We start from the raw sequence: 81,337 nt of genomic DNA, 5'->3' as shown, positions 1-81,337 counted from the left end.
CGCAGCTCGCGATGCGCCGCGCGGGCGGCGCTCGGTCTCATAGGCGCAGACCCTGTCGCGGCGAGCACCTGGCGGCCCTTATGCGATTTAAACCCGAGGTCAAGCCTTCCTCTGCGGTGGGGATGGAAGGTGTTCGCCGTAACGTTGTTTGCGCCTGTGAAATCGAGCGCCGCCTGCGCGGCGCATCGCGAGCTTTGCTCGCTCCTACGGTGTTTCGGGCCAGTCACGCCTTTTTCATACGGCGCGTTACCGCGTCATGCCCAAAGTGGTCGCGTCAATGGCCCGGGGATTTGCGCAGAAACAAACAAGCACCTCGCCCCCCATCCACCTCACGTACCACTACCCTCCAGATCCACCAGCACCGCCCCCTCACTCACCATCTCGCCTTCCTCACAGAACAATGCCTTCACCGTGCCGTCATGGGGCGCGCGAATGCTGTGTTCCATCTTCATGGCCTCCAGCACCACCAGTGCAGTCCCTGCCGTAACCTGCTGGCCGGGGGTGACCAGTACGCGCACGATGCTGCCGTTCATGGGCGCGCCCAGCCCGCCCTGGTGGCCGTGGCTGGCCTCGGCTTCGGCAATGGCGTCGACGGCCGACACGGTATGCACCTCGCCCGCCCAGCGCAGGTACAGCGTGTTGCCGCGGCGGATAGCCAGGTGCTGGCGACGCACCCCCGCCTGGTCATGCACCAATTGGTCCCCCTGCAATTGCCATGCAGAGGGCGCGCTGTGCTGCACCGTTACGGCCTGGCGCTGGCCGCCGCTGCACAAGTGCAGGGTGCTGCAAGGCGGCAGGCCCAGGCGCAGGCCGCTGCGTTCGGCCCAAGGGGAATGGCTGTCGTCCTCCCGAACGCGGGCGGCATCGCTCAGCAACCAGGCTTCAGCGGCCGCCTCCCACAGGGCCTCTGGCAACGCCGTGGCCTCAGGGAGCAGAACCTCCTGGTGCCGCCCAATGAAGCCAGTGTCCAGCTCCGCCGCCGCGAACGCAGGGTGGGCCAGGATGCGCTGCAGGAAGGCGATGTTGGTTTTGACCCCGCCAATGGCGAACTCGCCGAGCATGGCCAGCAGGCGCAAACGGGCCTGCTCGCGGTCTTCGCCCCAGGCGATCAGCTTGCCCAGCATCGGGTCGTAGAACGGCGACACTTCATCGCCCTCGCTCACGCCGCTGTCCACGCGCCGGCCCGGGCCCGGGCCGGGGGCGGACTCGCGGTAAAGCGCCAAGGTGCCGGTGGCAGGCAAAAAGTCGTTGGTCGGGTCTTCAGCGTACAGCCGCACCTCGATGGCATGGCCCATCAACGGCACCTGGTCTTGGGTGATGGGTAACGGTTCACCGCACGCTACTCGAATTTGCCAGGCCACCAGGTCCAGCCCGGTGATAGCCTCGGTGACCGGGTGCTCTACTTGCAGGCGGGTGTTCATCTCCATGAAGAAGAACTCGCCACGGGCATCGAGCAGAAACTCCACCGTGCCGGCACCCACATAGCCGATGGCCTGGGCCGCGCGCACGGCCGCTTCGCCCATGGCGCGGCGCAGCTCGGCGGGCAAGCCTGGGGCGGGAGCTTCTTCAACCACCTTCTGGTGGCGGCGCTGAATGGAGCAATCACGCTCGTTGAGGTACAGGCAGTTGCCGTGCTGGTCGGCGAACACCTGAATCTCGACGTGGCGGGGTTTGAGCACGTACTTTTCCACCAGCATGCGAGCATCGCCGAATGACGACTGGGCTTCACGCTGCGCCGATGCCAGGGCGTCTGCCAACTGGCTCTGGTCCTCTACAACCTTCATGCCTTTGCCTCCGCCCCCGGCACTGGCCTTGAGCAGCACCGGGTAGCCGATGCGTTCGGCCGCGGTGCGGAAGGTGTCCAGGTCCTGGGCTTCGCCGTGGTAACCCGGCACCAGGGGCACGCCTGCGGTTTCCATCAGCGCCTTGGCGGCAGACTTGCTGCCCATGGCATCGATGGCGCTGGCCGGTGGGCCCAGGAAGATCAGCCCCGCTTCTTCGATGGCCCGGGCAAAGCCTGCGTTTTCCGACAAGAAGCCGTAGCCCGGGTGGATGGCCTGGGCCCCGCTGGCGTTTGCCGCAGCCAGCAGCTTGTCGATTTGCAGGTAACTGTCAGCGGCCTTGCTGCCGCCCAGGTCAACGCTGATATCGGCCTCGCGGCTGTGGCGGGCATTGCGGTCGGTGGCGCTATGCACCGCGACCGTGGTCAGGCCCATGGCCTTGGCGGTGCGCATCACCCGGCAGGCGATTTCGCCACGGTTGGCGACCAGCAGGGTGGTCAAGGCTTGGCGGCTCATGGGCGCGGCTCCTTGGTGTCATGGGTGTGCCAGGCGGGGCGGCGTTTTTTCAGAAAGGCATGCAAGCCTTCCTGGCCTTCGGCGCTCACGCGAATGCGGGCGATGGTGTTTTCACAGTATTGGCGCAGGGCAGGGGTAAGCTGGCCGGCGTCCACTTCCTGCAGCAGGTCTTTGGTGGCGCGCAGGGCCTGGGGGCTGTTCAGCAGCAGGTTGCCGGCCCAGGCCTCAGCCTGTGCATCCAGTTCGTCGGCGGGGTACACCTCGGCCAACAGGCCCAGCTCCCGGGCCCTTGCGCCGCTGAAGCGCTCGGCGGTGAGCGCATAGCGGCGGGCGGCACGCTCGCCCATGGCCTTGACCACGAACGGGCTGATAACGGCCGGCGCCAGACCAATGCGCACCTCGGAAAGGCACAGCTGGGCGTCTTCGGCGCCGATTGCCATGTCGCAGCAACTGATCAGGCCCAGGGCACCGCCAAACGCAGCACCTTGTACCACCGCCAGGGTCGGCACCTTGAGGCGTTGCAAGGCATACATCAGTTCACCCAGCTGATGGGCGTCCTGCAGGTTGGTGTCGAAGTCCAGTTGCGCCGACTGCTGCATCCAGGCCAGGTCGGCACCGGCGCTGAAGTGCCGGCCACGGCCACGTACAAGCAAAAAACGCAGGCGGGCATCTTCGGCCAGCTGCCCAAGGGCCGCGATCAACTCCTGGATCATCAGGGCATTGAAGGCGTTGTTCTTGTCTTCGCGGCTGAGCCACAGGGTGGCGAAGCCGCGGGGGTCGTGGAGCACTTCCACGGTGCTGAATTCGCGCATGGGGTCACATCCGGAAAATGCCGAAACGGGTCGGTTCGATGGGGGCGTTCAAGGCCGCCGACAGCGCCAGGCCGAGTACCTCGCGGGTTTGCGCCGGGTCGATTACCCCGTCGTCCCACAGGCGGGCGCTGGAGTAGTAGGGGTGACCCTGGTGCTCGTACTGGTCGAGGATGGGCTGTTTGAGCCTGGCTTCGTCGTCCGTCGTAAAGGCCTGGCCGCTGCGCTCGCTCTGCTCGCGCTTCACCTGCGCCAGTACCCCAGCGGCCTGTTCGGCGCCCATCACGCCGATGCGTGCGTTAGGCCACATCCACAGAAAGCGTGGGTCGTAGGCGCGGCCACACATGCCATAGTTGCCCGCCCCAAAGCTGCCGCCGATGATTACCGTGAACTTGGGCACCTCGGCACAGGCCACGGCAGTTACCAGCTTGGCACCGTGCTTGGCGATGCCGCCTTCTTCGTACTTTTTGCCCACCATGAACCCGGTGATGTTCTGCAGGAACAGCAGCGGAATGCCGCGCTGGCAGGCCAGTTCGATGAAGTGCGCGCCTTTTTGCGCAGCTTCGGCGAACAGGATGCCGTTGTTGGCCAGTATCGCCACCGGGTAGCCGTGCAGGTGGGCGAAGCCGCAGACCAGGGTGGTACCGAACAAGGCCTTGAACTCGTCGAATACCGAGCCATCCACCAGCCGGGCGATCACTTCACGTACATCGAAGGGCTGCTTGGCATCGGCAGGTACCACCCCGTACAGCTCATCGGCAGCGTACAAGGGGGCCACGGGTGCCAGGCGCTGCAGCTTGCCCAGCTTGTGCCAGTTGAGGTTGGCCACGCTGCGGCGGGCCAGGGCCAGGGCGTGCTCGTCGTTGTCGGCGTAATGGTCGGCCACGCCGCTGGTGCGGCAATGCACGTCGGCCCCGCCCAGGTCTTCAGCACTCACCACCTCACCGGTGGCGGCCTTTACCAGCGGTGGGCCGGCGAGAAAGATGGTGGCCTGCTGGCGCACCATGATCGCTTCGTCGGCCATCGCCGGCACATAGGCGCCGCCTGCCGTGCAGCTGCCCATCACCACGGCGATCTGCGGGATACCCAGGGCGCTCATGTTGGCCTGGTTGAAGAAGATACGGCCAAAGTGCTCGCGGTCGGGGAACACCTCGTCCTGGCGGGGCAGGTTGGCGCCGCCCGAGTCCACCAGGTAGATGCACGGCAAGCGGTTTTGCAGGGCGATGGTTTGCGCGCGCAGGTGCTTTTTTACCGTCAGCGGGTAATACGAGCCGCCTTTCACCGTGGCGTCGTTGGCCACGATCATGCATTCAACGCCTTCGACGCGGCCGATGCCGGCGATCACGCCTGCTGCCGGCACGTCCTCGCCATACACCTCATGGGCCGCCAACTGGCCGATCTCGAGAAACGGTGAGCCTGGGTCCAGCAGGCGATCGATACGGTCACGCGGCAGCAACTTGCCCCGCGACGTGTGCCGCTCCTGGGCTTTCGGGCCGCCGCCTTGGGCAACCTGGGCCAGCAGGCTGCGCAGGGCTGTTACCTGCTCAAGCATGGCCGCGGTGTTACCGGCAAACTCCGCTGAACGCGGGTTGATCTGGGTGTTCAAGGTAGCCATGTACGCTCGTCCCTTATGCTCAGCGGGTTTCGTTGAACAGCTCGCGGCCAATCAGCATGCGGCGGATCTCGCTGGTGCCAGCGCCAATCTCGTACAGCTTGGCGTCACGCAGCAGGCGCCCGGCCGGGAACTCGTTGATGTAACCGTTGCCGCCCAGAATCTGGATAGCTTCCAGGGCCATTTGCGTGGCGCGCTCGGCGGTGTAAAGGATGACGCCGGCAGCGTCCTTGCGCGTGGTTTCGCCACGGTCGCAGGCCTGGGCCACGGCATACAGGTAAGCGCGGCTGGCGTTGAGCTGGGTGTACATGTCGGCAACCTTGCCCTGGATCAGCTGGAATTCACCGATGCTCTGGCCGAACTGCTTGCGGTCGTGAATGTAGGGCACAACCAGGTCCATGCAGCTTTGCATGATGCCGGTGGGCCCGCCCGACAGCACCACGCGCTCGTAGTCCAGGCCGCTCATCAGCACCCGCACACCACCGTTAAGCTGCCCCAGAATGTTTTCTTCAGGCACCTGCACATCATCGAAGAACAGCTCGCAGGTGTTGGAGCCGCGCATGCCCAGCTTGTCGAACTTGTTGCTGCGGCTAAAGCCTTTCCAGTCCCGCTCCACGATAAATGCGGTAATGCCGTGGGCGCCCTTGTCCAGGTCGGTCTTGGCGTAGATCACATAGGTGTTGGCGTCTGGGCCGTTGGTGATCCAGGTTTTGCTGCCGTTGAGCACGTAGTGGTCGCCGCGCTTGTCTGCGCGCAGTTTCATCGAGACCACGTCAGAGCCGGCGTTGGGCTCGCTCATTGCCAGGGCGCCGATGTGCTCACCGCTCACCAGCTTGGGCAGGTACTTGGCCTTCTGTTCGGGGTTGCCGTTGCGGTTGATCTGGTTCACGCAGAGGTTGGAGTGGGCGCCGTAAGACAGCGCCACCGACGCTGAGCCCCGGCTGATTTCTTCCATTGCAACCACGTGCGCCAGGTAACCCAGGCCGGATCCGCCGTATTCTTCGGGCACGGTGATGCCCAGCAGGCCCATGTCGCCGAACTTGCGCCACATGTCAGCCGGGAACAGGTTGTCGTGGTCGATCTGGGCGGCGCGCGGTGCCAGCTCTGCGGCGACGAAGGTGCTGACCTGGTCGCGGAGCATGTCGATGGTTTCGCCCAGGGCGAAGTTCAGGGTGGGGTAATGCATGCTGGGGCACCTTCTTGTTCTTGAATGAGGGTTTGACTGTTGCAGCCCAGGTGGCTGTTTCACCTTTACGTTAACGTAAACTTGGTGCTGTGGGCTGTCAATGTGTAAGTGACCTTTACGTTAACGTAAATCTGCGCCACAGTATCGGCGTCTTCATCCGCCGTGCCCAGAACAATCACAAGAAGGGACACCCATGAACCAACCCAGCTACACCCGTGGTCGCCAGGACCGCCCGCTGCTGACCCACACCATCGGCCAGGCCTTCGATGCCACGGTCGCCCGCTGCGCTGGCCGGGAGGCGCTGGTCTCGCGCCACCAGGGGCTGCGTTACACCTGGCAGCAGCTGGCCGAGCAAGTCGACACGCACGCACGGGCCTTGATGGCACTGGGCGTAGCCACCGGCGACCGCGTCGGCATCTGGTCACCCAACTGTGCGCAGTGGTGCATCCTGCAAATAGCCACCGCAAAGGTCGGGGCCATTCTGGTCAACGTCAACCCGGCTTACCGGGTGGCGGAACTCGAATACGTGCTGCGCCAAGCCGGCTGCTGCTGGTTGGTCTGTGCCGATGCGTTCAAAACCTCGGACTACCACGCCATGGTGCAGGCACTGGCGCCGGAGTTGGCCAACGCGCCTACGGGCAAGCTGGCGTGTGAGCGTTTGCCGGCGCTGCGTGGGGTGGTAAGCCTGGCCAGCAACCCGCCAGCGGGCTTCCTGCCTTGGCATGCCTTGGCTGATTGGGCGCAGCAGGTCACTGCCCAGGCGTACACGGCGCGCCAGCAAAGCCTGCAATTCGACCAGCCGGTGAACATCCAGTACACCTCTGGCACCACCGGGGCACCCAAGGGCGCCACGCTCAGCCATTACAACATCCTGAACAACGGTTTCATGGTCGGCGAGAGCTTGGGCCTGACCGAACAGGACCGCATGGTGATCCCGGTGCCGCTGTACCACTGTTTCGGCATGGTCATGGGTAACCTGGGCTGCATCACCCATGGCAGCACCATGGTCTACCCGGGCGATGCCTTCGATGCCGAGCTTACCCTGCGCGCCGTGGCCGAAGAGCAGGGCACCATCCTGTACGGCGTACCCACCATGTTCATCGCCATGCTCGACCACCCGGCCCGCCCAGGCATGGACCTGTCCAGCCTGCGCAGCGGCATCATGGCCGGCGCCACCTGCCCGATCGAGGTGATGCGCCGGGTGATCGACCAGATGCACATGGTGGAGGTGCAGATTGCCTACGGCATGACCGAAACCAGCCCGGTGTCCCTGCAGACCGGCCCGGACGATGAACTGGAACTGCGCGTGACAACCGTTGGCCGCACCCAGCCGCAGCTGGAAAACAAGCTGATAGACGCAGCAGGCTGCGTGGTGCCCCGTGGCGAGATCGGCGAACTGTGCACCCGTGGCTACAGCGTGATGCTGGGCTATTGGGAAAACCCCCAGGCCACGGCAGATGCCATCGATGCGGCCGGCTGGATGCATTCGGGCGACCTGGCGGTGATGGACGAGGCGGGGTATGTGCGCATCGTTGGGCGCAACAAGGACATGATCATTCGCGGGGGCGAGAACATCTACCCGCGTGAGCTGGAAGAGTTCTTCTACACACACCCGGCCGTGGCTGACGCGCAGGTCATCGGTATCCCCTGCAGCCGCTACGGTGAAGAGATTGTGGCGTGGATCAAGCTGCACCCGGGGCACAGCGCGACGGCGCAAGAACTGCAAAGCTGGTGCAAGGCGCGTATTGCGCACTACAAGGTGCCACGCCATATCCGCTTTGTGGAGGAGTACCCGATGACGGTGACGGGTAAGGTGCAGAAGTTCAAGATGCGTGAGATTAGCGTGGCCGAGATAGGGAGCGGCGCCAAAGACTAGGAGTGGCTGCTGGGCCCCGGCGCGGCAATCGCGCTGGTGGGGCCCGCAGCATGTAACAATTCTGGGCTAGCGTTAAACCTTCATTGGCGGTTCCTGGTCGGGCGGGTCGCCTACGGTTGGTGGCTCGGTCGGTTTGACCGGTAGGTCTTCAGGGTCTTTTTCAGGTACGGGCGGTGGAAGCGAAGGGTCGTCTATATTCGGATCCGGGGTTTCCGGTGGCGTTGGAATGCTCATGGCCTACCTCGCATGGGTGAACGGACACGTACTGACTATTACGACCACCGGCACCTGGCATCGGCTCACTTTTTTTGAACCCCGACGCCTGCCCCGGCTCTGAACCCTTACCGCCAACAGCCCAGGGGAGCAAGGCCTGATGTCTTTGAATGAGCCCTTCGAAAGCGTGTCCACGGCCGATCAACCACACGACCAGGGCATCAGCTTGTCCCAGGCGTTGATGGCCCCACGTATCGCCATCGAGGCGACCCAGCCGGTGCTTGATGGCGGCGCATTTGCAGCCAAGGCCATCAGCAACCAGCCTGTTGCGGTCAGCAGCAAGGTGTTCACCGACGGCCACGACCGCATGGCGGTGGTGCTGAACTGGCGCCAGGCAGGCAGCCGACGCATTCACAGCGTACCCATGACATCCCCTGGCAACGACCTGTGGCTGGCAGAGTTCACCCCCACTGAAATCGGCCCGCATGTGTTCACCATCGAGGCTTGGATAGACCCGTACGCCACCTTTTGCTACGACCTCGAGAAAAAATTCAATGCAGCTGTCGGCATCAAGCTGGAGCTTGAAGAGGGCAGGCTGCTGCTGGGCAAAGGCATCGAGCTGAGCACCGGTGCGCTGCGCGAGCAGTTGCAAGCGTTGCAGGGCCGGTTGCCAGGGTTGCCGGAGGACGAGCAGGTGGCACTGCTGCTGGGTGACGAGGCCACCCAGCTGATGGCCGCTGCCGAGCACCGCAGCTACCTCACCCGCAGCTGTGAATACCCGCTGGATGTGGACCGCCCGGCAGCGCAGTTCGCCAGCTGGTATGAGCTGTTCCCGCGGTCGATCACCGACGACCCAGAGCGCCACGGCACGTTCGACGATGTGCATCAACGGCTGCCGATGATCCGCGACATGGGCTTCGATGTGCTGTATTTCCCGCCCATTCACCCCATCGGCAAACAGCACCGCAAAGGCCGTAACAACTCGCTGCAAGCGCTGCCCGGCGACCCTGGCAGCCCGTATGCCATCGGCAGCCCCGACGGCGGCCACGAGGCTATCCATCCGCAACTGGGTACCCGTGAAGACTTCCGCAGGCTGGTTTCGGCGGCGGCCCAGCATGGCCTGGAAATCGCCTTGGACTTCGCCATCCAGTGCTCCCAAGACCACCCCTGGCTTACCCAACACCCCGGTTGGTTCAGCTGGCGCCCCGACGGCACTATCCGCTATGCAGAAAACCCGCCGAAGAAATACCAGGACATCGTCAATGTCGACTTCTACGCCCCCGACGCCGTGCCTGGCCTTTGGACGGCGTTGCGCGATGTGATCATCGGCTGGGTTGAAGAGGGCGTGAAAACCTTCCGCGTCGATAACCCGCACACCAAGCCACTGCCGTTCTGGCAATGGCTGATCGCCGATGTGCGGCGCGAGTACCCGGACGTGTTGTTCCTGGCCGAAGCGTTCACCAAGCCGGCCATGATGGCGCGGCTGGGCAAGGTGGGGTATGCCCAGAGCTACACCTACTTCACCTGGCGCAACACCAAGGAAGAACTGCGCGAATACTTCGAAGAGCTCAACCAGCCGCCGTGGAGCCAGTGCTACCGGCCCAACTTCTTCGTCAATACGCCGGACATCAACCCGTTCTTCCTGCAGCAGAACGGCAGGGCGGGCTTCCTCATCCGCGCAGCGTTGGCGACCATGGGCTCGGGGCTGTGGGGCATGTATTCGGGTTTTGAGCTGTGCGAAGCTGCCGGCTTGCCAGGCAAGGAGGAATACCTGGATTCCGAGAAGTACCAGATTCGCCCGCGGGACTTCAGCCAGCCTGGCAATATCATCCCGGAAATCGCCCGGCTGAACCGCATTCGCCGGCAGAACCCGGCGTTGCAAACCCACCTGGGTGTGGCGTTCTTCAATTGCTGGAACGACAACATCCTGTACTTCGCCAAGCGCACACCCCAGCGCGACAACTATATCCTGGTCGCCATCAGCCTGGACCCGCACAACGTCCAGGAGGCGCATTTCGAGCTGCCGCTGTGGGAGCTGGGCCTGGGCGACGATGCAGAGAGCCACGGCGAAGACCTGATGAATGGTCACCGCTGGTCGTGGTACGGCAAAACCCAGTGGATGCGCATCGACCCTTCGCATCAGCCTTTCGGTATCTGGCGCATCAGCAAAGCCTGAACAGGGACAGGAGCCGCACATGGCCAAGCGTGCACGCCCGCAAGCGTTCATCGATGATCCGCTGTGGTACAAGGACGCGGTCATCTACCAGTTGCACATCAAGTCGTTCTTCGACGCCAACAATGATGGCATCGGTGATTTCGCCGGCTTGATCGGCAAGCTCGACTACATTGCCGACCTAGGGGTCAACACCCTGTGGCTGCTGCCGTTCTACCCCTCGCCGCGGCGGGACGATGGCTACGACATCGCCGAGTACAAGGCGGTGCACCCGGACTACGGCACCTTGGCCGACGCCCGGCGGTTCATCGCCGAGGCCCACAAGCGCGGCTTGCGGGTGATCACCGAACTGGTGATCAACCACACCAGCGACCAGCACCCGTGGTTTCAGCGGGCCCGGCATGCCAAGCGCGGCAGCAAGGCGCGGGACTTCTACGTGTGGTCGGATGACGAGCACACGTACGACGGCACCCGCATCATCTTCCTCGATACCGAAAAATCCAACTGGACCTGGGACCCTGTGGCCGGCCAGTACTTCTGGCACCGCTTCTACTCGCACCAGCCCGACCTGAACTTCGACAACCCACAGGTGATGAAGGCGGTCATCGGGGTGATGCGCTTCTGGCTGGACATGGGCGTAGACGGCCTGCGCCTGGACGCCATCCCTTACCTGATTGAGCGCGACGGCACCAACAACGAAAACCTGCCGGAAACCCATGCTGTTCTGAAGGCGATCCGTGCCGAGATCGATGCCAATTACCCCGACCGCATGCTGCTGGCCGAAGCCAACCAATGGCCGGAGGATACGCGGCCTTACTTTGGCGAGGGTGAAGGCGACGAATGCCACATGGCGTTCCACTTTCCGCTGATGCCACGCATGTACATGGCGCTGGCCATGGAAGACCGTTTTCCGATCACCGATATTTTGCGCCAGACGCCGGAAATCCCCGCCAACTGCCAATGGGCAATCTTCCTGCGCAACCACGATGAGCTGACGCTGGAGATGGTCACCGACCGTGAGCGGGACTACCTGTGGAATTACTACGCCGAAGACCGGCGAGCGCGTATCAACCTGGGTATCCGGCGGCGCCTGGCGCCGTTGCTGCAGCGCGACCGCCGGCGTATCGAGCTGCTCACCAGCCTGCTGTTGTCGATGCCGGGTACACCCACGCTGTATTACGGCGACGAGCTGGGCATGGGCGACAACATCTACCTGGGTGACCGTGACGGCGTGCGTACGCCCATGCAGTGGTCGCCCGACCGCAACGGCGGCTTCTCCCGCGCCGACCCCCAGCGCCTGGTGCTGCCACCGATCATGGACCCTTTGTACGGTTACCAGACGGTGAACGTGGAAGCACAGGGCCACGACCCGCATTCGCTGTTGAACTGGACGCGCCGCATGCTGGCCGTGCGCAAGCAACAGAAGGCGTTTGGCCGTGGCAGCATCCGCACCCTCACGCCCAGCAACCGGCGCATTCTCGCGTACATCCGTGAATACACCGACGCCGATGGCACTGCCGAAGTGGTGCTGTGCGTGGCCAACGTATCCCGCGCCGCCCAGGCGGCCGAGCTTGAGCTGGCCCAGTACGCGGGCATGGTGCCGGTGGAGATGCTGGGCGGCAGCGCGTTCCCGCCCATCGGCCAGTTGCCGTTTCTGCTCACCCTGCCGCCTTATGGCTTTTACTGGTTCCTGCTGGCCTCCCACGACCGCATGCCCAGCTGGCACATACAGCCCACCGAGGGGTTACCCGAATTGACTACTTTAGTGCTGCGCAAACGCATGGAGGAGCTGCTCGAGGCCCCCTCCCGCGACACCCTGCAAACGTCGATTTTGCCCCAGTACCTGCCCAAGCGGCGTTGGTTCGCCGGCAAGGAAGGGCCTATCGATGCTATTCGCCTGAGCTACGGTATACGCCTGGCGAACGCCAGCGTGCCGGTGCTGCTGAGTGAAATCGAGGTAGAGAGCGATGGCGTCACCCACCGCTACCAGTTGCCGTTCGGCCTGCTGCCCGAAGACCAGATCAACAGCGCACTGCCCCAACAGCTGGCGCTGTCACGGGTACGCCGTGCTCATCAGGTAGGGCTGATTACCGACGCGTTCGTGTTGGAGCCGTTCATCCGCGCAGTGCTCAAAGCCTGCGCAGAAGGCGTGCGCCTACCCTGCGGCAGCGGCCAGGGGGAGCTGCGCTTCGAGCACACCCAGCAACTGGCTGGCCTTGGCCTGCACGATGAAAGCCCGGTGCGCTACCTCAGTGCCGAGCAGTCCAACAGCTCGGTGGTGGTGGGTGATGCGGTGGTGCTCAAACTGATCCGGCGGGTCAATGCCGGCATCCACCCCGAGCTGGAAATGAGTGCCTACCTGACTGCTGCAGGCTTCGCCAACATCTCCCCGTTGCTGGCATGGGTCAGCCGGGTGGACGAGCAGGGCGCGCCGCATTTGCTGATGATTGCCCAGGGCTATCTCAGCAACCAGGGCGATGCCTGGGCCTGGACCCAGAACACCCTGGAGCGCGCCATTCGCGACCAGATGCAGCCCACCAGTAACGAGGCCGATTCGCACACCGACGCCCTGACCGAGCTCAGTGGGTTCGCTGCGCTGCTTGGCCAACGCTTGGGCGAAATGCACCTGCTGCTAGCCGCCCCAACAGCGGATGAAGCCTTCACTCCACGCCCCAGCGACGGGCAGGACAGCGCGCGCTGGAGCACGCAGATAAGCGCCGAGCTGACCCACGCGCTGGACCTGCTGGCCCAGCACCGCGACAAGCTCGATAGCGACAGCCAAGCCTTGGTGGACGACCTGCAACAGCAGCGTGACGGGCTGGCCCAGCATATCCAGGCGCTCACGCAAAAGGCCCAGGGCGGCCTGTTGATGCGCGTGCACGGGGACCTGCACCTGGGCCAGGTACTGGTGGTGCAGGGTGACGCCTACCTGATCGACTTCGAGGGTGAACCGTCCCGTCCACTGGAAGAACGCCGTGCCAAGCACAGCCCGTACAAGGACGTGAGCGGCGTGTTGCGATCCTTCGACTATGCTGCTGCGATGATCTTGCGCAGCGCCTCTGGCGTGGACCTTTCCGACGCGGCGCGGCAGGCCCGGCAGCGCGTGGCACGGCACTATCTGCATCAGTCGCGGCATGCGTTCATCGAAGCCTACGGGCTGGCGACCGCAGCCATGCCCCACGCCTGGGAACAGGCTGACGGCGAGCGTGCCGCGCTGGAGCTGTTCTGCCTGGAAAAAGCTGCCTACGAAATAACTTATGAAGCCGAAAACCGTCCAAGCTGGCTGGCCGTGCCTTTGCATGGTCTGCATGGACTGATCAGTACCTGGGGAGAGTCAGAATGAACGTTTCAACGCGTGATAACGGCGGCCTTCGGCAACGGGACCTGGATGCCCTTGCTCGCGCCGAGCACGCCGATCCCTTTGCGGTACTTGGGCCTCACGGCGATGCAAAAGGCGGGCTGACCGTGCGGGCCTACCTGCCCGACGCGCTCAGCGCCCGTGTAGTGGCCCGCGAGGGCGGCCAAGTGCTGGCTGAAATGGTGCAAGGTTCGCTGCCTGGCCTGTTCACCACGCACCTCGAAAAGGCACAGCCCTACCAGCTGCAGATCGGCTGGGCCGGCGGCGAGCAGGTCACTGAAGACCCCTACAGCTTTGGCCCGCAACTGGGCGAGATGGATTTGCACCTGTTCGCCGAGGGCAACCACCGCGACCTCGCCGGGCGCTTCGGTGCCCAGCCCACCCAGGTGGATGGGGTAGACGGCGTCAACTTCTCGGTGTGGGCGCCCAATGCCCGTCGCGTGTCCGTGGTGGGCGACTTCAACAACTGGGACGGGCGCCGCCACCTGATGCGGCTGCGTCACGAGGCCGGCGTGTGGGAGTTGTTCATCCCGCGCCTGGGTGTGGGCGAAACGTACAAGTTTGAAGTGCTGGGCAAGGGCGGCATTCTGCCGCTCAAGGCCGACCCGCTGGCGCGCGCCACGCAGTTGCCACCGAGCACGGCGTCCAAGGTGGCAGGGCCGTTGGGCCATGCTTGGGGCGACCAGCAGTGGATGGGCGAGCGCGCCCAGCGCCATGCCTACGGCGCGCCGCTGTCGATCTATGAACTGCACCCCGGCTCATGGCGCTGCGAGATGAACGAGGCGGGTGAGGTAGGCCGCTACTACAATTGGCGCGAGCTGGCCGACCGCCTGGTGCCCTATGTGCAGCAGTTGGGCTTTACCCACATCGAGCTGCTGCCGATCATGGAACACCCGTTTGGCGGGTCCTGGGGCTACCAGCCGCTGTCCATGTTCGCACCCACCTCGCGGTATGGCACGGCTGAAGATTTTGCCGCGTTCATCGATGCCTGCCACCAGGCCAGCATCGGCGTGATTCTGGATTGGGTGCCTGCGCATTTCCCCACCGACGAACATGGCCTGGCCCGCTTCGATGGCACGGCGCTGTACGAGTACGACAACCCGCTGGAAGGTTACCACCAGGACTGGAACACCCTCATCTACAACCTGGGGCGCAACGAAGTGCGCGGCTTCATGATGGCGTCGGCCTTGCATTGGCTGAAGCACTTCCATATCGACGGCCTGCGGGTGGATGCCGTGGCGTCGATGCTGTACCGCGACTATTCGCGCAAGGCGGGGGAGTGGGTGCCCAACCGTCATGGCGGGCGTGAGAACCTGGAGGCCATCGACTTCATCCGCCACCTCAACGGTGTGGCGGCCCATGAAGCGCCCGGCGCGTTGATCATCGCCGAAGAATCCACCGCCTGGCCCGGGGTCAGCCAGCCGATTGAACAAGGCGGCCTTGGCTTCGGTTACAAGTGGAACATGGGCTGGATGCATGACACGTTGCATTACATCCAGAACGACCCGGTGCACCGCGCCCACCACCACAACGAAATGAGCTTCGGGTTGGTGTATGCCTATTCCGAGCATTTTGTGCTGCCGATCTCCCATGACGAAGTGGTGCACGGCAAGCGGTCGCTGATCGACAAGATGCCGGGTGACCGTTGGCAGAAGTTCGCCAACCTGCGCGCCTACCTGACCTACATGTGGGCACACCCGGGCAAGAAGCTGCTGTTCATGGGCTGTGAGTTTGGCCAGTGGCGGGAGTGGAACCACGATGCCGAGCTGGACTGGTACCTGCTGCAGTACCCGGAGCATCAGGGTGTGCAGCGCCTTGTCGGCGACCTTAACCGCCTGTACCGCGAGGTGCCGGCGCTGCACGAACAGGACTGCCAGCCGCAGGGCTTCCAGTGGTTGATCGGGGATGACGCGCAAAACAGCGTGTTTGCCTGGTTGCGCTGGAGCAGCGAAGGGGAGCCTGTGTTGGTGGTGGCCAACTTCACGCCGGTGCCACGTGAGGGTTACCGCGTTGGCGTGCCGTTCGGCGAGCGTTGGCAGGAGCTGTTGAACAGTGATGCCGAGACCTATGCGGGTTCGAACATAGGCAACATGGGGGCGGTGGAGAGTGTAAAAACGCCTAGCCACGGGCAACCCCTGTCGCTGGCGCTGAACTTGCCGCCATTGGGCGTGCTGATCATGAGGCCTGCTCGGTAGGTGCAGGTTATTCAAGTTTGGGCCGGGAGGTGATAGCCGTGGCGGATGCGGCGCTTGTGAGACCGAGCGCCGCCTGCGCGGCGCATCGCTAGCTGCGCTCGCTCCTACGGCAGTTCTAGGGCAGTTTAATTGGCCCAACAAAACGTAGGAGCGAGCATAGCTCGCGATGCGCCGCGCAGGCGGCGCTCGGTCTCTCAAGCACCGCATACGCCACGGCAAAACCCCCAGCCGCGACCTGGCCTTACTCCTCTTCGCGCTCCAACACCATCAACACCACCGAACGCCCGGTCACATCGAACGTACTGTCGAATTCCAGCTGCTGCGCTTTACGCAGCTCCGGCCGGTCAGTGTCGATCACGCAACCCCAGTGGTTGCCCTCAGGTACGGTCGGCAGCTTGAACTGCACCGTGTCATGGTGCGCGTTGACGATCAGCAGTACCGTCGCCTCGGCACCCGGCCGTGCAATGCCGCTGACCTGGGCACGGCCGTCGATCAGCATGCCCAGGCAACGGCCATTCGGGTCTTCCCACTGCTCCACGTTCATCTCGTTGCCGTCCGGCGCCAGCCAGGTGACATCCTTCACCCCGATGGCCTCGTTATAGTCACCCACCAGGAAGCTCGAGCGGCGCAGCACGGGGTATTTGAGGCGCAGGCGGGTCAGGCGGCGGACGAACGTCAGCAGGGCCTGGCCTTCGTCATCCAGGTCCCAGTTCACCCAGCCAATCTCGCTGTCCTGGCAATAGGCGTTGTTGTTGCCATGCTGGGTGCGGCTGAACTCGTCCCCCGCCACGATCATCGGCGTGCCTTGGGCAAACAGTAGGGTGGCGAAGAAGTTGCGCATCTGACGCATGCGCAGGGCGTTGATTTCCGGGTCCTCGGTGGGGCCCTCGGCGCCGCAGTTCCACGACACGTTGTTGCTGGTGCCGTCCTGGTTGTTCTCGTCGTTGTCTTCGTTGTGCTTCTCGTTGTACGACACCAGGTCGCGCAGGGTGAAACCGTCGTGGGCGGTGATGAAGTTCACCGACGAGTACGGCCTGCGCCCGCGGTTGTTGAACATGTCGCCAGAGCCCGTCATGCGCGCTGCAAAGTCTGCCAACTGGCCCTCGTCACCTTTCCAGAAGGCCCGCACCGTGTCACGGAACTTGTCGTTCCATTCTGCCCAGCCCGGCGCGAAGTTACCCACCTGGTAGCCCCCAGGGCCGCAGTCCCAGGGCTCGGCGATCAGCTTCACCTGGCGCAGCAGTGGGTCCTGGCGGCAAGCCACCAGGAAGCTGTGGCGTTCGCTGTAACCGTCGTGGTAGCGGCCAAGAATGGTCGCCAGGTCGAAGCGGAAGCCATCGACGTGCATCTCGCCTGCCCAGTAGCGCAGCGAATCGGTGACCAGCTGCAGCACGCAGGAGTGGCTCAGGTCCAGGGTGTTGCCAGTGCCGGAATCGTTGATGTAGTAACGCTTGTTGTCCGGCATCAGGCGGTAGTACGAGGCGTTGTCGATGCCGCGCATCGACAGCGTGGGGCCCATCTCGTTGCCTTCGGCGGTGTGGTTGTAGACCACATCCAGAATCAGCTCCAGGCCGGCATCATGCAGGTGCGCGACCATTTCCTTGAATTCGGCGATCTTGCCACTGGCCAGGTACGCCGGGTGCGGGGCGAAGAAGGCGATGCTGTTGTAGCCCCAGTAGTTGTTCAGGCCTTTCTGCAGCAGGTGCTGGTCGTTGACGAAGGCATGAATGGGCAGCAGTTCGATGCTGGAAACGCCCAGGTCCTTGATGTGCTTGAGCAGCTCGTCATTGGCAAGGCCGGCGAAGGTGCCGCGCAGCTTCTCGGGCACTGCCGGGTGGCGCATGCTGATGCCCTTGGCGTGGGCCTCGTAGACGATGGTGCGGTCCCATGGGGTTTGCACGCGCTGGTCACGGCCCCAGGTGAAGGCCGGGTCGATTACCTTGCACTTGGGCACGAAGGGGGCACTGTCACGCTCATCGAACGACAGGTCGCCATCGGGGTGGCCGATGGTGTAGCCGAACAGGGCTTCGGACCATTTCAGTTCGCCCACCAGCTGCTTGGCGTAGGGGTCGATCAGCAGCTTGTTGGGGTTGAAGCGGTGACCGTTTTCCGGCTCATAGGGGCCATGTACGCGGTAGCCGTAAACCAGCCCAGGGTGAGCGTCGGGCAGGTAGCCGTGGTAGATCTCGTCGGTGTATTCCGGCAACTCGATGCGCTCGAGTTCCTTCTCGCCAGAGGCGTCAAAAATACACAGTTCAACCTTGGTGGCATTGGCCGAGAAGATGGCGAAGTTGACGCCAAGGCCATCCCAGTTGGCGCCGAGGGGGAACGGTAAGCCTTCGCGAATGCGCGATGGTGCAACGGAGCGGGTTTTCTTTGGGGTGCGCGGGCTCATGGCAATCCTCGAATGGCCGTATAGGGCTGGATAGTGTGGGTATTGCTACGCCTCTGCCGCCGACAGGCCTGGTTCACGAATCGCTCGTGGTCAGTGGCTGCCTGCCAGCGGCAGAACCGTTGAAGGCTCAGCTCGCGGTGGGTTTTTTCACAGCGCGAGGTTTTTTGGCAGCGGCAGGCTTGTCGCCTGCAGGCAGCGCTGCAACCTTGGGGTCGGCCGGTGGTTTGGGCGCCGCAGCTGCCTTGGGCTTGGCAGCGGGTTTGTCCCCGGGTTTGGCCTTGGGTGCAGGCTTGGCCTTGCCCTTGGCTTTCGCATCGGGGGCCAGGGCCTCCGCTTCGGCCAGCTTGCGCGCCATTTCCCAATGGCGCTCTTCGTGGCCTTCCGGTTTCCCCTCCGACTCCCAGATCTGGTAGGCAAATTCGCGTATCCGCTTATCGTTGACACTCATCGTGACGCTCCTGAATGCTAGTTGTGTTCGATCAACACGTTGACCGGAAACTCGGAAAGTACGGCGCTTAACTTCAACTCTCTTACAGGGCTGACAACGCTTGCACCGAAAAGTCCAGTCGAGTTGGCAGGGGAAAAGGCAAACGGCAGAATTACCCGCGTATCGTCCCAATTCTGAGCTGGGATCAGGGGCGTCGCAGCCGTGCCTAGCAGCGAGCTGGCCAGGCGTGGGGCAATGATCACCGCCCGTTCGCTGTCCCCCAGGCGGGCGAATGCCACTACCTTGTCGGCGTGCTTGCCTTGCACGGCAAGCGGCAGGTAGGCCCCACGGCGGAACAGCTCAGGGTGAGCCATGCGGCAGTCGAGCACACGCGCAACCAATGCCTGTTTGACCCGTGCGTCCTGCCAGTTAGCCAGCAGCTCGGGCAGCGGCGCATTGTCGGTCAGCGAGGCGCGCCGCGCCGGGTAATCCACCGGCCTGCGGTTGTCTGGATCGACCAGGCTGAAATCCCAGTACTCGTTGCCCTGGTACAGGTCGGGCACACCAGGCACGGTCATGCGCATCAGGGTCTGCACCAGGCTGTTGAGCACGCCGGGGCAACTGATCAGCTGCGCGGCATCCGCCACAGACTTGCGCAGCTGCAGGTGGTCGTCGTTCAGCAGCAGGCCATCCAGGTAGCGTACACAGCTGGCTTCATAGGCTTCGTTGGGTGCGTTCCAGCTGCTGCGCAGCTTGGCCTCGCGCAGGGCCTTCTGCTGCCATTGACGAACCCGTTCGGCGTACTGCTCCAGGCCTTGGTGGTCATGCACATCCAGGCCCAGGGGCCAGGTGCCCAGCAGGGTTTGCAGCAGCATGTACTCGTCGCCGGGGCTGGGGGCCACGCCGTCGTCCAGCGGCTCACGCAGCGGCTCGGCCAGCTCGCGCCAGTGCTCCAGGCGGCTGGCAAGCCAGGGCGCCCGTTCGCTGAGCACCGCCAGGCGGGCACGGGTATCCTCGCCGCGTTTATGGTCGTGGGTGGCCGTGGCCAGCAGGTTATCGGGGAAGTCCCGCAAGCGCCGCTGCGCTTCGTTGTGGAAGTCGTCCAGCGGTGCGCTAAAGCGCTCGGCTTCAAAGCCCACATCGTTGCGCGACAGCAGGCGTGCGCTGCGGTAGAAGGCGGTGTCCTCCACGGCCTTGGCGGCGCTGGGGGCGGTCAGTTGCTGGAAGCGTACACAGGCATGGCGCAGTTGCTTGCGTGCCCGCCCTGGCGGCAGCTGGCGCCAGCCTTCGCCACCCAGCCACTTCTCCATTTGCTCCAGCAAGGGCCAGTCTGCCTCGCTGAGGTCTTGTCGGGCGCCTTCCAGGGCCTGCTGGAAAAAGCCCTCGTCCTCAGCCGGCCTGCCGCAGGCGTTGAAGTAGGTGCGGTACACTGGGTAGTGCGCCACCAGTGCTTGCAACGCTCGGCGGATAGCGCCCAGGGACAGGTCGCGGGTCATCAGGTCGTTGCGCGCCACCTGCAACAATGCCTGGGCCACCGACTCGCAGTCACCGGCCAGGCTGGCGTTGAGCACCAGGTGCCGCGCCAGGCGGATTTCTTCGGCGTAATCCGGGCGCTCGCTCACATTCGCCCACAGTTCCGTCAGCGGCGCTTCGCCGGCGGGGTCGTGCTGCAACAGCGACACCTGGTTCATGAACTCGTAGCCGGTGGTGCCGTCGGTGAGCCAGTCGCGGTGCAGGTGCTCATCCACGCCCAGGATCTTCTCCACGTAAATGGGGAAGTGCTCAAGCGACGCCTGCGGCGGGCGGCTGGCCATCAGGCTGGTGACCCGGCGGCGCAGCTTGCGGCAGTAGCCGCGTGGGTCGGCCAGGCCGTCGATGTGGTCGATGCGCAGGCCGTCCACCAAGCCGCGCTCGATCAGTTTGAACAGCTTGGCATGGGTGGCTTCGAACACCACGGAGCGCTCGACCCGCAGGCCGCCCAGTTCGTTGATGTCGAAGAAACGCCGCCAGTTGATGTCGTCCGCTGCTGTGCGCCAGCTGGCCAGGCGATAGGTCTGACGTTCCAGCAGCAGGTGCAGGCGCTTGAAGCCCGCTTCGCTGCGGCTGTCGAAGGCCACCAGTGCCGACTCCAGGTCGGCACCTTCGCGCACCAGGCGCGCCAGCTCGGCTTGCAGGGGGAGGGCCTCTTCAACAGGTGCAGCCGAGTCACCCAAAGCGGTGAAGTGCTCAGCCAGTGCTGCCAGCGCCGGGTCCGGGCTCAGCGCCAGGATCCAGCCATAGTCCACCGGGCAAATCGGGAAGCGGTGCTCGTAATGGGCAATCTGGAGTACGCCGTTAGCCTTGTCGAATTCAAGCGGGATCTCGCCCTCTTTCAGGGCCACGCCGTAGTCGCTGCCCAGGAACGGCAGCAGCAACTGGCCAGCCAGCAATGGGTCGGCCGAGTGCCACTGGATATCGAAGAATTCGGCATAGGGGCTGCGCCGGCCCCAGGCCAGCAGGCTCTGCCACCACGGGTTGTCGGCCCCGCCCACGGCCATGTGGTTGGATACCGTGTCTACGATCAGCCCCATGCCGTGCTGGCGCAAAGCGGCCACCAGGCGCTCCAGGGCAGCCTCACCGCCCAGTTCCGGGTTTACCTGTGTAGGGTCGACCACATCGTAGCCGTGCCGCGACCCGGCGCGGGCTTTCAGCAGGGGCGATGCGTACAGGTGGCTGATGCCCAGCTGGGCGAAGTAGGGCACCAGCGGCAGGGCGTGGTCGAGGGTGAAGTCGCTGTGAAACTGCAGGCGCAGCGTGGCGGTAAGCGGCTTCATCGGTCGCGCTCCCAGGCTTGCTCGCGGGCCTGAGCCAGCAGCTCCAGGCGCCGTGCGGCGTCTGCATCGTCCAGCATGCGGTCGGCGGGCAGGGCAAAGCGGCGGCGCCAGTTGGGGTGGCCATCGGTGGTGCCGGGCATATTGGGCTGTTCGTCCAGGCCGAGCAGGTCTTCGAGCGGGACCAGTACCAGGGGTGCGCGGGTATGGCCTACATAACGGATAGCGGCATCGATCACGGCAGAGGTGTCCTCAAGCGGGCCATAGTTGGTTTCCAGCGTACGGCGCAGGCCGTCGTGTTCCTTTTGGCGGTCGGCGCGCCAGTGTTGCTCGGTGGCGGCATCGACCAGCCCCAGGCGGTGGCTCCAGTCGATATCGCGGTTCTGCAGCCAACCGGCCACGGGGGCGAGGTCGTGGGTGCCGGTGGTGGCCAGGGCATCGTCGGGCCAGTCCATGATGGGTGTGAATTTGCCGGGCGAGGCTTGCTCGAACGGCAATACACGCATGCCCAACACATTCTTGGCCGCCAAGGCTTCGCGCAGCCCGTCCGGCACTGTGCCCAGGTCTTCGCCCAGGATGACCGCCTGGTTGCGCACCGACTCCAGCGCCAGCAGCCGCAGCAGGTCTTCCAGCGGGTAATTCAGGTAGGCACCTTCGCTGGGCTTGGCGCCACGGGGGATCAACCACAGCCGGCGCAGGCCCATGACGTGGTCGATGCGCAGGCCGCCGGCGTTGGCCATGTTGGCCCTGAGCATTTCGATGAAGGCGCGGTAGCCGTTGCGCTTCAGGCCCTCGGGTGAGAACCCGCAAATGCCCCAGTCCTGGCCGGCGCGGTTGAGGATGTCGGGCGGCGCGCCCACGGTGAGGTTGGCCAGCAATTCGTCCTGGCGGCTCCAGGCCTGGCTACCGGCGCCATCGGCCCCCACCGCCAGGTCGGCAATCAGCCCGATGACCATGCCGTTGCCTGTGGCGGCCTGTTGAGCACGGCGCACGCTGCGCTCGGTCAGCCATTGGCAGAACGCATGGAATTCCACGCTGGACGGGTAGCTTTCGGCTAGGCTCTGCACGCTCGGGTGATACGGGTCGCGCCACTCGGCTGGCCACTTGCGCCAGTCGGCGCCTAGGCCTTCGTCCACCGCCTTGGCTTGCAGTACCTCGAAGCGGCAGTGATGCTCCAGCGCTTCGCCGGCGTCGTCGCGGAAGCTTTCGAAATCGGCGCGCAGGGGGTGGTCGCCCTGGCAAAAATCCTTGTACAGCGCACGCAGCAGCTGGAAACGGAAGTCGGCTGCCCGTGGCCAGTCCACCAGCGGTTCCTGCTCCAGCGCTTCGAGTGCCTGCTCAAGCCCGCTGCTGACGATGGCCGTCCTTACAGCGCGCTCCCCCAGGATGGCGGCTGGGCTGGCGTACAGGGTGTTCAGCAGTAGGCGGCTGGAGGGTGAGTAGGGGCTGTAGTGCTCCTGCTCGAAGGCGGACAACGCGTGAATAGGGCTTATGGCCAGTGCATCTGCCCCGCGCTCGGCGGCGCTGCGGGCCAGCTGTTCCAGGGCCAGGCAGTCGCCATAGCCGCCGTCGCCGGGGCGGCGCAGGCTGTAGAGCTGCGCTGAAAGGCCCCAGCAGCGTGCAGGGGCTTCTTCGGCTACCTCGTGCAATGACAGGCACCCGGCCGGCGCCACGGCCAGCGTGAGCGCATGCCCTGACACCTCAAGCTGGTGGTAACCCACCGGTAGGGTGCCAGGCAGCCGGGCATCGGCGTCCAGCGCCAGTTCCGTCTGGTTGCCGTCCTCCAGTTCACAGCGCACTGCTGCGCCGCTGGCAAAATAGCGTGAGAGGTCGAGCGGCTCGCCCTGGTCTGCAGTCAACAACGGGGGCACATGGTCGGCATCGTCGCTTTGCTCGAGGTCTGCCAGGCTTTCGCGAACCTGCGCGTCATCAGCCGCGGCATGGCCGAGCGCTTCAAGCACCTGGCGCAACACGTCATCACTGACTTGCTGCGGCTTGTTGTTGGCATCGACCCAGTCGCGTGCCAACCCGGCTGCGCTGGCCAGTTTATGGAGCAAGGTTTCGCTCATGGCGCCTCCTGGCCAGCGGGCAGCAAGGTGACCACGCAGCTGTAAGGGGAAAGGGCAGAGCCCGGGTGAGCCGTGTCGCCGCTGTCGAACAGGCAGGCCCCGGCAGGCGGCGCTTGCAACGTCAGCGGCTGCTCGGAGAGGTTAAGGTCGATGCGTAGCGTGCTGCCATCACCCAGCTGCCAGCGGGCGCTGAGTGCCTTGTCTGCCAATACTTCCGCACCCAGAGCACGGGTGCCGGGCAGGCGCGGCATCAACTGTTGGCGACGTACCGCCAGCAACTGCTGGTACAGCCCGTGCCAGCCCGCCAGCACATCCTGTGCATCGGGCCGCGAGTCATCGAAGGTCTGCCGGGCATTGGGGTCGGGGATGCGCGCCCGTTGTTCCGGGTCGGCAAACGCGGCGAAGTGCTCGAACTCGCCCCGACGGCCTTCGCGCACGGCGTCAGCCAGCTCATCGTGGAAGTCGGTGAAGAACAGGAACGGTGCACGGCTGCCGTCATCATCGCCCATGAACAGCAGCGGAATCATCGGGCTCAGCAACAGCAACCCCGTGGCAGCCCGCAGCGCGGCAGGCGGTGCCAGGCGGGTGAGGCGCTCGCCCATCGCCCGGTTGCCGATCTGGTCGTGGTTCTGCAGGAACAGCACAAAGGCGCTGGGTTGCAGGTGCCCGCTCGGTTCGCCGCGGGGTTGGCCATGGCGGTTGGGTTCGCCCTGGAAGACAAAGCCCTCACTCAGGCACCGGGCCAGCTTGTTGATCGGCTGGTGCTTGTAGTCTTCGTAATAGCCTTCGGTCTCGCCCGTGAGCAATACATGCAGCGCGTTATGGCCGTCATCGTTCCACTGCGCATCAAAGCCTTGCTCCAGCAGAAACGCCTGGTTGTGCTCGTTCTCCAGCACCAGCCAAATCTGCCGGCCAGGCTCCACCGCCTCGCGTACGCGACGGGCCAGTTCAACCAGGAAGTCGGGCTGGTCGATGGCGTGCACGGCATCCAGGCGCAGCCCGTCGAAGCGGTAGTCGCACAGCCACATCAGGGCGTTCTGGATGAAGTACTCGCGCACTTCCGGGCGGCGGAAGTCGATGGCCGCGCCCCAGGGGGTCTGGCGGTCTTCACGGAAGAAGGGGCCAGCGTAGGCATGCAGGAAGTTGCCGTCCGGGCCGAAATGGTTGTACACCACGTCCAGCATCACCATCAGGCCATGGCCGTGGGCCTGGTCGATCAGGCTGCACAGCTGCTCGGGGGTGCCGTAGGTGTGCTGCGCCGCATAGGGCAGCACGCCATCGTAGCCCCAGTTGCGGGTGCCCGGGAATTCGCCCACGGGCATCAGCTCGATAGCGGTGATGCCGGTTGCGGCCATGCGTGGCAGCTGGCGTGCCACGCCGTCATAGCCACCCAACACGCCGACGTGCACTTCCTGAATGACTGCTTCATGCCAAGGCCGGCCCTGCCAGGTGTGTTGCCAGGCATAGCCAGCCAGATCCACCAGCTGGCTTGGGCCGTGAACGCCCTCGGGCTGAAAGCGCGATGCGGGGTCGGCCACTTGCAGCTTGCCGTCAATGCGATAGGTGTAGCGGTCCCCGGGTTTGGCAGATGCATCAACGGTAAACCAGCCGTCAGCCTCTGCCTTTAATTCAACCCCGGGTTGTTGCTGCAGTTCCAAGCTCACGCTGCGCGCGTCGGGTGCCCAGAGGGCGAAGCGCGCCGACGTGGCGTCCAGTGAGTGTGCGCCATGCCTGTGCATCTTCGACCCCTTTTTCAGTAATAAGCCAGGTGAGCCTGCTTGACCAGGTCCTCGTAAAGGCGCGCATAGGGTTCAACGGCTTGGCACCAGTTGAATGGCTGCGTCATCGACAGGCAGCGCATGGCGTTGAGCAGGTCCTTCTTCTGGTAGATGTAGAAGGCGCGGCTCAGCGCTTCGCGGTAGCTTTCGACGGTCGATTCATTGAACAGGAAGCCAGTAACACCGTTCTCGATGGTGTCGGCCAGGCCGCCGGTGTTGCGGGCTACTGGCAGCGAGCCAAAGCGCTGGGCATACATCTGGCTCAGGCCGCAGGGCTCGTAGCGCGACGGCATGAGCAAGAAGTCGCTGCCGGCGAACATGCGCCGAGCATCGGTTTCGTTGAAGCCGATGCGTACCCCGATACGGCCCGGGTGGCGCAGGGCCAGCTCGCGCATGGCCTGCTCTTCTTCGGGCTCGCCGCGGCCGATGATCGCGATCTGGCCGCCTTGCTCGACAATGTATTCGGCAACACCCAAGGTCAGGTCCAGGCCTTTCTGGTAGACCAGGCGCGACACCACGGCAAACAACGGCCCTTCGGAAGGTTCCAGTTCGAACAGTTCACGCACCGCCTCGGCGTTGCGCGCCTTGCCGTCCCAGTCGTTGAGGCTGAAGTTGTGCTGCAGGTAGGTGTCGGTGGCGGCATCCCAGCTGTCATCGATACCGTTGGGGATACCCCCCAGCAGCCCCTGCTGGGCCTTGCTGGCCAAGAAGCCATCCAGGCCGCAGCCAAACTCCGGCGTGGTGATCTCCTGGGCGTAGGTGGCGCTGACGGTGGTGATGTGGCTGGAGTAAGCCAGGCCTGCCTTCAGGAACGACAGCTTGCCGTAGAACTCCATGCCTTCCTGCTGCATGGCGTGGTCGGGGATCGCCAGTTCCGGGCTGCAGGCACGGCTGTACACGCCCTGGTAGGCCAGGTTGTGGATGGTGAACAGGGTAGGGGTGCTCAGGCCGCGCCAGTGCATGTAGGCAGGCGCCAAACCGGCAGGCCAGTCGTGGGCATGTACCAGCTCGGGCTTCCAGTGGATCATGCCTTCACCGGCGGCAATTTCGGCGGCGGCCAGGCCCAGGCGGGCGAAACGGATATGGTTGTCCGGCCAGTCGCGGCCGTTTTCGGCAGCGTACGGGGTACCGGGGCGCTGGTACAGCTCAGGGCAGATCAGCACATAGATCACCAGGCCGTCGGGCAGGTCCATGCGCCCGATCTTGCAGGGGGGCAGGGCCGCGTGGCCGCCCAGTTCACCCACGATATGAATGGGGTTGTCGCTGTCCATCACCTGGGGGTAGCCGGGGATCAGCACCCGTACATCATGCAGGTGCGCCAGGGCGCGGGGCAGGGCGGCGGAGACGTCACCCAGGCCGCCGGTCTTCACCAGGTCGGCGATTTCCGAAGTCACGAACAGCACCTTGCGCTTGTTCGGGTTGTTCTGGCGCTGGGCGCCGGGTGCCTTGCCTGCCGGGGGGAGCTCCGGGATGAGCGGTTCGCGATGGTCCGTGGTGAACAAGGTAGCTACATGAGGCTCGACAGCGGCACTGATCATTCTTTCTCTCCATCCCTAAGCTTGGCCGGGTGCTGATAACGCGGCCGTATTACGTATATGTGATTCTCTCTGTTTCCGAATTCTGCGTACTGCATTCCATGCCCCTGGGTCATGCGCACGAGCGCGGCTCAATCGGCATTCCGGCCGAAAGGCAAATGGACTGTCTGGGGTGGGTGGGCCGAATGGGGGGAGATACCCATCCCTCTGGCCTACTTATTTCCTGACCTGCCGGCTTTCGTGAAAGTTCGACTTATTTTCGTCACTTACACCTCCAGCAAAAGCTGGGCCGACAATCGAGTGTAGGGTAGAAAATGTGACAAATGTGACCCGCTGGTCACTATTCTCAGGCCCCGTGCCAGACGCAAACGTTGGCGCTTGCGCCGCTTGCGCAAGCGGGCCTGTGCGCGGCCCATCCGAGGGCAAGCTGCGGTGCACTGAACATCATGGCTGCACTGTGATGGTGCGTGATAATGCTGGGTGGTCCGTGAAGCGGCGCATAGCTGTGTGCCGTTCGTCGCTGAACCCTCGCGCAGCGCGCTGGACTAATCTGAAAGGCTGAACTGTCGTCATCCATTCCAGAATCCAGAAGGGGAGCATCGGCTCATGCAATTGGGAATCGTCGGGCTAGGCCGCATGGGCGGCAATATCGCAAGGCGGCTGACGCGCGCCGGCCACCACACCGTGGTGCACGACCGCAACCTGGATGCCGTTACCGCGCTGGAAGGTGAGGGCAGCCAGGCTGCCCACGACCTGGGCGCATTGGTGGCACAACTGCAGGCACCCCGTGCGGTGTGGGTGATGTTGCCGGCAGGCGAGCCTACCGAACAGACCATCGCCCAGCTTGCCGACCTGCTGGAACCGGGGGATGCGATCATCGACGGCGGCAACACCTTCTACAAGGACGACATGCGCCGCGCCGCCGAGCTGGCCACGCGCGGGCTGCATTACCTGGACGTGGGCACGTCCGGTGGCGTGTGGGGGCTGGAGCGTGGCTACTGCATGATGATTGGCGGCGAAAAGGACGTGTTCGAGCGGCTGGAACCGCTGTTTCTGGCGCTCGCCCCTGGCGTGGGTGAAATCCCGCGTACCCATGGCCTGAGCGGTGAACACCAGCGTGCCGAGCACGGTTACATCCACGCTGGCCCGCCTGGCGCCGGGCACTACGTGAAAATGGTGCATAACGGCATCGAGTACGGGCTGATGCAGGCCTATGCCGAAGGCTTCGACCTGCTGCGCAGCAAGGGCGGTACCGAATTGCCCGAGGACCAGCGCTTCGACCTGAACGTTGCGGAAATTGCCGAAGTGTGGCGACGCGGCAGCGTGGTGACGTCCTGGCTGCTGGACCTCACCGCCGATGCGCTGGCGGCCGACCCTCAGCTTGCCCAGTTCAGCGGCTCGGTGTCGGACAGCGGCGAAGGGCGCTGGACGGTCGATGCCGCAGTGGAGCAGGCGGTGCCGGTGCCGGTGCTGTCCAGCGCGCTGTTCGCACGGTTCCGCTCCCGGCAGCAACAGGGTACCTACGGTGACAAAGTGCTCTCGGCCATGCGCCTGGGGTTTGGTGGCCACGTCGAGAAAAAACCTGAATGAGCAAAAAACAGAAAACTCCCGCTGCCCCACCGTGCACCCTGTTTCTGTTTGGCGCCAATGGCGACCTGGTAAAGCGCCTGCTGATGCCGGCGCTGTACAACCTCAGCCGTGACGGCCTGTTGGACCGCAACCTGCGCATTGTGGGCGTGGACCACAACACTGCCACCGCCGAGGAATTTGCCGAACGCCTGCACACCTTCATCGCCGAGCGCGACAAGGGCGGTGAAGGTGCGCCTGCCAGCCTGGACGAAACCCTCTGGGCCGGCCTGGCCAAACGCCTGGACTACCAGACCGGCGATTTCATGGACCCGGCCACGTACCAGGCCATTGCCGAGCGGGTCAACAAGACCCGCCACGGCAACGCCATTTTCTACCTCGCCACCTCACCGCGCTTTTTCCCCGAAGTGGCCCAGCGGCTGGGTGAGGCGGGCCTGCTGGATGAATCGGGCGGTGGTTTTCGCCGCCTGGTGGTGGAAAAACCCTTCGGCACCGACCTGGCCAGCGCCCAGGCGCTCAATGCCTGCCTGTTGAAGGTAATGGACGAGCGGCAGATCTACCGCATCGACCACTTCCTGGGCAAGGAAACGGTGCAGAACATCATGGTCAGCCGGTTTTCCAACGGCCTGTTCGAATCGTTCTGGAACAACCACTACATCGATCACATCCAGATCACGGCGGCTGAAACCGTGGGTGTAGAAACCCGGGGGGCCTTCTACGACAGCACTGGCGCGTTGCGTGACATGGTACCCAACCACCTGTTCCAGCTGCTGGCAATGGTTGCCATGGAGCCGCCTGCCGCATTTGCCGCGGACGCCGTGCGCGGCGAAAAAGCCAAGGTCATCGGTGCCATCCGGCCCTGGTCCACCAAGATGGCATTGAAGAACTCCGTGCGTGGCCAGTACGTGGCTGGCAAGCAGGGGCGCAAGCAGATTGCCGGGTACCGCCAGGAGGAGAACGTTGCCGAGGATAGCCAGACCGAGACCTTCGTCGCGCTGAAGGTGATGATCGACAACTGGCGCTGGGCGGGTGTGCCGTTCTACCTGCGCACGGGCAAACGCATGAGCGTGCGTGACACCGAAATCGCCATCTGCTTCAAGCCTGCGCCTTATGCCCAGTTCCGAGAGTCGGAGCTGGAGCGGCCCAAGCCCAACTACCTGAAAATCCAGATCCAGCCCAACGAGGGCATGTGGTTCGACCTGCAGGCCAAACGCCCTGGCCCCGAGCTGGTGATGGAGAACGTGGAGCTGGGCTTTGCCTACAAGGACTACTTCAAGATGACCCCTGCCACCGGCTACGAAACGTTGATCTACGACTGCCTCACCGGCGACCAGACGTTGTTCCAGCGCGCCGACAACATCGAGAACGGCTGGCGGGCGGTGCAGCCGTTTCTGGATGCCTGGGCAGCGGGCGGCGAGGTGCACGATTACGCGGCAGGGGAAGATGGGCCCGAAGCGGGCAATGAGTTGCTCGTCCGCGACAAGCGCGAGTGGCACCGCTTGGGTTGAGCCCAACAGCAATCACACACAGGAGCCTCAATGCCCGCTCATATTGAAGACTACGCCCTGCTGGGCAACTGCCGCAGTGCTGCCCTGGTCAGCAAGGACGGCTCGATCGACTGGCTGTGCCTGCCGCGTTTCGATGCCCCTGCGGTGTTCGCGGCGCTGCTGGGCAACGAAGAAAACGGCCGGTGGCGCCTGGCGCCGTGCGACCCCGTGGAGCACTGCAGCCGGCGCTACCTGGACGACACGCTGGTGCTGGAAACCACCTGGGTAACGGCCACCGGGCGTGCCCGTGTGCTGGACTTCATGCCGCTGGGTGAGGTCAATTCGGTGGTGCGCATCGTCGAGGGCATCAGCGGCGAAATCAACTTCGAGATGGACCTGGTGATGCGCTTCGACTACGGGCGCACGGTGCCCTGGGTCGAGCGCCTGGCGCCCCTTACCCTCAGCGCCGTGGCCGGGCCGGACCGGTTGATCCTGGCGACCAGCGTGCCGCCACACGCCCGCGATCACCACACCGGTGCGCGGTTCCGGGTGGGCGCTGGCGAGCGGCAGGTCTTCAGCCTGCGCCACCAGCTGTCGCACCTGCCGGTGCAGCCCGACCATGATGTCGACGCCTCGCTCAAGGACACGGTGGACCAGTGGGAAACCTTTGCTTTCCGTTGCCCGGAGGTGGGGCCGTACACCGCGCTGGTGCGCCGCTCGTTGCTGGTGCTCAAGGCCATGACCTACGCACCTACCGGGGGCATCGTCGCCGCAGTGACCACCTCACTGCCCGAGCGCCTGGGCGGGGAGCGTAACTGGGACTACCGCTTCTGCTGGCTGCGCGATGCCACCATGACCTTGCTGGCGTTCATGAACCTGGGTTACTTCGAAGAGGCGCAGGCGTGGCGCGAATGGTTGCTGCGCTCGGTGGCCGGCAACCCCGAGCAGATGCAGATCATGTACGGCCTGGCCGGTGAACGGGACTTGCAGGAGTACACCCTGCCGTGGCTGGCCGGTTACGAGCACTCCCAGCCGGTGCGCGTAGGCAACGCGGCATCGGCGCAAACCCAGCTGGACATCTATGGCGAGCTGGCCGACGCCATGAGCCAGGCCATTCGCGGCGGGCTGCCTCGGCACCCACGCAGTGCCGCCATCGCCCGGCTGATCCTGCCGTACCTCGAAAGCATCTGGCGTGACCCGGATGAAGGCATCTGGGAAGTGCGCGGCGGTCGGCAGCACTTTGTGCACTCCAAGGTCATGGCCTGGGTGGCGTTCGACCGTGCCGCCGGGCTCGCCGAAACCACGGAAGAAGGCCGCGAACAGGCCCGCCATTACCGCCAGGTGGCCGACCAGATCCACCAGGAGGTGTGCGAGCAGGGCCTGGATGCCGGGGGCAGTCACTTCGTCCAGGCGTATGGTTCTGCCGAAATGGACGCCAGCCTGTTGCACATTGCCCTGACCGGCTTCCTGCCCGCAGAGGACCCACGTTTTCTGCGCACGCTGGAGCAGATCGAGCAGCGCCTGCTGAAAAACGGCCTGCTGCTGCGCTATGACACCGACAGCTGCGGTGACGGCCTGACTGCAGGCGAGGGCACGTTCCTGGTGTGTTCGTTCTGGCTGGCGGATGTGTATGTGCTGTTGGGGCGCCAGGCTGAAGCGCAGGCGCTGTATGAGCGGCTGACCGGCCTGTGCAATGACGTGGGGCTGCTGGCCGAGCAGTACGACCCGGCCGACCAGCGCATGCTGGGTAACTTCCCGCAGGCGTTCAGCCATATCGGCATTATCAATACGGCCATCAACTTGCACCGGGCACAGTGTCCGGCGCGGGACAGGGCGAGGTGTGGGTAGCAGACGTGGCCGCTTTGCGGCCTATCGCCCTACATGGGGTAACCTTGCGTATTACCTTCAGATGGCAGTGGGCTGATGGCCAACCACAAGATCGAGATACGCCGGCGTAACGTGCAAAAAATTCTGCAAGCGGCGGAAAAAGTGTTCGCCGAGCAGGGCTACGGCGGCACCTCCATGGGCGACATCGCCGAGCAGGCCGGGCTGCCGCGTTCCAACCTGCACTACTACTTCACCACCAAGGACGAGCTGTTCCGTGCCGTGCTGCAAGACTTGCTGGAGGAATGGAAGCAGGACGCCCAGTGCTTCGAGCATTTCGATGACCCGCGTGTGGTGCTGACCAGTTACATACGGGCGAAGATGGGCCATTCCCGGTCGCGGCCGCTGGGTTCGCGAATCTGGGCCGAGGAGATGCTGCACGGTGCCCCGGTGCTGGGCATCAACCTCAGCGAAAGCCTGGTGCCCTGGGCGCGGCTGAAGGAGGCCAAGATCCGCCGTTGGGTAGAAGAGGGGCGCATTCAGCCGGTGGAGCCGTCTGCGCTGCTGTACATGATCTGGGCTTCCACCCAGCACTATGCGGACTTCGGTTTCCAGGTAACCCTGCTCAACGGCGGCAAGCCGCTGTCTGACCGCGCCTTTGAAAGCGCGGTGCAGACAGTGACCTGCGTGATCCTGCGGGGCATCGGCCTGGAGCCCTGATGCGCAGGCTTGGCCTCAACTGGCCTCGCGGTAGGGGTTGCGTGGGTCCTGGGTCCAGTTCAGGTAGGGCTTGCCGGTGTCCTGGGCCACCATCTCGATGCAGTCCTGCACCGGGCAGGTGATCTGGCACAGGTTGCAGCCCACGCATTCTTCCTCGATCACCTGGTAAACATGGGTGCCATCCGCTGCAAGGGTGCTGGCGATCGCCTGGTGTGATGTGTCTTCGCAGGCGATGTGGCAGCGGCCACAGCCAATGCAGGTTTGCGGGTCGATGTGGGCAATGGACTTGTAGTTGATGTCCAGGTACTTCCAGTCAGTGGTGTGCCCCACCGCCTGGCCACGGAATGCGTCCAGGTCGCGATGCCCGTGCTGGTCCATCCAGCGCGCCAGCCCGTCCTTCATGTCTTCCACGATGCGAAAGCCATGCAGCATCGCCGCCGTGCACACTTGCACCGCGCCGCTGCCCAGGGCGATGAACTCGGCGGCATCCCGCCAACTGCCAATGCCCCCAATGCCGCAGATGGGCAGGCCGTGGGTCGCCGGGTCGCGGGCGATCTCTGCCACCATGTTCAGGGCAATCGGCTTTACCGCCGACCCGCAATAGCCGCCGTGGGTGCTCTGGTCGCCAACGATGGGGTGGGCCACCATGCGCTCCAGGTCGACGCTGGTGATGGAGTTGATGGTGTTGATCAACGACACCGCATCGGCCCCGCCCCGGTGCGCGGCGCGTGCCGACTGGCGGATGTCGGTGATGTTGGGCGTGAGCTTGACGATCACGGGTAGCGAGCAGTAGGCCTTGCACCAGCGCGTGACCATTTCCACGTACTCCGGCACCTGGCCCACCGCGGCGCCCATGCCGCGTTCGGGCATGCCGTGGGGGCAGCCGAAGTTCAGCTCGATCCCATCTGCACCGGTGGCTTCCACCAGGGGCAAAATGAATTTCCAGGCGTTTTCTTCGCACGGCACCATCAGCGACACGATCAGCGCCCGGTCAGGCCAGTCGCGCTTTACCTGGGTGATTTCACGCAGGTTGATTTCCAGCGAGCGGTCGGTGATCAGCTCGATATTGTTGATGCCTTGCACCACGCGGTTGGCGCCGTAGTGCGCCGAGTAGCGCGACGACACGTTCACCGCAGCAGGGTCTTCGCCCAGGGTCTTCCACACCACGCCGCCCCAGCCCGCCTCGAAGGCCCGTACCACGTTATAGGCTTTGTCGGTAGGCGGCGCTGACGCCAGCCAGAAGGGGTTGGGTGCCTTGATGCCGGCAAATTCGATCGACAGGTCAGCCATTACGCAGCCTCCACGTTGGTCATCAGTTGGGCATGGATGGCTTCAGCCGCCAGCTTGCCGTGTTGCACTGCCTGCACGGTGAGGTCCTGGCCCAGCGCGGTGCAGTCGCCGCCGGCATACACGCCCGGCAGGCTGGTGCGCATGTGCGCGTCTACCCGAATGCGCTCCCCCTCGCGTGCCAGCTGGGCGGCGGCCGGGTCGACCAGGCTGGCATTATCGAAGCCCTGGCCGATGGCCTTGAAAATGGCGTCGGCGGCCAGTTCGAAGGTTTCGCCCGTGTCGCTCAGGCGGCCCTCTGCCAGGGCGGTGCGGGCAAAGCGCATGCCGCGCACCTGCCCGGCTTCGTCCAGCAGCACGGTGTCGGGGCGTGCCCAGGTGTGCAGGCGCACCTGGTTGGCCTTGGCGATGGCCTGCTCGTGGTCCGTGGCGCCCATGTCGGCGTGGCCACGGCGGTACACCAGGTTGACGTCGCGTGCACCCAGGCGGCTCATTTGCACGGCCATGTCGATGGCGGTGTTGCCGGCGCCGATCACCAGGCAGCGGTCGGCCAGGGGCAACTGGCTCAGGTCATCGGCCTGGCGCAGTTCGCGGATGTAGTGGGTAGCTGGCAGCAGCCCTGGGGCATGTTCATCCGGCAGGCCCAAGTCGCGCACGGCATTCAGGCCCAGGCCCAGGAACACCGCGTCGTACTGCTTTCGCAGGCTGGCCAGGCTGAGGTTGCCGCCCAGGCGCTGGCCGTGGCGGATTTCGATACCGCCAATGCCCAGCAGAAATGCCACTTCACGCTGGGCATAGTCGTCCACCAGCTTGTAGCGGGCGATGCCGTATTCGTTCAGGCCGCCTGGCTTGTCACTGGCTTCAAACACCACCACCTCGTGCCCATGCAGAGCGAGGCGATGGGCGCACGACAGCCCAGCCGGGCCGGCACCGACCACGGCGATCCGTTTGCCGGTGGCCGGTGAGCGCCGAAACGGGTGTTCTGTGAAGTGCGCGTTATCCAGTGCATAGCGTTGCAACTGGCCGATCAATACGGGTGCGCATTCCTGGGCATTGTTCCGCACGCAGGCCTGCTGGCAGAGAATTTCGGTAGGGCATACGCGGGCGCAACTGCCGCCGAGGATGTTGGCCGAGAGAATGCGCTGGGCCGCCCCCTGGAGGTTCTCGTCGCTGATACGGTGGATGAACGACGGGATGTCGATTTCACTGGGGCAGGCATTGATGCACGGGGCGTCGTAGCAGTACAGGCAGCGCGCGCTTTCTACGGCGGCCTGGCGGGCGGTGAGGGGTGGGGCCAGGTCGCTGAAGCGCTCGGCCAGCTGGTCTGCACGGGCCTGGGGGCGCGGCAGATGGCTCAGGGGATCGATCACGGTGGTAGCCTCTTTTTTTTATGAGTGCAGACAACGCGAGGGTTGCGTGGCAGGTGCTCAGCGCTGCACGGGTGTTGGGCGCTGATGCTCGGCCCGACGTTCCAGTACCTCGTACACCGACGGGTACGCTGGGCGCTGCACGTAACGGCCCGCCCCGGCTTCGGCGCGCAGGTCACCATTGGCCCACACCACCTTGCCCTGGCTGATGGTGTGGCTGGGTATGCCACGTACCGTGCGCCCTTCGAAGATGTTGAAGTCCACGCGCTGGTGGTGGGTCTTGGCCGAGAGGGTGCGGGTGCCGTGCGGGTCCCATAGCACCAGGTCGGCGTCAGCCCCCACGCGCACGGCGCCCTTGCGGGGGAACAGGTTGAAGATTTTCGCCGTGTTGGTGGAGGTCAGCGCGACGAACTCGTGCATGGACAGGCGCCCGCTGTTCACCCCGGCATCCCACAACACGGCCATGCGGTCCTCGATGCCCGCAGTGCCATTGGGGATGCGGCTGAAGTCATCCCGCCCCATGGCTTTCTGCTCGGCGCAGAAGCAGCAATGGTCGGTGGCCGTGGTGTGCAGGTTGCCAGACTGCAGGCCGTGCCACAGGGCCTCCTGGTGTTCGCGTGGGCGGAACGGCGGGCTCATCACGTAGCCGGCGGCGGTCGCCCAGTCGGGGTCGCGGTACACACTGTCATCCAGCAGCAGATGGCCCGGCAGCACTTCACCGTAGACCGGTTGGCCCTTGCTGCGCGCATAGGTGATTTCGTCCAGGGCCTCGCGGCTGGAGATGTGCACGAGGTACAGCGGGGTGCCCAGGGTTTCGGCGATGCGGATGGCTCGGCTTGCCGCTTCTCCCTCAACCTGGGAGGGGCGCGACAGCGGGTGCGCTTCGGGCCCGGTCATGCCTTGGGCCAGCAGTTTTTTCTGCAGGTGGTACACCAGCTCGCCGTTTTCGGCATGCACGGTGGGCACCGCGCCCAGTTGCAGGCAGCGCTCGAAGCTGGCCACCAAGGTGTCGTCGGCGGCCATGATCGCGTTCTTGTACGCCATGAAGTGCTTGAAGCTGTTTACCCCATGCTGGCTCACCAGTTCGCCCATTTCTTCGGCCATCTGCTCGCTCCACCAGGTGATGGCGACGTGGAAGCCATAGTCGCTGGCGCTTTTCTGTGCCCAGCCGCGCCAGGTGTGGAAGGCCTCCAGCAGCGATTGCTGAGGGTTGGGGATGACGAAATCAATGATGGACGTGGTACCGCCCGCGAGCCCGGCAGCGGTGCCGCTGAAGAAGTCTTCGCTGGCCACCGTGCCCATGAACGGCAGTTGCATGTGGGTGTGCGGGTCGATGCCGCCGGGCATCAGGTACTGGCCGCTGCCATCGAGTACTTCGCAGTCGGTGGGCGCTTCAAGGTCTTGGCCGATGGCCTGGATCAGGCCCTCGGCACATAGCACATCGGCGGGGTAGCTTTCTTCGTGGGTAACCACGGTGGCGCCACGGATCAACAGGGGCATACCGTCTTCCTCGCAGGCTGACCGGTCTTGGCCGGTTCTTGGAATTGTCGGGGCAGGCCTGGCAGGGTTTGATCCTGTCAGGCCTGACAAGAATCGAGGCTAGATGCTGATTGCGCATTCAGCAAGAAATAATTCCCACGAATTTTGTGGTTTTTAAGTTGTTGAAAGTAAACAACAAATAATTATTTCGCGGTCTAGCATGCGGGTTTCAGAGGACATTGACTGACTTGACAAGATACAGATCTGGTCAAGATTTTAACCACATTCAGCGTGTGTACTCCGGCCATCGCATTAGCCCGATGAGCAAACAACTACAACAAATCTGGAGAATGCCCCATGCAACAGAGCAGATCGCAAGTGGTCGAGCAAAATGGCCTGTTCGAGCTGTGCGAGGGCAGCGATGTACTCGACAGCCCGCGCTACAACGCCGACATCGCACCTACCAAGGTGCACCAGCGCACCTGGAACAAATGGCACATCACTGCACTGTGGGTCGGCATGTCGGTGTGTGTGCCTACCTATACACTCGGGGGTGTGCTCACGGCCTATTTTGGCCTTAGCGTGGGCGAAGCGTTGATGGCCATCCTGTTGGCCAACCTGATCGTGCTGATTCCGCTGACGCTCAATGCGTTCCCCGGGACAAAGTACGGTATCCCGTTCCCGGTACTGCTGCGCTCGTCGTTTGGTGTGTTGGGTTCGAATGTACCGTGCCTGGTGCGGGCGGTGGTGGCCTGCGGCTGGTTCGGCATCCAGACCTTGTTCGGCGGGCTGGCCATCCACCTGTTCCTGGGCTCGGTGTTCGAGGGCTGGAAGGCCCTGGGCGGCACCGGCGAGGTGATCGGCTTCATGATTTTCTGGTGCCTGAACCTGTGGGTGGTGCTGCGCGGTGCCGAGTCGATCAAGTGGCTCGAAACCCTCTCGGCGCCGTTACTGGTGGCGGTGGGCCTGGGCCTGCTGGTATGGGCACTGCCGCACATGTCGATGACCGAACTGCTGGCCCAGCCGCCCAAGCGCCCTGAGGGGGCGAGCATGGTCGGGTACTTCTGCGCCGGGCTTACCGCCATGGTCGGTTTCTGGGCCACGCTGTCGCTGAACATACCGGATTTCAGCCGCTATGCACGCAGCCAGAAGGACCAGATTCTGGGGCAGATTTTCGGTTTGCCGCTGACCATGTTCCTGTTTGCGTCATTGGGCGTGGTACTCACGGCGGCTTCCGCGTCGCTGGTGGGCGAAACCGTGTCGGACCCGGTCAGCCTGATCGGCAAGATCCACAGCCCGTTCTGGGTGGCCCTGGCCATGGCGCTGATCGTGATAGCCACTCTGTCGACCAACACGGCGGCGAACATCGTCTCGCCCACCAACGACTTCCAGAACATTGCCCCGCGTTTGATTGGCCGCAGCCGGGCGGTATGGCTTACCGGCTTCATCGGCTTGGCCCTGATGGGCCACGAGTTGCTGAAGAAGCTGGGCTTGATTGTTTCCGACCTCAGCCTTGAAAGCGTGTATTCCAATTGGCTGCTGGGCTACTCCAGCCTGCTGGGGCCGATTGCCGGCATCATGGTGGTGGACTACTTCCTGGTGCGTCGCCAGCAGCTGGACCTGGCCGGGCTGTACCGTGACGACGTTTACCCGGCCTGGAACTGGGCCGGGTTTGCCGCCTTCGGCGTGCCGGTGGCATTGACCGTGATGGCCATCGGCAACAGCCGCTTCAGCTGGTTCTACGACTATGGCTGGTTCACCGGGTCGTTGCTCGGGGCCGCCTTGTATTACCTGTTCGCCGGGCTGGCCGCCCGCAGCCCTGCGCGGGTGGCCAAGCCGTTGCCTTGAAGCCGGCACACACACGCCGTGCGCCACGATCACAACAATGCCTGAGGATGAACCCGTGAACCCAGCCCAAGACATTCTGCAAAGCACTGACCAGCACGTCGACAGCGCACGCCTGTGGCAATCGCTGATGGACCTGGCCCGCCTGGGGGCCACTGCAAAAGGCGGTGTCTGCCGCCTGGCCCTGACCGACCTGGACCGCCAGGCCCGGGACCTGTTCGTGCAGTGGTGCGAAGAGGCCGGGTGCACGGTCAGCATCGATGGTGTAGGCAACCTGTTTGCCCGCCGCCCCGGGCGCAACCCGGCGCTGCCACCGGTGATGACGGGCAGCCACATCGATACGCAGCCCACTGGTGGCAAGTTCGATGGCTGCTTTGGGGTGATGGCTGGCCTGGAGGTGATCCGCACCCTCAACGACCTGGGCGTGGAAACCGAGGCGCCGCTGGAGGTGGTAGTGTGGACCAACGAAGAGGGCTCGCGTTTTGCGCCGTGCATGATGGGCTCAGGCGTGTTCGCCGGTAAATTCAGCCTGGCTGACACGTTGGCCAAGCGTGATGCCCAGGGCACAAGCGTCGGCGAGGCCCTGGGTGCCATAGGCTATGCCGGGCCCCGCAGCGTGACCGGCCACCCGGTGGGTGCGTACTTCGAGGCACATATCGAACAAGGCCCGATTCTGGAAGACCAGGCCAAAACCATCGGTGTGGTGCTGGGGGCGCTGGGCCAGAAGTGGTTCGACCTGACCTTGCGCGGGGTCGAAGCGCATGCCGGCCCCACCCCCATGCACCTGCGCAAGGACGCCCTGGTAGGTGCGGCGGCCGTGGTGCAGGCGGTGAACCGTACCGCGCTGGCTCACCAGCCCCACGCCTGCGGCACAGTGGGTTGTCTGCAGGCGTACCCGGGCTCGCGCAACGTGATACCTGGGGAGGTGCGCATGACCCTGGACTTCCGGCACCTTGAGGGTGAACGGCTGGATGCGATGATTGCTGAAGTGCGCGGGGTGATCGAGGCCACCTGTGCCACCCATGGCCTGGCCCATGAGCTGGTGCCTACGGCAGACTTCCCGGCCTTGTACTTCGACAAAGGTTGTGTCGACGCGGTGCGCCAGTCGGCCGAGGCGTTGGGTTTGCCGCACATGGACATCGTCAGCGGGGCGGGGCACGACGCGATCTTCCTGGCAGAGCTAGGCCCGGCAGGGATGATCTTCGTGCCCTGCGAGAATGGCATCAGCCACAACGAAATCGAGAACGCCACGGCGGAGGACTTGGCTGCGGGCTGTGCGGTGTTGCTGCGAGCGATGCTGGCGGCTTCCCAGGCGGTGGCCAAGGCGCAGCTGGCGGCCTAGTCAGGATGCTGGCACCAGCAAGCCATCGCGCCCCAAGTGATAGCGCTGCAGGTCGGCGGCCAAGGTCAGGTTGCCGCGATAATGCGCCTGGGCTTCGTGGCGTACGTCGTCGATGGAGGGGCTGCGTTGGGGGTCTGCCTGGTAGCGGGCGCTGAAGTGCGTCAGCACCAGGTTTCGGACGCCGGCGCTCTCGGCCATGTGCGCCACATCAGCGGCGGTGCTGTGGCCGTAGGTAACCCCTGTGCGCTCCACCGCCGGCTGGGTGAACGTGGCCTCGTGCACCAGTACGTCGGCATCGGCTGCCACCCCTGCCAGCAAGTCGGGGGTATCGTTATCCCCGCAGATGATGACCCGACGCGGTGCACGGCCCGGGCTGAGGTAATCGGCGGCATCCAGCGCACGTTCACCATGCTGCACAGGCAGGCCCTTTGCCAGATCCCCCCAGAGAGGGCCGCGCGGGATGCCTTCGGCGTCCAGGCGGTCGGTGTTCAGGCGCGGCTGCGGACACACTTCGTCGAATACATACCCCACACTGGGCACTCGATGGGAGAGCGCGACGGTGGTGACCTTGACCGTGCCGTTCTGCCAACCCTCGAAACCTTCCACCGCCAGTAGCCGCAGCTCGAAAGACAGGTGGCTGTCGGTGGCCGCAAGGCTCAGGCGCAGCCAAGGGTGCAGCGCCTCAGGCAACACCACGTCCAGGGGATCGCGCCGGCCATTCATGCTTGCACTGGACAACAGGCCGGGCAGGCCCAGGCAATGATCGCCATGCACATGGGTGATGAAAATGCCTGCCAGGTCCTGGGCGGACAACGGCGTGTGCAGCAGGCGGTGCTGGGTACCTTCACCACAGTCCACCAGGTACCAGCCTCTGCCCGTGGTTTCGAGCAGCGCTGTGGCGCTGACATTGCGGGCCTTGGTCGGCACTCCGGCCGAAGTGCCGAGAAACAGCAGGTCCATTCTTACTCCTGTGATGGCCGGCTTATGCCGGGGCGGTGTTCAGTTCATGGCCTTGGTATCAGCCTGGCGCCACACCAGCTTGCTGGTGTCGTAACCCTGTTCACGGGCGATGCCCAGCAACTGGTCGCGGGTCTGGTCGGGGATGGCGGGGGTGCGTGACAGCAGCCACAGGTATTCCCGGTTCGGGTGGCCTACCAGCGCCACGCGGTAGTCCTTGTCGTGGTACAGCACCCAGTACTCGCCCTTGGTCAGGTCCGGTGCCAGGCGGCTGAACCAGTTGTCGAAGCGTACCCACAGCTTGTCGGTACTGCCAGCCTGCTGGGCCTCGGCAATGCCCTTGGCCTCGTTCCACTCGCCGTCCTTCTCCTTGCAGCGGTTGGTGACGTCGATGCGGCCATCGGTGCGCAGGGCATAGTGGGCCTCGGACTGCACGCAGTTGCGCTGGAAGAACATTGGCAGGCGTGCCAGTTCGTACCAGGTGCCCTGGTAGCGTTGCAGGTCCACTTGCTGAGTGCGCGGCGGGGCGGGGTGATCGTTGCCGGCGCAGCCGTAAAGGGCCAGGGCCATGCAGGAAAGCATCAATGCCTTGCGTATCGCCATTGCGTTTCTCCCGGAAGTTGGGTGCCTGAATGTTTCGATGCCAGGCGCGAGCAAAAGTTGTGCGCAATCGCACGATGCACCAGTCCCGGTTTTGGCAGACGTGCAGCCACCTGCCTGGGTTACCATCGATGGCATCGCCTTATACCCACAGGAGTGTCGCCCATGGCCGAATACAGCGCGTTCAAGGTCGAACTGATCGACAACATCGCACACGTCCAGATCAACCGGCCTGAAAAGCTCAATGCCATGAATGCGGCATTCTGGGAGGAGATCATCGATATCTTCCAGTGGGTGGACGACACCGATGCCATACGGGTGGTGGTCATCAGTGGCGCCGGCAAGCACTTTTCTGCCGGCATCGACCTGGCGCTACTGGCGTCGGTGGCGGGCCAGCTGGGCAAGGATGTGGGGCGCAATGCGCGGCTGTTGCGCAAGACCATCCTGCGCATGCAGGCTTCGTTCAATGCGGTGGACCAATGCCGCAAGCCGGTACTGGCGGCGGTGCAGGGCTACTGCATCGGCGGGGCCATCGACCTGATATCAGCCTGCGACATGCGCTATTGCAGCGCTGACGCGCAGTTTTCCATCAAGGAAATCGACATGGGCATGGCGGCCGATGTCGGCACGCTGCAACGTTTGCCACGTATCATCAGCGACGGCATGATGCGAGAGCTGGCCTACACCGGGCGCAATGTGGAGGCTGACGAGGCGCTGCGCATTGGCCTGGTGAACCGCGTGTACGATGACGCTGCTACCCTGCTGGACGGGGTTTTTGCCATGGCCCGGGACATTGCCGCAAAATCGCCCATTGCCGTGGCCGGTACCAAGCACCTGCTCAGCTACATGCGTGACCACCGCGTTGACGACGGCCTCGACTACATCGCTACCTGGAACGCTGCGATGCTGCAGTCCGAAGACCTTCGGCTGGCGATGGCAGCGCACATGAGCAAACAGAAACCGACGTTCACCGACTGACAACCCGGGGGACGCGCCTTACAGGAACCCTGATATGTCAGCACGCTGGACCACTGCAGTACTCGACCCCCAGATCACCGGCGGCCTGGCAGTGGCCCGTAGCCCGGAAGGGTTTCTGGTGGCCGACGAGGGGGCAATGTTCCCCCGGGACTGGCTGAAACGCCAGGGCCTGGACGTGCTGTGTGAACACGGCATCGGCCATTTCGACGGCCAGCCAGTGTTCCTGCTGGAGCTGCACAGCGCAGCGGCCCTGCCAGGCTGCAGCTGGCGCAGCTTGCGTGCGTTCATGCTGGAGGGTGATTTCGACACCTACAAGGTGCTGGGCTATGCCGCACAGATTGGCACCTGGGCGCGGGAACACCGGTTCTGCGGCAGCTGCGGCCAGGCCATGACGCAAATCCGCTGGGAGCGGGCCATGCACTGTACGGCCTGCGACCTGCGCAGCTACCCGCGTATTTCACCGAGCATGATCGTGCTGGTGACCCGTGGCGATGAGATCCTGCTGGCACGCTCCCCGCGCTTTGTGGCCGGCGTATACAGCACCCTGGCAGGTTTCGCCGAGCCCGGCGAGTCGGCCGAGGATTGCCTGGTGCGCGAGGTACACGAAGAAGTGGCGGTGCAGGTGAAGAACATCCAGTACGTGGGCAGCCAGTGCTGGCCATTTCCCCACTCGATGATGCTGGGTTTTCACGCCGAGTACGCCGGTGGCGACATCGTGATGCAGCCTGATGAAATCGAGGATGCGCAGTGGTTCAGTGTGCACCACCTGCCACCGCTGCCGGCGGGCCGCTCCATCGCCCGCCACCTCATCGACCTGTACGTGGCGCGGCGGTTAGGCCTGCCCGAACCAGTGCTGCCACGCTAGGCGCACGGTCAGCGCCAGCACCACGGTGATGAACACGGGGCGGATGAACTTGCTGCCCCCGCTGATGGCGGTGCGCGCACCAAAGAACGCGCCGACCATCACCGACAGGCCCATGCACAGGCCCACGATGTAATCCACCTGCCCGGACAACACGAACACCGTCAGCGCTGCGATGTTGCTGACGAAGTTCATGCTGCGGGCCACGCCGCTGGCACGCACCAGGTCGATGGGGTACAGCAGCAGTGTACTCACCGTCCAGAATGCCCCGGTGCCGGGGCCGGCAACGCCGTCGTAGAAGCCCAGGGCCAGGCCCTGCGGCGCCTGCCACTTCTTGCTGATTGGCGCTTCGGCATCCAGCGGCGCCTTGGGCGTGCCGCCGAACAGCAGGTAGATGCCGCAGGCAAACACGATCACTGGCAGCATCTTGTTCAGCCATTCGGCCGGCATGTAGTGGGCCACCACTGCGCCCAGCAGCGCCCCGACCAAGGTGCCGAGCAATGCCCGCCGCCATTGCACCGGGTGGAACAGCTTGCGCCGGTAGTAGGTGAACCCCGCCGTGGCAGAGCCAAATGTGGAACTGAGCTTGTTGGTGCCCAGCACCAGGTGCGGCGGCATGCCAGCCGTGAGCAGGGCGGGGGTGGTCAGCAGGCCGCCACCGCCGGCGATGGCATCGATGAAACCGGCGACAAAGGCAACCAGGACCAGGATCAGTAGGGTGAGGGGTTCAACGGTGAGCTCGAAGGGCATGGCGTTCTGGCAGGCAGGGAGGCTGGGTGCGACAACAAGCCGCGTGCGAAGCAGCCCATGGTAATGCCGTGAAGGGGCCGGTGCCAGTGCCGAGTGCCTTGCAGAACACACACCATGCCGTTTGCTGGCCTCGTCACAGGAACCAGCGGTATTCCCGGGCGCTCACCTCTTGCATGAACGCCAGGTGATCCTGGCGCTTGTTTTCGCAGTACACCATCACGAACTCCTCCCCCAGGCCTTGTTTGGCCGCCGGGTGGTGCCGCATGGCGGCCACGGCGCTGAGCATGTCCGTGGGGAAATCGATGCCGCTGCTGCGGTCCTCATTCAGCGGGGCGATCGGTTCCTGCCTGGCATCCAGCCCTTGTTCCATGCCGCACAGGATGGCCGCCAGGACCAGGTAGGGGTTGGCATCGGCACCGGCAAGCCGGTGTTCGATGCGTAAATTGGCCGGGTCTGACTCCGGGATGCGGATGCATGCGTCGCGGTCTTCGAAGCCCCAACTGGCGCGGCTGGCCGCATTGACCATGGCGCCGTAGCGGCGGAAGGCGTTGTGGTTGGCAGCAAATATCGGCATGCAATGGGGCAGCAGTGCCAGGCAGCCGGCCACAGCGTGGCGAAGCGGGCGCTGGCCGCCCGCTGCCAGCAGGTTGCTGCCCGCTGCATCGTACAGGCTGACGTGCACATGCATGCCGCTGCCAGGTGCCTGCAGGTAGGGTTTACTCATGAACGAGGCGCGGTAGCCGTGTTTGAGCGCGACGCCACGGGTGCTGCGGCAGAACAGTGCGGCCCAGTCTGCCGCACGCAGGCCATCATCGCAGTGGCCAAAGTTGATCTCGAACTGGCCGGGGCCCAGTTCCGCGCTGATCACGTTGGCGTCCACGCCTTGCAGGTTGGCGGTGTCGACCATGTCGCGCAGCACGTCGCCAAAGCGCGACAGCCGCTCCATGTGCATGTTCGGCTGGTTATCCGCATCGCCTGTCAGGCTGTCGCGGGGGCACTGCGGCAAGCCGTCTTTCAGTGCGCGGTCGAACAGGTAGAACTCCAATTCGAATGCGACTACCGGGTGGATACCGCGCCGCGCCAGGCGTTGCAGCACCCTGGCCAGTACTTCGCGGGGTTCGAACTCGATGGGCGCGGGGGTGCCGTCGGTGGTGATCAGCATCTGCCCCAGCGCTTGCTGCTCCCAGGTCACCGGCTTGAGTGTGCCGGGTATCAGCCGGCGCACGGCATCCGGGTCGCCATCGCTGAAACAGTAGTCACCGATGGGGAACAAGCCGCCCTGTGCCCCTAGCAGCACGGCATTTTGTGGCAGCTTCAGGGGGCTGCCTGCAGCAACCTTTTCCAGCATGTCGATGGGGTAGCGCTTGCCGTAGAAGTGGCCAGGGATGTCGAGGCACAGCAGATCGACATAGCGTACCTCAGGGTAGTGCGCCCTGAACGCGCGCACTTCGCTGGGCAGGTCGGGGAAGTCGGTGGCGGTGTTGGCCGTGCTGTCCAAGCCTGAGCTCATGAAACGTATCCAAGATTGTTTCAATCCAATCTAGCAGAAGCCCTACCCGGTGCCAGGCCCGCGTGCTGCACCCTTGGCCTGGGTCAGGTGCTGGCCTTTCTGCGGGTTACCCTCGCTTTACCCCCTGCGGCCTTACCGGTTGCCGCTTTGCCTGCAGCAGCCTTGGTTTTGCCGCCGCTTCTGCGCTTCTTTTTCCACGGCGGGGCTGCGCCGGCTGCGGGCCCGCTGATGGTCATGCGCAAGCCGCTGCAGCGTTCTACCAGCTTGCCCATCCAGGCCGACTGGCGGGTGACGAATTCGTCCAGGCTCATTTCGCCGCTTTGCACCATGTCCAATGCCTGCTCCCAGATAGCGGTAGTGCCTGGGTCGGCGATGGCGCGGGGCACTGCATCGATCAGGCTGAACGCCGCAGGGGTGGCAGACAGCGCCTTGCCGTTCTTGACCAGGTAGCCGCGGTCGAGCAAGCCCTGGATGATACTGGCGCGGGTGGCCTCGGTGCCGATGCCGGTGGTTTCTTTCAGCTTCTGTTTCAGCCGCGGGTCGTCCACCAGTTTGGCCACGTTCTTCATGGCCTTGATCAGATCACCCTCGGTGAACGGCTTGGGTGGCTGGGTCCACAGGTCCTTCAATTGCACCGCCTGTACGGCGCAGCCCTGGCCCTGGCTCAGCGCCGGCAGTACCTGAGGCGGGGCGGCTTCACGGCCCTTGGCCGGTGTGAGGGCTTCGGGCAGGGCGCGTCGCCAGCCCGGCTCGACAATCTGTTTGCCGACAGCCCGCAGGGCGTGGCCGGCGCAATCGAAGTCGGCCTGGGTGCGGTCGTATTCGTGGTTTGGCAGAAACTGCGCCAGGTAGCGGGCGCGGATCAGGGTATACACAGCCTTGTGCTTGGCCGGTAGCCGCGCCGGGTCGCTGGCGGCAGCCGTGGGGATTATGCCGTGGTGCGCGCTGACCTTGGCGTCGTTCCAGGCCCGGGAGCGGCGCTGGGGCTCCAGGTGTGGCTGCAGCGGTGCCAGGCTGGCATCGGCCCGCTGCAGTGCAGCCAGAATGCCAGGCGCCTCACTGTGCTGGCTGAGCGGCAGGTAGCCGCAGTCGCTGCGTGGGTAGGTGATCAGTTTGTGTGTTTCGTACAGGGCCTGGGCGATGTCCAGGGTTTCCTGGGCACCCAGGCCGAATTTTTTCGAGCACAGCTCCTGCAACGTGCCGAGATCAAAGGGCAGGGGGGCGGCTTCGCGCACCCGCTCTGTGCTCACCCGGGTGGCGTGTGCGACCCCGGCATTGCCGATGTCTACTGCGGCCTGTTGCGCCAGTGCCTGGTTCAGGCAGCGGCCCTGCTCGTCGCAGGTGTCGTCCGGTGCCCGCCACTGGGCGTTGAAGGCCTGGCCGGCATGGGCCAGTTGCACATCGATAGCCCAGAAGGGGACAGGCACGAAATTGGCGATGTTGCGGTCGCGGTCGACCACCAGGCGCAGGGTAGGGGTTTGTACCCGGCCCACTGGCAGCACCCCCTGATAGCCCGATTGCCGGCCCAGCAGCGTGAACAGCCGGCTCATGTTCATGCCGATCAGCCAGTCGGCGCGGGAGCGGCCCAGGGCCGAATGGTACAGGTTGAAGGTTTCGTGGCCGGGGAGCAGGCGGGCCAGGGCCTTGCGAATGGACGCATCGTCCAGGGCCGACAGCCACAACCGCTGTACCGGGCCTCGGTAACGGCAATGCTCGACCAGCTCGCGGGCGATCATTTCGCCTTCGCGGTCCGCATCGGTGGCGATGACGAGCTCGCGGGCTTCGCCCAGCAGGCGCTTGACCGCCTTGAACTGGCTGGCCGTTTTGGGTTTGACCTGCATCTTCCACTGCGCGGGGATGATCGGCAGGTCGGCGAGGTTCCAGCGCTTGTAGCGCTCGTCGTAGCTGTCTGGCGGGGCGGTTTCCAGCAGGTGGCCGATGCACCAGGTTACACAGACGTCGGTACCCTGCCAGCAGCCGTCGGCCTTGCGATGGGCGCCGAGCACCTTGGCGATGTCTTTTGCCTGGGAGGGCTTTTCACAGAGGAACAGGCGCATGGCCGCAGACGCTTCATCAGGTAGATGGGCACTAGGATGCGCAAGCAGGCGCCGGGAGGCAAGTTTTATCTGGATGGATGTACAGGTTTTTGTGAAGGTTTGTGTGCGGTCAACGCGGTATGCGCTCGCTCGATACCCCTTGGTAGGCGCGAGCGCACCGCGTGACAGGGCCGCAGGGCGGCCCTGCGTGTCAGCCTTGGGCGTCGCGCAACATGTCCACGTGCGGAATACCCGCCTCCAGGAACTCCTCACTCACCACGCGAAAGCCCAGCCGTTCGTAAAACGGTGTGGCATGCACCTGGGCACTCAGGCGCTGCGTTTTCAGATCACGGTGCTGCGCTTCGGCGATTACCGCATTCATCAAGGCATCGCCCACCTTCAAGCCCCGCCAGTCCTTGAGCACCGACACACGGCCGATGGTGCCGTCAGACAGCAGCCTGGCCGTACCGATCGCATAGTCACCTTCAACGGCCAGGAAGTGCACCGCCGTCGGGTCATCGGAGTCCCATTCAAGTTCAGGCGGCACGTGTTGCTCGGCGATGAACACCGCTTCACGGATGCGGCGGATGTCGGCGTTGTCCTTGTGCCAATCGGCGAGGCGCACACGAATTTTATTCATTGGCGAATCCCAGGCTTCCTTGCTTAACCAGTTGCTGCACCAGCATCAGTGCGTCTTCATCCTGCAGCCATTGGCCGAGGTTGTCGATGTGCAGGGCATCGGCTGCGCACACCAGCTTCAGCAATTCGCGCAACTTGCCAGGCAGCGGGCAGCTGCGACCGCTGGCGAACAGCAACAGGTCTTGTTCGAACTCCGACCAGGCCATGCGCGCGCTCGGGTTACGGATCAGGATCGCACCCTGCTCAAGGGCATCGATCAGTTCTTCTTCCGACAGCTCTTCGCCGACGATTTGCTCGGGGTAGCGCGGCTCGGTCATGAACTGGCCGAACCAGGTCAGCAGCAGGTCCTTGTCACCCATATGCTTCTCGAGCAGCGCCTTGAGGCGGTCGAGGGCATCGTGCTGGATCTGGTGAGGGTCGCTGGCGGGCTGCGCGTCAGCGTCGCTGTAGCGCTCTTCGTCCGGCAGGAACTGGCCGAGGAAGTCGGTGAAGTGGGTCAGCACTTCGGCGGCGCTTGGGGCACGGAAGCCGACAGAGTAGGTTAGGCAGTCGTCCACCGCCACGCCATAGTGGGCCAGGCGCGGTGGCAGGTAGAGCATGTCACCGGGCTCAAGGGTCCACTCCCCGCTCTGCTCGAATTCGGCCAGGATGCGCAGGTCGCTGTGCTCCAGCAGCGCGCTGTCGCTGCTGCACATCTGGCCCACTTTCCAGTTGCGCTGGCCATGGCCTTGCAGCAGGAACACGTCATAGTTGTCGAAGTGCGGGCCAACGCTGCCGCCTGGGGCCGCGAAGCTGATCATCACGTCATCGATGCGCCAGCTGGGCAGAAAACGGAAGTTTTCCAGCAGCTCGGCCACTTCCGGCACAAACTGGTCCACCGCCTGAACCAGCAGGGTCCAGTCTTTTTCTGGCAGCTCGGCGAAGGTGTCTTCGTTGAACGGGCCGCGACGCAGTTCCCAGGGGTGGGCGCCGTGCTCCAGCACGATCCGCGACTCCACTTCTTCCTCCAGCGCCAGGCCCGCGAGTTCGTCGGGGTCGATCGGGCTGATGAAATCGGGGAACGCCTGGCGCACCAGCAGCGGCTTCTTCTGCCAGTAGTCGCGCATGAATTCACGGGCAGAAATGCCGCCCAGCAGCTGCAGTGGAGTATCAGGATTCATGTTCAACCTATTGAAAAATCGTAATTTTTTTACGGGAATAAAAACGCCCGGCCAGGCCGGGCGTTGGGCGCGACGGTTGCTTTAGACGCGCTTGGCCTGGGCTGCCGCGTTACCGATGTAGGTCGCGGGGGTCAGCTGCTTGAGCTCGGCCTTGGCGTCGGCTGGCATGTCCAGGCCGTCGATGAAGGTCAGCAGTGCATCAGGGGTGATGCCCTTGCCACGGGTCAGCTCCTTGAGCTTCTCGTAGGGGTTCTCGATGTTGAAGCGACGCATGACGGTCTGGATCGGCTCGGCGAGCACTTCCCAGCAGGCGTCGAGGTCGGCCGCGATGCGGGCTTCGTTCACTTCCAGCTTGCCGATGCCTTTCAGGCTGGCTTCGTAGGCGATGACGCTGTGGGCAAAACCCACGCCCAGGTTGCGCAGCACGGTGGAGTCGGTGAGGTCGCGCTGCCAGCGCGAGATCGGCAGCTTGCTGGCCAGGTGCTGGAACAGCGCGTTGGCGATGCCCAGGTTGCCTTCGGAGTTCTCGAAGTCGATCGGGTTGACCTTGTGCGGCATGGTCGATGAGCCGATTTCGCCAGCCACGGTCTTTTGCTTGAAGTAACCCAGCGAAATGTAGCCCCACACATCCCGGTCGAAGTCGATGAGGATGGTGTTGAAGCGGGCAATGGCATCGAACAGCTCGGCGATGTAGTCGTGCGGCTCGATTTGCGTGGTGTAGGGGTTGAACTGCAGGCCCAGCTCGTCTTCGATGAAGGCGCGGGCGTTCTGCTCCCAGTCGACCTGCGAGTAGGCCGACAGGTGGGCGTTGTAGTTGCCCACGGCACCGTTGATCTTGCCCAGCAGCGGCACGGCAGCCACTTGGGCGATCTGGCGCTCCAGGCGGTACACGACGTTGGCCAGTTCCTTGCCGAGGGTGGTTGGCGAGGCTGGCTGGCCGTGGGTGCGCGACAGCATCGGCACCTCGGCGTGGGCATGGGCCAGGGCACGGATGGCCTCGGCGATCTGGCGCATCAGCGGCAGCAGCACGTCATCACGGCCAGCGCGCAGCATCAGGGCGTGGGACAGGTTGTTGATGTCCTCGCTGGTGCAGGCGAAGTGGATGAACTCGCTGACTTTGGCCAGTTCTGGCAACTGGGCAGCCTGCTCCTTGAGCAGGTACTCGATGGCCTTGACGTCGTGGTTGGTGGTGCGCTCGATTTCCTTGACGCGCTCGGCGTGTTCAAGCTTGAAATCGGTGGCCAGGCTGTCGAGCACGGCGTTGGCCTCGGCCGAGAACGCCGGCACTTCGCCGATTTGAGGGTGGGCCGCCAGGCGCTGCAACCAGCGCACTTCGACCAGGGCGCGGAAACGGATCAGGCCGAATTCGCTGAAGATGGGGCGCAAGGCCTGGGTTTTGCCGGCGTAACGGCCGTCAACAGGGGAAACCGCAGTGAGCGAAGAAAGCTGCATGGGGTGTTCTCGGACAGTCAGGCTTTTGGAGGGCGCATATCATACATTAAAAGGCAGCCACAATCCACGAAGCTGCAAGCTGCAAGCTGCAAGCTGCAAGCTGCAAGCTGCAAGCTGCAAGCTAAAAGCCGCAAGCCGCAAGCCGCAAGCCGCAAGCGGTAAGCTACAAGCTACAAGCTACAAGCTACAAGCTACAAGCTAAAGGCGAACTGCTTCTACTTGCAGCTTGCAGCTTACCGCTTGAAGCTACCTGAGCATGTCGTAAAGTTCGTTGAGCAGTTTGCGGCGGCTGAAGACCAGTTGCCAGCGGTGGCCGCCCAGCTGGCGCCACAGGCGGGCGGCGCGGATGCCGGCCAGCAGCAGGGCGCGGATTTTCGAGGCGTTGCTGGCCTGCTGCAGGAAACGCATGTCGCCGTGCACCTGAATACGTTGGCGCAAGGTGCTGAGCGTGTCCTGGTACAAGGCTCCACTGGAAGCGATGACGTTTTCATGAGCCAGGCCGAAATGGTCGGCCTGGGACTGAATTTGCGGCAAGCGGTTGCCGATGGTGTCCAACAAGTCACCGCGCTTGTTCAGCTGGCGCTCCAGGCCCAGCATCGACAGGGCATAACGCAGGGGTTCGCGCTGCAGGCTGCTGGGATCGCGCTCCAGGGCGCCTACCAGTGCACGGTAGCCGTCGCGCAGGTTGAGGTCGTCGCCACCGAACACCTCCAGGGTGTCCTTGGGGTCACGCACCAGCAGGCTGCCCAGCATGCAGCCGATGTTGGCCTCGCTGGCCTGGCCGGTACGGGCAATGCGGTCGACCAGCACCGCAGCCTGGAACACCCCGCCCAGCGCTACCAGTTGCTCCTGCAGGTTGGTCATGAGCGCGGGCTCCAGGGCTCTGCGGTTTCGATGACGCCACCACCCAGGCACACCTCGCCGTCGTAGAACACCACCGACTGGCCAGGGGTAACGGCCCGTTGCGGCTCGTCGAACACAGCGCGGTAGCCACTGGCGGTGCGCTCCAACGTGCAGGGCTGGTCGCTCTGGCGGTAGCGCACCTTGGCGGTGAGGTTGCGTGGGCCGCTGAGGTCAACCGGGTTGACCCAGAAAATCTCCGAGGCGAGCAGGGCACGGGAGAACAGCCAGGGGTGTTCGTTGCCTTGGCCGACCACCAGCACGTTGCGCTCCAGGTCTTTGTGCAGCACGTACCACGGCTCGTCACCGGCGTCTTTCAGGCCGCCGATACCCAGGCCCTGGCGCTGGCCGATGGTGTGGTACATCAGGCCGTGGTGGCGGCCAATCACTTCACCGTCCGTGGTTTCGATGTCGCCCGGTTGCGCCGGCAGGTACTGCTTGAGGAAGTCGCTGAAGCGGCGCTCGCCAATGAAGCAGATGCCCGTGGAGTCTTTCTTCTTGGCGGTGGCCAGGCCATGTTTCTCGGCAATGGCACGCACCTCGGGCTTTTCCAGCTCACCCACCGGGAACAGGGTGCGGGCGATTTCCTTGCCGCCCACGGCATGCAGGAAGTAGCTCTGGTCCTTGTTCGGGTCCAGGCCCTTGAGCAGCTCGGTGACAGCGCCGGTGTCGCGGCGGCGTACGTAGTGGCCGGTGGCGATCAGGTCGGCACCCAGCGACAGGGCGTAATCGAGGAACGCCTTGAACTTGATTTCCCGGTTGCAGAGGATGTCGGGGTTGGGCGTGCGGCCAGCCTTGTACTCTTCCAGGAAGTGCTCGAACACATGGTCCCAGTACTCGGCGGCGAAGTTGGCCGTGTGCAGCTTTATGCCAATGCGGTCGCACACGGCCTGGGCGTCTGCCAGGTCTTCGCGGGCGGTGCAGTATTCGGTGCCATCGTCCTCTTCCCAGTTTTTCATGAACAGCCCTTCCACCTGGTAGCCCTGCTCGATGAGCAGAAGGGCGGAGACGGAAGAGTCCACGCCGCCGGACATGCCGACGATGACGCGGGTCTTGGCGGGGTCTTTAAGTACTGGGCTGGTCATGGTTACCGGTGTGTATCAAGGGGGAAAAACGCCGATTCTATCAAACCCGCAGCGGCGCGTCAGTCGCGCAGCAGGGCAAGGCTGTGCAAGGGGCCGGCCAGGTAGTCGTCCAGGCAGCGCGGTACCAGTTCGCTGCGCCAGCGCGCCGGGTCGGCCAGCAGCTCGGCGCGGGTCAGCCACAGCGCACGGGTAATGTCGCTGTCCAGGGCCAGATCGGCATGATGGCGCACGGGGCGTGCGGCAAAGCAGATGCGCTGGTAGGTCACGCCGTTGCTGGGTGCGGTGTACAGGTAGATACCCACAAGGCCGGTTAACTCGACCTCCCAGGCGGTTTCTTCCAGGGTTTCGCGCAAGGCGGCCTGGGCCAAGCTTTCATCAGGTTCCAGGTGGCCAGCAGGTTGGTTGAATACGGCTTTGCCGGCCTTGAACTCCTCGACAAAAAGAAATTTGCCGTCTTGCTCAATGACGGTGGCGACGGTGATATGGGGTTGCCAGGACACGATCAATACTCCTTAGGAGCTGCAAGCTGCAAGCTGCAAGCCAAGGCGTGCGCGGACTGCTTTTACTTGTAGCTTGCAGCTTCAAGCTTGCAGCTTAAAAAAAACCCGGTGCGTGGCCGGGGTTTTTGCTGTTACTTCAAGCCAAGCTTACAGGGCTGCAATAGCGCTGTTCAGGGTCTGGCTCGGGCGCATCACCTTGGCGGTCAGTTCGGCATCCGGGGCGTAGTAGCCACCGATGTCGACTGGCTTGCCTTGGACCGCATTCAGTTCGGCAACGATGGCCTCTTCGTTATCACCCAGGGCCTTGGCCAGTGGCGCGAAGCGAGCCTGCAAGGCGGCGTCGTCGTTCTGTGCGGCCAGTGCCTGGGCCCAGTACAGGGTCAGGTAGAAGTGGCTGCCACGGTTGTCGATACCGCCGACCTTGCGCGAAGGCGACTTGTTGGTGTCGAGGAACTTGCCAGTGGCCTGGTCCAGGGTGCTGGCCAGCACTTTTGCACGTGGGTTGTCGTAGGTGTTGCCCAGGTGCTCCAGCGATGCGGCCAGGGCCAGGAATTCACCCAGCGAGTCCCAGCGCAGGAAGTTCTCTTCCACCAGTTGCTGTACGTGCTTGGGTGCCGAGCCGCCAGCGCCGGTTTCGAACAGGCCACCGCCGCTCATCAGCGGGACAATGGACAGCATCTTGGCGCTGGTGCCCAGTTCCATGATCGGGAACAGGTCGGTGAGGTAGTCGCGCAGCACGTTGCCGGTCACCGAGATGGTGTCCTTGCCTTCGCGGATGCGGGCCAGGGAGAACTTGATGGCCTCTACCGGGGCCAGGATGCGGATGTCCAGGCCGGACGTGTCGTGGTCTTTCAGGTACTTCTGCACCTTCTCGATCATGACGCCGTCGTGGGCGCGGGCCGGGTCCAGCCAGAACACCGCAGGGGTGTTGCTGAGGCGGGCACGATTGACGGCCAGCTTGACCCAGTCCTGGATCGGCGCGTCTTTCACCTGGCACATACGGAAGATGTCACCGGCTTCGACGTTCTGCTCCAGCACCACGGTGCCCTTGCTGTCGACCACCCGTACCACGCCGTCGGCCTGGATCTGGAAGGTCTTGTCGTGGGAGCCGTACTCTTCGGCTTTCTGCGCCATCAGGCCAACGTTCGGTACGCTGCCCATGGTGGTCGGGTCGAAGGCGCCGTTGGCCTTGCAGTCTTCGATGGTGGCCTGGTAGATGCCGGCGTAGCAGCGGTCCGGGATGATGGCCTTGGCGTCCTGCAGCTCACCTGCGGTGTTCCACATCTTGCCCGAGTCACGGATCATGGCCGGCATCGAGGCGTCGACGATCACGTCGCTTGGCACGTGCAGGTTGGTGATGCCCTTGTCGGAGTTGACCATGGCCAGGGCCGGCCGCTGGGCATACAGGGCCTGGATGTCGGCTTCGATCTCGGCCTGCTTGTCGGCTGGCAGGTCCTTGATGCGGGCGTACAGGTCGCCGATGCCGTTGTTGGCGTTGAAGCCGACTTCGGCCAGCGCTGCGGCATGCTTGGCCAGCACATCGTTGTAGAACTCTTCGACGATCACGCCGAACATGATCGGGTCGGACACCTTCATCATGGTGGCTTTCAGGTGCACCGACAGCAGCACGCCAGACGCCTTGGCATCGGCGATCTGCTCGGCGATGAAGGCTTTCAGGGCCTTGCGGCTCATGGTGGCGCAGTCGATGACTTCAGCTGCCTTGACGGCGGTTTTTTCTTTCAGGACGGTGGTGGTGCCATCCTTGCCGACCAGCTCGATACGCAGGCTGTCGTCAGCTTCGATCAGGGCGGCCTTTTCGCTGCCGTAGAAGTCGCCTTGGGTCATGTGAGCCACGTGCGACTTGGAGTCGGCAGCCCAGGCGCCCATCTTGTGCGGGTGCTTGCGTGCGTAGTTCTTGACCGACAGCGGGGCGCGGCGGTCGGAGTTGCCTTCGCGCAGTACCGGGTTTACTGCCGAACCCTTGATGCGGTCGTAGCGGGCGCGGGACTCTTTCTCTTGCGCGGTGGCCGGCTCGTCAGCGTAGTCAGGGATGTTATAGCCCTTGGCTTGCAGTTCCTTGATCGCGGCCTTGAGCTGCGGTACCGAGGCGCTGATGTTCGGCAGCTTGATGATGTTGGCTTCAGGGGTGGTAGCCAGCTGGCCCAGTTCCGCCAGGTGATCGCCTACTTGCTTCTCTGCGCCCAGTTGCTCCGGGAAGGCGGCGAGGATGCGACCGGCCAGGGAGATATCGCGGGTTTCGACGGCGATGTCAGCGCAAGCGGTGAAGGCTTCGATGATCGGCAGCAGCGAGTAGGTGGCGAGGGCGGGGGCTTCGTCGGTGAAGGTATAGATGATCTTGGAACGGGTGGGCATGCGGGTTAACTCTCTGTGTGCTGAGCGTGCTCGAGTCTCGTGCTGCGCAGGGTAGGCGCATCGCCCTGGCAGCGCCATGAGCGGAAAGTCGAGAGGCTGCGAGCGGTGATGGTGGATGCATCAGTCGAGCGTCAAGTGCCGAGCTGCGGTAACAACCCGGGCTTCGTGGCCTTCGATGGCCAAGGGCGGTCCGCATTTTTCCAAGGGATCGCCCCGATGACCCTACGGTCGCGGGGCAGTATATCAAACCAATCGGACTAATCAGCAAGGCCAGGTGATATCAGCCCATTTATAAGACGAAAGACGTAGCGGCAATGTGGCCGGTTGTCGCAGCTGGCGGGGGGCGGCCGAGGCTCGGCATTTTGTAACTTGCTGCTTCTAACTTGCAGGGTGTGAAAGCTGGATTAGGCTGTGTGGATCGCATGATGTCCAACCCACACCCGACCGCGGAGTAGTGCAAGCATGGGATACCAGAAAATCAAGGTGCCAGCCGATGGCGCCAAGATCACCGTCAATGCCGACCATTCGCTCAATGTGCCTGACAACCCCATCATCCCCTACATCGAAGGGGACGGCATCGGCATCGATGTTTCGCCGGTCATGATCAAGGTGGTCGATGCCGCGGTGCACAAGGCCTACGGAGGCAAGCGCAAGATCGCCTGGATGGAGGTGTACGCCGGCGAGAAGGCCACGCAGGTCTATGACCAGGACACCTGGCTGCCCCAGGAAACCCTGGATGCTGTGCGCGACTACGTGGTGTCCATCAAGGGGCCGTTGACCACGCCGGTGGGGGGTGGCATCCGTTCGCTGAACGTGGCGCTGCGCCAGCAGCTTGACCTGTACGTCTGCCTGCGCCCGGTACTGTGGTTCCAGGGCGTGCCCAGCCCGGTCAAGAAGCCGGGTGACGTGGACATGGTGATCTTCCGCGAGAACTCCGAGGACATCTATGCCGGCATCGAATGGAAAGCGGGCTCCCCTGAAGCCGACAAGGTGATCAAGTTCCTGAAAGAAGAGATGGGGGTCACCAAGATCCGCTTCGACCAGGACTGCGGCATCGGCATCAAGCCGGTGTCGCGCGAGGGCACTAAGCGCCTGGTGCGCAAGGCCTTGCAATACGTGGTGGACAACGACCGCGAATCGCTGACGTTGGTGCACAAGGGTAACATCATGAAGTTCACCGAGGGCGCCTTCAAAGACTGGGGCTACGAGGTGGCGCGTGACGAGTTCGGCGCCGAACTGCTCGATGGCGGCCCGTGGATGCGCTTCAAGAACCCGAAGTCCGGCCGCGAGGTCATTGTCAAGGACGCCATCGCCGATGCCATGCTGCAGCAGATCCTGCTGCGCCCGGCCGAATACGATGTGATCGCCACCCTCAACCTCAACGGTGACTACCTGTCCGATGCGTTGGCCGCCGAGGTCGGGGGTATCGGCATCGCGCCAGGCGCCAACCTGTCCGATACGGTCGCCATGTTCGAGGCCACCCACGGCACGGCGCCCAAATATGCGGGGCAGGACAAGGTCAACCCGGGGTCGGTGATTCTGTCTGCAGAAATGATGCTCAGGCACATGGGCTGGACCGAAGCAGCCGACCTGATCATCAAGGGCACCAACGGGGCCATCGCCGCCAAGACGGTGACCTATGATTTCGAAAGGCTGATGGATGGCGCCACCCTGGTGGGCAGCTCAGGCTTTGGCGAGGCAATGATCAAGCACATGTAATGGCACGGCGAACCGGCCGCCGCCTTGCAGGCAAGCGGCCGGTTACTGGCAAGCAAAGGCGCCGAGCCCTGTCAGGCGTCGGCGGTGTTGCTGGCTGCAGCCGTGCTAGCCTGGGCCTGGGTGACAGCGCTCGTGATGTTCACCGCATGTAGCCCCTTGGGCCCCTGGATGATATCGAACGTCACGGCCTGCCCGGCCTTCAGGGTTTTGTATCCGTCCATCTGGATGGCTGAAAAGTGGGCGAAAAGGTCTTCATCCTTGCCATCTTCAAGGACGAACCCATAGCCCTTGGCATTGTTGAACCACTTGACTTTACCGCTTGCCATCCCTATGTCCCTCTGCAAAGGACTCCATCACTGGAGTATCATCCACGTCATCCGCATACGAACCTGCGAAAAAATCGGGTTGACTGCGCGGATCTTTATTGACCACGGTGGGTTCTTATTGGTTGTAACACCGTTTTGCCGATAGTCAAGGTCATGCGGCGGCTGCACCAACGGCCTGCTGCAGGGTCAACCCATAACCTTATCCTGTCGATGTGATGAAATTCTTTCCATGCATGCACACAGCCAGATTCGACTAACATTCAATCAGGATCGCCCTCAATCCAACGAGGACGATGGCGCTGGTCTGGCGGTTCAGGAAGCCAAGCCGATCCTGCAGGCCCCACCGATGTACAAGGTGGTTTTATTCAACGATGACTACACGCCGATGGATTTCGTCGTCGAAGTGCTCGAAACGTTCTTTAATCTGAACCGCGAGCTGGCGACCAAGATCATGCTGACCGTCCATACCGAGGGGCGGGCAGTGTGCGGATTGTTTACCCGCGACATCGCCGAAACAAAGGCCATGCAGGTCAACCAATACGCCAGGGAAAGCCAGCATCCGCTACTCTGTGAAATCGAGAAGGACGGTTAATCGCCGACCACTTGGGTATGAGGTGAAGCTATGTTAAACCGCGAGCTCGAAGTCACCCTCAATCTTGCCTTCAAGGAGGCCCGTTCGAAGCGTCATGAGTTCATGACCGTCGAACATCTGCTGCTGGCACTCCTTGACAATGAGGCTGCCGCGACCGTTCTGCGCGCCTGTGGCGCCAATCTCGACAAGCTCAAGCACGACCTGCAAGAGTTCATCGATTCAACCACGCCGCTGATCCCGGTCAGCGATGAAGACCGTGAAACCCAGCCCACCCTGGGCTTCCAGCGGGTGCTGCAGCGTGCCGTGTTCCACGTGCAAAGCTCCGGCAAGCGCGAAGTCACCGGTGCCAATGTGCTGGTGGCCATTTTCAGTGAACAGGAAAGCCAGGCGGTGTTTCTGCTCAAGCAGCAGAGCGTGGCCCGTATCGACGTGGTCAACTTTATCGCCCATGGCATCTCCAAGGTGCCTGGCCACGGCCCGCATTCCGAGAGCGACCAGGAAATGCAGGACGAGGACGGCGGCGAAACCACATCCTCCAGCAACCCGCTGGATGCCTACGCCAGCAACCTGAACGAGCTGGCCCGTGCCGGGCGCATCGACCCGCTGGTGGGCCGCGAACAGGAAGTGGAGCGCGTGGCGCAGATTCTGGCGCGTCGCCGCAAGAACAACCCGCTGCTGGTGGGTGAGGCGGGGGTGGGCAAAACCGCCATCGCCGAAGGCCTGGCCAAGCGCATCGTTGATGGCCAGGTGCCCGACCTGCTGGCCCAAAGCGTGGTCTACTCCCTGGACCTTGGCGCGTTGTTGGCCGGTACCAAGTACCGCGGCGATTTCGAGAAGCGCTTCAAGGCGCTGCTTGGCGAGCTGCGCAAACGCCCGCAGGCCATTCTGTTCATCGACGAGATTCACACCATCATCGGTGCCGGTGCGGCGTCGGGCGGGGTGATGGATGCCTCCAACCTGCTCAAGCCGCTGCTGTCGTCGGGTGAAATCCGTTGCATCGGCTCTACCACGTTCCAGGAATTCCGCGGCATCTTCGAGAAAGACCGGGCCCTGGCCCGCCGCTTCCAGAAGGTGGATGTGAGCGAGCCGTCGGTGGAAGACACCGTGGGCATCCTGCGTGGCCTGAAAGGCCGCTTCGAGAGCCACCACAACATCGAGTACAGCGATGAGGCGCTGCGCGCCGCTGCGGAACTCGCTTCGCGGTACATCAACGATCGCCACATGCCTGACAAGGCCATTGACGTGATCGACGAAGCGGGTGCTTACCAGCGCCTGCAGCCAGAAGCCAACCGTGTGAAGCGTATCGATGTGCCGCAGGTTGAAGACATCGTTGCCAAGATCGCGCGCATTCCGCCAAAGCATGTCACCAGCTCCGACAAGGAACTGCTGCGTAACCTGGAGCGTGACCTGAAGCTGACCGTGTTTGGCCAGGATGCTGCCATCGACTCGTTGGCTACCGCGATCAAGCTGTCTCGCGCCGGGCTCAAATCGCCCGACAAACCTGTCGGTTCGTTCCTGTTCGCCGGCCCTACCGGCGTGGGCAAGACCGAGGCGGCACGGCAGTTGGCCAAGGCCCTGGGTGTGGAGCTTGTACGCTTCGACATGTCGGAATACATGGAGCGCCACACCGTGTCCCGCCTGATCGGTGCGCCACCCGGGTATGTGGGCTTCGACCAGGGCGGTCTGCTGACCGAAGCCATCACCAAGCAACCTCACTGCGTGTTGCTGCTCGACGAAATCGAGAAGGCCCACCCGGAAGTCTTCAACCTGCTGTTGCAGGTGATGGACCACGGTACCCTCACCGACAACAACGGGCGCAAGGCGGACTTCCGTAACGTGATCCTGATCATGACCACCAACGCCGGGGCAGAAACGGCAGCGCGGGCCTCGATCGGCTTCACTCATCAGGACCATGCGTCCGATGCCATGGAGGTCATCCGCAAAAGCTTCACGCCGGAGTTCCGCAACCGCCTTGACACCATCATCCAGTTTGGCCGCCTGAGCACCGAAACCATCAAGAGCATCGTCGACAAGTTCCTTATCGAGCTGCAGGCGCAGCTGGAGGACAAGCGCGTGCTGTTGGAAGTCAGCGATGCCGCGCGCGGCTGGCTGGCGGTATCGGGCTACGACGTGCAGATGGGCGCACGGCCGATGGCGCGGTTGATCCAGGACAAGATCAAGCGGCCGCTGGCCGAGGAGATCCTGTTCGGGGAGCTGGCCGAGCATGGCGGTGTGGTGCATGTCGACTTGCGCGACGGCGAGCTGGTGTTCGACTTCGAGACTACCGCCGAGGTGGCGTGAGGGTGTGGGGGTCGCCTTGCGGCCCCTCTGTCGCCCAAAAAAAAGCCCGGCACATGGCCGGGCTTTTTCATGGCTGGAGCTTAGCGCGCACGGTAGGTGATGCGGCCCTTGCTCAGGTCGTATGGCGTCAGCTCGACGCGAACCTTGTCGCCAGTGAGAATACGGATGTAGTTTTTGCGCATCTTTCCGGAGATGTGCGCGGTTACGACGTGCCCGTTTTCCAACTCCACGCGGAACATGGTGTTGGGCAGGGTGTCGACGACAGTACCTTCCATTTCGAAGCTGTCTTCTTTCGACATGCAGTTGAGCCCTCGGATCCAGTGTTGGCCCGACGCATAACCGCACCGGGCAAAAAAGTGGCGTGGATTATGCCGGAAAACTGTGTTTCAAGCCAATGCTTTCAATTGAGGGTGACCCAGCGCTGGTTTATCAGCAATTCGATGGGCCGGTACTGCGTCTTGTAGTTCATCTTCTTGCAGTTCTTGATCCAGTAGCCCAGGTAAACCGCCTCCAGGCCCTGGCGCAACGCCTCGCCGATCTGCCACAAAATGGCGAAGCGGCCCAGGCTGCGTCGCTCTTCGTCGGGCTCGTAAAAGGTATAGACGGCAGACAGCCCGTTGGGCAGCAGGTCGCACACTGCTACCGCCAGCAGGCGCCCGCCGGCGCGGAACTCGTAAAACCAGCAAAACGGCAGGTCACGTACCAGAAAGGTGGAAAACTGGTCACGGCTGGGTGGGTACATGTCGCCGTCGGCATGCCGGGCCTCGATGTAGCGCCGGTACAGCTCGAAATATTCTTCTTTGAAGGCGGGGCGTGCTGCCGTGACCGTCATGTCGGTATTGCGCTTGAGAATGCGCCGCTGCTGGCGGCTGGGGGCGAAGCGTGCAGCCGGGATGCGTGCCGGCACGCAGGCATTGCAGTTCTGGCAATGGGGGCGATACAGGTGATCGCCACTGCGACGGAAGCCCATTTCCGACAGATCGGCGTACACGTGCACGTCCATCGGCTGGCTGGGGTCCAGAAACAGGGTGGTGGCCTGCTCGTCTGGCAGGTAGCTGCAGGAGTGGGGTTGAGTGGCATAAAACTTCAACCGCGCCAGCTCTGTCATGATCAACCCCCTCGGTGAGACGTTGCCTTAAGTGTAAGCCAGCTGTAGAAACTCGCCTAGGCGACCCAGCTGGCACTGTTGGGTTGGTCCAGGTGGCGGTCGAGGTAGCGGGCGAACTCGGCGCGGCTGATGGCGTGCGCGCCCAGGCTGTGCAGGTGGTTGGTGGGCATCTGGCAGTCGACCAGCACGAAGCCGGCCTCGCGCAAGTGATTAACCAGGGTTACAAAGCCTACCTTGGAGGCGTTGTCGGCGTGGCTGAACATCGACTCCCCGAAAAACAGCTGGCCCATGGCCAGGCCATACAGGCCACCCACCAGCTCGCCATCCTGGCGTACCTCCACCGAGTGAGCGATGCCGCGGCGATGCAGTTCGCAATAGGCAGCGCACATGCTGTCAGTGATCCAGGTGCCGTCGGCGTAGCTGCGCGGCGCGGCGCAGGCCGCGATCACGCCGGCAAAGTCCGTGTCGAAGCTGACCTGGTAGCGGCCCTGGCGCATCAGCTTGGCCAAGGAGCGCGAGACATGTAGCTGGCCGGGCAGCAGCACCGTGCGTGGGTCGGGCGACCACCACATGATCGGCTGGCCGTCCTGGTACCACGGAAAGCAGCCATGCCGATACGCCTGCACCAGGCGCTCGGGGCTCAGGTCGCCGCCGGCGGCCAGCAGGCCGTTGGGTTCTTGCAGGGCCTTTTCCAGTGGCGGGAAGGTGAGGGCGTCGCGGGTGAGCCAGGTCAGCATGGTCTGCCTAACGGTGGGGGAGGGGAGAGGGGCAGCATGGCGCGGGTACTTGCCAGGGTCAATGCCGAGGGTGCTGATGTGCGGCGGCGCCTTACGACCGAATAGGCAAATTCCCACGCATTCATGAAAGCGTCGGCACCATCTGCCACATTTGCTGTCACACCTGTGCAAAAACACAGCATAAGCCTTTGTCACAGAAGGCAATGCGTGCTCAAATTGCAGCTATTGGAAAGTCGCCCCCGGTCAGACCCCTTATGGCTAAGCGCCATGGCGGCTGGCGGGCAGTAATGTTAAAAGTAGTGATCCGTTGGCCCAGGCCTGGCCGTTGACTACTGGACGCGCACCACGCGCAGGAATAGACGCGTTTTGAAGAAATCCACCGCAACCCCAGCTCCCTTGCCTGTGCCCCTGTGGCGGCAGCAGCTGCACTATCGCCTGAAGGAAGGCGCGTTGATCGCTGTCGGCGCCCTGTGCCTGTACCTGTGGATGGCGCTGCTCACCTACGACACCTCGGACCCGGCTTTCAGCCACACGGCCACGGTCGACCAGGTGCAGAATGCCGCCGGGCGTGCCGGGGCGTACTTCGCCGACATCCTGTTCATGGTGCTCGGCTATTTCGCCTACATCTTCCCGCTGCTGCTGGCACTCAAGACCTGGCAGATCTTCCGTCAGCGTCACCAGCCCTGGGACTGGAGCGGCTGGCTGTTCTCCTGGCGGCTGATCGGCCTGGTGTTCCTGGTGCTGTCGGGCGCGGCCCTGGCGCACATTCATTTCCACCCCCCGGCCAGCATGCCGTTCTCGGCTGGCGGGGCGTTGGGCGAAAGCCTCGGCGAGCTGGCCCGCAACTTCTTGAACGTGCAGGGCAGCACCCTGATGTTCATCGCCCTGTTCCTGTTCGGCCTGACCGTATTCACAGACCTGTCGTGGTTCAAGGTGATGGACCTTACCGGCAAGATCACCCTCGACCTGCTGGAACTGGTGCAAGGCGCCGCGTCGCGCTGGTGGGAGGCGCGCAACGAGCGCAAGCGCCTGGAGGCGCAACTGCGCGATGATGAACCGGTGGTGCCTGCGGCCAAGGCCGCGCCCGTTACGCCGGAAAAACGCGAACCGGCCAAAACACCGTTGCGCGAGCGCCTGTTCAAGCGCGAAGAAGCCCCTGCCCAGGCAGCAGAGCCGCGTGAGCCTACCCTGGGGCGTGAACCTGTATTGGCCCGCGAACCGGTGGTGGAGCGCGAGCCCGTGGTACCGCGCCCGCAGGCAGCCATGCCAACGATCGTGCCGCCTTCCGCCGCCAAGGCGCCCGAGCCCAGCAAGCGGGTGATGAAAGAGAAGCAAACGCCACTGTTCATCGACAGCGCCGTGGAGGGCACCTTGCCGTCCATTTCCATCCTGGACCCGGCCGAACAGAAAAAGATCGAGTATTCGCCTGAATCGTTGGCGGGCGTAGGTCAGTTGCTGGAGATCAAACTCAAGGAGTTCGGCGTCGAAGTGACGGTGGATTCCATCCATCCGGGCCCCGTGATCACCCGCTATGAAATCCAGCCTGCGGCCGGTGTGAAGGTCAGCCGTATCGCCAACCTCGCCAAGGACCTGGCGCGCTCGCTGGCCGTGACCAGCGTGCGCGTAGTGGAAGTGATCCCGGGCAAGACCACCGTCGGTATCGAGATCCCCAACGAAAACCGGCAGATGGTGCGCTTCTCTGAGGTGCTGGCCACGCCGCAGTACGATGACCAGAAGTCCCCAGTGACGCTGGCGCTGGGCCATGACATCGGTGGCAAACCGGTGATCACCGACCTCGCCAAGATGCCCCACCTGCTGGTGGCCGGTACCACCGGCTCCGGTAAGTCGGTGGGTGTGAACGCCATGATTCTGTCGATCCTGTTCAAGTCCAGCCCGGAAGACGCGCGGCTGATCATGATCGACCCGAAAATGCTCGAGCTGTCCATCTACGAAGGCATCCCGCACCTGCTGTGCCCGGTGGTCACCGACATGAAGGACGCCGCCAATGCGCTGCGCTGGAGCGTGGCCGAAATGGAACGCCGCTACAAGCTGATGGCGGCCATGGGCGTGCGTAACCTGGCGGGCTTCAACCGCAAGGTGAAGGACGCCCAGGAAGCGGGTGAAATCATTCACGACCCGCTGTACCGTCGCGAAAGCATGGAGGACGAGCCGCCAGCACTGAAAACCCTGCCCACCATCGTGGTGGTGGTGGACGAGTTTGCCGACATGATGATGATCGTCGGCAAGAAGGTCGAAGAGCTGATCGCCCGGATCGCGCAAAAGGCACGTGCGGCGGGTATCCACCTGATTCTCGCTACCCAGCGCCCGTCGGTGGACGTGATCACCGGCCTGATCAAGGCCAACATCCCGACCCGCATGGCCTTCCAGGTATCGAGCAAGATCGACTCGCGTACCATCATCGACCAGGGCGGTGCCGAGCAGTTGCTGGGCCATGGTGACATGCTGTACATGCCGCCCGGTACCAGCCTGCCTATCCGCGTACACGGCGCGTTCGTGTCCGACGATGAAGTGCACCGCGTGGTGGAAGCGTGGAAGCAGCGCGGCGCCCCGGACTATAACGACGACATCCTCAACGGTGTCGAGGAAGCCGGCAGCGGCTTCGAAGGCGGTGGCGGCGGTGGTGATGGCGATGATTCCGAAAGCGACGCCTTGTACGATGAAGCCGTACAGTTCGTGCTCGAGAGCCGTCGTGCGTCCATCTCGGCCGTGCAGCGCAAGCTCAAGATCGGCTACAACCGCGCTGCCCGCATGATCGAAGCCATGGAGATGGCCGGTGTGGTCACCCCCATGAACAGCAACGGCTCGCGCGAAGTGATTGCCCCAGGCGGCCCGCGCGACTGATGATCACCCTGCCGGTCGCCAACCATGGCGGCCGGCCTATTAACGCTCAATGAGGATTCCCATGCGCGCAATTCGCATGCTGTTGGTTTCTGCCCTTGCCCTGGGCCCTGTTGCAGCCTTTGCCGGCGAGCAAGACGTTCAACGCCTGACCCAGTTGCTGGAGAAGTCGCAAACCATCGAGGCCAATTTCTCCCAGCTGACCCTGGATGCCGGTGGCACCAGCCTGCAGGAAACGTCTGGCAAGATGACCGTGAAACGGCCAGGCCTGTTCTACTGGCACACCGATGCGCCCCAGGAGCAGGTGGTGGTGTCAGACGGCATCAACGTCACCCTGTGGGACCCTGACCTGGAACAGGCCACCATCAAGAAGCTCGACGTGCGCCTGAACCAGACCCCGGCGCTGTTGTTGTCCGGTGACGTCTCGAAGATCAGCCAGAGCTTCGACATTACGTCGAAGCAGCAGGGGGACGTGATGGACTTCACCCTCAAGCCCAAAACCAAGGACACCTTGTTCGATTCGCTGCGCGTGTCGTTCCGCAAGGGCCTGATCAACGACATGCAGCTGATCGACAGTGTCGGCCAGCGCACCAACATCCTGTTCAACGGCGTCAAGGCCAACCAGGCAGTGGCCGATAGCCGCTTCAAGTTCGACATCCCCAAAGGCGCGGATGTGATCAAGGAGTAACCAGAGCCCGTCATGGACCTGTTTCGAAGCGAACCTGTCGCCCAGCCCCTCGCGGCGCGCCTGCGCCCGTCCAACCTGGACGAGTACGTGGGCCAGGAGCACCTGCTGGCCCGTGGCAAGCCGCTGCGTGAGGCGCTGGAGCAGGGCGCACTGCATTCGATGATTTTCTGGGGCCCGCCTGGGGTGGGCAAGACCACCCTGGCGCGGCTGTTGGCCCAGTTCTGCGATGCGCATTTCGAAACCGTGTCAGCGGTACTGGCCGGGGTCAAGGAGATCCGCCAGGCGGTGGAGGTGGCCAAGCAGCAGGCCGGGCAATACGGCCGGCGCACCATTCTGTTCGTCGATGAAGTTCACCGCTTCAACAAGTCGCAGCAGGACGCCTTTCTGCCGTTTGTGGAAGACGGCACCCTGCTGTTCATCGGCGCGACCACCGAAAACCCATCGTTCGAACTCAACAACGCCTTGCTTTCACGGGCACGGGTGTACGTGCTCAAGAGCCTGGACGAAGCGGCCCTGCGCAAGCTGGTGAACCGTGCACTGACCGAAGAACGTGGCCTGGGCAAGCGCAACCTGCAAGTTGGCGATGAGGCGTTCAAGATGCTGATGGCCGCTGCCGACGGCGATGGCCGGCGCATGCTCAACTTTCTGGAAAACGCCGCCGACCTGGCCGAAGACGGCAGCGAAATCAATGTAGAACTGCTGCAGAGCCTGCTGGGCGACAGCCGCCGCCGGTTCGACAAGGGTGGCGAAGCGTTCTACGACCAGATTTCGGCGCTGCACAAATCGGTGCGTGGATCTGATCCGAATGCGGCCCTGTACTGGTTCGCGCGCATGCTCGATGGTGGCTGCGACCCGCTGTACATCGCCCGCCGTGTGGTGCGCATGGCCAGCGAAGACATCGGCAACGCCGACCCCCGTGCGCTCAGCCTGTGCCTGGCGGCATGGGACGTGCAGGAGCGCCTAGGTAGCCCGGAGGGCGAGCTCGCCGTCGCCCAGGCCATCACCTACATCGCCTGTGCCCCCAAGAGCAACGCCGTTTACGTGGGCTTCAAGACCGCCCTGCGCGAAGCTGCCGAGCATGGCTCGCTGGAAGTGCCGCTGCACCTGCGCAACGCCCCGACCAAGCTGATGAAGCAGTTGGGCTACGGCGACGAGTACCGTTACGCCCACGACGAGCCAGATGCCTACGCAGCAGGTGAAGACTACTTCCCCGATGCACTTGAGCCGCGCCCCTATTACCAGCCTGTACCTCGGGGCCTTGAATTGAAGATCGGTGAAAAGCTGCGGCACCTGGCCGACCTGGACCGCAACAGCCCCCGCCAGCGGAGAAAACCATGATTGCGTTGATCGCTGCGGTGACGGCGGGTGGCATCGCCGGCACCCTGCTACGCTTTGCCACCGGCAATTGGGTGGTCGCCCACTGGCCACGGCACTTCTATCTGGGTACGCTGGCCGTGAACCTGGTCGGCTGCCTGCTCATCGGTCTTTTGTACGGGCTGTTCTTGCACAAACCCATGGTGCCGGTGGAGCTGCGTGCCGGCCTGATCGTGGGTTTTCTGGGCGGCCTGACCACCTTTTCTTCCTTTTCGCTGGATACCGTACGCTTGCTGGAAAGCGGGCAGGTACCCCTGGCATTGGGCTATACCGGTATCAGTGTGGTGGGCGGCCTGCTCGCGACCTGGGCCGGGTTGTGCCTTACCCGTTTCTGAACCAACACCTACCTATAACGAGAGAACGATATGCTCGATTCCAAACTGTTACGCGGCCAACTTCAGGAAGTGGCAGAACGCCTGGCCTCCCGTGGCTTCAGCCTGGATGTCGCGCGCATCGAATCACTGGAAGAACGCCGCAAGGCGGTGCAGACCCGCACTGAGCAGCTGCAGGCCGAGCGTAACGCCCGCTCCAAGTCCATCGGCCAGGCCAAGGCCAAGGGCGAGGACATTGCACCGCTGATGGCCGACGTCGAGCGCATGGCCAACGAACTGGCTGCTGGCAAGGCCGAGCTGGACGGTATTCAGGCTGAGCTGGACGGCATTCTGTTGACCCTCCCCAACCTGCCGGACGCCAGCGTACCGGTGGGCGCCAGTGAAGACGACAACGTCGAAGTGCGCCGCTGGGGCACGCCGACAGCCTTCGATTTCGAGATCAAGGACCACGTTGCCCTGGGTGAAGTGAGCGGCGGCCTGGACTTCGAGGCGGCTGCCAAGCTGTCTGGCGCCCGCTTTGCCGTGCTGCGTGGCCCCATCGCCCGCCTGCACCGTGCGCTGGCGCAGTTCATGATCAACCTGCACACCGGTGAACATGGCTACGAAGAGCACTACACCCCTTACCTGGTGCAGGCCCCTGCGTTGCAAGGCACCGGCCAGTTGCCGAAGTTCGAGGAAGACCTGTTCAAGATCACCCGTGAGGGTGAGGCTGACTTCTACCTGATCCCGACCGCTGAAGTGTCGCTGACCAACCTGGTGGCCGGGGAAATCCTCGATGCCAAGCAACTGCCGCTCAAGCTGGTCGCACACACGCCGTGTTTCCGCAGTGAGGCCGGTGCGTCTGGCCGCGACACCCGCGGCATGATCCGTCAGCACCAGTTCGACAAAGTCGAGATGGTGCAGGTGGTAGAGCCGGCCAAGTCGATGGAAGCCCTGGAAGGCCTCACCGCCAACGCCGAACGTGTGCTGCAGTTGCTGGAACTGCCTTACCGCGTACTGGCCCTGTGCACAGGCGACATGGGCTTTGGCGCAGTGAAAACCTACGACCTGGAAGTGTGGGTGCCCAGCCAGGACAAATACCGTGAAATCAGCTCGTGCTCCAACTGTGGCGACTTCCAGGCGCGCCGCATGCAGGCGCGCTGGCGCAACCCGGAAACCGGCAAGCCTGAGCTGGTGCACACCCTCAACGGGTCCGGCCTGGCTGTTGGCCGTACTTTGGTGGCTGTGCTGGAAAACTACCAGCAGGCCGATGGTTCGATCCGCGTACCGGATGTGCTGAAGCCGTACATGGGCGGCGTCGAGGTCATTCGCTAAATGGATTACCTGCCGCTGTTTCACAAGCTGCAGGGCGCCCTGGTGCTGGTCGTCGGCGGTGGCGAAATTGCCTTGCGCAAGGCGCGCCTGCTGGCCGATGCCGGCGCCGCGCTGCGCGTAGTCGCACCGGACGTGGACGGCCAGCTGGCCGCCATGGCCCGGGAAGGCGGCGGTGAAGTGCGGGTGCGTGGTTACCAGGCAGCCGACCTTGCCGAATGCCGCCTGGTGATCGCTGCCACCGACGACCCTGGCCTCAATGCCCAGGTGTCGGCGGATGCGCAGGCGTTGAGCCTGCCGGTCAACGTGGTGGACGCGCCGGCCTTGTGCACGGTGATTTTCCCCGCCATCGTCGACCGCTCGCCGTTGGTGATCGCCGTGTCCAGCGGTGGCGATGCGCCGGTGCTGGCACGCCTGATCCGCGCCAAGCTGGAGGCCTGGATACCTGCCGCCTATGGCGAGCTGGCCGGTTTGGCAGCGCGGTTCCGGCACAGGGTCAAATCCCTTTACCCGGACGTCAACCAGCGTCGCGGGTTCTGGGAAACCGTGTTCCAGGGCCCGATTGCCGAGCGCCAGTTGGCCGGGCAGGGCGCCGAGGCCGAGCGGTTGTTGCAAGCCATGGTCGACGGTGCTCCGGTTCAACAGGGCGGCGAGGTGTACCTGGTGGGGGCAGGGCCGGGCGACCCGGATTTGCTCACCTTCCGTGCCTTGCGCCTGATGCAGCAGGCGGACGTGGTGCTGTATGACCGGCTGGTGGCCCCGGCCATCATCGACATGTGCCGCCGCGACGCCGAGCGCATTTACGTGGGCAAGCGCCGCGCCGATCATGCCGTGCCCCAGGACCAGATCAACCGCCTGTTGGTGGACCTGGCCCAGCAAGGCAAACGCGTGCTGCGGCTGAAGGGGGGTGACCCGTTCATCTTTGGCCGTGGTGGTGAGGAAATCGAAGAGCTGGCCGAGCACGGCATCCCGTTCCAGGTAGTGCCTGGCATCACGGCTGCGAGCGGCTGCTCCGCCTACGGCGGCATTCCGCTCACCCACCGCGACTATGCGCAATCTGTGCGGTTCGTCACCGGTCACCTGAAGGACGGCACCAGCAACCTGCCATGGACCGACCTGGTAGCGCCAGGCCAGACCCTGGTGTTCTACATGGGCCTGGTAGGCTTGCCGACGATTTGCGCCGAACTGATCCGCCACGGCCGTGCGGCGGATACGCCTGCGGCGCTGGTTCAGCAGGGCACCACCCGCAACCAGCGGGTGTTCACCGGCACCCTGGCGGACCTGCCTGACCTGGTGGCCCGGCACGAGGTGCACGCGCCCACCCTGGTGATTGTGGGTGAGGTGGTGCAACTGCGGGACAAGCTAGCCTGGTTCGAAGGGGCCGGTACATAACCTCTTTTCAGCTCATGTACCTGTGGGAGCGGCTTCAGCCGCGAACACCGGCAAAGCCGGTGCCATCCACCGCGGTGCCTGCTTCGCGGGTAAACCCGCTCCCACACGGGGTGTCGGCTACCGGGTGTAGATCCCTTTACCAGGCAGCCTCGCCCGGTCGTGAGGCTGGCTGAAATCCTGCAGCGGGCCTTTTGGCACGATGCCGTTCGGGTTGATGGTGGTGTGGCTCAGGTAATAGTGCTTCTGGATATGTTCCATGTTCACTGTGCCTGCCACACCCGGCCATTGATAAAGCTCGCGCAGCCAGTGGGTCAGATTGGGGTAATCACACAGGCGGCGCAGGTTGCACTTGAAGTGCCCGTGGTACACCGCATCGAAGCGCACAAGCGTAGTGAACAGGCGAACATCAGCTTCGGTCAGGTACTCGCCGGCCAGGTAGCGGTTGCGGTCGAGTAGCGCTTCCAGATGGTCCAGCTCGCTGAACACATCATCAAACGCCTCTTCATAGGCAGCTTGGGTCGTGGCGAAGCCAGCCCGGTACACACCGTTGTTTACAGCCGGGTAGATACGCTCGTTCAGCCCATCGATGGCTGTTTGCAGGTGCTCGGGGTACAGGTCCAGGGTATTGCCAGTCAGCCCATTGAACGCCGTGTTGAAGATGCGGATGATCTCCGCCGACTCGTTGTTGACGATGCGCTTTTCCTGCTTGTCCCACAGCACCGGTACGGTCACCCGGCCCGTGTACTTGGGATCGTCCTCGGTATAGCGTTGGTGCAGATACTGCAGGCCGTCGAGATGGTCGCCAGTAGAGCCCTGCTGCTGATCGAACGTCCAGCCCTGGTCCTGCATCAGCCAGCTCACCACCGAGACATCTATCAGCGGCTCCAGGCCTTTGAGGGCGCGTACTATCAAGGTTCGGTGGGCCCAGGGGCACGCCAGCGACACATACAGGTGGTAACGACCGGCCTCGGCGGCGGGCAGCTGATTGCGGCGCTGGGCGTTCTCGCGCTTGAACGTGCCGTCCTTGCCGTTTTCATACCACTGGTCATGCCAGCGGCCATCGATCAACAGGCCCATGATGAGCTCCTTAACAAAAGCGATTTGTCGTTGGAGTCCAGTCTAGGGCATGTGGTTCGAACGAATAACCCAAAGAGTCAGGCGATATGATCGGTCAAATCGATCTGTTGCGGGCGTCCCAGTACTGGCGAGCGGTTGCGAAGGCCGCGTCGCGGTCCTGGCCAAGCCCCCGCATGGCGAGGGCCATGGTGGCGATGACCGCCTTCTCACCGTAACTGTCCTCGACGTTGCCGCGCCAGAAGGCCAGCAGATGCTCGGGCTGCAGGCTCGCCGGTTTCACGTGTCGCCGTTCGCTTAGCGCTGGCCACTCTTCGTCCCACGCCTGGCCATCGGTGGCCCCGTAAAGGTGGCTGATGACATCCGGGTTTACCTCGATCTCGCCGCCATCGCCCTTGATCACCACGGCATGGTCACCCAGCAGCCGGCTGGCTTCGCGGTGCACGGCCTGGTAGCCGGGGTGGAAGATGCTCTGCAGACCGCACTTCGCCCCCAGCGGGTTGAGTACCCGGGCCAGGGAGTGAATGGGGGAGCGCAGGCCCAAGGTGTTGCGCAGGTCGATCATGCGCTGTAACTGCGGCGCCCAGTCCTGCAAGGGGAAGAACGCCAGGTTGCCTTGGCCCAGCGTGCGCTCGACCTCACCCCAGCTGCGACACAGCGCAATCTGCAGCAAGTCGAGCAACTGCTCTGTGTACAGCCGCCCTGCGGTATGTGCACCGCCGCCATGCATCAGGATGCCCACGCCATTGGCCGCCAGGCACTTGGCGGCCAGCAGGTACCAAGGCAGGTGGCGCTTCTTGCCCGCGTAGGTGGGCCAGTCCAGGTCCACGGCAATGGCGGGGGCTTGCAGGTGCGCGCGCAGGGCTTCGGTGAAGCCAGCGAGCTCTTCTGCGCTTTCCTCCTTATGCCGCAGCAGCATCAGGAAGGCACCCAGTTGCGCGTCCTCGACCTTGCCTTCCAGCAGCAGGGTCATGGCGGCGTAGGCTTCTTCCCGGGTGAGGCCGCGGGCGCCGCGCTTGCCTTTGCCCAGAATGCGCACGAATTCGGCAAATGGGTGCTCAGCTGGCGTTTGCAGGGTGAGCGGGCGGGGTGGGGTGGGCTGGGTCATATGCAATTGGTCGGCTTGGGCAGGCCCGCCAGCTTGGCGGCAAGTTTGGCGGGGGTGCCATTGAACAGTCGGTTCAGGTGTGGGCTGTTGCCCTTCTCGGGGCCCAGCTTCAGCGCTGCGTACTTGATCAGCGGGCGCGTGGCCGGTGAGAGCTGGTACTCCTGGTAGAACTGGCGCAGCAGTTCGAGGATTTCCCAGTGGTCGGCGGTGAGGGCGATGCCTTCACGGGTGGCGAGCCCCTGGGCAACTTCGTGGGACCAGGCGTGCAAGTCCACCAGAAAGCCGTCTTTGTCCAGCGCGATGGCCTGGCTGCCGCTATCGAGCGTGTTCATAACCAGCTGTTGACCTTGTCGTAGTGCAGTGAAAGCGCGACGAAACCTGGGTAATCGACCGCCGTTGCCAGTGGGTTCTCTATTGCGCGGGCCTGCAGGTCCTCCTCCAGGGCAAACAGGCGATCCGCCAGGTTGGCCTGTTGCAGCTGCTGATGAGGTGCAGCGCCAGGCCGCAGTGCGTAAACGGCGTCACCGCACAGCAACACCGCGTCTTCAGCCCCAAGCAGGCGCAGGCAACTGCGCAGCCGCTCATCGCCGAAGGGGGAGTGGGCAATTACATGCAAGGTCGCCATCAGAGGGTCACCACCTGGTCGTATTGCGCGATAAGCCCTGTGAGTGCGGCGTCATCCAGCACCTGCACCGGCAGTGCCAGGTCGCCTGCTGCCAGGCCCCGGCTGGCCAGGCTGTGCCCGCAGGCAAACAGTGCGTCAACGCCGAACATCGGTAACGCCTGCAGGTTGGCCCCCAGGTTTTTTTGCTGTAATGCGGCAGGCAGCTGGCCGTTGGCAAGCTGGAACACGCCATCGTCCAGAAACACCATGCCCAAGGGCAGGTCGTAGGCACCGCCCGCCAGTGCGATATCCAGTGCTTCGCGGGCCGATGGACCATTCCATGGGGCCTGGCGGCTGATGATCAACAAGGATTTGGCCATATCAATCGCCTCCAAAACACACGAGCCGGTCAGCCAGCTGGGCCGCTTCGTGCAACTGGCCAAGACCGGAGAGTTCCCAGGGCGCCGGCAGGTTCACGGCGGGGCGCTGGTAACGGTTGGCTTCGGCTTCATCCAGCACGCCACGGCGCAGCGCAGCAGCAATGCACACCACAGCGTCGAGCTGGTTGGCCTGGATAAACGCCCGCCATTGCCCGGCCACATCCAGTTCGTCCTGCGGTACCACGAGGTTGGCCGAGGCACTGTGCACCCCGTCCTGATAGAAGAACAGCCGGGCAATCTCATGCCCGCCGGCCAGCACCGCCTCGGCGTAACGCAGGGCGCGCCGGGAGGAGGGCGCATGGGCCGGGGAGAACACCGCGATAGCGAATTTCATGGCTAACTCATGCAAAGGGATACCGCCATGATAAAGCAAAAAAGCCTGCGCTCGCTTGCCGCAGGCTTTTGCCGGTGCTTGGCGGGTCAGGCCTGTTCCTTGCCTTCTGGCAGAAACCAGTTCAGCACCAGTGCACAGATACCGCCGGTGGCCACGCCAGATTCCAGCACATTGCGAATGGCCGCCGGCATGTGCGCCAGGAACTCCGGCACCTGCGCCACACCCAGGCCCAGGGCCAGGGAAACGGCGATGATCAGCAGCGCGCGCCGGTCCAGCCGGGTGCTGGCCAGAATATTGATGCCAGAGGCCGCAACCGCACCGAACATGACCATGGCGGCGCCGCCCAGCACCGGCTCCGGCACTGCCTGAATCACCCCTGCCACGCTTGGGAACAGCCCCAGCAGTATCAGCATCACGGCAATCCACACGCCGATATGCCGGCTGGCGATGCCGGTTAGCTGAATAACCCCGTTGTTCTGCGCAAAAATCGAGCTGGGGAAGGTGTTGAACACGCCGGCCAGCAGTGAGTTGGCACCGTTCACCAGCACACCACCCTTGATGCGCCGCATCCACACAGGCCCTTCTACCGGTTGCCGGGACACCTTGCTGGTAGCCGTCACATCACCAATGGCCTCCAGCGAAGTGACCAGGTAGATCACCAGCATCGGGATGAACAACGCCCAGGAGAAGCCCAGGCCGAAGTGCAGGGGCGTCGGTACCTGGAACAGCGCCGCTTCATGCATGCCGGTAAAATCCAGCCGGCCCAGGTAGCCGGCCAGTGCATAGCCCGCTGCCAAGGCGATGACGATGGCGCAACTGCGCAGCCACACCACCGGGATGCGGTTGAGCACGACGATGATCGCCAGCACCACACCCGACAACAGCAGGTTTTCGCCATTGGCGAAGGTGCCATTGGCCATGGCGCCAAAGCCGCCGCCCATGCTGATCAGGCCGACCTTGATCAGGGTGAGGCCAATCATCAGCACGACGATGCCGGTGACCAGGGGCGTAATCAGCCGTTTGACGAACGGCAGAATGCGCGAAACACCCATCTCTACAAACGAGCCGGCAATCACCACGCCAAAGATCGCGGCCATGACCCCTTCAACCGGTGTGCCTTGCTTCACCATCAGCGCACCCCCGGCGATCAGCGGGCCGACGAAGTTGAAGCTGGTACCTTGCACGATCAGCAGCCCAGCCCCAAACGGACCAAAGCGTTTGCATTGCACGAAGGTGGCAATACCTGAAATGACCAACGACATGGACACGATCAGGTTGGTGTCCCGCGCCGATACCCCCAGTGCCTGGCAGATCAGCAAACCCGGGGTAACGATAGGCACAATGATCGCCAACAAGTGTTGCAGCGCCGCCAACAGGCTGATGGCCAGCCGTGGCTTGTCCTCAAGGCCCAATACCAGTTCATTGTCAGGCGCCACGGCGTCTGGGCTGTGTTCATTCGAGCTCATTGCGCAAGCTGCCCCGGAAGAAAAAGGAGCGCATTCTACGGGCTGGATCGCATCAGTGGTAGCGCCAAGCCAGCTACACACGCAATCGGCGACGTTTTGTTCATTTAGCTGACTTTATAGTCAGAATAATGATTGGAACTGGTTCAGGCCTGACACGTGCGATAGGCACAAAAAAGCCCGCCGAAGCGGGCTTTCGAGCATGGCAATGGATCAGTCGCTGCGACCCATGATGCCGAACAGCTGCAGCAGGCTGACAAACAGGTTGTAGATAGAAACGTACAAGCTGATGGTCGCCATGATGTAGTTGCGCTCACCACCGTGAATGATCGCGCTGGTTTGGAACAGGATGCAGACCGACGAGAACAGCACGAAGCCCGCGCTGATAGCCAGTTGCAGGCCGCTGATCTGGAAGAAGAAGCTCGCCACCACGGCACCCAGCAACACGAAGAAGCCTGCGGTGATGAAGCCGCTGAGGAAGCTCATGTCTTTGCGGGTAATCAGCACGTAAGCCGACAGGCCGCCGAACACCAGTGCAGTCATGGCAAATGCCGAGCTGACGACTTCAGCGCCACCGCTCATGCCCAGGTAACGGTTGAGGATGGGGCCGAGGATGAAGCCCATGAAGCCGGTGAGGGCAAAGGTGGACACCAGACCCCAGACCGAATCACGCAGTTTGGCAGTGAGGAAGAACAGCCCGTAGAAGCCGATGAGCACGACGAACACGTTCGGGTAGCCGAAGTGCATTTGCTGGGAGATGAAGGCCATGAGGCCGCTAAAAGCGAGGGTGAGCGCCAGCAGGCTGTAAGTGTTGCGCAGGACCTTGCTGATCTCCTGCTGCTCGACCTGCTGGCCGTGATGGACGGCGTAATCCTGTTCGCGCATGGCGAGACTCCTAGGTAGACCTGTGGTTTGGAACGTTCAGATGGTAGGAGTCTACCAGAGCTCCTGCAACCCGCGACACAGAGAGTTTGACAGCTTGTTTCATTACGGTATGATGGCGCCCGCAAAACAAGCTGGAAGCGTGGCCGAGTGGTTTAAGGCAACGGTCTTGAAAACCGTCGATGGGCAACTATCCTAGAGTTCGAATCTCTACGCTTCCGCCATATTCAAAGCCCTGATTATTCAGGGCTTTTTGCGTTTTTGGGGCATAGAAAATCTGCCTTTGGGAATACCCTTACGAGTACTGCTCCCATCATCGTATTAGGACGCGTCCTAAAACTTTGATCATTTGGTCGGCTTGGCGAGCGCCCCGACGCGTCGGTAAACCCTTTCGGTGATGTCTCCTTTTGCGTGGTCCAGCAGCAGGCTGGCATGGTCTAGATTGGCGATTTCCGAGGCCGCCTTGGGTCAAAGGTCGCGGAATTGGAACTGGCTGATCTGGTTGGCTAGCAACTTGTCACCGGTGGCGACGGCCTCCTTCACAGCATCTTTCCGGGCATCATCCTAGCGGTGGCGTAGCATCGGCGCAGTAACCCGTTTGCCCGCTTCGGTGAGGATCAGGCATGGCGATACTTGCCCAGCGTTTCGCTTCAAGATCTTTTCGATAAGGACGCCCAAGCCGCTGGCCGATCCGTCCACCTCCAGCAGGATTCGCAGCTTCTTATGGGTCTTCTTCTGTTCACGGCGAGGGCTTTGCCCCCATGCTCCGAAGCTGTTCATCACCAGTGCAGTTTAGGCCTGGGCGACCCCGAGGATGAAGGGCGCCGAAGGAAAGCCGTCGAGCGATATGATCGTATTGCCGGCCCAGTTCTATGATCTCAACCGTTGGGACCCGGATGATCGAGCTGAGCGAACTCGCCGTCGCTGGAGGAAGGATATCGAGGAGGTGCTGAAGCAAATGGCCGAAGAAGCGCTGGAGCCTGCAGCCGAAATTCTGTACTACGAAGGCCTGTCGATTGAAAATGCCGCTTGACATTAAATGGCCGCATGGCCGATTATTTCCCCATCCTGTTATTCCTGCGCGTTATCGAGGAGTGGCAAAAAAAGCCCAGCTAAATGCTGGGCTTTTTGTTTCAGGGATTTACTTGATGTGCGGATAGGCTGCTAAAATTTGCTCCCTTTTTGAAACTTGAGACGGATCTTATGCGGCAGTTTCTGGCGATGACCATTGGCGGACTCACACCTAGCTATTACGCTCGGCAGTTGTTCTTTGGTGCACTCTTTGCGGTTTTTTTCATCTACATGAAATCACGCGCACCGCACGGAATTGACTTTGCAACGGTTGCAATTTCGGTGGTAAGCACCTTGCTCTATCCCTACTCCCGATTCGTGTATGAAAGCGTGGTGGGCTTCATCATGGGGCGCAACGTGTTCTTCGTAAACGCGCTGTTGATGCTGTTTGTCAAGGTGATCACGATGTTCATGTGCTGGTTCTTGGCGATCTTCATCGCACCTCTGGGATTGCTGTACCTCTACTGGCATCACAGTAGGCAGCAGTCCAACTGAATCCTTGAGCCCGGTTATGAAAGCCGGGTTCAGTCGTTTCGAGCCCTGGCAAATGCTGGGGCTTTTTTATGGAACAGTGCTTATGGCCGAGCCAAGTACCGGCGCCCTCGCAGTGACCGGCGCACTTGCCAGCGTCGGCCAGTGTGCGGCCTTTCCGGAATTGGACCCGGCCACATTGGTCGGGTCCTCCGGAGGGGCTTTTTTGTACATTGTTTTCGCCAACGCCATCGCCAAATGCTCGAACATCTGGGCCAGCTTCCCAGGTAATGTCTAAGGACAAAATCCACACCGCCTAGACAAGCTGTTGGGCAAGTGGGTGGAGATGGGCGGGGCGCTGGCATGAACGCCGCGCTTGCGGCATTGAAGGCTATACCGCTCTGGCTGGTGTTAGCCCTGGCAGCTTCCGGCCTATTTTGGTGCCAGCATGGCCAGATACAAGACGCTCGCGTCGATATCGCGGCCATGGCCGAGAAGGCCGGGGCGTGCCAGGCTGCCCGAGACAATCTGGTTGCCCTGACTACTGAGCAGGGTATAGCGCTGGGCGACCTGCAGCTTGCCGCGCAACAGCCCCAGGCCAGCGCTGAGAAGGCGGTCGCCGATGCTCGTTCCAGTGCCCAAGCCGACTACCAGGCCGCAAACCGGCTGCAGCAGGAACGTGCCGGCGGCGATGAGTGCGCGGCCGCCACCTCGATCATCGACAAGGAGCTGGGGCTATGCCTATCGCAAGCAAACCGACACTGCTGCAGTACTGGAAGCTGAAAGAGTAGTAGTCTGGGGAATCCATTGTATGATGTGCGGCCAATTGCCATTGCATGGATTACCGCATGAACCCTGTCACGTTTGTCTACTTAGTCATCCTCGCTGTTGTCTCTGCGACAGCATTTGGTTTCTACAACACGATTGCTGACCTCAACAATAAAGCCGTGTCGTGTATCCGGCTTCAAGGTGCTGAGCAGGATAAGTGCTTGAAGGATGCTGCAGTGAAGGCGCAGGGCTTGTCTACCGTTGTGCGTGCTGTCACCAACACCACTGAATAACGCCGAATTTCGATTCCAAAACCTAAACGGCGACCCTTGCAGTATGGGGTCTATAGCCGTGGCGTTTCGTGTTTGTATTGGAGTCGATTACGCCCCGCAAGCGGCATAGGTTCTGGCTTTATCCCACGCTCTTGAAAACCGTCGATGGGCAACTATCGTAGAGTTTGAATCACTACGCTTCCGCCATATTCAAAGCCCTGATTATCCAGGGATTTTTGCGTTTTTGGGGCGCCCAAAACAGCTCATTGCAACGTCATCGCACTGATCTGACTTGTCACCACTGACAACACCCAGTACTGTCGACCTTCACCCCGACGTCAGTCGGGCGCGAGCTCCCCAGCCCCATCAAACAGGAGGTTCGATATGGGCACTTCAGCCAAACCATTCTATTTGGCAGCAGCACCGCTGCTCGCAACCGGCGCCGCTTTCGCTGCGGTAGGTGCCTCTGGCCAACCTGCATTCGGCTACACCGCTATCGGCCTGCTGATCCCCGGCCTCCTGTTGCTCGTAACCGGTTACCGTCGCCGAGCGTGACAGGGCCGGCGTTGCATTCAGTGCCCCCACCGCATTCCCCGTTGCTCACCGCACATGGCGGCGAGCAGCGGCCGCTGATCACACCTTGAACTTGCCCACCATCCCATTCAGCTCGACCGCCAACCGCGACAGCTCTTGCGCCGCGGCACTGGTCTGATTCGCGCCGGCTGACGTCTGCATGGCCAGGTCCCTGATGTTCACCAGGTTCCTGTCCACCTCACGTGCTACCTGGGCCTGCTCTTCCGAAGCGCTGGCGATCACCAGGTTGCGCTGGTTGATGGACGAAATGGCCTCGGCAATGATGTCCAGGGCCTGGCCAGCGGACTGGGCTACTTCCAGGGTGCCGGTCGCTCGGCCCTTGCTGGCATGCATGGCGTTTACAGCCGATTCGGTGCCGGTCTGGATGCCGGTGATCATGCCTTCTATTTCTGCGGTGGATTGCTGCGTCCTGTGGGCTAGGGCGCGCACTTCGTCTGCTACCACGGCAAAGCCCCGGCCTGCTTCGCCAGCGCGGGCCGCTTCGATGGCGGCGTTCAACGCCAGCAGGTTGGTCTGGCCTGCGATGGAGCCGATCACATCCAGCACGCGGCTAATTTCGTTGGCGCTACTGGCCAGGTGTTCGATTTCCTGCGAAGTGGTGGTCACATCGCCCACCAGGTGGCCGATGGACTGCAACGCTTCATTGACGCGCTGTTGGCCATCCCGGGTACTCTGGTCTGCGCCTTTGGAGGCATCGGCGGTATTAACGGCGTTGCTGGCCACTTCCTCGACCGCTGCGGTCATCTGGTTCACGGCAGTGGCAGCCTGGTCGATTTCGGCGCTTTGCTGATGCAGGCCGCGGCTGGTGTCTTCGGTGACGGTGAACAGCTCTTCCGAAGCGGACGCTAGCTGGTCCGAGGCGGCAGCGATGCTGGCGATCGTTTCGCGCAGGCTGTCCTTCATTTTTGAAAGCGACAGCAGCAGCAGCGCGGATTCGTCGCGGCCCTTCACCTGAATGTCCTGGTTGAGTTCCCCGGCGGCTACCCGCTCGGCTACATTTACTGCTTCTGCCAGTGGCAGCACGATGCTGCGGGTCAGCAAGATGGCCAGCGCGATCATCAGGCTGATGATGATCACAATGGTCACGGCGATAATAGCAAATGACTGTTCGTAGGCTTCACTGCTGGCCTCTGAGGCGTGTGTTGCCCCGTTGGCATTATAGTGAGTGAGCTGAATCAACGCTTTCATCATGGCGTCGGCATAATCGGCCAGTGATCCATTCACCAAGCGTTTGGCTTCTTCCAGATCATTATTGCGAACGGCTTCACGAATAGCATTCTGCAAGCCGTGATAGGTTGTGCTTGCAGCGGAGAAAGTTTCAAACAGCGAACGGTCAGTGGGTTCCGTTATCGACTTTTCATAGTCGCTTAGTTGGGTTTCATATTGTTTGTTGATGGTCTCGATCTTATCGAGTGTTTCAGTTCTGGCCGTGGGGCTGTCTTCCAGCACACTGCGCAGCGCCAGGGCGCGGGCGCGGCCCAGGTTCATGCTCATTTCATCCAGCAGCATGACGGCTGGAAGCCACGAAGTGCGTACCTCGTCGGTGGCGCTGTCCATCGTGTGCATGCGGTTCAGGGAGGTGAGGCCGAGTATTAAAACCAGGAGGGCGAGGGCGGCGAAAATGGCAGTGGCGCGGATGCCGATTTTGAGGTTTCTTAAATACATGTGAAGCTCCTTGATGTTGCAATACTTGCTAATCTAAGCAAGGCGGTACGGGCTCGAGGGCGGACGGTTATGAACTCCGTTCTTGCTCAGGCTGTCGGCCAAGGGGCTATTAAACTTTATGGTTAAAGGGAAATATTTTTCTGTAACAAAAGCGATAACGCTTTCGTTTTAATTATTTGGGGGTGGGGAGGGGGAGTGCAGAAGTTTGCGATAGGGAAGGTTAGTGGCTGTCTTAGCCGTTGAAGGTCTCCCAGCCGCACCGCATGCTGGGCCAAGAGGCGGGTCAAGATCGGGGGAGGGTCATCCAGTGTTCGCCGTGATAGGTTCTGCGCCTGGGAGATCGAGCGCCGCCCGCGCGGCGCATCGCGAGCTTTGCTCG

Annotated in this window: 63 protein-coding genes, 1 tRNA gene and 1 pseudogene; 27 read left to right on the top strand and 38 right to left on the bottom strand. The window is 63.2% G+C overall.

Annotated elements, in window-relative coordinates; translation table 11 throughout:
• Window positions 1-329: 329 nt before the first annotated feature.
• The 4 genes from IAE38_RS15295 to IAE38_RS15280 are packed head-to-tail and all read right to left on the bottom strand — an operon-like array spanning window position 330 to window position 5,904.
• Window positions 330-2,297 (bottom strand): acetyl/propionyl/methylcrotonyl-CoA carboxylase subunit alpha, encoded by a 1,968-nt coding sequence (locus tag IAE38_RS15295; RefSeq protein ID WP_201218189.1) that lies wholly within the window; start codon window positions 2,295-2,297, stop codon window positions 330-332.
• On the bottom strand, window positions 2,294-3,109 hold the full coding sequence (locus IAE38_RS15290; protein WP_201218188.1) for a gamma-carboxygeranoyl-CoA hydratase: 816 nt from the start codon (window positions 3,107-3,109) through the stop codon (window positions 2,294-2,296). The genes IAE38_RS15295 and IAE38_RS15290 overlap by 4 nt, the downstream gene beginning before the upstream one ends.
• A gap of 4 nt (window positions 3,110-3,113) precedes the next feature.
• A complete protein-coding gene (locus tag IAE38_RS15285) occupies window positions 3,114-4,721 on the bottom strand; it encodes a carboxyl transferase domain-containing protein (RefSeq protein WP_201218187.1) in 1,608 nt (535 codons plus the stop codon).
• A 19-nt stretch (window positions 4,722-4,740) separates the two neighbouring features.
• The gene (locus IAE38_RS15280; protein WP_201165130.1) at window positions 4,741-5,904 is read right to left on the bottom strand and encodes an isovaleryl-CoA dehydrogenase; all 1,164 of its coding nucleotides are present in this window, start codon (window positions 5,902-5,904) and stop codon (window positions 4,741-4,743) included.
• Between the two features lie 193 nt (window positions 5,905-6,097).
• On the opposite strand from IAE38_RS15280, the gene IAE38_RS15275 reads away from it, so the two are divergent.
• The 4 genes from IAE38_RS15275 (at window position 6,098) to glgB (ending at window position 15,719) form a co-directional block, all read left to right on the top strand.
• Window positions 6,098-7,780 carry an AMP-binding protein gene (locus IAE38_RS15275; protein ID WP_201218185.1) on the top strand — a complete coding sequence of 561 codons (1,683 nt, stop codon included), beginning with the start codon at window positions 6,098-6,100 and terminating at the stop codon, window positions 7,778-7,780.
• 373 nt (window positions 7,781-8,153) lie between these two features.
• On the top strand, window positions 8,154-10,169 hold the full coding sequence (locus IAE38_RS15270) for an alpha-1,4-glucan--maltose-1-phosphate maltosyltransferase (protein ID WP_201165134.1): 2,016 nt from the start codon (window positions 8,154-8,156) through the stop codon (window positions 10,167-10,169).
• A gap of 19 nt (window positions 10,170-10,188) precedes the next feature.
• Complete coding sequence (gene treS / locus IAE38_RS15265) at window positions 10,189-13,509, top strand: maltose alpha-D-glucosyltransferase (RefSeq protein WP_201218184.1); 3,321 nt, start codon at window positions 10,189-10,191, stop codon at window positions 13,507-13,509.
• Window positions 13,506-15,719 carry a 1,4-alpha-glucan branching protein GlgB gene (gene glgB / locus IAE38_RS15260; RefSeq protein WP_201218183.1) on the top strand — a complete coding sequence of 738 codons (2,214 nt, stop codon included), beginning with the start codon at window positions 13,506-13,508 and terminating at the stop codon, window positions 15,717-15,719. Before treS ends, glgB begins: the two co-directional genes overlap by 4 nt.
• 241 nt (window positions 15,720-15,960) lie before the next feature.
• Here the strand turns inward: glgB and glgX are convergent, their stop codons facing one another.
• The 6 genes from glgX to glgA all read right to left on the bottom strand — a co-directional run bounded on the left by glgX (window position 15,961) and on the right by glgA (window position 26,736).
• Window positions 15,961-18,114 (bottom strand): glycogen debranching protein GlgX, encoded by a 2,154-nt coding sequence (gene glgX, locus IAE38_RS15255; RefSeq protein ID WP_201165151.1) that lies wholly within the window; start codon window positions 18,112-18,114, stop codon window positions 15,961-15,963.
• Window positions 18,115-18,241: 127 nt separating this feature from the next.
• On the bottom strand, window positions 18,242-18,562 hold the full coding sequence (locus tag IAE38_RS15250; protein WP_033727916.1) for a DUF2934 domain-containing protein: 321 nt from the start codon (window positions 18,560-18,562) through the stop codon (window positions 18,242-18,244).
• Window positions 18,563-18,579: 17 nt separating this feature from the next.
• Window positions 18,580-21,354: a malto-oligosyltrehalose synthase gene (locus IAE38_RS15245; protein WP_201218182.1), complete on the bottom strand. Its 2,775-nt coding sequence runs from the start codon at window positions 21,352-21,354 to the stop codon at window positions 18,580-18,582.
• Complete coding sequence (gene malQ, locus IAE38_RS15240) at window positions 21,351-23,420, bottom strand: 4-alpha-glucanotransferase (RefSeq protein ID WP_201218180.1); 2,070 nt, start codon at window positions 23,418-23,420, stop codon at window positions 21,351-21,353. The genes IAE38_RS15245 and malQ overlap by 4 nt, the downstream gene beginning before the upstream one ends.
• On the bottom strand, window positions 23,417-25,159 hold the full coding sequence (gene treZ, locus IAE38_RS15235) for a malto-oligosyltrehalose trehalohydrolase (protein WP_201218179.1): 1,743 nt from the start codon (window positions 25,157-25,159) through the stop codon (window positions 23,417-23,419). Before treZ ends, malQ begins: the two co-directional genes overlap by 4 nt.
• Window positions 25,160-25,173: 14 nt before the next feature.
• Entirely contained in the window at window positions 25,174-26,736 is a 1,563-nt protein-coding gene (gene glgA, locus IAE38_RS15230) for a glycogen synthase GlgA (RefSeq protein ID WP_060482920.1), read from the bottom strand.
• A gap of 603 nt (window positions 26,737-27,339) precedes the next feature.
• On the opposite strand from glgA, the gene gnd reads away from it, so the two are divergent.
• From gnd to IAE38_RS15210, 4 genes are all read left to right on the top strand, one after another.
• Window positions 27,340-28,323, top strand: a complete 984-nt coding sequence (gnd, locus tag IAE38_RS15225) for a phosphogluconate dehydrogenase (NAD(+)-dependent, decarboxylating) (RefSeq protein ID WP_201218178.1) — start codon at window positions 27,340-27,342, stop codon at window positions 28,321-28,323.
• Entirely contained in the window at window positions 28,320-29,828 is a 1,509-nt protein-coding gene (zwf, locus tag IAE38_RS15220; protein ID WP_201164483.1) for a glucose-6-phosphate dehydrogenase, read from the top strand. Before gnd ends, zwf begins: the two co-directional genes overlap by 4 nt.
• A 30-nt stretch (window positions 29,829-29,858) precedes the next feature.
• Complete coding sequence (locus IAE38_RS15215; protein ID WP_201164484.1) at window positions 29,859-31,655, top strand: glycoside hydrolase family 15 protein; 1,797 nt, start codon at window positions 29,859-29,861, stop codon at window positions 31,653-31,655.
• Window positions 31,656-31,730: 75 nt separating this feature from the next.
• The gene (locus IAE38_RS15210) at window positions 31,731-32,351 is read left to right on the top strand and encodes a TetR/AcrR family transcriptional regulator (protein WP_060482923.1); all 621 of its coding nucleotides are present in this window, start codon (window positions 31,731-31,733) and stop codon (window positions 32,349-32,351) included.
• Between the two features lie 15 nt (window positions 32,352-32,366).
• Here the strand turns inward: IAE38_RS15210 and preA are convergent, their stop codons facing one another.
• Genes preA through hydA form a run of 3 tightly spaced genes read right to left on the bottom strand, consistent with a single transcriptional unit; the run spans window position 32,367 to window position 36,505 of the window.
• A complete protein-coding gene (gene preA / locus IAE38_RS15205) occupies window positions 32,367-33,641 on the bottom strand; it encodes an NAD-dependent dihydropyrimidine dehydrogenase subunit PreA (RefSeq protein WP_201218177.1) in 1,275 nt (424 codons plus the stop codon).
• Entirely contained in the window at window positions 33,641-35,008 is a 1,368-nt protein-coding gene (locus IAE38_RS15200; RefSeq protein ID WP_201218176.1) for an NAD(P)-dependent oxidoreductase, read from the bottom strand. Before IAE38_RS15200 ends, preA begins: the two co-directional genes overlap by 1 nt.
• Window positions 35,009-35,065: 57 nt before the next feature.
• The gene (gene hydA, locus IAE38_RS15195; RefSeq protein ID WP_201218174.1) at window positions 35,066-36,505 is read right to left on the bottom strand and encodes a dihydropyrimidinase; all 1,440 of its coding nucleotides are present in this window, start codon (window positions 36,503-36,505) and stop codon (window positions 35,066-35,068) included.
• Window positions 36,506-36,841: 336 nt separating this feature from the next.
• Between hydA and IAE38_RS15190 the strand changes: the two genes are divergently transcribed.
• Together IAE38_RS15190 and IAE38_RS15185 are read left to right on the top strand one after the other, a co-directional pair.
• Window positions 36,842-38,332 carry an NCS1 family nucleobase:cation symporter-1 gene (locus IAE38_RS15190; RefSeq protein WP_201218173.1) on the top strand — a complete coding sequence of 497 codons (1,491 nt, stop codon included), beginning with the start codon at window positions 36,842-36,844 and terminating at the stop codon, window positions 38,330-38,332.
• A 55-nt stretch (window positions 38,333-38,387) separates the two neighbouring features.
• Window positions 38,388-39,671: a Zn-dependent hydrolase gene (locus IAE38_RS15185; protein WP_201218172.1), complete on the top strand. Its 1,284-nt coding sequence runs from the start codon at window positions 38,388-38,390 to the stop codon at window positions 39,669-39,671.
• Here the strand turns inward: IAE38_RS15185 and IAE38_RS15180 are convergent, their stop codons facing one another.
• A complete protein-coding gene (locus tag IAE38_RS15180) occupies window positions 39,672-40,631 on the bottom strand; it encodes an MBL fold metallo-hydrolase (protein ID WP_201218171.1) in 960 nt (319 codons plus the stop codon).
• 39 nt (window positions 40,632-40,670) lie between these two features.
• The gene (locus IAE38_RS15175) at window positions 40,671-41,231 is read right to left on the bottom strand and encodes a lipocalin family protein (RefSeq protein ID WP_060482929.1); all 561 of its coding nucleotides are present in this window, start codon (window positions 41,229-41,231) and stop codon (window positions 40,671-40,673) included.
• A 162-nt stretch (window positions 41,232-41,393) separates the two neighbouring features.
• On the opposite strand from IAE38_RS15175, the gene IAE38_RS15170 reads away from it, so the two are divergent.
• Both IAE38_RS15170 and nudC read left to right on the top strand, forming a co-directional pair.
• Window positions 41,394-42,206 (top strand): crotonase/enoyl-CoA hydratase family protein, encoded by an 813-nt coding sequence (locus IAE38_RS15170; RefSeq protein WP_201164491.1) that lies wholly within the window; start codon window positions 41,394-41,396, stop codon window positions 42,204-42,206.
• 34 nt (window positions 42,207-42,240) lie between these two features.
• A complete protein-coding gene (nudC, locus tag IAE38_RS15165) occupies window positions 42,241-43,071 on the top strand; it encodes an NAD(+) diphosphatase (protein ID WP_201218169.1) in 831 nt (276 codons plus the stop codon).
• On the opposite strand, the gene IAE38_RS15160 is transcribed toward nudC, so the two are convergent.
• The 10 genes from IAE38_RS15160 to IAE38_RS15115 form a co-directional block, all read right to left on the bottom strand.
• Window positions 43,039-43,818: a TSUP family transporter gene (locus IAE38_RS15160; protein WP_028632330.1), complete on the bottom strand. Its 780-nt coding sequence runs from the start codon at window positions 43,816-43,818 to the stop codon at window positions 43,039-43,041. The genes nudC and IAE38_RS15160 overlap by 33 nt on opposite strands.
• A gap of 133 nt (window positions 43,819-43,951) precedes the next feature.
• Window positions 43,952-45,328 carry a glutamine synthetase family protein gene (locus IAE38_RS15155; RefSeq protein WP_201218168.1) on the bottom strand — a complete coding sequence of 459 codons (1,377 nt, stop codon included), beginning with the start codon at window positions 45,326-45,328 and terminating at the stop codon, window positions 43,952-43,954.
• Window positions 45,329-45,411: 83 nt separating this feature from the next.
• Window positions 45,412-47,385 (bottom strand): DNA topoisomerase III, encoded by a 1,974-nt coding sequence (locus tag IAE38_RS15150; RefSeq protein WP_201218167.1) that lies wholly within the window; start codon window positions 47,383-47,385, stop codon window positions 45,412-45,414.
• Window positions 47,386-47,575: 190 nt separating this feature from the next.
• A complete protein-coding gene (locus IAE38_RS15145) occupies window positions 47,576-48,004 on the bottom strand; it encodes a GNAT family N-acetyltransferase (protein WP_028632333.1) in 429 nt (142 codons plus the stop codon).
• On the bottom strand, window positions 47,997-49,163 hold the full coding sequence (locus tag IAE38_RS15140) for a ribosomal protein uL16 3-hydroxylase (protein WP_060482933.1): 1,167 nt from the start codon (window positions 49,161-49,163) through the stop codon (window positions 47,997-47,999). The genes IAE38_RS15145 and IAE38_RS15140 overlap by 8 nt, the downstream gene beginning before the upstream one ends.
• Window positions 49,164-49,244: 81 nt before the next feature.
• The gene (gene purB / locus IAE38_RS15135; protein WP_028632335.1) at window positions 49,245-50,615 is read right to left on the bottom strand and encodes an adenylosuccinate lyase; all 1,371 of its coding nucleotides are present in this window, start codon (window positions 50,613-50,615) and stop codon (window positions 49,245-49,247) included.
• A gap of 246 nt (window positions 50,616-50,861) precedes the next feature.
• Complete coding sequence (hflD, locus tag IAE38_RS15130) at window positions 50,862-51,479, bottom strand: high frequency lysogenization protein HflD (protein ID WP_201218166.1); 618 nt, start codon at window positions 51,477-51,479, stop codon at window positions 50,862-50,864.
• Window positions 51,476-52,600: a tRNA 2-thiouridine(34) synthase MnmA gene (gene mnmA, locus IAE38_RS15125; RefSeq protein ID WP_028632337.1), complete on the bottom strand. Its 1,125-nt coding sequence runs from the start codon at window positions 52,598-52,600 to the stop codon at window positions 51,476-51,478. The genes hflD and mnmA overlap by 4 nt, the downstream gene beginning before the upstream one ends.
• A gap of 59 nt (window positions 52,601-52,659) precedes the next feature.
• Complete coding sequence (locus IAE38_RS15120; RefSeq protein ID WP_028632338.1) at window positions 52,660-53,100, bottom strand: NUDIX hydrolase; 441 nt, start codon at window positions 53,098-53,100, stop codon at window positions 52,660-52,662.
• 147 nt (window positions 53,101-53,247) lie between these two features.
• Window positions 53,248-55,473 (bottom strand): NADP-dependent isocitrate dehydrogenase, encoded by a 2,226-nt coding sequence (locus tag IAE38_RS15115; protein WP_201218165.1) that lies wholly within the window; start codon window positions 55,471-55,473, stop codon window positions 53,248-53,250.
• Between the two features lie 462 nt (window positions 55,474-55,935).
• On the opposite strand from IAE38_RS15115, the gene icd reads away from it, so the two are divergent.
• Window positions 55,936-57,192, top strand: coding sequence for an NADP-dependent isocitrate dehydrogenase (gene icd, locus IAE38_RS15110; RefSeq protein WP_028632340.1), 1,257 nt, complete (start codon window positions 55,936-55,938; stop codon window positions 57,190-57,192).
• 71 nt (window positions 57,193-57,263) lie between these two features.
• On the opposite strand, the gene cspD is transcribed toward icd, so the two are convergent.
• Window positions 57,264-57,518 carry a cold shock domain-containing protein CspD gene (cspD, locus tag IAE38_RS15105; protein ID WP_028632341.1) on the bottom strand — a complete coding sequence of 85 codons (255 nt, stop codon included), beginning with the start codon at window positions 57,516-57,518 and terminating at the stop codon, window positions 57,264-57,266.
• Between the two features lie 229 nt (window positions 57,519-57,747).
• Between cspD and clpS the strand changes: the two genes are divergently transcribed.
• Window positions 57,748-58,110: an ATP-dependent Clp protease adapter ClpS gene (gene clpS, locus IAE38_RS15100; protein WP_023534830.1), complete on the top strand. Its 363-nt coding sequence runs from the start codon at window positions 57,748-57,750 to the stop codon at window positions 58,108-58,110.
• Window positions 58,111-58,140: 30 nt separating this feature from the next.
• Window positions 58,141-60,411 (top strand): ATP-dependent Clp protease ATP-binding subunit ClpA, encoded by a 2,271-nt coding sequence (clpA, locus tag IAE38_RS15095; RefSeq protein WP_028632342.1) that lies wholly within the window; start codon window positions 58,141-58,143, stop codon window positions 60,409-60,411.
• 80 nt (window positions 60,412-60,491) lie between these two features.
• Here clpA and infA read toward each other — a convergent pair whose 3' ends face one another.
• The 3 genes from infA to aat all read right to left on the bottom strand — a co-directional run bounded on the left by infA (window position 60,492) and on the right by aat (window position 62,256).
• Window positions 60,492-60,710, bottom strand: coding sequence for a translation initiation factor IF-1 (gene infA, locus IAE38_RS15090; RefSeq protein WP_002553999.1), 219 nt, complete (start codon window positions 60,708-60,710; stop codon window positions 60,492-60,494).
• Between the two features lie 101 nt (window positions 60,711-60,811).
• Window positions 60,812-61,519: an arginyltransferase gene (locus tag IAE38_RS15085; protein WP_028632343.1), complete on the bottom strand. Its 708-nt coding sequence runs from the start codon at window positions 61,517-61,519 to the stop codon at window positions 60,812-60,814.
• 56 nt (window positions 61,520-61,575) lie between these two features.
• Window positions 61,576-62,256, bottom strand: a complete 681-nt coding sequence (gene aat / locus IAE38_RS15080) for a leucyl/phenylalanyl-tRNA--protein transferase (protein WP_060482940.1) — start codon at window positions 62,254-62,256, stop codon at window positions 61,576-61,578.
• 318 nt (window positions 62,257-62,574) lie between these two features.
• On the opposite strand from aat, the gene IAE38_RS15075 reads away from it, so the two are divergent.
• The 6 genes from IAE38_RS15075 to cysG all read left to right on the top strand — a co-directional run bounded on the left by IAE38_RS15075 (window position 62,575) and on the right by cysG (window position 70,212).
• On the top strand, window positions 62,575-65,118 hold the full coding sequence (locus IAE38_RS15075) for a DNA translocase FtsK (RefSeq protein ID WP_442968298.1): 2,544 nt from the start codon (window positions 62,575-62,577) through the stop codon (window positions 65,116-65,118).
• Window positions 65,119-65,179: 61 nt separating this feature from the next.
• The gene (lolA, locus tag IAE38_RS15070; protein WP_028632346.1) at window positions 65,180-65,803 is read left to right on the top strand and encodes an outer membrane lipoprotein chaperone LolA; all 624 of its coding nucleotides are present in this window, start codon (window positions 65,180-65,182) and stop codon (window positions 65,801-65,803) included.
• 12 nt (window positions 65,804-65,815) lie between these two features.
• Complete coding sequence (locus tag IAE38_RS15065) at window positions 65,816-67,141, top strand: replication-associated recombination protein A (RefSeq protein ID WP_201164501.1); 1,326 nt, start codon at window positions 65,816-65,818, stop codon at window positions 67,139-67,141.
• Entirely contained in the window at window positions 67,138-67,512 is a 375-nt protein-coding gene (gene crcB, locus IAE38_RS15060; protein WP_028632348.1) for a fluoride efflux transporter CrcB, read from the top strand. Before IAE38_RS15065 ends, crcB begins: the two co-directional genes overlap by 4 nt.
• Before the next feature lie 30 nt (window positions 67,513-67,542).
• Window positions 67,543-68,823: a serine--tRNA ligase gene (gene serS / locus IAE38_RS15055; RefSeq protein ID WP_060482943.1), complete on the top strand. Its 1,281-nt coding sequence runs from the start codon at window positions 67,543-67,545 to the stop codon at window positions 68,821-68,823.
• Entirely contained in the window at window positions 68,824-70,212 is a 1,389-nt protein-coding gene (gene cysG, locus IAE38_RS15050) for a siroheme synthase CysG (protein WP_201164502.1), read from the top strand. It begins immediately after the preceding gene.
• Window positions 70,213-70,329: 117 nt separating this feature from the next.
• Here cysG and IAE38_RS15045 read toward each other — a convergent pair whose 3' ends face one another.
• The 8 genes from IAE38_RS15045 to IAE38_RS15010 form a co-directional block, all read right to left on the bottom strand.
• On the bottom strand, window positions 70,330-71,289 hold the full coding sequence (locus IAE38_RS15045; RefSeq protein WP_201218164.1) for a glutathione S-transferase family protein: 960 nt from the start codon (window positions 71,287-71,289) through the stop codon (window positions 70,330-70,332).
• Between the two features lie 94 nt (window positions 71,290-71,383).
• Window positions 71,384-72,394, bottom strand: a complete 1,011-nt coding sequence (locus tag IAE38_RS15040) for a glycosyl transferase family protein (protein ID WP_201218163.1) — start codon at window positions 72,392-72,394, stop codon at window positions 71,384-71,386.
• Entirely contained in the window at window positions 72,391-72,726 is a 336-nt protein-coding gene (locus tag IAE38_RS15035; RefSeq protein WP_201218162.1) for a TusE/DsrC/DsvC family sulfur relay protein, read from the bottom strand. The genes IAE38_RS15040 and IAE38_RS15035 overlap by 4 nt, the downstream gene beginning before the upstream one ends.
• Window positions 72,723-73,019 (bottom strand): sulfurtransferase complex subunit TusB, encoded by a 297-nt coding sequence (gene tusB / locus IAE38_RS15030; protein WP_201218161.1) that lies wholly within the window; start codon window positions 73,017-73,019, stop codon window positions 72,723-72,725. The genes IAE38_RS15035 and tusB overlap by 4 nt, the downstream gene beginning before the upstream one ends.
• Window positions 73,019-73,378: a sulfurtransferase complex subunit TusC gene (tusC, locus tag IAE38_RS15025; protein WP_201218159.1), complete on the bottom strand. Its 360-nt coding sequence runs from the start codon at window positions 73,376-73,378 to the stop codon at window positions 73,019-73,021. The genes tusB and tusC overlap by 1 nt, the downstream gene beginning before the upstream one ends.
• A gap of 1 nt (window position 73,379) precedes the next feature.
• Entirely contained in the window at window positions 73,380-73,772 is a 393-nt protein-coding gene (gene tusD, locus IAE38_RS15020; protein ID WP_028633597.1) for a sulfurtransferase complex subunit TusD, read from the bottom strand.
• 86 nt (window positions 73,773-73,858) lie between these two features.
• Complete coding sequence (locus IAE38_RS15015; RefSeq protein ID WP_201218158.1) at window positions 73,859-75,238, bottom strand: nucleobase:cation symporter-2 family protein; 1,380 nt, start codon at window positions 75,236-75,238, stop codon at window positions 73,859-73,861.
• A 210-nt stretch (window positions 75,239-75,448) separates the two neighbouring features.
• Window positions 75,449-76,120 carry a Bax inhibitor-1/YccA family protein gene (locus IAE38_RS15010; protein ID WP_028633595.1) on the bottom strand — a complete coding sequence of 224 codons (672 nt, stop codon included), beginning with the start codon at window positions 76,118-76,120 and terminating at the stop codon, window positions 75,449-75,451.
• A 133-nt stretch (window positions 76,121-76,253) separates the two neighbouring features.
• Here IAE38_RS15010 and IAE38_RS15005 point away from each other — a divergent pair.
• The 6 genes and pseudogenes from IAE38_RS15005 to IAE38_RS14980 all read left to right on the top strand — a co-directional run bounded on the left by IAE38_RS15005 (window position 76,254) and on the right by IAE38_RS14980 (window position 78,720).
• A tRNA-Ser gene (locus IAE38_RS15005) sits at window positions 76,254-76,341 on the top strand.
• Window positions 76,342-76,931: 590 nt separating this feature from the next.
• A complete protein-coding gene (locus tag IAE38_RS15000; RefSeq protein ID WP_201164509.1) occupies window positions 76,932-77,150 on the top strand; it encodes a hypothetical protein in 219 nt (72 codons plus the stop codon).
• A 170-nt stretch (window positions 77,151-77,320) separates the two neighbouring features.
• Window positions 77,321-77,683: a hypothetical protein gene (locus tag IAE38_RS14995; RefSeq protein WP_201164510.1), complete on the top strand. Its 363-nt coding sequence runs from the start codon at window positions 77,321-77,323 to the stop codon at window positions 77,681-77,683.
• 223 nt (window positions 77,684-77,906) lie between these two features.
• A pseudogene (locus IAE38_RS24345) lies at window positions 77,907-78,026 on the top strand (glycoside hydrolase); the annotation flags it as partial.
• Window positions 78,023-78,442 carry a hypothetical protein gene (locus IAE38_RS14985; RefSeq protein ID WP_236404058.1) on the top strand — a complete coding sequence of 140 codons (420 nt, stop codon included), beginning with the start codon at window positions 78,023-78,025 and terminating at the stop codon, window positions 78,440-78,442. The pseudogene IAE38_RS24345 and the gene IAE38_RS14985, both read left to right, overlap by 4 nt.
• A gap of 65 nt (window positions 78,443-78,507) precedes the next feature.
• Entirely contained in the window at window positions 78,508-78,720 is a 213-nt protein-coding gene (locus tag IAE38_RS14980) for a hypothetical protein (RefSeq protein ID WP_201218157.1), read from the top strand.
• A 612-nt stretch (window positions 78,721-79,332) separates the two neighbouring features.
• Here IAE38_RS14980 and IAE38_RS14975 read toward each other — a convergent pair.
• Window positions 79,333-80,958, bottom strand: a complete 1,626-nt coding sequence (locus tag IAE38_RS14975; protein ID WP_201218156.1) for a methyl-accepting chemotaxis protein — start codon at window positions 80,956-80,958, stop codon at window positions 79,333-79,335.
• Window positions 80,959-81,337: the final 379 nt, after the last annotated feature.

Source organism: Pseudomonas sp. S32 (genome assembly GCF_016648095.1).
Lineage (GTDB): Bacteria > Pseudomonadota > Gammaproteobacteria > Pseudomonadales > Pseudomonadaceae > Aquipseudomonas > Aquipseudomonas parafulva.
Note: the sequence above shows the minus strand (reverse complement) of the source record. Positions and strands in the feature narration are given on the sequence as shown.

Excerpts from the sequence above, each read along its gene's own strand:
- IAE38_RS15295 (WP_201218189.1), bottom strand. The coding sequence starts at position 2,297 with ATGAGCCGCCAAGCCTTGACCACCCTGCTGGTCGCCAACCGTGGCGAA.
- IAE38_RS15290 (WP_201218188.1), bottom strand. The coding sequence starts at position 3,109 with ATGCGCGAATTCAGCACCGTGGAAGTGCTCCACGACCCCCGCGGCTTC.
- IAE38_RS15285 (WP_201218187.1), bottom strand. The coding sequence starts at position 4,721 with ATGGCTACCTTGAACACCCAGATCAACCCGCGTTCAGCGGAGTTTGCC.
- IAE38_RS15280 (WP_201165130.1), bottom strand. The coding sequence starts at position 5,904 with ATGCATTACCCCACCCTGAACTTCGCCCTGGGCGAAACCATCGACATG.
- IAE38_RS15275 (WP_201218185.1), top strand. The coding sequence starts at position 6,098 with ATGAACCAACCCAGCTACACCCGTGGTCGCCAGGACCGCCCGCTGCTG.
- IAE38_RS15270 (WP_201165134.1), top strand. The coding sequence starts at position 8,154 with ATGTCTTTGAATGAGCCCTTCGAAAGCGTGTCCACGGCCGATCAACCA.
- treS (WP_201218184.1), top strand. The coding sequence starts at position 10,189 with ATGGCCAAGCGTGCACGCCCGCAAGCGTTCATCGATGATCCGCTGTGG.
- glgB (WP_201218183.1), top strand. The coding sequence starts at position 13,506 with ATGAACGTTTCAACGCGTGATAACGGCGGCCTTCGGCAACGGGACCTG.
- glgX (WP_201165151.1), bottom strand. The coding sequence starts at position 18,114 with ATGAGCCCGCGCACCCCAAAGAAAACCCGCTCCGTTGCACCATCGCGC.
- IAE38_RS15250 (WP_033727916.1), bottom strand. The coding sequence starts at position 18,562 with ATGAGTGTCAACGATAAGCGGATACGCGAATTTGCCTACCAGATCTGG.
- IAE38_RS15245 (WP_201218182.1), bottom strand. The coding sequence starts at position 21,354 with ATGAAGCCGCTTACCGCCACGCTGCGCCTGCAGTTTCACAGCGACTTC.
- malQ (WP_201218180.1), bottom strand. The coding sequence starts at position 23,420 with ATGAGCGAAACCTTGCTCCATAAACTGGCCAGCGCAGCCGGGTTGGCA.
- treZ (WP_201218179.1), bottom strand. The coding sequence starts at position 25,159 with ATGCACAGGCATGGCGCACACTCACTGGACGCCACGTCGGCGCGCTTC.
- glgA (WP_060482920.1), bottom strand. The coding sequence starts at position 26,736 with ATGATCAGTGCCGCTGTCGAGCCTCATGTAGCTACCTTGTTCACCACG.
- gnd (WP_201218178.1), top strand. The coding sequence starts at position 27,340 with ATGCAATTGGGAATCGTCGGGCTAGGCCGCATGGGCGGCAATATCGCA.
- zwf (WP_201164483.1), top strand. The coding sequence starts at position 28,320 with ATGAGCAAAAAACAGAAAACTCCCGCTGCCCCACCGTGCACCCTGTTT.
- IAE38_RS15215 (WP_201164484.1), top strand. The coding sequence starts at position 29,859 with ATGCCCGCTCATATTGAAGACTACGCCCTGCTGGGCAACTGCCGCAGT.
- IAE38_RS15210 (WP_060482923.1), top strand. The coding sequence starts at position 31,731 with ATGGCCAACCACAAGATCGAGATACGCCGGCGTAACGTGCAAAAAATT.
- preA (WP_201218177.1), bottom strand. The coding sequence starts at position 33,641 with ATGGCTGACCTGTCGATCGAATTTGCCGGCATCAAGGCACCCAACCCC.
- hydA (WP_201218174.1), bottom strand. The coding sequence starts at position 36,505 with ATGCCCCTGTTGATCCGTGGCGCCACCGTGGTTACCCACGAAGAAAGC.
- IAE38_RS15190 (WP_201218173.1), top strand. The coding sequence starts at position 36,842 with ATGCAACAGAGCAGATCGCAAGTGGTCGAGCAAAATGGCCTGTTCGAG.
- IAE38_RS15180 (WP_201218171.1), bottom strand. The coding sequence starts at position 40,631 with ATGGACCTGCTGTTTCTCGGCACTTCGGCCGGAGTGCCGACCAAGGCC.
- IAE38_RS15175 (WP_060482929.1), bottom strand. The coding sequence starts at position 41,231 with ATGGCGATACGCAAGGCATTGATGCTTTCCTGCATGGCCCTGGCCCTT.
- IAE38_RS15170 (WP_201164491.1), top strand. The coding sequence starts at position 41,394 with ATGGCCGAATACAGCGCGTTCAAGGTCGAACTGATCGACAACATCGCA.
- nudC (WP_201218169.1), top strand. The coding sequence starts at position 42,241 with ATGTCAGCACGCTGGACCACTGCAGTACTCGACCCCCAGATCACCGGC.
- IAE38_RS15160 (WP_028632330.1), bottom strand. The coding sequence starts at position 43,818 with ATGCCCTTCGAGCTCACCGTTGAACCCCTCACCCTACTGATCCTGGTC.
- IAE38_RS15155 (WP_201218168.1), bottom strand. The coding sequence starts at position 45,328 with ATGAGCTCAGGCTTGGACAGCACGGCCAACACCGCCACCGACTTCCCC.
- IAE38_RS15150 (WP_201218167.1), bottom strand. The coding sequence starts at position 47,385 with ATGCGCCTGTTCCTCTGTGAAAAGCCCTCCCAGGCAAAAGACATCGCC.
- IAE38_RS15145 (WP_028632333.1), bottom strand. The coding sequence starts at position 48,004 with ATGAATAAAATTCGTGTGCGCCTCGCCGATTGGCACAAGGACAACGCC.
- IAE38_RS15140 (WP_060482933.1), bottom strand. The coding sequence starts at position 49,163 with ATGAATCCTGATACTCCACTGCAGCTGCTGGGCGGCATTTCTGCCCGT.
- purB (WP_028632335.1), bottom strand. The coding sequence starts at position 50,615 with ATGCAGCTTTCTTCGCTCACTGCGGTTTCCCCTGTTGACGGCCGTTAC.
- hflD (WP_201218166.1), bottom strand. The coding sequence starts at position 51,479 with ATGACCAACCTGCAGGAGCAACTGGTAGCGCTGGGCGGGGTGTTCCAG.
- mnmA (WP_028632337.1), bottom strand. The coding sequence starts at position 52,600 with ATGACCAGCCCAGTACTTAAAGACCCCGCCAAGACCCGCGTCATCGTC.
- IAE38_RS15115 (WP_201218165.1), bottom strand. The coding sequence starts at position 55,473 with ATGCCCACCCGTTCCAAGATCATCTATACCTTCACCGACGAAGCCCCC.
- icd (WP_028632340.1), top strand. The coding sequence starts at position 55,936 with ATGGGATACCAGAAAATCAAGGTGCCAGCCGATGGCGCCAAGATCACC.
- cspD (WP_028632341.1), bottom strand. The coding sequence starts at position 57,518 with ATGGCAAGCGGTAAAGTCAAGTGGTTCAACAATGCCAAGGGCTATGGG.
- clpS (WP_023534830.1), top strand. The coding sequence starts at position 57,748 with ATGCATGCACACAGCCAGATTCGACTAACATTCAATCAGGATCGCCCT.
- clpA (WP_028632342.1), top strand. The coding sequence starts at position 58,141 with ATGTTAAACCGCGAGCTCGAAGTCACCCTCAATCTTGCCTTCAAGGAG.
- infA (WP_002553999.1), bottom strand. The coding sequence starts at position 60,710 with ATGTCGAAAGAAGACAGCTTCGAAATGGAAGGTACTGTCGTCGACACC.
- IAE38_RS15085 (WP_028632343.1), bottom strand. The coding sequence starts at position 61,519 with ATGACAGAGCTGGCGCGGTTGAAGTTTTATGCCACTCAACCCCACTCC.
- aat (WP_060482940.1), bottom strand. The coding sequence starts at position 62,256 with ATGCTGACCTGGCTCACCCGCGACGCCCTCACCTTCCCGCCACTGGAA.
- lolA (WP_028632346.1), top strand. The coding sequence starts at position 65,180 with ATGCGCGCAATTCGCATGCTGTTGGTTTCTGCCCTTGCCCTGGGCCCT.
- IAE38_RS15065 (WP_201164501.1), top strand. The coding sequence starts at position 65,816 with ATGGACCTGTTTCGAAGCGAACCTGTCGCCCAGCCCCTCGCGGCGCGC.
- crcB (WP_028632348.1), top strand. The coding sequence starts at position 67,138 with ATGATTGCGTTGATCGCTGCGGTGACGGCGGGTGGCATCGCCGGCACC.
- serS (WP_060482943.1), top strand. The coding sequence starts at position 67,543 with ATGCTCGATTCCAAACTGTTACGCGGCCAACTTCAGGAAGTGGCAGAA.
- cysG (WP_201164502.1), top strand. The coding sequence starts at position 68,824 with ATGGATTACCTGCCGCTGTTTCACAAGCTGCAGGGCGCCCTGGTGCTG.
- IAE38_RS15045 (WP_201218164.1), bottom strand. The coding sequence starts at position 71,289 with ATGGGCCTGTTGATCGATGGCCGCTGGCATGACCAGTGGTATGAAAAC.
- IAE38_RS15040 (WP_201218163.1), bottom strand. The coding sequence starts at position 72,394 with ATGACCCAGCCCACCCCACCCCGCCCGCTCACCCTGCAAACGCCAGCT.
- IAE38_RS15035 (WP_201218162.1), bottom strand. The coding sequence starts at position 72,726 with ATGAACACGCTCGATAGCGGCAGCCAGGCCATCGCGCTGGACAAAGAC.
- tusB (WP_201218161.1), bottom strand. The coding sequence starts at position 73,019 with ATGGCGACCTTGCATGTAATTGCCCACTCCCCCTTCGGCGATGAGCGG.
- tusC (WP_201218159.1), bottom strand. The coding sequence starts at position 73,378 with ATGGCCAAATCCTTGTTGATCATCAGCCGCCAGGCCCCATGGAATGGT.
- tusD (WP_028633597.1), bottom strand. The coding sequence starts at position 73,772 with ATGAAATTCGCTATCGCGGTGTTCTCCCCGGCCCATGCGCCCTCCTCC.
- IAE38_RS15015 (WP_201218158.1), bottom strand. The coding sequence starts at position 75,238 with ATGAGCTCGAATGAACACAGCCCAGACGCCGTGGCGCCTGACAATGAA.
- IAE38_RS15010 (WP_028633595.1), bottom strand. The coding sequence starts at position 76,120 with ATGCGCGAACAGGATTACGCCGTCCATCACGGCCAGCAGGTCGAGCAG.
- IAE38_RS15000 (WP_201164509.1), top strand. The coding sequence starts at position 76,932 with ATGAAGGGCGCCGAAGGAAAGCCGTCGAGCGATATGATCGTATTGCCG.
- IAE38_RS14995 (WP_201164510.1), top strand. The coding sequence starts at position 77,321 with ATGCGGCAGTTTCTGGCGATGACCATTGGCGGACTCACACCTAGCTAT.
- IAE38_RS14985 (WP_236404058.1), top strand. The coding sequence starts at position 78,023 with ATGAACGCCGCGCTTGCGGCATTGAAGGCTATACCGCTCTGGCTGGTG.
- IAE38_RS14980 (WP_201218157.1), top strand. The coding sequence starts at position 78,508 with ATGAACCCTGTCACGTTTGTCTACTTAGTCATCCTCGCTGTTGTCTCT.
- IAE38_RS14975 (WP_201218156.1), bottom strand. The coding sequence starts at position 80,958 with ATGTATTTAAGAAACCTCAAAATCGGCATCCGCGCCACTGCCATTTTC.